Origin of the sequence: Roseateles toxinivorans (assembly GCF_004362525.1) — a bacterium.
Taxonomy (GTDB): Bacteria; Pseudomonadota; Gammaproteobacteria; order Burkholderiales; family Burkholderiaceae_C; genus Paucibacter; species Paucibacter toxinivorans.
The window spans coordinates 452,499-566,814 of record NZ_SNXS01000003.1 but is presented as its reverse complement, the minus strand read 5'-3'; the positions used below and the strand labels follow the sequence as shown (position 1 = coordinate 566,814).

Sequence of the window (114,316 nt, the reverse complement as noted above, 5' to 3'; positions counted from 1 at the left end):
AAATGCGAGACCGTGTGTTCATGGTCCAGCCAGTCGTCCGGCGCCTGCTCGAACTGGCGCGCTTCGGGGCTTTTGCGAGCATCGCTTTCCCGCTGGGCCCGAACGTACAAGGCCGACAGGCTTGCCAGCAGCAACGCCGCGGCCACCAAGGCGATGAAAACACGGGGTTGGGCGCCGGTGCGCTTGAGAAGTTTCTTGAAGGGCGTCATCGGGGGCCTCGGTTCAACCATGGTGGGCAAAGGACAAGTGCAACTGCAGAGCCCGGGCGAAGACAAGCGCAGGGAACGATGACTGGAACAGGATGGCCTAGCCTACGGTCTCGCCGGGCCGGTCAATGCGGGAGGTGACCCGCGATCCCCCGCCAGATCGAGGCTTGCAGCCACGCAGGCAACAGCCGGCCGGCCGTTTGGGGGGCACGCAAAGTGGCAGCGTGCGGCTCTCGGAGGACAGCAAGGCCGATGCACATGGCCACAACGCGCCAGTCGAGATCGGCATCGGCCCGCGTCTGGCCTTGCCAATCGTCCCCAGCAGGGCCGTGCGGGCGACGCCAAATGTGTCGCGCGATGACGGAACGTTTGGCGCGATGCGCTTTGATGCACTGGCACCGGTGCCCGAAGTCCCGAGCGGGTGGGCCCTGGCCGCCGGACTGTCGGGCCTGACGCTGCTGATGCGGCGGCGCAGGCGTGCCGGCCAAGCCTCAAATCGGCCAGGCCCTAGGCCGATTCCGCCAGGCCTTTCAGGATGTCGCCGGTCTCCTTGACCGTCTTCAGCAAGGGCAGCAGGTCCTTGGTCGCGGCGTCGGTCTTCGCCGTCGCAGCCTTGACGTGGGTTGCCATCTTGAGCTGCTCGGAGGAAATCGCCTTGAGGCTGGCTTGCAGGGGCGCCGGGTCGATGATCTGGCTGGCCAGTTGCCGAGAGTCGGTCAGCGTCCTGGCCAGGGAGGCCTCCAGGGTGGCGATGTCCTTGCCCGCGCTGCCCGAAGACGAAGACTTCATCGCGGCCACCTTGCGCCGCATCTCCTGCGCCTCCTGGGTATTGCCGATGATCATCGTCTCCAGCGTGGTGCGGTGCGCATCCACCCGCTCGATCCTTGCCTTCAGTGCCTCCACCGCATCGCCAAAGGCTTCGATGTCGCGGCGCACCTGCTTCTCTGCGTCGGAGTAGAGCTGCAGCGCCTTCTGCGTGCTTTGAAACCTGTCCACCAGGGCCAGGCCCAGCTTGGCCGCGCCAAGGGCAAGCGCCGGAGCGGTGCCGGCCACCGCGATGGCCAACACGCCACCGATGATCTGGAACAGGGGCAATTGCGAGACCTTGCCGACGGCCGCCTTCTTGGCCGCCGCCAGCTCCTTGACGCCCTTGTCGGTGGCCGACTTGACGCAGGCCTCCAGCGCGTCGCTGGCGATCGTCTTGGCCTGGTTCTCGCACCAGCGCTTCCACAGCGTGGCGATCTGGTCGTTCTCGCGTTTCACGAAGGCGATCAGGCTGTCGTAGCCCTTCTGGGTGCGCTCGGCCGCTGGCCTGGCGTTGAAGCTAGCCACCATCTTCTCCAGCGCGGCGCTCTGCTTCTGGATCTCGATGATGAAGTTCTCGGAACGTTTCTCGGACACTGCCAAGGCCTTCTCGAACATCGGCAGCAGCGTCTTCACGGCCTTGGAGTCGGAGGACACGCCCAGCGGGACCACCACGGTGCATTCGGCATCGGAGACGTTCAGATACTTCGAGCCGAGCAGCTTCACCGTGCGCGTGCAGATGAATTCATTCGATCCGACCTTGACAGCAAACATCGGCAGTTCCTCAAGACTCGTCATTGCGCCACCGGGTCAGGCTAGCATGGGCCTTGGCGGGCATCAAGACGCGCTGGGCCGGTTCGTCCTATTGGCTGATGAGCCGGGCCCATGGCGTTTTCGAGATCTTGAGCTCTTGGGGGCAGGATTTGCCTGTTTGGATAAGACAATAGGCGGATGCGGTTCACAAATGCCTCCGAGATGCTTTGGCGAGGTCACGCCCCGTGCCGGCTGGCCACAGCAGCGGAGCCCCGCGCTTGAGCGTGGCCGAACCCGAGATCTCGCCGCAGGCCCTGGCCCAGAGCCGGCGGCCGGGCGCCGAGCGCAAGCGGCCTGCGCTTGCGCTGCTGCTGTCGCTGCTGGTTCACGCACTGCTGCTGAGCCTGACCCTGGGCGGCCAGGGCCTGGGCTTGCCGGGCCTGGCGCTGCCCTGGCAGGAGCGACGGGCCGAGGCGCCCGAGCTGCGCGTGAGGCTTGTTCCGCCGCGGGTCGCAGCGGAGCAGCCGGCACCGCAGGCCCGGGTCGAGCCGACGGTGGCCGACGCGCCAGCGCTGATGGCGCCTACCCCGCCGGTGGCCCCGGTCGCGCCGGCGCCCTCCGCGCTGCCATCCGTGACCTCAACAAGCTCGGCCGCTGCACCCACCACGGCGGCCCCGCCTGTGGCGTCACCACGAGCCGAGGCGCCCGTCGATGCTGCGCCCCCGCCCGCCCCCGAACCAGCGGCAGTGGCCATTGCAGTGACCCGATCCGAAGAAGCCAAATGGGCGGTGCCCGCCGCGCCTGCGGTGCCAACGCCCGCCATCGCCGCGGCGTCGAGCGCATCGACTCCGCAGGCCGACAAGGCCCTGCTCCAGGAGGCCGCCGCACAGGCCGAGCTTGAGCGCGTCAGGCGCGAGGCCCAACGGGAGGCACAGCTGCAGGCCGAGAAGCTGGAGGCTGCGCGGCTGGAGGCCGAACGCCAGGCGTCCATCAGGCAGGAAGCGGCACGGCAGGAAATCGCGCGACAGGAGACGGCACGGCAAGAGGCGGCGCGGAAGGAGGCGGCGCGACAAGAAGCGGCGCGGCAGGACGCCATTCGCAGGGAGGCGGCGAGGGTCGAGGCCGCCAGGCTGGAGGCTGCACAGGCGGTGGAGGCGCGCGAGGCCAGGCTGCGAGCGATCGGGCGACAGCTGGACGAGGAGGCCGCCCGGCGTGATGCGGCCACGGCTGCGGCACGCCAGTCTCCGACGGTGAGCAGCGCGCGCCGGGGCCGGCTGTTCGGGCGCAGCGATGCCAACGCGGAACTCGTCCAGTACGCCGAGACCTGGAGCCGCAAGATCCAGCTGAACATGACCTTCGACATGGTCCGCGAGGCGGCCAGGCAGCCCCACACCGACCCGGTGGTGACGGTGGCCGTGCGCAGTGACGGCTCGGTGGAATCGGTGAGCTTCGTGCGCTCCAGCGGCGTGCCGGCCATCGACGAAGCGATACGGCGCATCGTGCACAGCCAGGCCAACTATCCGCCGTTCCAGCCCGCCCTGGCCCGCGAATACGATGTGGTCGAGATCCGCCGGACCTGGCAATTCGACATGGCGATACGGCTGTACTGACGCCGCACAAGCAGGGCAAACGCCCCTTGGCAAGCGCCAGCTCGGCGCAGACAATGCCAGCCGGCTCGGCGATCGAAACGAGCCGCCCCCACTTCGTCGTCGCCAACCCTCAGCGGATCCCCTGCCATGCCCGACAGCCTGACTCAAGACCAATGGCTCAAGCGCGTGCTCGGCGTGAGCGTGCCACGGGCCACGCCCAGCCCGACGAACAAGCAGGTGCGCTTCGCCACCGTGTCCAAGGACATCCCCCGGCCCTCGGGCGGCGTGCAGATCACGCAGACCCGGCAGCGCTCGGGCGGGCGCATCCAGCCGCCACCGGTGTTGCGGCCTGACGAATTTGACCTCGGCGGCAAGAAGAAGATCGCCGTGTCGCGCAAGCCGGGCGGCGGCACGGTCTACACGGCGCCGCCACCGCCGGTGCACGAGATCACGTTTTCGGGTGGGGGCGCCAAGGGCGCGGCGCTGCCCGGCGCCATCAAGGCGCTGCAGGACAGCGGCGTGCTGCGCGACGCGAAGAAGATCGCCGGGGCCTCGGTAGGGTCGATGACGGCGGCCTTGATCGCTGCGGGCATCACCGCCGAAGAGTTCACTCGGATAGCCAACGACGATTCCACCACCGATGCCATCACCGAGGGCAGCGGCGGCAGCACGCTGGGCCTGCTGGGCGCCGCGCTGAAGAACAAGTTCACCGGGGGCACCTTGAACCCGCTGACCGGCCAGGGCCTGGAGACGGTGGTCGGCAAGGTGCTGGACGACACGCTGCGCAAGCGCATCCACGAATACATGATGCAGTGCGAAAAGACCGGCACCAAACCCGATGACGGTGTGGGCGAGGTGGCCGAGGCGCTGGCAAAACGTGGCCCCACCTTCATGGACTTGCGTAAGCTCGCCAAGGCGATTCCGGCGGTCAAGGAGGTGGTGATCACCGGCACCTACACCACCGAGCTGGGCACCATAGACAAGTCATCGCAGAAGGGCTTCGAGAACCAGAACGAGACCGGCCAGCTCTATGTGTTCGACGCCGACAGCGAGCCCGATCTGGCGGTGGCGGTGGCGGTGCATGCCTCGGCCTCGTTTCCGGCGGCATTCAAGCCGGTGGACATCACGCTGTCCATCGGCCTGAAGGTGCGCTTCATCGACGGCGGGGTGATGAACAACACGCCGACCTCGTCGAGTCTGGGCCGGGAGCGCGAGCTGGACCCGATACCCGAGGGCCGCGGCATGACCTTTGTGTTCGAAGACGAAGGCGGCGCCAGCAAGGACCTGCTGAAGGGCACCGTCGCGCCGACGCAGGGCCTGACGGCACGGCTGCAGGACTGGTTCGTCGGGTCCGAGAACGCTGGCGCCGAGTATGCGAAGAACCGGGTGGTGAGCGACCGGCCGGAAGAGATCGTCGAGGTGCCGCTGACGATAGAGCCCAAGAAGATGAAGTGGTACCAGCGCCAGAAGCTCAAGCCCTGGAAGCGCAAGGTCGACCCCGACGCCGATATGCGCGGCGGCACCCTGAACTTCGGCCTGTCGATGGAAGCCAAGCTCAAGTACCAGGACAAGACCGAGACCGCGACCAACGACCAGATCGAGCGGGCCGGAAAGCCGCGGACGCGCGAGTTCGCCTCCGACGCGCAGATGTTCGTGTCGATCCCGCTGGCCGAGCTGCGGGTGCTGGCCCAGGGCGGGTTTGAGGGCGCGGCGCAGGCGGTGGTGTTCCGCGAGCGGGTGGCCACACTGCTGGCCACGCTGCAACAGGCGGTGAAGACGGAACACGCCAAGAAGGACAGCCAGATTGCCCGCGTGCTGCTAGACCCGGGCGCCGCATTGGCCATTGCCGAGTTCGACACGCTGGCCGGCAAGGATGTGGACTACCAGGGCTATGTGGCCCGCGAGATCAACAAGATCGAGGGCCTGGACAATCTGTTCGCGGCCGCGCGCAAGGGTGGCATGAAGAGCGACGCGCTGGCCGCCACCTATGCCGTGGCCGACGCGGTGAAGGCCCGCAACCAGGCGCAGAACATCCTGAAGGATCTCGTCTATCCGAAGATGAAGCAGGAGCCCGAGGGCGGCGCCGGCATCGAGACCCTGCGCATCGTCGAAGGCCTGTTGCGTGGCGCGCAGGAGATCGATGATGTGAATGGCGCGCTGCAGATCGCCATCGATCACTTTCTCGACAAGCCCGACCGCCGCCTGCCCAAGCGCGGCCACAAGGCATTCGCGCAGCAGCTCCAGCGGCGCTTCATTCGCTGAGCCTACCCAAGGACACACCCATGTTCAAAAGCACCGAGACCCTTTATGCCGATCTGGCCAAGACGCTGGGCGTGGCCGAGCTGCCGGCCGACGCGTCGGGCAGCCTGGAGCTGACGATTGGCGACGACAGCACAGTGATCCTGTTTGCCGAGGACGAGTACTCGCTGATGCTGGTGGCCCCGGTGATGCCGCTGCCGGCCAACCTCGACTACGGCCTGGTGCTGTGGCTGATGCGCCGCAATTTCTACGACAGCCCGCTGGCGCCGTTCCGTGTGTCTTGCGACGCGGCCGGCACCCTCGTGCTGTGGGGGCGCGTGCCTATCGAGGGCATGAGCGGCGCGGCGCTCGGCAGCCTGATCGAGGCGCTGGCTGCGCAGAGCAATCTGGTGCGCGAAGAACTCGGCTTCGGCGGTGACGCCGCGGCCGAGGCCAGCTGAGGGCCGCGCGATGGCTGAAAAACTGACCGATTCCAACTGGACCGCCTTCACCAAGAAGCTCAAGCTCGAGCTGGACGACGGCCCGCTGGTCAAGGCACTGGCCAAGGCGGACAAGACCGACATCGCCAAACCGGAGCCGCGGCTGGACGCGCTCGAAGACCTGGTCGAGCTGATCAAGAAACAGGTCATCGCACTGGCCAAGCGCAAGAAGGAGCTGGGCGACAAGGTCTTCGGCGAGGTCAAGGACAAGCTCTACGCGCTGCTGGAGGTGGCCGAGGAGCAGCTGAAGATCGCCGAGGCCGCGATCAAGGCCGCAGCCGACACCGGTGGCGACGAGGAGGAAGACACCCCCGTCCTGCTGACCAAGAAGATGATTCCGCTGGTGCGCGAGCTGCGCAAGGGCGATGTGACCATGCACGCGCTGATCTGCACGGCGGGCAAGAACACCGCGCTGCTGATCATGCGCCGCCCCATCGCCCCCGCCCGCCGCAAGCTGCTGGCCGAGGCGGTGGATGCCAAGGGCGGGGCCAAGTACATCGCCGCCGAGTGCATGCTGGAAGACAAGGTGCTGACCTTCGTCGTGCAGAGTCAGGCGGCGGGTCTGGCCAAGCGGCTGCGCCAGGCCCTGCTGGACCAGACCGAGCTGCGGCTGAAGGTGAAGGTGCGCGGCGATGATGGCGAGGATGCGGATGGCGAAGAGGAAGGCGCCGATCAGGACGTGCCGGGCGACGAGCCGGACATTCCGCAGGCGCCGCCGCTGCCCTCAGTCGAGGAGCCCGATCACGCGGCAGCGTTCAAGGCCCGCCTCGAGGCCTTGATGCCCAAGCTCAAGTCGGCCCATCCGTCGGCCGAGGCGGCGCGGCTGAAGGTCAGCGAGGCAGGTGCCCTGTCGCGCAAGCGCGAGTGGGACGCCGCCAATCGCCTGCTCGATGAAGCCGAGGACCTGCTGGCCGAGCCAGACTCGTCAGAACCTCCGGCCCCGTCGACCAAGCTCACCATCGCCCCGGCCATCGTCTACACCCAGACGCGCCTGGCCTGGGGCGCCACGCGCAAGAAGATCCAGGGCGAGCTGCAGAAGCTCGAAAAGGCAATCCTGGAGGCCTACAAGGATCACACCGTGCTGCCCGAGGTGGCCAAGGGCGTGCGCAAGCTTGACCAGGTGCTGGAGGTGTTCGACGAGTCGCTGAACGACGCGCTGGACGCCGCGCTGAACAGCGCGGACCCGGCAGCCAAGAAGCGCCATCACGACGAGGCCCGCGACATCATCGCGAAGTACCAGCGCTTTCTGAAAAGCGACGCGATGGTGCAGGAGCTGGACGCCAACCCGTTTGTGCCGATCGCGGTGCAGTCCACGCTGTCCAGCACCCTGGCGGTGTTGGCATCAAAGATAGGCTAGGCGTACTTCAAGTCCGTCGCCTTGCCCCAGAACACCCGATAGGCAAAGATCGTATAGCCGATGATGGCCGGCACGGCGAGGGCGCAGCCGACGGCGATGATCTGCAGCGAGCTGGTGGCGCTGGCCGCCTGCCACAGCGTCATGCGGTCCATCACCACGTAGGGGAAGATGCTGTAGGCCAGGCCCAGGGCGCCGAGCAGGAACACGCACACCAGCAGGGCGAACGGCAGCCAGCACAGCTTGCCCAGGATGCGCGATGAGTTGAGCAGCCCGCGCAGCGCCAGCAGGGCCAGCCCGCTCATCAGCGGAATCGGCAGCAGGGCGATGAACTCGGGCAGGCGGAACCATTTGTCGCGCACCGTGGGGCTGACCCAGGGCGTGGCCAGCGAGATCGCCACCAGGCCCAGACACATCAGCGGCCAGGCGCGCTTGGCCCAGCGCACGGCGTCGCGCTGCAGCTCGTGTTCGCCCTTCATGATCAGCCAGCAGGCACCCATCAGGACATAGGCGGCGGCCAGCGACAGCGCGATGCAGGCGGCGAACAGGGTGTACTGCCAGCCCTCCTGGAAGGCGGTGATGTAGCGCGCCAGCATCCAGCCCTGGGACAGCGCGGCAAGACCTGATCCGGCCGTGAACAGTCGGTTCCACAGCCGCTTGTGCTCGTCGGCCGCCTTGGCGCGGAACTCGAAGGCCACGCCGCGCAGGGTCAGGCCGAGCAGCATGGCGGCCACCGGCAGGTACAGCGCGCCGAGCACGATGCCGTGGGCTTTCGGGAAGGCAATCAGCATGATGCCCACGCCCAGCACCAGCCAGGTCTCGTTGGCATCCCAGAACGGGCCGATCGAGGCAACCATTCGGTCCTTGTGCGCATCATCGGCGCGGGCCATCAGCATGCCCACGCCGAGGTCATAGCCGTCCAGAATCACATAGGCCAGCATGGCCAGGCCCATCAGGGCCATGAAGACCAGCGGCAGCCATTCCTGTGCGTTCATGCTGCGACTCCTTGATCCATCAGACCGGGCACTTGCGGTGCGGGTAGCGGTGACTTTTCGGCCATGCGCTTGACCACCATCACATAGGCGACGATCAGCAGCGCATACATGATCAGGTAGCCGACCAGGGTGGTGGCAATCATCGCGGCCGGCGTCTTGGATGCCACATCGGCGGTGCGCAGCAGGCCGTAGACGATGAAGGGCTGGCGGCCGATCTCGGTCACGTACCAGCCGGCGATCGTGGCCACCCAGCCAGAGAAGGTCATCAGGCTCAGGGCCCACAGCAGCGGCCGGGGCAGGCGTTCGGCGATCCAGCCACAGCGGCGATACAGCCACAGGCCCAGCCAGCTGAAGGCCAGCATTGCCAAGCCCACGCCAACCATGATGCGAAAGCCGAAGAACAGCGGCGCCACCGGCGGATGCGCCCCCTTGAATTCATTGAGGCCGCGGATCTCGCCCTGCGGCTCGTGCGTCAGTATCCAGCTCGCGCCATTGGGCACGCCGATGGCAAAGCGGTTGCTGCGCGAGGCCTCGTCGGGCCAGGCGAACAGCAGCAAGGGCGCGCCCTTCTCGGTCTCCCAGACGCCCTCCATCGCGGCGATCTTGGCCGGCTGGTGCTTCAAGGTGTTCAGGCCGTGCATGTCGCCGACCAGTATCTGCAGCGGTATCAGCACCGCGCCCGCAGTCAGCCCGACGCGCAGCACGCGCGACGTGTAGGCCTGGGCCTTACCCTTCAGCAACTGCCAGGCGCTGACGCCGGCCAGCACGAAGGCCACGGTCAGCCCGGAGGCCAGCAGCACATGGGCCAGCCGGTAGGGGAAGGAGGGGTTGAACACCACGGCCAGCCAGCTGGTGGCATGGAACTCACCATTGATGATCTCGTAGCCGGCCGGCGTCTGCATCCAGGAGTTCAGGCTCAAGATCCAGAAGGCGCTCATCGTTGTACCGAAGGCGACCATGAAGGTGGCCAGCAGGTGCACCCGCTCGCTGACCCGGCCATGGCCGAACAGCATCACGCCCAGGAATGTGGCCTCCAGGAAGAAGGCCGTCAGCACCTCATAGCCCAGCAGCGGCCCAGCGATGTTGCCGACCTTCTCCATATAGCCCGGCCAGTTGGTGCCGAACTGGAAGCTCATCGTGATGCCGCTCACCACGCCCAGGGCGAAGGTCAGGGCGAATACCTTGGTCCAGAAACGGTAGGCCTGCAGCCAGGCGTCCTGATGCGTGCGCAGCCAGCGCCAGCGGAAGAACAGCAGGGCCCAGCCCAGCGCGATGCTGATGGTCGGGAACAGGATATGAAAGCTGATATTGGCGCCGAACTGGGCGCGGGCGAGCAGCAGCGGGTCCAGCATCTCAGTTCTCCAGGGCGCTGAGCGCGACCTTCGACACATGACGAATGAGGCGGCAGAGACGAGGGCGCGCCGGCCGCTGCGGGCTGAAGCATTGTCCGGTCCTGAACGGACCGAACTTCGGCTTCTTTATGCCCGCTGCGACCGGCACACCCTCGTCCCTGCTGCAACGGGTGTGCGCGAGGCCGCAAGACTCGCGCAAGTCTCGGAGTTGGCAGCCAACAGCACATCCGCAGAGGGGGCGGGGGGCCGGCCACGGCGGGCATAAAGAAGCTGGAGGTCGGTCCGAAGGGACCGGCCCAAGCTTCAGCCCGTCGTGGCCGGCCCCCCACCCCCTCTGCCACCCCATGGCAGCGAAACGCAAAGCGCCGCCAACCTCAGGCAAGTCGATCCGCTTCATTTCAGCTCCTCGTGCTCGGGGCCGCCGCCGGCTTGACCGCGCCGGTGAACTCCAGCAGCTTCTGCACCTTGGCGCCCATCTTCATCAGCTGGGCCAGTGTCTTGGCGTCCAGGCGCTGCACATCGTCGAACCAGGTCGTCATCAGCTCGATCAGGTCATGCATGCTCTTCATGCGCTCCTGGGCGAAGCGGTCCTCCTCGGTGCTGGGCTCCTCCAGCAGGGCGTTGCGCAGCATGCTCAAGGTGGGTTCGATCTCGCGGCGGCGGCGCTCCTCGGCCAGCGTGCGGAAGATGTCCCAGGCGTCGGAGGGTGCTTCGAAATACTCGCGCCGGTCGCCGGCAATGTGCCGCAGGCTGACCAGGCGCCAGGCCTGCAGCTCCTTCAACCCCATGCTCAGATTGGAGCGGCTGAACTCCAACGCCTCGGCAATCTCGTCGGCATTCAGCGGCCGCTGCGAGACATAAATCAGCGCATAGATCTGCCCCACCGTGCGGTTGATGCCCCAGCGGCTGCCCATCTCGCCGAAGTGGGCGACGAAACTCCGTACCAGCGGACTCATGCCTTGCATACGCGCTACCTCTTGTCTTTGCATAGGATCAAACTGTTGCGTATTTTCAGTAATTACTGAAACTTCGGTACGTTCGAGAATAAAGACCCAGGGCCGGACTGGGGCATTGCGGTGCCCGGTCCTCGCACACGGTGCGTGCAAAGGCCGCTAGGATGTGCGGCTGCCAACCCCCTTTCGCGCCATGCCGGATCTGCTGTACTTGCCCAAATGCCTGGCCTTCGCTGCCGCTCTGGCGCTCGGTGCCGCCCAGGCCCAGCAGCCGCTCAGCGTGCCCAGCCTGGAGTTGCGCGGCGGCGAGGCCATCCCGCTGCTCGGCCAGTGGTTCGCCGCCGAGGGCGCTGGGCCGAAGCCGGCGATCGTGATGCTGCATGGCTGCGGCGGGCCTTACGAAAACCGAAGCAAGAAGCAGTTGTCGGCCCGCACCAAGGACTATGCCGTGCTGTTCAATGAGGCCGGCTGGCACGCGCTGATGCTGGACTCGCTGACGCCCCGCGGTGAAAAGGAGCTGTGCACGCAAAAGAACGGCACCCGCGCCGTGACCATGCGCAATCGCCGGCTCGACGCGCTGGGCGCCCTGCAATGGCTGGCGCAGCGGCCCGATGTCGATGCCCGGCGTCTGGTGCTGCTGGGTTGGTCCAACGGCGGCAGCACGGTGCTGGCGGCCAGCAATCTGTTGACCGAGGCGGTGCGTTCCGCCCCCGTCCGGCCCAGGGCGCTGGTGGCCTTCTATCCCGGCTGCGAGACCGATCTGAAGCGCGGTTATGCACCGAGCGCGCCGCTGCTGATGCTGGTCGGCGCACTGGACGACTGGACGCCGCCCCAACCCTGCCAGGCCTTGGCCGAGGCCAGCGCCGAGCCGAGGCCGCTGATCGAGGTGATGGCCGGCGCGTACCACGGCTTCGACGGCGAAGCACCGCTGCGCCTGCGCACCGATGTGCCCAACGGCATAAACCCCGGCCAGGGGGTGCACGTGGGTGGCAACCCTCAAGCCCTGCTGCGCTCCCGCGAGCGCTTGATGGCCTTCTTGAACAGTCAGCTGCAGGTCGCGCCATGAGCGCCGCACAGACCCAGATGCACACGCCGCGTCTGATGCTGCGCGCGCCCTCCCCCGCGCTGGCGCCCGCGGTGCTGGACTTCTATCAGTGCAATGCCGCGCACTTCGCGCCCTGGGATCCGCCGCTGCCCGAGGACTTCTACGACGAGGAGGCGATCGCCGCGCGGCTGCAGGCGGGCGCCGAGGCCTTCGAGGCCGGCAGCGCCTACCGCTACTGGATCACGCCGGCCGGCGAACCCGGGCGCATCCTCGGCCAATGCCATGTGTCCCAGGTCTCGCGCCATGCCTTCCAGAGCGCGATGCTGGGCTATGCGCTGGATGAGCGGGCCCAGGGCAAGGGCCTGATGCACGAGGCGCTGGCGGCGCTGGTGGCCGAGATGTTCGGGCCTGCCGTCTGGCTGCACCGGCTTCAAGCCGCCTACCGGCCCGAGAACCGGCGCAGTGGCCGGGTGCTGGAGCGCCTGGGCTTTGCCGTCGAGGGCCTGTCGAAGAACTATTTGTTCATTGATGGCGGCTGGCGTGACCATGTGCTGACGGCCCTGATCAACCCGAACTGGCCGGCCGAGCTTTCGCCGCTGAGGGCCTGAATGCTGAGTACCGCACGCGCGCGCCTGCAGGCGCTCGGTCGCCCTTTCCGCCTGCTGCTGATCAGCGACGTCTTGATGCTGCTGTCACTGATGGTCAGCCATGTGGCCGTTCCCTGGTGGGTGGCCCACGAGGGTGGCGCGCAAGACCTGGCCCTGTATGCCGCCCTGCTGGCCCTGGTCTCCTTCGTCGCCCTGCCCCTGCTGTCGCCACTGGGTGACCGCTATTCCAAGCGCACGTTGATCACCGTCGGCATGGCGGCGATGCTGGTCGAGAGCATCGCACTGGCCGCGCTGGCCCAGGCCGGCATCTACCACGTGGCCCTGATCATCGGCCTGCAGATCATCTCGGTGGTGGCGATGGCGGTGATCATGCCGGCCTCGTTCAGCATCGCCGCCGAGCTGCTGCCACCCGATCAGCTGACCGAGGGCCTGGGTTACCAGAAGAGCGCCCAGGCGATCGGCCGGTTGATCGGCCCGGTGCTGGGCGGCGCGGCGCTGGCCGCGGCCGACACCGCCTTTGCCCTGTGGCTGCTGGTCGCGCTGATGGTGCCGGCCACGGCCCTGGCCTCGCGCATCGAGACGCCGACCAAGCCGGTGCGGCGCCACAGCCGCGCGGCCTGGATGCGCGATCTGCGCGCCGGCCTGGCCGCGAAGTGGCAGATCCCGATGGAACGGGGCTGGAGCTTCGTGTCCTTTCTGGTGATGGTGTTCTTCGTACCCGGCGTAGGCATGCTGGTGCCGCTGAAGGTGCAGTCGCTGGGCCTGTCGGGCGCCTGGCTGGGCGCCTGCGAGGCCGGGCTGTCGGCGGGCATGCTGATCGGCTCGCTGGGCCTGTCGACCCGGATTGCCGACCGAGTGGGCCGCTTCAATGCCAGCTTCGGCTCCATCCTCGGCGAGGGCCTGTGCCTGGCGGTGATGGGCCTGACCCACCAGCCCTGGCTGATGGTGCTGGCCTTCACCGGCTTCGGCCTGTGCATTGCCACCGTCACCATGGTCGGCCATACCCACCGCATGCTGGCCATGCCGCCCGACTTCCGCGCCCGCATGACAGCTGTCAATATGATGGTGATGCAGGTGGCCGGCACCCTGGGGCCGGGTCTTGCCGGCCTGGGCCTGATGCGCTGGCATGTGGACCAGGTCTATCTGTTGTTCGGCATGGGCCTGTTCGTCGTTGGCCTGGGCTATATGCGGGTGCCGGGTTACAAGCAATTTCTGAATCTGCCACACGACCAAGCCCAGGGCCTGTACGGGCGAGAGCATCCGCAGCTGTTCCGCACCTTCCCGGACAGCGTGAACGTGGCGCCGGACAAACAGTCGAACGGCTCCTCAAGGTAAAGCCGCTGGCGGGTCGGCACGGATTTTGGCAAGCTGCCGGGCTTTGTGACTAGACCTTCCCCGCCCTGCCGATGATGAGCCAAGCGTCGATCCGATTTGAAGCCTGCGACCCCCGGGGCGAGGCCGCCATGGGCCTGCTGCATGAGGCGGCGCTGGAGGCGCGCGGGCTCTACCCCGAATTGTTCTCACCCGATGCACCGATGGCCACGAACGCGCCGCTGGGCCCGCGCAGCGTCTATCTGCTGGCCTGGCAGGGTGAGGCCTGCGTGGCCTGCGGTGCCATCCAGCCGCTGGGGGACCCGGCGACCACCACCATCGGCGAGGTGCGGCGCATGTATGTGCTGAAGACGGCGCGCCGTGGCGGTCTGGCCCAGGCCCTGCTGCGGCAGCTGGAGCAGCAGGCGCGCGAGCTGGGCTTTCGCACGCTGAGGCTGGAGACCGGCTACCGCCAGCAGCCGGCCATGGCCCTGTACGAGGCCGCCGGCTACAGCCGCATCGACCCTTTCGGCCCCTATATCGGTGACCCGACCAGCGTCTGCTTCGAGAAGCCGCTGGGCTGACTCACCAGCGGCAGCCCTTGTCCCTGGCGGCATCGCGCACCAGCGGAATCACCGCCAGCAGCCCCTGTTCGCTATAGGCCTTGCGGCAATCGGCCTGGGCCGCCTTCTCTATGCTCTCGCTGAGCTTGGACTTGACGTCGGGCGGGCGCGGCAGCAGCTGCAGCACCCCGCGCGTGCCCTGGCTGGACAGCTCGCCACCGCGCGGCAGCGACAGATTCAGCGCCGGCCGCGGTGCGCTGGCTGGGGTCGAAGGCGCCGTGGCCACATCGCGGCCGATGCGCGCGCCTGCATCAGGTGCACCGACGACGGGGGCTAGCGAGGGGGCGGCCACCGCTGATGGCGGCGCCTGCGTGGCTGTGCCGCGCTCGGGCGCCATGCTGGGCAGGCGCTCCGGCGCCACCGTGCGCACCGGCTCGGCCGACGCAGCCGCCGGGCTTGCAGCCGGGGTCGCTGCCGGGGTCGGAACGGCTTCGGGAGCCGGTCGCGCCGCTTCGACCGGTTGTTCCATCCGCTGCATGGGCTCCAGCGCGGCGGCACTCGGTTCGGGCGTCAGCCGGCTGAGCTGTGGCTGCCGGTCCGGCTCGGCCGTGGCCACGGGCAGCGGCGCCGCTGTCAAGCTTCTCAACACCGGCGCGGGCGCCGGCAACACCAGCGGGGCCAGTGGCTTGACCGGCTCGGCCTCGGCCAGCGATGGTGCCAACGCCGACGACACGGCGCTTGGCTCAGCTGCCGGCCGGGCCGGGCTGGCCTGGCGCTGAACTTCCTGTGTCGGCGCCTGCTTCAAGGTGCGCAGCACCGGGGCCGGTGGTGGCGGCGGCGCCGGTTCCTCGGTCGGCACAGGGGGCGGGATCTCGGTGACGGGCACCTCGGGCGCCGCACTATCGCTCACCTTCGGTTGAACCACGCTCGCCTTCGGTTCGGCAACCTCCCCGATCAGCTTTTCGCCCTGCCGGGCATTCCAGTTACCCTGACGCGCCGCGCCGGGCATGTTGGGCCGCGGCGCCTCGTTCTCCTCGCGCACCACGCCGCCGAAGCGCTGCGTCGCGGCGGCGCCAACCGCGCCGGCATCAACGGTGGGGACGCTGGGCGGCCCGGAGCCCGGCTCGGTGCGGGGCCCGATCAGGCTGACATTCAGCGAACCCCAGACCCCCTCGCCCGGCCGCGCCGTGCCACCCGGCGCACTGCCAAACACCAGCACCAGCAGGATGTGCAACAGCACAGCCAGGGTGACGCACCGGTTCAGCCTGGGGTTGGCCAAGCGGTTCGGCCAAACCAGGCCTACGGGAGCGGGGGCAGAGAGCTGCACGGTTGTCGTTGACACGGAAGTCGGCTGAGACCACCGCAGCAGCGTAGCAGCAGATTCAGGAGATCTTGACCCACCTCAGCTCGAGAATGTCATTGGGCCACTGCACCACGCTGATATTGGAGCGCATCACCCAGTTCAGCGAGCGGCGGTACAACGGAATCACCGGCAGCTCGGCATGGACGATGGCCAGCGCCTCGCCGACCATCTGGCGGCGGCGCGTCAGGTCAGGCTCGATGCGCATGGCGTCGACGACCGCGTCCAGCCTGGCATTGCTGTAGCGCCCGGCATTGAAGGCGCCATTGCTGCCGCCGCCGTCCTTGCTGCGCAACAGCACATTGAAGACATTCCAGGGGTCGCTGCCCGGTGACCAGCCGAACTCGACGAAGTTGCCGGTGGCCTGGGTCAGCTTGGGGAAGAAGGTGGAGCTGGGCGAGGCGACGAAATTGATCTTGATGCCCACCCGCGCCAGCATGCTGGCCACCGACTGACAGACCGCTGCGCGGTAGGTGGCATTGACGCAATCCAGATTGGTGCTGAAACCGTTCGGGTAGCCGGCCTCGGTGAGCAGCGCGCGCGCCGCCGCCGGGTCATAGGGCAGGCGCTTCTCCAGCTCCGGTACATGGCCATCAAGCAGTTTCGAGATGAAGGAGCCGGTGGCCGTGGCCTGACCACGCAGCACCTGCCTGATGATCAGGTCGATGTCGATCGCCTGGTAGACGGCACGGCGCACGCGAATGTCCTTGAAGGGGTTGCGGCCCTTGATGTCGCTGACCTGCAGCTCGTCACGGTGCTGGTCGAAGGCCAGATACTGGGTGCCGATGTCGGTGGTGGTGGCCATCTTCAGCTGCCGGTCCTGCTGCAGCCGCTGCACGTCCTGGAACGGCGGATCGATGACGAAATCGACCTGGCCGGAGTTGAGCGCCGCCAGCCTGGTGGCATCGGATCCGATCACCGTGTAGATGGCTTCATCGACATCGCCGCGCTGCCCCCACCACTGCGGATGGGCCGTCAGCACCAGGCGCACATCGGATTCGTAGCTCTTCAGCTGATAGGGGCCGGTGCCATTGGCATTGCGCACGGCATAGGTTTCCTGCTTGCCGTTGTAGTCCTGCGGACGGGTGACGTTGTGCTTCTCGCACCAAGCCTTGCTCATCATCGCCACCAGCCAGAACTTGTGCGGCAGCATGGCGTCGGGGGCCTCCAGCAGCACATCGATGGTCAGCGCATCGACCTTGCGCGCGCCCTTGATGCCCAGCATCTGCGGCGCACGCTGCGAGTTCGGCGCCAGGGCCCGTTCGATCGAGAACACCGCGTCATCGGCGCTGAAGGACGAGCCGTCGTGGAACTTGACATTGGGCCGCAGCTTGAAGCGCCAGGTCTTGCTGTCCACAGGCGCCCACGACAGGGCCAGCCCAGGCTCCAGCTGGTACTGCTGGTCGCGGCCGACCAGATTCTCATAGACCTGGGTCAGCACCCGTGACTGATAGAGCAGGGCCAGCGCATGGGGGTCCATGCTCTGCGGGTCGAAGCCGCTGGCCAGGCGCAGGGTCTTGGCCTGGCCGGCTCCGGCCAGGCCAAGCGACAGCAAGGCCGCGCCCAGCAGGCGTATGGGCCACGAATGTTTGCGGGTGCCGAACAAGCTCATGCAACAGTCCTCCAAGGCCGGCTGCCATCGCGCAGCCCGACACAGTATCGCCATGCCGGGCCCGCGCCGGCAATCGGGATCATCCGCAGGCCCGCTTGAGGCTACATTCGGGGCCACTCCCCCACTGCGCCCGACACCATGGCCAAGCCGCCCTCCCCCGCCGCCCACCGCGAAGCGAGCCAGCTCGCCGCCCACCAGGCCGAACGCCTGGGCCGCCCGCTGGCCGGCTGGCGACTGCGCCTGTACACCATCATCTTCGAGGCCGACACCCGCGCGGGTCGCAACTTCGATGTGGCCCTGATCGTCCTGGTGCTGCTGAGCATCGCATTGGTGATGCTGGAGAGCGTGGCCGCGGTCAAGGCCCGTTTCGGCCCGGGCCTGGTCTGGGTCGAGTACCTTTTCACCGCCATCTTCACGATCGAGTACCTGCTGCGCCTGGCCTGTGTGCGCAACCCCTGGCGCTATGCGCGCAGCTTTTACGGCGTGGTCGATCTGCTGGCCGTACTGCCCACCTATCTGGCTCTGTTCGCACCCGAGCTCTATGCGCTGGTGGACGTGCGCGTGCTGCGGCTGCTGCGCGTGTTCCGCGTCTTCAAGCTCAGCGCCTATGTGACCGAGATCGGTGTGCTGACCCAGGCGCTGCGCGCCAGCGCGCGCAAGATCCAGGTCTTTCTGTCGGTGGTGCTGATGCTGGTGGTCATCATGGGCACGCTGATGTATGTGATTGAGGGGCCGGGCAATGGCTACACCAGCATACCGACCAGCATCTACTGGGCGATCTCGACCATGACCACGGTGGGTTTCGGCGACATCGCGCCGAAGACCGACCTCGGCCGAGCCATCGCCTCGGTGATGATGCTGCTGGGCTGGGGTGTGCTGGCCGTGCCCACCGGCATCGTCACCGCCGAAATGACGGCGCACCGGCAGGGACGGCCCGCCACCACGCGCAGCTGCCATGAGTGCCTCAGCGAGGGCCACCTGCCCGAGGCCCGCTTCTGCCGCGACTGCGGCGCCAGGCTGCCGCCCTATCAGCGCGACGTCGGAGGCTGAACAGGGACTGTTGTGATCGCGCCGCTGCCCCCCGCGCATGAGGGGGGCTCACTGATCCACGTCAAGATGCGGACGATGCCGCGTTGACCGGCTCAGGGCACAGACTTAGTCTGGAAGCAAAGGGACAGCCTGACGGACACAAACCGCCGGACCGTCCAAGCCGATCCTCAACTCGCGGAGACTCTCCATGATGCGTTCCTCCAGCCTCGCTGTTGCCCTGGCCCTTCTGGCCAGTACCCTGCCTACCGCCCAAGCGGCGACGACCATCGTGCCGCAGAGCGAGTGGGGCGACATGCAGTTCGTCGCCGGCACCAACAACGCGAGCAACGAGTTGATCTATGAGTTCAGCGTCGCTCCCGACCAAGGCTTGACGGTCAGCAGCAGCTTCACCACCTCCAGCTATGCTCCGGGGCCTTACGAGCCGGGCTTTGTGTCGCCGGGCTGGCTCTTTGTGCGCCGTAGCTGCACCGCATGCGGAGCCGAGGGCAATGTGATCTGGGACATGGGCAAGCCCTACACGGCAAATTTCAACAACGCCTACACGATGATCTTGATTGGCGACCTTGGCCGCGGCACCGAGGTGGCCGACTATGTGCCCGGCGCCACCTACCAGACCACCATGACCTGGAACCGGGCGTCCAGCAAGATCGACATCAATGTCAGCGGCCCCGGACTGAACGTGACACGGCAGGTGGACTCGTCCGGCGACACCATCACCGGCCTGGTGTTCCGCGGCCCCAACTACGAGGGCATGGGCGCCTCGTTGTTCGGGAATGTGTCGGTGATCACGCAGGCTGTACCGGAGCCCGAGACCTGGGCCATGCTGTTGGCAGGGCTGGGCCTGCTCGGTGCAGTGGCGAAGCGACGCGAGCAAGCTTCGTCCTTAGGAGCCTAGCCGCAGCGCTCGTTCACCACCGGCGCGCCCTGCCAGGCCGCGCCGGGTTCGCTCAACGTGCAGGCGGCCTGCAACCGGGCCCCGGCGACCTGGGCTGCGGCAAGGTCGGCCGCGTGGACCCTGGCCAGTGGCTCGCCGGCCCGCAGCGTCTCCCCCAGCGCGCGCAGCTCGCTGAGGCCGACGCGTGTGTCGATGGGGTCGTCGGCCCGTCGCCGTCCGCCGCCGAGCTCCAGCACCAACAGACCGATCTCGCGCGTCTGCATCGCGGTCAACCGGCCAGCGCGGGATGCAAGCACTTCCAGGGCTACCGGCGCGGCGGCGAGCCCGCACCGGGGTTGCTCGAGCAGATCGACGGGCCCGCCCAGCGCCGCGACCATGCGGGCAAACCGCTCGGCTGCGGCGCCACTGTCCAGCGCGGCCTGCAGCTTCAGGCGCGCCGCATCGCGCTCACCGGCAAGTCCACCCAGCATGAGCATCTCTGCGCCCAGTGCAAGGGTCAGTTCATGCAGCCGTGGCTCGCGCGCCCGACCCGTGAGATAGTCCAGCGCCTCGATGACCTCCAGGCCATTGCCCACCGTCCGGCCCAGCACCTGGTTCATGTCGCTGATCAGCGCCCGCGTCGGCAGGCCGGCGCCACCGGCCACCTCGACCAGGCTCTGAGCCAGCTCCTGCGCGGCAGGCAAGGTCTCGCAGAAGGCGCCGTTGCCGAACTTCACGTCCATCACCAGGCCCTGCAGACCGGAGGCGAGCTTCTTGGACAGGATGCTGGCGGTGATCAGGGGCAGGCTCTCGATGGTCGATGTCTGGTCCCGGATCGCATAGAGCCGCGAGTCGGCAGGGGCCAGGTCTGCACCGGTTGCCGTCACCGCGCAACCGACCTCGCGCACCACTCGCTCGAAGCGCCCGGTGCCGGGCGCAAGCTCGTAGCCGGGAATGGCCGACAGCTTGTCGCAGGTGCCGCCGGTATGACCCAGGCCACGGCCGGACACCATAGGCACGAAGCCGCCGCAGGCCGCCACCATGGCCGGCAACAGCAGGCTGACCTTGTCGCCGACGCCGCCGGTCGAATGCTTGTCCAGCACCGGGCCCGGCAGATCCGGCCAGGCAATGACACGCCCGGACTGCAACATCGCCGTGGTCAGTGCCACACATTCATCGCGCTGCATGCCGCGCAGGCAGACGGCCATCGCGAAGGCAGCGATCTGCGCCTCGCTCCAGCTGTCGTCACCCAGGCCCCGCACAAAGCATTCGATCTGGGCTGAGCTCAGGCGCCGGCCGTCGCGCTTGAGGCGGATGATCTCCTGGGCCAGCACGTCAGTAGCCGCTGGCCGCGCCCGTTGACGCGCGCCCCGACAACTGCGCCTCGACAGCCGTGAGCAGGCCACTGGCGCCGAAGCGCAGCCGTTGCGGGTTCAGGGCCGAGGTTCCGAGGTGCTGCGCCGCCAGAAGCAGGTAGACCGTCGCATCGGCCACCGTGCGCAAGCCGCCGGAGGCCTTGAAGCCGACCTTGTCGAAACCACCGGCAACGATCTCCGTCAGCATCACGGCGGCCGCCTCCGGCGTGGCCGAGACGCGGGTCTTGCCCGTGCTTGTCTTGACGAAATCGGCACCCGCGGCGAGCGCCAGCCGCGTCGCCTGGGCGATCAAGGCCGGGGTGGCCAGCTCGCCGCTTTCGATGATGACCTTGAGCGTCAGCGGCCGGCTGGCCTGGCGCACGGCGGCCAGGAAGTCAGCGCAGGCCGCCACCTGCCCCTGCTTCAGTGCCCGGTAGGGCAGCACCACATCGACCTCGTCGCCACCCGCTTCGGCAATGGTCCGCACCTCGGCCAGGGCCGGCGGCAGGTCAAGCTCACCGGCGGGAAAGTTGGCGACCGCCGCGACACGGATGCCGGCCGGCAGCAGGCCCCGAGCCCGGCCGACAAAACGCGGCCAGACGCAGACGGCGGCGACCGGGCCGAAGGGGCTCTGCGCGCGTCGGCACAGGGCATCGACGTCAGCATCGGTGTCTCCGTCATTGAGGCTGGTCAGGTCCAGGCATTGCAGGGCCAGGCGGGCGGCCTCGGCTGGGGTCAGGTCTGCAGTCATTCAGGGCACAGGACTGGGCACAAGCGGCAATTGGAAATACCGGGTCCAGGTGTCCAGCGAGGGCCGGGCCACGCCGGCGCCATCGTAGAGACCCAGGTCACGGAAGTATTTGTAGAACTCGACGAAGCGCGGATTCTCGGCCTCCTCGACCAGGCGCTGCCAATGCAGATCGATATCCCGCACTGCATAGTTCACCACGAACTCCACCGGATTGGGCAGCTTGCTCAACTCATAGAACATCAATTCGAGGTGTCTTTGCTGTTTGTCAGCCGAGGCCGCGAAAAGCGTGCCGTCGATCAGATAGGGATCGGCCGGATAGCCGCTCTCGGTGACGGCCAGCGGCATGCTGTCGGGCACGCCGGCCTCGAGCAGAAAGCGGTGCATCGAGGTCAGCGCCGCCGGATTCAGCGTGTAGGCGTTGTACTTGCCGTAGTGCGGGTAGTAGGACAGGCCCACCAGGTCCAGATAGGGCAGCAGGCTTTGCACCCCCTCCTTGAGCCGCTGGCGAATGCCGGGGGCCATCTCGTCGTATTTGTACGGCGAGCCGCCCTCGTCGTAAGGCGGGCCGATCAGATGGCCGAACTCGTCGGTCATGAAGGAGGTGGCCGAGAAGGAGACGAAGAGCTTGGTGTTCTGCGCCGCCGGCAGCTTCTTCAGCTGCTCGAACACAAAGCGGTGCAGCTCCAGATAGCGCTGGAAGGCCTCGGCGCTGGCCACATCGGTGGCGCTGACCTCGATGGCAAAGCACAGATAGTCGGGCTTGAAGTAGTCCAGCGCGCGTATCGCGTACTTCAGGTAGGCCCATTTGACCTCGGTGGCATCAAAGCTGAGCTTGTCGAACGGCGGCGGCGGCAGGCGGCGCTCACCGTCATGCCAGATGCCGTTGGGCACACGCTGGAAGTCGCTGGTGTAGCTGAAGCCCTCGCCATAGCCCCACAGCGGCGCCAGCAGCTCGCGGGGTATGCCCAGCGGGTTGATCGACACCAGCAGCTTCTTGCCAGGCTGCAGCCGCGCCCGGTAGTTGCGCCAGGTGCCCAGCACCGAGCCCGGGTAGGGCGGGTCGTAGGTCTGGAACGGGTCCAGCAGCGCCTCCATCCAGGGCACGCCGCCGTCCATGTGCAGGGCCACCAGATCGCCGTGCCGGGCCAGCTTGTCATCGATATAGCGGGCCACCTCGGCCTGGCCGGCGGCATCGGCAGGCGTGTCGTAAGGCGTGGTCGTGAAGCCCATATGGAATTTGCGGCTGGCCGGCATGGGCAGTGCCCACCAGCCGCGGTCGAAGCTCAGATGGCGCAGCGCGCCATAGCTGGCCCTGACACTACGGTCGGCATTGCGAAAGCCGTAGCTGCGCTGTGCCGGCGACAGACCGGCGTCGGTCGCGTCATCAAGGGCCGACACGGCGACCAGCGGGATCTGGTCCGCATAGGCATCCCAGGTATCGAAGAAGGCTCGCAGGAACTGGCTTTGCAGCACCTCGGAACTGCCCAGCGTCTCGTCCGATGCATAGGCCATGGGCAGCAGGGCCAGCGGCTTGCCGCCGGCCGCGGCGACCAGGTACTCGACCATCATGCGGATGCCGCGCGGATCAAGCACCCCGGCCTCGGCCGGGGCGAAGCGGGCCATCACCCAGTCGCCCTCCTGTTGCAGGGTCTGCATCAGCGAGCGCCCGGGCTCCTGCAGGCTGCCCAGCAGCGAGCCCGACACGCCCAACGCCAGCGACGGCCCCCAGACCGCGCGCGCCTGCGGGCGCAGCTGGCGCAGCAGCTGGACGTAGGCGGCACCAAAGGCCGGCGCACCCTGCCCCGGCAGATAGCGGTCGACCTCGTTGCCCAGGCGCAAGGCCAGCACAGTCTGCGGTCCCAGGGCCGTCTTGATACGGGCCAGCGCCGCCGCGGCGCGGGCCACGGTGGCGGGCGAGCCCAGCGCCGCGACATCGGCCTCGACGGCCGCCTTCAGATCGGCGGGCAGGGTCAGCGCAAGGCCATCGACCAGGTCCAGGCTCAGCACCAGCTTGATGCCGGTGCCGGGCAGGGCCTGGGAGAGCGCGCCCAGCGCCTGCAGCAGCGGCGCGGAGTAGCCGTTGCCGCCTGGCTCCAGCTCGCTCCAGCGCAGCGCGACGAACAGGCTCTGCGCGCCCAGCTCGCGCGCGGCCAGCAGCCGCTCCGGCAGGCCGGCGGCGCTCAGCAGATCGAGCTCCTGGGCGATCAGCCGCGCGCCCTTGGGCCGGGGCAGCGGGAAGACCATGGGGTTGAGGTCGTCCGGGTCGTTGCCCCAGGGCACGAACATGCGGCTGGGCGGCACCTTGCCGTAGAACAGATAGGGCTGATTGGGGTCGCCGTAGGAGTCTTGATCGAGGTCGAGGAAGAACACATTGGTGCCCGGCGGCAGCTGGGCGCGGCAGGCCGCGGCCATCACCAGCAGGACCAGCAACAGCATCAGACGACCAAATTGGCTTGTGCTCTTCATGCTCGGTCCATTCATTCAAGTCAGGCCGCGCGGAAGGCGGCCCAGGTCCGCGCCACGCCATCCTCGAAGCCGCAGCTCGGCGCCCAGCCCAGGCGAGACCTGGCCCGGGCGTTGTCCAGCACATTGACGCTGACGTCGCCGCGCCGGTCGGGCAGTTGCACGCGGTTGAGCTTGCGGCCGCTGACACGCTCCACCGCCTCCAGCACCTGCATCACGCTGCGACCCTCCCCGTAGGAGATGTTCAGCACATCGGGCGCGGCCACGCTGGCGCGCAGCAGGGCGTCCACCACATCGTCGATGAAGATGTAGTCGCGCACCGCCGTGCCCTCGCCGAACACCTTCAGCGGCCGGCCGTCGAGCAGGCAGCCCATCGCCACCGCGATCAGGCCCTGGTTGCCGAACGGGTTCTGCTGCGGGCCATAGGGGTTCGACAGGCGCAGGATGCTGACCTCCAGCGGCGTCGTGCGGCCATAGAAGCTGAGGTAGTTCTCGATGGTCAGCTTGCTCTGGCCATAGGCCGACTTCGGCGCCAGCGGGTGGCTCTCGGGAATCGGCAGCTGCTGCGGTTCGCCGTAGATCGTGCCGCCCGACGAGGCATAGACGATGCGGCAGGCACCGCTCTCACGGGCAATCTCCAGCATGCGTATCGTCGGCAGCAGATTCGACAGCAGGTCGTAGTTGCTGCTTTCGATCACCATATTCGGAAAGGTGGTGGTGATCAGGTGATAGACCGTGTGCACGCCCTTCATCGCCACCCGCAGCACCGTGTCGTCCATGAAGTCGCCGTGTATCAGCTCGATGCGGTCGAGGATGTCGCGCAGGTTGGCGATCGAGCGGCTGGGCCGGGTCAGCACGCGTGGCCGCAGGCCCTGCGCCACCAGCGCGCGCACGATGGACGAGCCTATGAAGCCGGCACCGCCGAGTACCAGCACCGGCTCCTTTATTGCCGCTGACGTCGTCATGGCGATGTCCTGACCTCGACCTTGTCGCGCAGGTCGTAGTTGAAGTAGAAGCCCATGTTCCGGTACAGGGGCACGATCTTGTTGATGTACTCCTCGAAGAACTCGGCCACCTCGGCGATGCGCTTTTGCGGCACGAACACGATGTCATAGGGCCGCAGCAGGATGTCGGCCTGCACCGCCTGCTCCAGATGCCCCTGCATATCGAGCTTGATGAACACCGGCTGGCCGCTGGCCGAGTTGCGCAGCACCACCACATTGCTGCGCTCCGCACCCTTGCGGAAGCCACCGCTCTGCACGATGGCCTGCAAGGCGGTGATCGGCCCGGCATCCAGTGCGTGGGCCGATGGTGCGTTGACTTCGCCGGAGACGAACACCCGGGCCAGCGCGTACTTGCGCAAGATCACCGTGGCCTGCGGTTGGCGCAAGGTCTTGCCGTAGCGCTTGGTCAGCTCATCGGACAGCGCTTGAGTCGACAGGCCACTCACATTCAACTCACCAATCAGCTGCAGCGCAATGCGGCCGTCGGGGCCGACCAGGGCCTGTTCGTTCAGCTCGGGGTTGTAATAGAACTTGATGTCGATCTGGTCGCCGGGCTGCAGCTGGTAGCTGAGGCTGCCACCTTCGATCTTCTTGCCGTCGCTATCCTGGGCCATATAGGTGGCGGCGGGGATGGCGCGCTGGCCCACGTTCTGGGCGGTGGTCACGCAGCCGGCCAGCAGGCTGGCGGCGCTCAGCAGCAAGGCGGCGATGATGCTTGAGGGATGTTGTGTCATGGTTCGTCGGGTTCAGCGCTCCACGCGCAGTGATTGCACCGGTCCGCGCCCGGGCAGACGCACCAGCAGCCGGCCGCTGGCGGCATCATGAAACCAGGCCCCTGCCTCGCCCATGGCGGCTGGGCTGGCGGCATGAGCGAGCAGCGTGCCATCGGCCAGCACCCGGGCCGGGGGCTGCGCTCCCCAAGCCCTCACCTGGAGCCACCAGACGCGGCTCATAGGCGCCAAGGTCCCACCAGCGCGGCTGACATCCAGCTGCGCAAAGCTGCTGCCCTCGGTCCAGCTCAGCAGGCTGTCCAGGTAGGCGCCGCCGCGATAGGCCGTCGTCACCCCATCGTCGTCATGCAGGGTGAAGCTGGCGTCGGCGCCGGGGAAGATGTCCAGCAACAGCATCTCGTCCACCAGTTGATCGGCGAACTGCCGCACCGGCCCCATGGGCACGATGCTGCCGGCCCTCACAAACATCGGCAGCTGATGCAGCGGCGCGGCCACCTGAACCTGTTGACCGCCGCTGTGACGTTGATCGGTGTTGTAGTCGAACCAGGCAACTCCAGCTGGAAGATACAAAGAGCGCGTCGTCGCCGCCTCGGTGAACACCGGCGCCACCAGCAGCGACGGCCCCAGCAGGTACTCGCCGTCCTGTGTGTGCGTGGCCGGGTCGTCGGGGAAATGGAAGAAGGTCGGCGCCAGCACCGGCTGGCTGTCGCGCTCGGCCTGGACGAACAGGCCGTAGAGATAGGGCATCAGCCGGTAGCGCCATTCGATCGTCGCCTTGGCCACCGCCGTGTAGGGCTCGCCATAGCGCCAGGGCTCGCGCAGCGGCGAGGTGTTCGTCGAGTGGTTGCGCAGCAGCGGCGTGGCCACACCGAACTGCAGCCAGCGCAGGAACAACTCGGCATTCGGCGCGCCGAGGAAGCCGCCGACATCGGCGCCAAACAGGTTCTGGCCCGACAGGCCCATAGCCGCGGCGATCTGCACCTGCACGCGCAGCGAGTCGAAGGTCGAGTCGGTGTCGCCGCTCCAGTTGGCGGCGTAGCGCTGCATGCCGGCAAAGCCCGAGCGCGAAACGATGAAGGGCCTCACGCCCGGCTGTGCCTCGGTCAGTGCCTCGTGCAGGGCGGCCACCTCCAGCAGCGCATAGACATTGCGCGTGGCGTACTCCAGCCGCGGTTCACCGTTGAAATCGAAGCGGGCGTAGGGCATCTGGTTCGCGGCCGGCTCGTTCAGGTCCGCCCACAGACCGCTGACGCCGGTGGAAAGGAAGCTCTTCAGCCGGGACTTGAAGTCGGCCCTTGCGGCCGGCTTGGTGAAGTCCACCCAGCTGACCTCGCCCATCCAGATCGGTGTGATCAAGGGCTGGCCGTCGGGACCGGTGGCGAAATAGCCGGCGCTGGCGTAGCTGGACCACAGCGGATCGAACACCGTCAACAGCGGCTCCAGGATGTTGACGCGCTTGAAGCCCATGCCGGCCATCTGCGCGTTGAAGCCCGCCGGGTCGGGGAAGGTGGCCGGATTCCAGCTCATCGTGAACAGCCGGTCGGTGTAGTCCAGGTCAAGGAAGAAGGCGTCGGCCGGGATGCTGCGGGCGCGGAACTCCTGGGCCAGGCCCAGCACCTCGGCGGCACTCGCATAACCGAAATGCGCCTGCAGATAGCCCAGGCTCCAGCGCGGCGGCAGCGGCGTGTTGCCGGTCAGCCGGCCGAAGCCGCGGGCCACCTCGGCCGGGGTCGGCCCCGCGATCAGGTAATAGCTCAGGCTGCCGGCCTGCGAGGCCATGCTCAGCACCTCGGTCCACTGCTGGCCCAGATCGAATTGCGTCGTCGAGGGATTGTCGACGTAGAGGCCGTACGTCTTGCCGTCGCGCTGGCCGTAGAAGAACGGCGTGCTGGAATACAGCGGGTTGCTGAACTCGCTGTAGGCGGCCAGGTCGGTATTGCGCATCAGCATCAGCCGGCCGCGCCTGTCCAGCGGGCCGCCGGCCAGACCCAGGCCGAAGAAGCGTTCGTCCGGCGCGGTGAACTTGGCGCCAATGACCAGGCCGCTGTCGGCGTCCCACAGCATGCCGCCGGGCAGGTCGGCCGACAGCACCGAGCCGTCGTCGCGCATCACCACCACCTGCAGCGGGTTCTTGATGACGATGACGCTCAAGCCCCCTTGACGCAGAAAGACCTTGCTGCCGTCGTCGAAGAAGTCCAGCGGGCCGCCGGCCGGCGTCTGGGCCAGCATGGCACCCGTGCTCAAGGCGCTGACGCCGGGCGGCGTGGCCGCTACATGCACGATGCCGCCGGACAGGAATTCGATGCGCAGGTTGCCGCCCAGGCCGCCCAGCTCCAGGCTGGCGCCGTTGGCCAGCTTTGCTGACTGGGTCACCGGGCCAAGTGCCACCGGCACGGCCCAGACCCTGCCCATGCAGGCCATGCAGAGCAGCAGCAGGAGGCGCGCGAGCTTCATGCCATCACCCCGTCTTCTGCATCATCACGACCAGCCAGGGATTGACCGGCGAGCCGCGCAAAAACCCCATGCCCGGCCGCGACACCAGCCAGAACACAAAGCGCACCGGCAGGCCGAACACCATGCCCTTGACCGAATGCTTGCTGCGGATGAAGCCCCAGTAATTCTCCACCGGCATGGCCTGGGCCGGGCCGCAGCCGGCCTGGGCGAACAGCTGCTCGTAGTCGCCCACCGAGAGCAGGAAGCGGCTGCTCGGCGGGTTGAAGCGGGGCGTGTACTGGCCTGGCTTGCGGCCATGGAAGATATCGAACGGGAACCAGCGGTTCGGGCTGCTGACGATGATGTAGCCGCCGGGCTTGAGCACGCGCACCATTTCGCGCGCCATCGCGCAACGCTGCAGATGCACATCGGGGGCGGTGATGTCGGTGTCGCCGACCACGCCAACGTGCGGGAACACGCAGCCGCAGAAGGCGCAGTCGAAGCTGTTGTCGTCGAAGGGCAGGTGCTTGCCGTTGGCCATCACCAGCCGCTCGGTATGGCGGCGCCGGGGCCAGACATTGCTGCGGTTGCCGCAGTCGATGCCGACGCTGTCGAAGCCGCCATCCCGCAGCAGATCGACATCGACGCCGGTGCCGCATCCCACCGACAGCAGGCGCGGCTCGCGGCCGCCGGCCAGCCCTTTAGGCCAGAGCTTGCGGAACAGCGGCTGCCAGTAGTTGTTGGTGAGGTCGGCGTTGGACTGCTCCTCGTAGCGCAGCAGGGTGTCATCGCTGGGGTCATCGAAGCGTTCGCCCTCGATCAGGTCGGGAAAGCCGTCGGTGAAGGCATAGTCGCTGGCGCAGACGCGGCAGCGATAGCCCTGGGCGCTGGCGCCCAGGGCCCCGTGGCAGCGCGGGCAGACCAGGCCCAGGCCCTTGATCCTTTGCTCCAGCATCGCGGTGTCCAGCATCGTTCAGGCCCTCGGTGCGGTGAAGTAGTTGCCGGCCAGCAGCAGGCCGGCGCGGGTGGCAAGACCCGCCCCCACCAGCCAGCGCAGCGGGTGCAGCCTGGACAGGCCGTAGTGCTCGCAGAAGCAGCGGAAGGCGCCGCGGTGGAAGTTCAGGATGTGCCAGCGCAGCACCGGGTAGGTGCGCTTGCCGCTGCCCTTGCCCTCGTAGTGGACGATCAGCGACTGCGGGTCCAGCAGCACCGCATGGCCGGCAGCATGCATGCGGTCGCAGAACACCGCCTCGTGCCAGTAGTAATAGTCCTCGGCAAAGCCGCCTATGGCCCAGAAGTCGCGCTGGCTGACCAGCATGGCCGCGGCCGACACCCAATCGGCCTCGAAAGGCACGCCCCGCGCCACCTCCTGCTTGCACAGATAGTCCACCACCGGCGAGGCATTGGGCAGCCAGCGGGTCAGCCAGGAGCGCCGCCCGAGGAAGGCGCTCCAGACCGAGGGGAAGCGCCGGCCCGACCATTGATCGGTGCGGTCGAGGTTGAGCAGCCGGCTGCCGACCACGCCGCCGCGCGGCTCGGCGCGCAGGGTGCGCAGGGTGCGGGCGATCGCATCGTCGAGCACGATGGTGTCGTCGTTCAGGAAATACAGATAGTCGCCCCTGGCGATGCGCGAGCCCTGGTTGGCCGCCGGGCAATAGCCGGTGTTGCTGGCGTTGGCGATCAGGCGCACATCTGGGTGCTCGGCCGTGACGCGGGCCACCGAGTCGTCCTTGGAGCCGTTGTCGACGTAGATGATCTCGTAGCTGCAGTCCGGCCACTGCGCGGCCTTCAACGAGACGATGCATTCGACGATGTAGTGGCAGGCATTGAGCCCGACCAGGACCACGGACACATCGACCCGGCCTTCGGCGGCTTGCTGCGTCATTACGCACTCCTTTCGCTGTTGTGGATGGGCTTCTCTTCGAGCAATACGCGGTACAGCGCCCAGCTGATGCCGGCGATCAGCCACCAGCCCTTGAGCGGAAAGTGAAAGACATCGACCTGCAGGCCATAGACCGCGGTGGCCAGCATCGCCACCTGGGCGGCGACAAAGAAGTCGGCATGCAGCAGGCTTGGCGGCCAGCGGCCCGGCACCAGCTGCGCGGCGCGGCGGGCGGCGGCATACATCAGCACGACAAAGCCGAAGAAGACGCCCCAGCCGAGCAGGCCGACCTCCATCGCCGTCATGATGTACTCGTTGTGGACCGTCGTTTCCTCGGGCGCGTCGCCCTTGATGTAGAGCGGGATCACCTGCTGGTTGCCCACGCCGATGCCGGCCAGCCAATGGTCTTGCGCCACCTGCAGGCCGGCGGCCCAGTACTCGAAACGTATGCGCAGCGTGGCCGAGCGCTCCAGGCTGTAGTTGGAGGTGTCGAGCACGCGGTGCCACACCGCCTCGGGCGCCAGCGGCAGCATCGCCGCCACGGCCAGACAGGCCGCCACCACGCCGCCGGCACTGAAGCGATACAGGCCGCGCGCACCGCACAACAAGAGCACGGCCACGGCCAGCAGGATGGCGGCCCGCGTGTTGGTCAGGAACACGTTGTAAAGCGTCACCAGCAGGCCGCCACCGATCAGCACCCGCCAGCGGGCGCCGCGCTGGTGCTTCAGGAAGTACAGGAAGAACGGCAGCGTCAATATCAGGTTCATCGCATAGACGGCCGCATGCGAGGTCGGGCCGGCGGCGCGGGCGGTGCTGTCCAGCGCCTCCCACTCCGAGGTATCCACCATCACAGTCGAGAAGCGGCTGGCCGTCTCGCCCAGATCTGCCTCGGACACCCCTTTGCCGAAGTGCCAGGTGATGATGGTGAACACGCCAACGATCACGGTCGAGGTCAGCCACAGCGCCACCGCCGTCTTGGCCAGGCGCGGTGCCTGGCCGATATTGATGACCAACCAGAAGAACAGCAGATTCCCGAGTATGGCGCCGCAGGCCCGCACCGTGCCCAGCTGGTGGCTGCTGTGGAACACGCCCAGCAGAGCCAGGCAGAAATAGGCGGCATACAGCCAGAAGGCACTGCCGAAGGCTATCGCGCGCCGCCGTATCAGCGCGTGCAGCAGGAAGCTGCCCAGCGCCAAGGTGCCGACGATGCGCATCAGCGAGATCGTGTACATCGCGTCGTCGGCGGTGAGCCGGCCCAGGCGCTCGATCGGGATGATGAAGGCGGTCAGCATGAAGGCCACGGCCGGCCACAGCATCAGCAGCACCCCGGCGCCCAGCACCAGGGGCACGCCCAGCAGCAGCAAGGGCGAGCCGACCGCGCTGCTGCCCAGGGTCAGCGTCGCGCCGCTGAACAGGCTGCCGGCCAGCACGGCCTGCAGGCTGCGCCAGCTGCCGCTGCGATGCGTGGTTTCAGCGGGTGTCATAGAGGTAGATGCCCCCACCCTCGGTGCCGGCATAGAGCAGGCCGGACACAACGCTGTCGAACACCAGCGAGGTGATGTTGCGGTTGTTCAGACCCTCGTTGACGGGGCTCCAGCTCTGCGCCCCGTCGGTGGACCGGAACACGCCCTCGGTCGTGCCGGCATACAACTCGCCCGGCCGCTGCGGATGGGCCGCCAGGCACAGCAGGAAGCTGCTGCCCAGGCCGCTGGCGCCACCGCGCCAATGGGCACCGCCGTCCAGGCTGCGCAGCACGCCCTGACCCCCGGTGGCCAGATAGATCTGGCTGGCGTCGCCGCTGTCGATAGCGATGCCGGTCACCACCTTGGGTATCTCGGCGGCGATCTGCACCGTGCCGAAGTGCGCCCCACCGTCATCACTCCAGGCCAGGCCCGTGCCCAGGGTACCAGCGAGCACGCGCTGCGCGCCGCCACCCAGCACGCGGACCTCGGCCATATTGGCGTCGGAGGCTGCGGCGCTCCAATGTGCGCCGCTGTCGGTGCTGAGGAACAGGCCGGCGCCGGCCACCGCCGCCTGCACCCGGCCCGCGTCCTTCGGGTGAGCCCACAGCGCCGTCACCGTACCGGCCGGCAGGCCCGTGGCGGCCAGGGTCCAGCTGCCCGAGGCGAGCCGGCGATAGACCGTGTTGGCGGCGCTGGCATATAGGGTGCCATCGCCTCCCGCCGCGAGCAGGCTGACACCGCCGCCCGGCAAGCCCTGGCCAGCCGCCGTCCAGTGCAGGCCGCCATCGTCGGAACGATGGACGGTGCCATCGCGCACCGCAGCCCAGACCTGCCAGGGCTGGTCGGGGCTGGCCAGCACCGCGCCGACGATGCCACCCACCAGACCTTGGTTGATCGCCGCCCAGTGGGCGCCCTGGTCCATGCTCAGGAACACCCCGTCGCCATTGGTGGCCGCATAAAGCAGGCCCGAGCGCGGATCGCAGCTGAGGCTCAGCACCTGGGCCGTGCCCAGGCCCGATCCGCCCGCACTCTGCCAGGCGCCCGGATCGCCCAGCGAGCTCCTGTAGACGCCGCTGCGGTTCGGCGCGGCATAGAGGCTGTCATCGGCGCAACGGGTCAGCGCCAGCACATCGGCCGGCGGCAGGCCCTGACCGACCGGCCGCCAGCGGCTGGCGCTGGTGTCGCTGGTCCAGACCTGGCCCCCGAAGCTGCCCAGCACCATGCGCCGCCCATCATCCGGATCGGCGGCGATGGACAGCGCATAGGAAGCCCGCTGGCCCAGCTGCGCCCAGCTGTCACCACCATCATTGCTGACGGCGATGCCGGCCGAGGTGCCGACCAGCACACGATTCGCCGCGGGCGCCAAAACCTTGAAAACATTGCCGTCCGACAGGCCGACGCTGCTCCAGCTGCCAGCAGCGTCGCGGCTGCGGAACACACCGCCGCTGAGCGAGCCGGCGTACAACGTGCTGGCGTCGGCAGGGTCCAGCGCCAGGCTGCGCACGAACAGGCTCATGCCGGTGTTGGCGGCCTGCCAGCTGGCACCCGCGTCGTCCGAGGCCTGCACGCCCAGATACGGTGTGCCCAGCAGCAGGCGGCCACCGGGCAGCTGGGCCAGGGCCAGCGCATTGCCGGCCACCGGCGCGGCCATCGGCGTCCAGCTGGCGCCGCCATTGCCGCTGCGGTACAGACCCTGGCCGTCGAGCAGCGCATAGAAGCTCATGCCGCTGCCGGCCAGGGCGGTGACCGGCGCCGCGGGCAGGCCGGTGCCGGCCGTGGTCCAGTTCGCACCGCCATTGCTGCTCAGATAGACCTTGCCGACGCTGCCGGCAATCAGCCGCGCCGGCTGGGCCGGGTCTATCCACAGGGCGGTGACATAGGGGTTGTCCAGGCCCGTGTTGGCTGGCGCCCATTGCAGGCCGGCCGACTCGCTCTTGCACAGGCCGCCACCGGCAGTCGCCAGATACAGCACCCAGTTGCGCTGCGGATCGGACACCAGATCCACGGCGGCGGCGTCGCAGCCGGTCTTGCTGGGGTACCAGTTGACGCCGTCATCGGACGTGGCGTACAGCCCGCCGCTGGCCGTGATGGCATAGACGCGGCCCCAGGGCGCATGGGCCAGCCGGGTGATGCCCTCGTTGGGCAGGCCGGCGCCCGCAGCCCCAAAACTCTGGCCACCATCGATGCTGCGCAAGACCTGACCCGCGCCGCTGCCGATATAGACGATGGGGCCGCGCACCGGATCGGCGGCGACGCTGAGCACCGTCTGCACCTGGGGCAGGCTGACCGGCAGCCACTGGTTGCCGTTGTCGGAGCTGCGGTACAGGCCCGAGGCGCTGGCCACCAGCTGGGTGGGCGTGCTTTCGATCGTGCGCGAGAAGGCATTGATACGCGTCGGCACGATGCCGTTGCTGGACAGGGTCCAGCTGTCGCCCGCGTCGCTGCTCTTCCACACACCGCTGGTCTCGGCGCCAGCATAGGCGGTGCTGCCTCGCACCTGCAGGTCGAAGACCGCCTCGGTGCGCGCCAGCACCGACTTCCAGGGCTTGCCGCCATCGAGCGCATACAGGCCCAGATCGGTGCCGCCCAGCAAGCGCCAGCCCTGAGGGCCGTTGATCGTGGCCAGCGCACCGACAAAAGCGTTCTGTATGCCCACATCGCCGCGTATCCAGTGGGCACCGAAGTCGGTGGTCATCAGCATGGAGCCATGCTGACGTGCCACATGCAGGATCAGGCCGCGGCTGTCGCTGCCGACCAGGCGGCTGTCACCGGTGGTCCACTGGAACCAGGTCGGCGTGGTGTCCCAGTTGGCCAGTGCATAGACGCCGTAGACGGTGGCCACGAACAGGAAGTTGGGCACGCTGGGATGGGCCAGCACATGGGCCACCGGCAGCTTGGGCAGGTTGAAGCTGAGGTCGGTCCAGCTGCTCGCACCGGCCTTGAGCTGGAACACGCCCCCCTCGGTGGCCGCATAGAGGTTGCCGGCGGCATCGAAGCTCAGGCCGGTGACCGTGCCCAGGTTCAGACCCAGCGGCGCCCAGCTCAAGCCCCCGTCCAGCGAACGATAGACGCCCTGCCCCACCGTGCCCAGATAGACATTGGAAGGCTGGCGCGCATCGAAGGCGATGGCACGGCTGCGCACGCCGGCCAGCGCCGCGATCGGCGCCCATTGCGCACCGCCATCCTGGCTCAGGAACACGCCGGCCTGGGCGGTGGCGGCCAGCACCCGATGCGTCTGCGCCGGATCGACCGCCAGCGCCTGCACATCGAGATCGGTCAGGCCGGCAACGATGCGTGTCCAGTTCTGCCCACTGTCGTCCGAGCGCCAGACGCCATCCTGATAGACGCCCGCATAGACCCGGCCTATGCCCGAGGGGTCGAAGGCCAGCGCGAATACCGAGCGGGCCGAGAACGGCACATTGACGGCCTTCCACGAAAAGCCCCAGTCGATGCTGCGGTACAGGCCGCCGAAATAGGTGCCGGCCAGCACCACCTGCTCGTAGTTGGGCTGGTGGGCAAAGCTCAGCACCGTGCCATAGTCTGGGCCCAGCGGGCGCCAGCTGCGCACCTGGGCCTGCAGCGAGCCAACCAGCAGCAGGCCGGTCAGCAGCAGTGTCAGGCGGCGCAGCCAGGCCTTCATGTCCGCCTCACCTTGGTGCGCAGGCGGCCCAGGAACAGCGCCTTGTCGGCCGCGCCGAGATCCCGCTCATCGCGAATCGTCTGGTTCAGATACTCGAGGAACAGGGCCAGCGCCAGCCCCACCAGCAGGCCCAGCGGCAGGGCCAGGCCGACCATCAGCAGCTTGCGCGGTGACACCGCCTCGATAGGCCGCTCGGCCTGGTTGAGCACGGCGATATTGGACACACGCCGCAGGTCCAGCGCCTCAGACACGCGGGCCTCCTCGCTGCGCTTGGCATAGGTCTGGAAGGTCTGCAGGGCCACCGCGCGATCGCGCTCGATGCGCTCGAGCTCCGACTCGGCACGGTTCAGCGCGCGCAGCCGCGTCTCTATGCCGGCGGCCACCGTGCGGCGCTCGGTCTGCTGCGCCTCGATGGACTGGCGCAGGGTGGCCTCGATCTGGGCCACCTCGCGGTCCACCCGCTGCACCGCCTCGGCATCATCCCTGAAGCGCTGCAGCAGCTCGGTGCGGCGTATGCGCAGCTCGGTGAGCTTGGCGCGCAGCTGCTCGTGGTTGGGTTGCGAGCTGAGGCGTGCCAGCACCGCCGCATCGGTGGCGGGCACCGCGCCCGCGGGCAGGCGCAGCAGCTTCATCTCGCCCTCGTCGCTCTGCGCCTCCTTGCTCAGCAGCTGCAGGCGGCCGAGCAGCAGCGAACGCTCCTCGCCAATGGTCGAAATCTGCTGGCCCTCGCGCAGCTGCAGGCGGCTGGCGTCCAGCAGCCTGAGCTGCTCGCGCAGGGTCTGCAGCTGCTCGTCGAAGAAGCTGCTCATGCCGCGCTCGCGGCGCACCTCGACCCGCTTCTCCAGGTAGAGCTTGACCACCATGTCCACCACCTGCATCGCCAGATCGGCCGAGGGCAGACGGGCGGCGATGGAGATCACGTCGGAGTCCTTCTCGCGCTCGACCCGCAGCGCCTTCTGCACCAGGGTCACCGCCTCCTCGCGCTCGCTCAGCCGCGGGCGCAGGTTCAGCAGGATGCTCAGCTCCTTGAACTGGGCCTTGGTCCAGCGCACCGCGCGCCGCAGCTCGTACTTCACTTTCTGGAACAGGGTCTGCGGCGGTGGCGGCGCCATCTTGAAGGCCGCGGGGCCCAGCGCATCGACGGCGGCCTCCAGCTGCGAGCGCGCACTGAGCATCTGGATCTCGGAGTTGATGTCCTCCTTGCGCACGCCGTTCGAGATCAGCCCGCCCTTCTCCACCGACACCGGCACCTCGACGTTCTCGCGGCCCAGCTTGACCAGCAGCCGGGCGGTGGACTCGTACTCCTCGCTGACGAACTGCATCGCGCCATAGGTCGTCAGCACGGCGCCAAGTGTGGTGGCGACGATCAGCCAGCGGTGATAGTCCAGCGCCCGCACCAGATCGGCCACGAAGGCCGAGCCCAGCTGCATGACTTGATCGACGTCGTGATCGGCGTTGCTCATTGTGTTGCGGCCCCAGCGGGCAGACCTTGTCTCGCCCAGTTCCAGGCGCAGGCCTGCATCAAGCCCAGCTTGAGCAGGCGTGCGCCGCCCGACACCCAGGCGGCACCGACGGCACCGGCTGCGGGTATGGCGAAATAGTAAGCCGCCAGCAGCAGCGGCAGGGTGTAAAGATCGAGCTTGAAGATGAAATCGGGCTTGACGAACATCAGATAGGGGATGGCGACCGGAAACGCGCACATCGCGGCCAGCGAGCCGGCCAGCAGCAGCATCAGCACCTCGGCCGAGCCGGCATAGCCACGGGGCAGCCAAGCGGCGCCGAAGTGCAGGAGCACCGGCACTGCCAGCAGCAGCAGCAGGGCCAGCGCCAGCAGGCCGCCTTGAACACGAGACATCAGCCTGCGCAGGGTGCCGGCATGGCTGGCCGGCGCCACCTTGGGGCTGACGACCACGGCCAGATAGGTACCCAGCAGCTCGGGAATCTGTGCGAACACCTGGGCGGCGGCGAACAGGCCGACCTGCTCCAGGCTGGAGAACTGCGTCAGCAGCAGAAGGTCGGCGCGCGACAGCAGGGCCGAGAAGGCAAAGGTCAGGAACATCCAGCGCACCGCCTGCCCCAGCTCGCGGCCTTCGCGGCGCGGTAGCAGGTCTTGCCTGGGCCAGCGCGGCCGCACCAGCCAAACGGCCCCTAGCAACGCGGTCAAGGTGCACAAGGCGGCCACGGTCATCAGCGCCTGGGCCGATGGCTGGAACCACAGCAGCACCGCGGCGATGCCGCCCACGCGCAGCGCCTGGGCCAGCAACTCCAGCCCGGCATATGCGCCGAAGCGCTGCTGCAGCTGCAGGCTCAGAAAGGCCGAGCGCAGCAGCAGCACGCCGGCCGCCACCGCCAGAGCCAGCATCAGCAGCTGTGGCTCCGGCCGCTTGAACAGCGCTCCGGACAGCTGCTGGGCCAGCAGCAGCGCCACGCTGATCAAGGCCCCGCTGGCGGCCAGCTTGACGGCCACCCCCCAGCGCTCGACGGCCGCGGCCCGTGGCAGATCGCTGAGGCGGTGCACCGAGGCGAGCTTGATCACGCTCATGTCTATGGCAGAGCCCAGCACGCCATCGGCCAGGGCCACCAGGGTCAGACAGATCGCGTAGGCCCCGAAGTCGGCGGGCGCCATATGCGTCAGCAGAATGCTGTTCAGCACCACCGTCAGCACGCCGCCCAGGCCCTTGGGCAGGGCTACACAGGCCGTTTGCTGCAAAGACTTTTTCATGGTGTAAAGGTCTTTGCCACGCATGCCACAGCGGCGTTACAGTGTTCGTCTCTTTGCAGTACAAGGCCCTCGGGCTCCCGCATGCCATGAAGCAATTGCAGCGATTTGCGGTTCTTGCCTGCGCGTTGGTCGCGCTGACGACAGTTCCGGTTGGCGCCCGGCCCCTGTATGGCTTCACGCCCTTTCCCTACGATTCGACCGACGAGGCGGTGACCCGCACGCTGGACATCGTGCGCAACAACGCCAATGTCCACGCTCTGCATCTGGACGACGGCATTCCCTGGGACGAGTTGCTCGACGGCAAACCGAACCCGAAGCGGGTGCAGCGCGAATGGGACGACTGGACCCGCGTCATTCCGACCGGCCGTCCGGTCTATCTGGCGCTGGCGCCGCTGGCCAAGGACCGCAAGAGCCTGGCACCGACCAAGGGCGAGGCCGGCACCAGCAGCGCCCTGCCCTGGAGCCTGAAGCTGGCACGTCTGGACGACGACAAGGTCAAGGCCGCCTATCTCGAATACGCCCGCCGTGCGGTCAAGCAATTCCGACCCAGCTACCTGAACCTGGGCATAGAGGCCGGCGAGCTGGCCGCCCGCGACCCCAAGCGCTGGCCGCAATTCGAGGCCCTGTACCGCCATGTGTCGCAGGCACTGAAGCGCGACAACCCGCGGCTGCAGATCGGTGTCTCGTTTGGCCTGCAGTCGCTGATGAAGCCCGGCGTCGGTGATTTGGCCAAGCCGCTGGTGCAAAGCAGCGACTACCTGGGCCTGAGCTTCTACCCCCATATGTCGCCCTTCGGCGAGAAGTTCGGCGACCCACCGCTCGGTGAGCGCGAGCAGGCCTGGCGCGCGCCGCTGGACTGGGTGCAGCGCTATACCAACAAGCCGATCGCCCTGTGCGAGACCGGCTACTCCAGCATGAATGCCGAGCTGCCCAGCTACAGCCTGAAGATCAAGGGCGACCCGGTGCTGCAGGCCAGCTATGTGCGCGAACTGGCCCAGCTGGCCGAGCGCGACAACTACCTGTTCGTGGTCTGGTTCCTGTCGGTGGACTACGACCTGCTCTACGAGCGCATGAGCGGCACGCCGGACAACGAGGTCAATCTGCTGTGGCGCAATATCGGCCTGTGGAGCGGCGACATCAAGGCCAAGCCCGGCTGGGCCGAATGGCAGAACGCGCTGGCCGGCCGCATCGAACCGCTGGCGGCCAAGACCAGCACGGTCAGCAGCGCCCTGGCGCCGACCGCCATCACGGCCACCGAGGTCGGCTTCAGCTCGGCCAAGCAGCTGTTCCTGACCGGCCCCGGCGGCAAGGCCAGCCTGGAGCCCGACGCCGGCATGCGCTGGACCTTCGACTACAAGGGCACGGAATGGGCCTGGGCCACGCGCGACCTTGGCACGCGGCTGAACACCACCACCAAACGCATGAGCCTGCGCCTGCGCAGCGACCGCCCGGGCCCGCTGTTCGTCCAGGTGGAGCTGGCCGACGGCCAGACCTTCTTCGCCCAGATCGAGCCACGCAGCGCCTGGAGCGACTTCAGTCTGGACCTGAGCCAGCTCAAGGCCGACCCGGCCAAGAAGCGTGATGGCGTACTGATGCCCGAGCGCATCACCAAGCTGCTGATCGCCGATGCCGGCGCGCAAAACAAGGCGCGGGGGCAGCGCAATGTCTGGATTGCGCGCTGGACCTTTGAGTAAACGGGGCTTGCGCATCGCCTAGTCCGTTCAGGCCAGGGCCGCCTGGCGGTAGACGGCCAGGGTTTCCAGCGCCGTCTTGTCCCAGCTGAAGCGCCTGGCATTGCGCAGGCCGCGCTCGCGCAGTTCGGCGTGCAGCGCCTGGTCCTGCCACAACTTCAGCATCGCGGCGGCAATGTCCTCGACACGGTAGGGATCGACCAGCAGCGCGGCGTCGCCCGAGACCTCGGGCAGCGAGGACAGGTTGGAGGTGATCACCGGCGTGCCGCAGGCCATCGCCTCGATCACCGGAATGCCGAAGCCCTCCCACAGCGAGGGAAACAGAAACATCTGCGCCGCGCCGTAGAGCAGCGGCAGATCGGCATCGGGCACATAGCCCATCTCGACCACGTGCTCGCGCAGGCCCAGTTCGTCCAGCGTCTCGTCAATGCCCTGGGTCATCGGCGAGCGGCGCCCGGCCAGCACCAGCTTGACCGGCTCGCGGGCCTCGCGGCGGAACTGATCGAAGGCCTGCAGCAGGCGCACGATGTTCTTGCGCGACTCGATCTTGCCCAGATACAACAGAAAGGGCTCATGCAGGCCGTAGCGCTCGGCCACCAGCCGGCGCGCCAGGGCCGCGTCCTGCGGCTGATACTGCGCCCCCACGCCGTTGTAGACCACATGCATGCGGCTGCGGTCGAGCTTGAAGCGCTCGGCCGTCAGCTCGCGCGTGCACTCGGACACGCAGATCGTTCGCGTCGCCGACCTCAGGCCCTTGATCAGCAGGGCATTCAGGCGCAGCAATATGCCCGGCGCATAGAACTCCGGGTGGTTGAAGGTGCTGAAGCAGTGGTGGGTGAAGACATAGGGCTTGGGCGAATAGGGCGGCGGCGTGAACGGCGCATGCAGCAGGTCGATGCGGTGGCGCAGCAGGGCCAGCGGCAAGGACACGGCCGTGCTGATCAGCCGCAGCTTCGGCGCCAGCACCTGGTGCTGCAGGCGCTCACCCGGCGGCGGCAGCAGCGCCGGTGCGCCGTCGTCCAGGCAGAAGGTGCGGTAGTGGTTGTCCGGGTCCAGCCGCGCCAGGCCCTCGACCAGGCAGCGCTCATAGGTCTCCGGCCCGCCCGCCTGGCGACCGGTCATCACCAGGAACAGGCCGATGTTCAGCATGCCGCCAGCTCCCGGTAGGTGGCCTCGACGCGACGCACGGCGGTCTGCAGCGAATAGTCGTTCTCGATGAAATGCCGGGCCCGTGCGCCATAGTCGCGCGCGCGCTGCGGCTCGTCCATCAGCGCCTGCACGGCCGCGGCAAACTGGGCCTGCTGCAGGCCCGGCACCAGCACGCCGTTGCGGCCATGGTCCAGGATTTCGGGCAGGCCGCCAACCTGCGAGGCGACGATGGGCAGGCCCGCGGCCATGCCCTCGCAGATGGCCAGTGGCACGCCCTCGATATGGGCCGGATGGACCTGGATGTCGGCCAGGGCCAGCAGCTCGGGCAGGTTCACCACAAAGCCCAGCAGGCGCACCCTATGGGCGATGCGCAGCCGCTCGACGGCCTCGCGTATCTCGTCTTCCAGCGGCCCCACGCCGGCCAGCCACAGCCAGGTGTCGGGCCGCTGCTCCAGCAGCAGCGCAAAGCTCTCGAGCAGGAACACATGGGCCTTCTCGGGATAGAAGCGGGCCACATTGATCAGCACCGTGTCCTCGTCGCCCGCCCCCTGGTCGGCCCGCAGCTGGCGGCGGCGCTGCGGCTCGAGCTCCAGGCGATGGGTCTCGAAGCCGCAGATCAGGGTGCTGATGTCCTCGGCCCTGAAGCCGCGCTTGAGCGTCTCGTCCCGGGTGTTCTCGCAGTGCGCGGTGACGCGGTCGAACCAGCGCATCGCCTGCGCGTCTATCCACTGCAGCAGATTGCGCTTCCAGTCGAAGTCGAACCAGACGTAGGCCGTGGTGATGGTCTTGACCGGCGCCATCCGCGCGGCCACCACGGTGACCAGATCGGCATAGCAGTTATGGGCGTGGACGATGTCGACCTGCTTGTCGCGCACCATCTGCGCGAGCAGTCGCGCCGCGCGCCACACCGGCTTGCGCCGGTTCCAGGGGATCTTCCCGACCTTGAAGCCGAGGCGTTCGGCGGCCTCGACAAAGGGCTTCTCGGTCTCGCCCGGATTGGCGAAGCAGACCAGGTGCACCTCGAACTGCGAGCGGTCCAGCGAACGCAGCCAGTTCAGCACGGCGGTCTCGACGCCGCCGTAGGCCATGGTGTGAATCACATGCATGACCCGCAGCTTGCGCGCCACCTCGGGGCCGGCCTTCATGTCCATCAAGCCCTCCTCCGCTCCGCCCGGCCCGCGGCACTGGCCAGCACGATGCCCGACAGGCCCACCTTGAGCCCCTGCAGCAGGCGCTGCAGATCGCGCAGCTCGCTCTTCTGCGAATGGCCGGCCCGCAGCACGGTGACCACGCCGTCGCAGCGGGACGCCACCACGGCCGCCTCCGGATGATGCAGGACCTGGCCCAGATTGACCAGCACATAGCGGTAGCGCTGACGGCAGGCCTGCAGGCGCTCGCCGGCCTCGGGCGACATGCTCAGCGCGACAAAATCGCCCTCGACCTGCCCGGCCGGCATAAGGCTCAGCGCGGCAATTGCCGTGGCCTGCGCGGGGCCGGCCGCCTCGTCCAGGCGGATGCGCTCCATCCAGCCCGGCGCTGCCTCGGTGCCCAGGGCCAGATGCAGGGACGGGTTGCGCAGATTGGCGTCGATCAGCAAGACCTGGCCCTGCTCCATCACCGCCAGCGCCACGGCCAGCTCGACGGCGGCCTGTGCCGCGTCGTCGGCCAGGGTGCCGGTGATGCCGATCACATTGCTGGCCGCCGGGTGCAGCACCTTCAGCCGCGCCGCGAGACGAATGCCATCTTCGGACAGCGGCAGATCACTGCCGCTGACATGGCGCAGCACGGCTGTGATCTGCTCGCGGGTGAGCAGGCCCTTTTCCATCAGCAGCGCACCGATCTGGCCGGCCGAGCCGGCGTTCTGGCGCTGCCGCTCCTGCTCGCTCAAGGCGACGTTGAGGGCGTCGGCGCTGACATAGCCCAGGCGCACGGCCGCATCGCCGAACCGGGGTTTGGTGGGGTGCTCGCTCATCAGGTTTCTCCCAACATTTTTATTCTGCTTCCACCCATCCCTCAGGACTTGCTGCGGTGCAGCTGGATGGGCTCGCCCTCGGGTCGTCGTCGCGGCCTGGCCTTGGAAGGGTGGTAGGCAAAGATGTCGCAGGTATCGCAGACGGTGGGCTTGCGGCCCTGCAGCACCTCGGGCGAGAACAGCGAGCGGGCCGACTGGTACTTCTCGCTGTTCCACAGCCGCGGCAGATCTATGCCTTGCTCGGGATCGAGCTGGCCGAAATCGCGGTTCTTGCGATAGACCACGCAGCAGGGCGAGATGCCGCCGTCCGGGTTGACCACCATCGAGCGGTAGAGGTAGAAGCAGGGCCCCGGCTTGCCGGCCTGGCCGAACTGCTGCTCGGTGCCGTCGCTGTCCTTGCGGCCCTTGACGCTCTCCGGGTACCAGACGTCGGCCACCTCCTGGCGGTTGCGGAACTCGAAGGGCATGCCCACCGGGATGAAGCGGATCAGGTCCACGCCTATCTTCTTGGCCATCGCCTCGGCCTGGGCCACCTCATGCTCGTTGGGCTTCATGACGATGTACTGCCACTCGACCACCGGCGTCTTCTTGCCCCGCGCATTGCGCCGACGTATCAGCTCGGTCATGTTCGCCAGCACGCGGTCAAAGTCGCCGCGAATGCGGTACTTCGAATAGGTCTCGGGCGTGGCGCCGTCCAGCGACACGACCAGATACTCCAGCCCGCTGTCGATCAGCTGGTCGAGGTCATCCGAGGTCGGGATGACCATGTTCGAGCTCAGGTTCGTGCCCACATTGCGCGACTGGGCATAGTCGATCATGCGGAACACGTCCTTGTTGATCAGCGACTCGCCCCAGTTGTGCAGATAGGCCTCGAACAGATAGGGTGCGTGCGGATCGAAGTAGTGTTTGAAGTGCTCGAACGACAGCATCGACTGCTCGCGTCCCAGATCGTTCAGCCCGGTGGGGCACAGCGGGCAGCGCAGATTGCAGAAATTGCAGGGATCGATGATCAGCAGATAGGGGTGGCTGGCCACCTGTATGCGCTTGCGCATGCGCTCGTACTCGACGCGCGCCAGATTGGCCCATTTGCCCGGCGTGCCATGCTGCACCACCGAGCGCAGATGCCTCGCGTTGCGCGTGTATTGCGGAATCTTCTGCAGCAACCGGTCTGCCAGCGACATCGTCATACCTCTTCGGCCTGCCTGGGTGCGACGCGCGCCGCGTTGAGGAACTCCGCCGTGCGCGCGATGCCGTCTTCCAGCGAGGTGCGCGGTGTCCAGCCCAGTGCCTGGGAGATCTCGGCGTTGTCGCACCAGCTGCGGAAGGTCTCGGTGGGCCGCACGCAGGTCGGCCGGCACACCACCCGCTGCTGCCCGCCCATCAGGCCCACGGCCAGCTCGGCCAGCGCCTGCACGGTGATCTCGCGGCCGCCACCGAGCGGCAGCACGCTGCCACTGAGCGACTGGCAGTGCTCGGCGGCCGCGATGAAGGCATCGACCGTGTCATCGATATAGAGCGGGTCACGGGTTTGCGAGCCGCCATCCAGCCCGATCTCGGGCGCACCGGCCGCTATCGCATTGAGCAGGAAGGTGAACAGATTGAAGCCCTGACCGGGGCCATAGACCAGGGTGGGACGCAGACAAACGGCCTGCAGGCCATGCACCCGGCGATAGACATCGACCAGACCCCAGCCCGCGAGCTTGGACACGGCGTAGGTGGACAAGGGCTGCAGCGGCTGCTCGCTGCGATAGGGCACGTCACCATTGCCGTAGACCTTGACCGAATCGCTGTAGACCAGGGACACGGCGGGCAACTCGCGCAGGGCCTCCAGCAGATGGCTGAGCGCCGTCACATTGGTGGCCAGCACGGCCGCGGTCTGCGGCCCGTCCTCGCGTCCATCGGGATGGGCGGCGAGGTGAATGACGATCTGTGGTCGCAGATTGAGCACGGTTTCGCGCGTCTGCTCCGGATCGCGCAGATCGCAGGCCACAAAGCTCTGGGCGTCGCTGAGATGCTGGCGCAGTCGACCCGGGCTGCGCGCCAGGCCGCTGGTCTGCGCGTCCAGCTCATTCAGCCTGTGGACCAGATGGCTGCCGATGAAGCCGCTGGCGCCGGTGACGAGCACGCGCTTGCCGGCCAGGCTGCTGCGATGGTTGAGGGTGGCGCTCATGTCAGAAGGCTCCGTCGTGCATCAACACCTTCTGCAAGGTCTTCACCAGCACCTTCAGGTCGTAGCGAAACGAGTGCTGCCGCACATACTCCAGGTCGTAGGCCACCGTGTCGGTGAACTTCAGCCGCCCCCTGCCAGAGATCTGAGCCGGCCCGGTGACGCCGGGTCGCACGCTGAACTTCATCAGCATCTCGCCGTGGTAGTAGCGCAGCATCTCCGGAATCTCGGGCCGCGGGCCGACCAGGGCCATGTCGCCGGTCAGCACATTCCAGAAATTGGGCAGCTCATCGAGGCTTGACTTGCGCAGCCAGACCCCGCAGCGGGTGACGCGCGGGTCGTTGTCGATCTTGAACTTCAGATCGGCCAGTTCCTCATGGCTGTACTGGTAGGCGTAAAGCTCGGGAAAGCGCTGCCGGGCATCGGCATGCAGGGTACGGAACTTGACGAAGGTGAAGGGCTTGCCGTTCTTGCCCAGCCGTTGCTGGAAGAACAGCACCGGGCCCGGTCCGTCCAGGCGGATGACCAGCGCAATCAGCAGCATCACGGGCGCGGTCAGCACCAGTACGACGGCCGAAAAAGCAATCTCGAACAGGCGGTGAGCCAGGCTCGGATCGGCGCCCGCGAGCACGGGAATTGGCGTGGCTGTGGGCGCGTCTCGGCCCTCGGCACTGTTGGTGTAGGCGGCAGCGTCGGTCACGGTGGTTCCCCTCATGTTTCGTTCCAAAGGTGGTTCGGATACAAGCTGAACGGCCTTCGGCGCGAAAGCTCGCGCCAAGCACGGGCTGGCTAGACTCGCTGGGGGGCGCGAGTCAAGTCATCCAGACGCTGACGCTGCCGGGAACGGCTCTGCGAAGTACAACCCAGCGCTGCCAGACCCAGACCCAGCATCAGCCAGGAGGCCGGCTCGGGCACTGGAGCAAAGGTCAGATTGAACGCGGCCTGATCGGCAGTGAAGGGATTGCCGACCACATAGACGGCGGTCTTCGCATAGTCGGTGGCCGAGGTGCGCAGGAACACGAACAGCGACCCGGAACCGGCTTGCACCGGTGGACCCATGATGAAGTCGATCACACCGGTCGGTGCTGCGGCGGGATTGAACACCAGGGCGGCGTAGGGGAAGGACGACCCGAGGCCGTCGATGCGGAAGTCCGCGTCGGTCAGATGGCTGTAGCCGAAGTCCCGGACCATGAACTCGGGCACCGTGCCCAGGGAATTGGGGTCCACCTCGATGCGCCAGTAGAAGTCCAGCGTGCCGGCCACATCCTCGCGCACCACCCGGCTCTGCACCGTGCCGGACACCGAGCCATAGGAGAAGGACTGGACGTCATCCTCCAGCACCGTGCCGGCCAGCTCGGGTCGCAGCGCCGAGGTCGTGCCGGGCAGCATGGTGACGAGATACGGCTCGGCCACGAAGGTCGTGTTGAGCGGCACCGCCTGGGCCACCCCTGCCAGCACCAGGCTGAAGGCAGCAGCGGCAGCCGTGGAAAGGAGCTTGAGCATCATCAAAAACCTCCGGTGGTGGACAGGACCAACGTTTTGATGATGACCGACAGGCTTGAGGAGCCATACCCCTAGAACTAGGTTGTTTTTGCCATTTCAGGGCCGGCAATACGCCATTTGGCCCCCTGCATTCGGGGGGGCTATGTGCCTCAGCGCACCGACGCGGTCAGGAATAGGCGGTCCAGATCGGCCAGCCACGGCGCCTTCTGCTCGGCGGTGGCAAAGCTCGCCTCCAGGCTGTTGCGCAACAGTTGGTAGGCATGGCGCGCCCCCAGAGCCGGCAGCGCCTCGAAGGTTTCGACCAGGTTCTGGTTCAGATAGCCGCCGAAATAGGCCGGATCGTCGGAGTTGACGGTGGCCTTGAGCCCCAGGTCCAGCAAGGTGGCGAGGTTGTGCCGGGGCAGGCTGTCGAACACGCAGAGCTTGACGTTGGAAAAGGGGCAGACGGTCAGCGGCATCTGCAGCTCGACCAGGCGCTGCACCAGCGCGGGGTCTTCGGTGCAGCGCACGCCATGGTCGATGCGCTCGACCTTGAGCACATCGAGCGCACTCCAGATGTACTCGGGCGGCCCCTCCTCCCCCGCATGGGCGACGAGGTGCAGGCCCTGCTGGGCGGCCTTGGCAAACACCCGGGCGAAATTCTCCGGCGGATGGCCGCGCTCGCTGCTGTCCAGGCCCACGCCGACAAACAGCTCGCGGTAAGGCAGGGCCGCGTCCAGCGTCGCCAGCGCCTCGTCTTCGCTGAGGTGGCGCAGGAAGCACAGGATCAGCACTGCGCGCAGGCCCAGCTCCTTCTCGGCCCGCTTCGCGGCGCTATGCAGGCCGGTGATTACCGTGCCCATGGCGATGCCGCGTGCCGTGTGCGTCTGCGGGTCAAAGAAGATCTCGGCGTTGACGATATGGTCGGCCGCCGCACGCTGCAGATAGGCCCAGGCCATGTCGTGAAAGTCGGCTTCCGTGATCAGCACGCTGGCGCCGGCGTAGTAGATGTCCAGAAAGCTTTGCAGATCGGTGAAGGCATAGGCCGCACGCAGCGCCTCGACATCCGCATAGGGCAGGGCCACGCCATTGCGCCGGGCGAGCTCGAAGATCAGCTCGGGCTCCAGCGAGCCCTCGATATGCATATGCAGCTCGGCTTTGGGCGCGGCACGCAGCAGCGCCGGCAGTTGGGCGCGGTCAATATGGTCGAAATTGATGCTACTCATGGCCATTCTCACTGAAAAACAAAAGGCCGCCCGACCCCGGTCGGGCGGCCCATCTGGCCCGGCTTACTTGCTGCTCGGAACCTTGCCTTCCACGCCCTTGACGTAGAAGCCGATGCCGCTCAAGAACTTGTCGTCGGCGACCTCATCCTTCTTCAACTGTTCCTTGCCGTCGGAGCCGATGATGGGGCCCTTCCAGATCTGGAAGCTGCCGTCTTTAAGGCCGGCCTTGACCTTCTCGACCGATTCCTTGACATCGGCCGGTACGAATTCGGCGACGGAAACGATGTCGATCGCACCTTCCTTGACACCCCACCAGCTGTGCTGGTTGCCGGTCCACTTGCCCTCAAGCGCCTCGCCCACGGCCTTGATGTAGTACGGGCCCCAGTTGATCACCGCCGAGGCCAGATGGGCCTTGGGACCGTAGGCCGTCATGTCGCTGTCCCAGCCGAAGGCGTACTTGCCGTTCTTCTCGGCGGTCTGCAAGACTGCCGAGGAGTCGGTGTTCTGCATCAGCACGTCGGCGCCGCCATTGATCAGGCTTTGCGCGGCCTCGGTTTCCTTGGGCGGGTTGAACCACTCGTTGACCCAGACCACCTTGGTCTTGATCTTGGGGTTGGTGCTTTGCGCACCCAGGGTGAAGGCATTGATGTTGCGGATCACCTCGGGGATGGGGATGGAACCGACCACGCCGAGCACATTGGTCTTGGTCATCTTGCCGGCGATCACGCCGGCCATATAGGCACCCTCGTAGGTGCGCGAGTCATAGGTGCGCAGATTGTCGGCCTGCTTGTAGCCGGTGGCATGCTCGAACTTCACATCCTTGGCATCGGGTGCCGTCTTCAGCATCGGTTCCATATAGCCGAAGGTGGTGCCGAAGATCAGCTTGTTGCCCTGGCCCACCATGTCGCGGAACACGCGCTCGGCATCGGCCGCCTCGGGCACCTTTTCGACGAAGCTGGTCACGACCTTGTCGCCGAATTCTTTCTCGACCGCCTTGCGTGCGTTGTCGTGCGCAAAGGTCCAGCCGCCATCGCCCACCGGGCCCACATAGGCAAAGGCGATCTTCAGCGGCTCGGGCTTGGGCGCGGCGGCCGAGGCCGGTGCGGGGGCTGCCGGTGCGGCCGCCTCTTCTTTCTTGCCGCAGCCGACCAGGGCGGCGGTGACGGCCAGGGTGGACCAGCCGGCGAGCTTCAGCAGATGGCGCTTGGATGGGGATGTCATGGAGGCTCCGAAAGTGGATGGGAGAAAAAAGGATTATGAGCAGGATTCGTGCCGACGCCCTTGATCAGGACCCCGGGAAAAACGGCTTACCCAGCGAGGCCGGCATATTGACGCGGATGAAACCGGCATTGCGCGAGATCAGCACCAGCACGACGATGGTCGAAACGTAGGGCAGCATGCTCAGCAGCTGGCTGGCGACCTCGACGCCCTGGCCCTGCAGATGGAACTGCAGCATCGTCACCCCGCCGAACAGATAGGCGCCCAAGAGCACTCGGGCCGGGCGCCAAGTGGCGAAGGTGGTCAGGGCCAGCGCGATCCAGCCCTTGCCGGCGATCATGCCCTCTACCCACAGCGAGGTGTAGATCACAGACACATAGGCGCCGGCCACGCCGCACAACGCGCCACCGACCATCACCGCGGCAAGCCGGATGCGACGCACCGGATAGCCCAGCGCATGGGCCGATTCGGGCGACTCACCGACCGCCCTCAACACCAGGCCGGCGCGCGAGCGGTAGAGGAACCAGGCCAGGCCGGCGGCCAGCGCAATGGCGAAGTACACCATCGGATGCTGCTTGAACAGGGCCGAACCGAGGAAGGGAATGTCCGACAGGAACGGAATTTCGAAGCGCGCCCGCTCGGTCAACTTCTCCTGCGCATAGCGGATGCCGACAAAGGCAGAGAATCCGGTGCCGAACAGGCTCAGCGCCAGGCCGGCCGCGTACTGGTTGGTGTTGAGCCAGATCACCAGCAGGCCGAAGACCATGGCCATCAGCGCGCCCGCCCCGGCCCCTGCCGCAAAGGCCAGCCAGTCATTGCCGGTGTGCACGGCGGTGGCAAAGCCGGCGATGGCCGCCACCAGCATCAGGCCCTCGGCGCCCAGGTTGACGATGCCGGCGCGCTCGTTGATCAACAGGCCCAGGCCGGCGATCGCCAGCACCGTGCCCGCGTTCAAGGTGGCGGCCAGCAGCAAAGCAATGCCTTCCATCAGGTGGCTCCGGTTGCAGTGACGGCGGCGGGCCTGGTGGCCCAGCGCAGCCGGTAGTGGATCAAGGTGTCGCAGGCAAGCAGGGTGAACAGCAGCAGGCCCTGGAACACCCCGGTCAGCGATTTGGGCAGGCCCAGGCGCGACTGCGCCAGTTCACCACCGATATAGAACATGCTCATCAGAATGGCCGAGAACACGATGCCCACCGGATGCAGCCGCCCGACAAAGGCCACGATGATGGCCGCAAAGCCATAGCCGGCCGGCACATAGGGCGTCAGCTGGCCCAGCGGACCGGCGGCCTCCAGCCCGCCGGCCAGACCCGCCATGCCGCCGGACAGCAACAACGCCGTCCACAGCGCGCGCCGCGACGAGAAGCCGGCATAACGCGCTGCGGCAGGCGCCAGCCCGCCAACCTGCAGCTGAAAGCCCATGTACGTGCGGAACAACAGCACCCAGAACAGCAGCACGGAGGCCAGCGCAATCAGCACACCGATATTGACCCGCCAGCCATCGAACAGGCGCGGGATCTTGGTCACCGCCAGAAAGGTGATGGTCTGCGGGAAGTTGTAACCCTTGGGGTCTTTCCAGGGGCCGTAGACCAGATAGCCCAGCAGCATCTCGGCCACATAGACCAGCATCAGGCTGACCAGTATCTCGTTGGCATTGAAGCGGTCTCGCAGCAGCGCGGTGATGCCTGCCCAGGCCATGCCGCCCAGTGCACCCGCCAGCAGTATCCAGACCACGATCAGCCGGCTCGATTCGGCATCGGCCTGCATCGCCACCCAGCCGGCGCAGCAGGCGCCGACGACGAACTGGCCCTCGGCGCCGATGTTCCAGACATTGGAGCGAAAGCACACCGCCAGCCCCAGCGCGATCAGCACCAGCGGCGTGGCCTTGACGCCAAGCTCCGACCAGGCATAGGCCGACTTGATCGGCTCCCAGAAGAACATCTGCAGGCCGCGCAGCGGGTCCTTGCCCAGCAGCAGGAACAGGCCTATGCCCAGCAGCACGGTCAGGGCCAGCGCCAGCAGCGGCGAGGCCACGGCCATCAACTTCGAGGGCTGCGGCCTGACTTCAAGCTTCAGCATGTTCGCGCTCCCCCGACTGATTCCACAAACCGCTCATCCATTCACCAATCTTCTCTATCGTCGCTTCCGCAATCGGCAGCGATGGCGAGACCCGGCCCTGTGCCATCACCACCAGCCGGTCGCTGAGCTCGAACAGCTCGTCCAGCTCCTCGCTGACGACCAGGATGGCGCAGCCGCCGTCGCGCAGCTTCAGCAGCTCGGCACGTATCTGCGCCGCCGCGCCCACGTCAACGCCCCAGGTCGGCTGCGAAATGATCAACAGTTTCGGGCCTGCCTCGATCTCGCGGCCGACAATGAACTTCTGCAGATTGCCGCCCGACAGGCTCTTGGCCGCCGCGCCAGCACCACCGGCCCGCACCTTGAAGCGGGCGATCAAGTCCTGCGCCAGGCGCTCGACGCGTCCGGTGTCTATCCAGCCCCAGCGGTTGACCGCCTCGGTGCGGGTCAGCAGCGTGTTCTGCGCCAGCGACAGCGTCGGCACCGCGCCGCGGCCCAGCCGCTCCTCGGGCACGAAATGCAGGCCGCGCCTGCGTCGCGAGCGGGGGCTGGCGCGGGCCACGTCCTGACCGAACAGCCGCACGCTGCCCGTCGGTGCGCGAGGGTCTTCGCCGCTGAGCACCGCCATCAACTCCTGCTGGCCATTGCCCGAGACCCCGGCCAGGCCGAGGATCTCGCCAGCCCGCAGTAGCAGCGAGATGCCGCTGAGCGTGGTGCCGAACGGCGACTGCTTGACCAGGCTCAGCGCCTTGACCTCCAGCGCCACGGCACCGGCATGGGCCTGCACATGCTGCAGCTGCGGCGGCTCGGCCCCAATCATCAGCCGAGACAGGCTGGCATTGCTCTCCTGCCGCGGATCGACCTCGCCGGTCACCTGGCCGGCGCGCAGCACCGTGCAGCGCTGGCACAGCGCGCGGATCTCGTCCAGCTTGTGGCTGATGTAGAGGATGGAGCAGCCCTTGTCGGCCAGCACGCGCAAGGTGACGAACAGCTTATCGACCGCCTGCGGGGTCAGGACTGAAGTCGGCTCGTCAAGTATCAGCAGCTGCGGATTCGTCAGCAGCGCGCGCACGATCTCGACGCGCTGGCGCTCACCGACCGACAACGTGTGCACCGGCCGCAGCGGATCAACCTCCAGCCCATACTCGGCCGCCACCTCGATAATGCGCGCCGTGACCTGGGCCAACGTGAACGACTTGTCCAGCCCCAGCCAGACGTTCTGCGCGGCGGTCAAGGTATCGAACAGCGAGAAGTGCTGATAGACCATGCTGATGCCCAGGACCCGTGCCTGTGCCGGGCTGGCCACCTGCACCGGCTCACCGTTCCACAATATGCGTCCGGCATCGGGCTTGACGGCGCCGTAGATGATCTTCATCAGGGTGGACTTGCCGGCGCCGTTCTCGCCCAGCACGGCATGGATCTCGCCGGCACGCACGATCAGGCTGACCTGGTCATTGGCCTTGACCGCCGGGTACTGCTTGCTGATGCCCTGCAGCTCAAGCCGCGGGGCCCCCGGATTGCGCTGCGCTTCATCCGGGCTACAGGAGCCGGGTAGCCCGGATGGAATCCGGGGCCCCGCCAAGCCATCATGATCGCGCATACCGCTGCTCCCCCGCCACATAGGCACTCACCAAGCTCCGCTCATCCGACAAGGTCATCCAGGCAAACACCTTCTCATGCAATTCCCGCGCCACCGACTGCCTTTGCGTGGCCACCGGGCCATGGGCCCAGTCCCAGACGCAGACATCGGCCACAGCGCCCACGCCCAGATGGCCGATCTCGTCGCCCAGCTGCAGCGCCTGAGCAGCGCCGCGGGTCACCGCATGCAGGCCGTCCCAGGCCGTCATCCGGCGCTGGGCCAGAGCCTGCACCTTGTACGCATCGGCCAGGCTGCGCAATTGGCACAAACTCGTGCCGCCGCCCACATCGGTGGCAATCGACACCGGCACGCGGGCCGCCCGCTGCGCCGCCCAGTCAAACAGGCCGCTGCCCAGGAACAGATTGGACGAGGGGCAGAAGGCGATCTGCGCGCCGGCCTCGCGCAGGGCAGCGCGGTCGGCATCGTCCAGCCAGATACCATGGGCCAGCACCGCGCGCGGGTGCAGCAGGCCCTCTCGGGCATAGACATCCAAATAGCTGCGCGCATCGGGAAAGAGCTCCGCCACCCAGGCCACCTCGTCGCGGTTCTCGGCGACATGGGTCTGCATATAGAGGCTCGCATCGGCCCGGCACAGGGCGCCGGCCATGGCCAGCTGCTCCGGCGTGCTGGTCGGCGCAAAGCGCACCGTTACCGCATAAGCCAGTCGGCCGCGGCCATGCCAGCGGGCGATCAAGGCCTTGCAATCGGCCTCGGCCTGCACCACATCGTCGCGCAGGCCGTCGGGGGCGTGGCGATCCATCAGCACCTTGCCGGTGATCAGGCGCATGCCGCGCTGCTCGGCGGCGGCGAACAAGGCCTCGGCCGAGACCTTGTGGACGGTTGCGAACACCATGGCCGAGGTCGTACCGTGGGACAGCAGCGCATCGAGAAACATTGCCGCGCCCTGCTCGGCCACCGCGGGGTCGGCATAGCGGCGCTCGGCCGGGAAGGTGTAGGTATTGAGCCAGTCCAGCAGCTCGGTGCCATAGGAGGCGATCACGTCCAGCTGCGGGCTGTGCACATGGGTGTCGATGAAGCCGGGCAGTATCAGCCGCCCGCGGTGGTCGATGCGGGTCCAGCCCGCGGGCGGGTCTTCGGTCTGGGCGCCGGCGATGCGGCCGTCGGCGTCAATCAGCAGCCATTGGTCGGGACGAAAACGCACCGCCGCGCTGGCGACATCTGCCAAGTCCGGTTGCGCGACGAAATCAAGCAGATCGCCACGAAGGGCGATACCGAGGGAAGCCGTCATTTCAGTTGATCCACCGTGACACACCCACCTTGAAGCGGCAGCGGCGAGGGCGCGCCGGTCGCTGCGGGCTGAAGCATCGTCCGGCCCTGGACGGTCCTGACTTCGGCTTCTCTATGCCCGCTGCGACCGGCACGCCCTCGCCCCTGCTGCGGCCGGTGTGCAGGCTCGGTTCCATTCTTGGTTGGCGGCCACCAGCGCATCCGCAGAGAGGGTGGGGGGCCGGCCATGGCGGGCAAGCTGGAGGTCGGGCCGAAGGGACCGGCCCAAGCTTCAGCCCGCCGTGGCCGGCCCCCCGCCCCCTCTGCCACCCCATGGCAGCGAAGCGCAAAGCACCGTCAGCCTCGGGCAAGTCGATACGTTTCATTCCAGTCATACGAGATTTTGATTCATACGCATCGCGACGTCCCTGACCTGCTCGCGCAGCCAGCGCAGCGGGGCCGAGGCGTGGCTCAGCTCGTGCCACAGCTGGTAGTAGGCCATGGCCGGGAAGGCCACCGGGCAACGCACGATGGTGACGGGCAGATGATCGACATAGCGGGCGCAGAACATGCGGCCGGTGGTCAGCACCAGCAGGCTGCGCGCCACCATCTCGGGCAGCTGGCCGAAGTGGGCGCTGCGCACGGCGATCTCGCGGCTCAGGCCCTGGCTGGCCAGATGCTGGTCAATCACCCCGGGCAGGCCCATGCCCAGCGGCGTCGGCGCCACATGCTGGCAGGCCAGGTATTGCTCGACGGTCCAGTGCTTGTCGGACTGCCTGGCCTTGCCTCGTGCCACCGGATGCTCCTTCGATACCAGGCAGACCACCTCGTCGCTGAGCAGGCGGCCCAGATGCAGCTCGGCCGGCGGCTCCAGCCAGTTGCCTATGACCAGATCGACCTCGCCGCGAGCCAGGCCGGAGCGGTAATCAAAGTCGCTGGACAGCGGCTGCAGGTCGATGCGTACCTGGGGCGCCAATCGCAGCACATGGGCGACCAGCTCGGGCAGGAACAGCGGGTCCAGATAGTCGCTGACGGCGATGCGGAATTGCAGCTGGGCCGTGGCCGGTTCGAAGCCTTTGCTGCGGGCCCGCGGGTTGAACAGGCGCTCGGCATCCTGCAGCAGGCGACCGGCGGGCTCCAGCAACTCCAGCGCACCGGCCGTGGGCATCATGCCGGTGCCGGTGCGCACCAGCAGCGGATCGCCAGTTAGCGCACGCAAGCGTTTCAGCTGGGCGCTGACCGCCGGCTGGCTGGTGTGCAGACGCAGGGCCGCCTTGGAAACGCTGCGTTCGCTGATCAGCATATGCAATACCCGGACGAGTTGGAGCTCGATCTTGTCGAAGGGGTTGCGCGGCGTCATACAGTGGCAAGCATGAGGATTATGGGAGACATCGTATAACGTCAGCGACGCGACGCAGTACCTTCCACGTTTATCCCTATGCCGACGCCCGCCATGACCTCACGCGCCATCCGCTTCTTCCATCAGGGCCAGATCGCCGAGGTGCAGGGCCTTGCCAGCACGACGACCGCCCTGCAATGGTTGCGCGAACATGCCCGCTGCTCGGGCACCAAGGAAGGCTGCGCCGAGGGTGATTGCGGCGCCTGCACGGTGCTGGTGGCCGAGCTGGCCACGCCGGACTCGCCGCCGGACACGGTGGTTGGCGGCCTGAGCCTGCGGCCGGTCAACAGCTGCATACAGTTCCTGCCCACGCTGGACGGCAAGGCCCTGCTGACGGTGGATGACCTGAAGCAACGCGACGGCACGCTGCACCCGGCCCAGCAGGCGATGGTCGACTGCCACGGCTCGCAGTGCGGTTTCTGTACCCCGGGCTTCGTGATCAGCCTGGCCTCGACTTATGAGCGCCACTGCGAGGACGGCACCCTGCCGACGCGCCAGCAGTTGGCCGATGACCTGGCCGGCAATCTGTGCCGCTGTACCGGCTACCGGCCGATACTCGACGCCGGCCAGCAGATGTTCGACCTGCCCGCCCAGCGGCTGGACACCGCCCCCCTCATCGCGGCGTTGACGACTCTCGCCCAGGACCCGCCGCTGCACTACCAGGCCGCCCATCCGGCCTTCCCCGGCCGCCGCGACAGCTTCCATGCCCCGCGCACCGTCGCAGAGCTGGCCGCGCTGCGCGAAGCCCATCCGGAAGCCCGGCTGCTGGCCGGCGCTACCGACATAGGCCTCTGGGTCAACAAGCAGTTCCGCGATCTGGGCGATGTGATCTATCTCGGCGCCGTGGCCGAGCTGAAGCGCATCCACCCGCGCGCCTTCGACGGCCGGTCGGGCCTGTGGATAGGCGCCGGTGCGACGCTGGAAGACGCCTGGAGCCGCCTGGCCGATCACATCCCTGCCCTGCGCGAGCTGTGGCTGCGCTTTGCCTCGCCGCCGGTGCGCCATGCCGGCACCCTGGGCGGCAATATCGCCAACGGCTCGCCGATCGGCGACGGCGCACCGGCTTTGATCGCGCTGGGCGCCGACATCATTCTGCGCAGGGGCGGCACGCAGCGCCGCTTGCCTCTAGAGGACTTCTACGTCGACTATATGAAGAACCAGCTGCAGCCCGGCGAGTGGGTCGAGGCGCTGCACCTGCCCTTGCCAGATGCCCACACACGGCTGCGCGGCTACAAGATCTCCAAGCGCTATGACAGCGATATTTCGGCCGTCTGTGCGGTGCTGGCGGTGACGCTGGATCACGGCAAGGTCAGCGCCGTGCGCTTCGCCTTTGGGGGCATGGCCGCCATCGTCAAGCGCGCTGCCCTGGCCGAGGCCGCTGTGTTGAACCAGCCCTGGACCGAAGCGACGGCGGAGGCCGCCGCCGCCGCGCTAGCCCGGGACTTCACACCGATGAGCGATCTGCGCGCCAGCGCCAACTATCGGTTGCGCGTGGCGCAGAATCTGCTGCGGCGCTTCTGGCTCGAAACGCGTGAAGACCAACCGCTGGCCAGCGAGGAGGTCAGCGTCTGGGCCACTCAAGTGGGAGTGCAAGCATGAACAAGATGCTGGACCCATCCCAGCTGGCGGCAAGCACCCGGCCCCAGGTCGGCATCAACCGCCCGCATGAATCGGCGCATCTGCATGTCAGCGGCGAGGCCACCTACACCGATGACATTGCCGAGCTGCAGGGCACGCTGCATGCCGCCCTTGGCCTGTCCCCCATCGCCCATGGCCGGCTGCTGAGCATCGACATCGAAGGCCTGCACGCTCTGCCCGGCGTCATCGCCGTGCTGACCGCGGCCGACATCCCCGGCTCCAACCATTGCGGCCCGCTGATCGCCGATGAAACGATACTGGCCGAGGGCGAGGTCCACTATCTGGGCCAGCCGGTCTTTGCCGTGATCTCGCAAGACCGGGAGCTGGCCCGCAGAGCTGCCGCCCGCGCCAAGGATTTCCTCAAGCTGGAGCCGCTGCCGGCCCTGCTGACCGCCGCCGAGGCCCATGCAGCAAAAAGCTATGTCGTGCCGCCCATGCACCTGCAGCGCGGCGATGCGCAGGCGGCCCTCGCCACAGCGCCCCACCGACTGCAGGGCAGCTTCAACGTTGGTGGCCAGGAGCAGTTCTATCTGGAAGGCCAGATCTCCTACGCGCTGCCGCTGGAGGATGCCGGCATCAAGGTCTTCTGCTCGACCCAGCACCCCAGCGAGATGCAGCATCTGGTGGCGCACGCGCTGAACCTGCACAGCAACCAGGTGCAGGTCGAATGCCGGCGCATGGGCGGCGGATTTGGTGGCAAGGAGTCTCAGTCAGCCGTGTTCGCCTGCGTGGCGGCCGTGGCCGCGCGCCAGCTGAAGCGCCCGGTCAAGCTGCGACTGGACCGTGATGACGACTTCCTGATCACCGGCCGGCGGCATGGCTTCGACTATGCCTACGAGGTCGGCTTCGACAACGAAGGCCGGCTGCTGGCGGCCGAGGTCGAGATGGTCTCCAACGCCGGCTGGTCGGCCGATCTGTCGGCGCCGGTGATGACACGGGCGCTGTGCCATTTCGACAATGCCTACTGGCTGCCCGATGTCTCGGTGCGGGGCTTCTGCGCCCGCACGAACACGCAGAGCAATACCGCCTTCCGCGGCTTCGGCGGGCCGCAGGGCGCGCTGGCGGTGGAGATGATTCTCGACAGCGTTGCGCGAAAGCTGGGCCTGGACCCGCTGGCCGTGCGTCGCGCCAATTTCTACGCACCCGATGCCGGCCGCAACACCACGCCCTATGGCCAGGTGGTGCAGGACAATATCCTGCAGCCGCTGGTCGATCAGCTGGTGGCCAGCAGCGAGTACAGCGCCAGGCGCGAGGCCATCGCCGCCTTCAACACCAGCAGCGCTGTGCTGAAGAAGGGCCTCGCGCTGACGCCCCTGAAGTTCGGCATCTCGTTCAATGTCGTGCACCTCAACCAGGCCGGTGCGCTGGTGCACGTCTATACCGATGGCTCGGTACTGGTCAACCACGGCGGCACCGAGATGGGCCAGGGCCTGAACACCAAGGTCGCCCAGGTCGTGGCCCATGAGCTGGGCGTCGATCTGGCCCGCGTGCGCTGCACCGCCACCGACACGCACAAGGTCGCCAACACCTCGGCCACCGCCGCCTCCACCGGCAGCGACCTCAATGGCAAGGCCGCCCAGGACGCCGCCCGCAAGATCCGCCAGCGGCTGGACGCCTTTGCCGCCACGCTGCCTGATGGTGCGGTGCTGAGCTTCGACGAGCTGGTGGCCAAGGCCTATCTGGCCCGCGTCCAACTGTGGAGCGACGGCTTCTATGCCACGCCCGGCCTCAGCTGGGACCGGGCCAGGCTGCAGGGCAATCCGTTCTACTACTTCGCCTATGGCGCCGCCGTCAGCGAAGTCGTGGTGGACACCCTCACCGGCGAATGGAAGCCGCTGCGCGTCGATGTGCTGCACGACGCCGGCCGCTCCTTGAATCCGGCCATCGACATCGGCCAGGTCGAAGGCGGCTTCATCCAGGGCATGGGCTGGCTGACGATGGAAGAGCTCGTGTGGCATCCGAAGACGGGCCTCTTGCTGACCCACGCGCCCAGCACCTACAAGATCCCGACCGCCAACGACTGCCCGCCCATCTTCAATGTGGCGCTGTTCGACGCACCGAATGTGCAGGACAGCATCCACCGCTCCAAGGCCGTCGGCGAGCCGCCGCTGCTGCTGCCCTTCTCGGTGCTGCTGGCGATACGCGATGCAGTCTCGGCCGTGGGCGGGCACCGGGCCGACCCGCCGCTGCGCGCCCCGGCCACCAGCGAGGCCATCCTCGACGCCATAGACGCGGTGCGGGCGAACGCCAAATAAGACCGCAAATCCGGGTTTGTTCGCGCCATACTGGACACTCTGGCATCGTAGCCTGACGGGTACAACTCTCTAGGAGTGTCTGATGCAAGCACAGACCGGATCTTCCCCAGCGGCCGACGACATCGCGAAGGCCGAAGACGCGATCCCCACGCGCATGCACGCGCTGCTGGAGCGCGCGCCGATGTCCATCGCCTTCACCCGCGACCAGCATTTCCAGGTCGTCAGCGAGCATCTGAACCATTTGTTCGGCCATGGCGACCACACCGATCTCAGCGGCCAGCCGACCCGCGTCGTCCATGTCTCCGATGGCGCTCACAGCGCGCTGATGGAACGGCTGCAGGCCTCGTTCGCGGCCGGCCGTCCGGTGGACGAGGAAATCGAGTATGTGCGCGCCGATGGCGGCCGCTTCTGGGGCCGCTTGCAGGCCACACCGGTGCGCTGGGACGCCCCCGCCGGCGAGGCGATGTGGATCATCGAGGACGTCACCGCCGCCCGCCAGCTGCGCATGCAGCCCACCTGGATAGGCAAGCACGACCCGCTGACCGAGTTGGCCAACCGGGCCGAGTTCGAGCGCCGCCTGGCCGAGCATGTGGGCAGCCGCCGCCACGAGCCGGTGTCGGTGCTGTGGCTGGATGTCGACAAATTCCGCGAGGTCGTCAACGCCACCGGGGCCGAGGTGGCCGAGCATTTCCTGTACCACCTCAGCCAGATGCTGATCACCAAGGTGCGCGCCTCCGACATCGTCGCCCGCCTGGAGGACGACCGCTTCGCCATCCTCCTGCCCGACTGCGACCAGCACTACGCACAGATCATCGCCGAGAAGATGCGCGCCTCGGTGGCCGGTTTCCGGCTGCGCTGGGGTCTGCATCGCACCCGCGTCAAGGCCTGCCTGGGCGTGGTGCAGCTGCACCCCTCGCTGGAGAATGTGGATGCCGTGATGGGCGCTGCGGCCCAGGCCTGCGCCGAGGCCAAGGCGGCCGGCGGCGACACCGTGCGGGTGTTCGTCTCTACGGCAGTGATGGAAGTTTAGTTCCTTGCGTGCCGGACCTTGATGTACTCATCAAGCTCGGGCACCAACTGACTAAGCAAGAGGCAGCGGCTCGCTGACCACCGCCGCCTCGTGCATCGGCGCGACGCGCGGCAGCACGATCTCGAAACGGGCGCCACCCTCCGGGGTGCTGCTGACCTCGATCTGGCCGCCCAGCACGCGGGTCACGATGTTGTGCACGATGTTCATGCCCAGGCCCGACCCCCCCTGTCCCAGCTTGGTGGTGAAGAAGGGGTCGAAGATGCGGCGGCGCACCGCGTCTTCCATGCCCACGCCATCATCCTGCACGGTCAACAGCACCCGGTCGCCGTCCAGCGCATGGGACTTGATCCATACGTGGCCCTCGCTACGGCCCTCGAAGGCATGGACCAGTGAGTTCATCAGCAGATTGGTCAAGACCTGACCCAGGGAGCCGGGGTAGCTGTCCATCGACAGGCCGTCCTCCAGCTGGGTCTCGATCTTGAACGGGGTGTGGCGATAGCGCGGCTGCGTCATCAGCAGCACCTCGTCGATGACCTCGGCCAGGTCGAACTCGCGGCGACGGTCGCTGGTCTGGTCGGTGGCTACCTGCTTGAAGTTAAGGACCAGATCGGCCGCCTTACGCAGATTGCGCAGCAGGATGTCGTGGCCCTGTTGGGTATCCTGCACCAGGGCCATCAGCAGGCTCTTGCGCAGTGCCGTGCCGCCGGTCAGCATCTCCTGCAGCTGGTCGTAGCGGTATTCCAGGGTCGATGCCACCGTCATCGCATTGCCCAGCGGCGTGTTCAGTTCATGGGCCACGCCGGCCACCATACGCCCCAGCGAGGCCAGCTTCTGCGACTCGACCAGGCCCTCCTGCGCCGTCTTCAGGTGTGCCAGCGTCTGCATCAGTTCGGCATTCGCCGAGGTCAGCTCGGCGGTGCGCTGGCCGACCTGGTCCTCCAGTGTCTGCGCATGGTTGCGCAGCGTCTCGAAGGCCGATAGCAACGCTTTGCGCATGCGCTCCATCGCCGCGCCGACCCGGCCCACCTCATCGGGGCCGCGGATCTCCAGCGGGCGGTCGAACCGGCCGGCGGCCAGTTCCTCAGCCGCCACGGTCAGATGGCCCATAGGCTGCAGCACGCGGCGCTGCATCACCCACAGAATCAGTGCCAGCGACAGGCTCAGCGTCAGCGCGCTGCGCCACAGCGCGCGCACCAGATCGTCCTGCAGGCGCTGGGCATAGGGGGCGGCGGTCATGACCACGGTCAGGCTGGCGATGGCCTTGCCATCGCGCTGGATCGGGCGCTGCTCGGTCAAGGTCAGGTCTTCAGCCCCGGCCTCGCGCTGGAACTCCAGGAAGGGCCGCTGCGCGCCGACCTCGCGCACCACCACCGAGACGAAGCGCGGGTCGTTGACATGGGCCTTGATCATCGGCTCGGCCAGATCGGGCGAGACCTGCCAGACCGGCTCGGCCAGCGACAGCGCCAGCACATCGGCGGTGCGCGACAGGTCGCGCTGCAGATCGGCCTTGGCCGTTTTTTGCGCCAGGTCGGTTTCGTACAGAAGGGCCAGGCCCGAGGGAAGCAGCAGGCCCAACAGCAGGGCACCCACCACGGCATAGCGCAGCGAGCTGCGACTGAACAGGGCGCGCAGATCCATGCTCAAGTCCTGTCGAAGGCGTTGATACGCCCATCTGAGATTGCCCGCACTGCTGCTGATTTCATCGCCACCCGGTCAGTTGCTGGGCGGATTATCTACCGTATTGGGGCCGCGGCGACCCTCCTATCGACGGTATCGGCCTCGCGGTATCAGATGCGGATCAGGGCTGCGCGCGCAGGGTCTGGTGGCCGGCGGCGGCCTTGTAGCGCTGCACGAAGGCGGCCACCTCGGCCGGGTCTATCACGTCCTCCAGCCGCTCGAAACCGTCCGGTGCGCGCTCCTCGACCATGTCCAGTATCGCGTCCAGCCCCTCCTGGCGATTCATCTCGACGATCCTGGCCGTCATGGGCCTGCGCTGCGCCTCGTAGGCAGCCAGCGCAGCCTCGACCGGATCGACTTGCAGGCAGTCGGCGATGCACTTCGCATCGATGATGGCCTGAGTGGCGCCGTTCGAGCCTATCGGGTACATCGGGTGCGCCGCGTCGCCCAGCAGGGTGATGCGGCCAAAGCTCCAGCGCGGCAGCGGGTCGCGGTCCACCATGGGCCATTCCAGCAGCTGGGTGGCACCGGCAATCAGGCCAGGCACATCGAGCCAGTCGAAGTGCCAGCTACCAAAGGTGGGCAGCAGATCGTCCAGCGAGCCGGACTTGCTCCAGTCCTCGCGGCTGGGTGCCTGCAGGCCGCCGCCGATGCCATCCTCGCGCAGGCGCCGGTCACAGATCCAATTGATCAGCTGCAGGCCGTCGGCCCGCGGCGGCGCGATCGGATAGACAACGAACTTGGCGCGTCTATGACCCGCCTGCACCATCGTGCGGCCATCCAGAAACGGCTTAGCCCAGCTGGTGCCACGCCACATCATCATGCCGTTCCAGCGCGGCGGACCTTCGTCAGGATAGAACTGGCGGCGTAGCGCCGAGTGGATGCCGTCGGCGGCGATCAGCAGATCGCACTCGCGCCGCAAGACCTGGCCCCGCGGTGCATCGGCCGGCTGGATCTGCACAGCGACCCGCTCGCCTGTCTGTGTCGCGCCGACCACGCGCTGGCCGCTTAGCAGCTGCGCCGCGCCGAGGCGCTGCTGTGCCGTGGTCCACAAGAGCTGCTGCAGCTCGCCGCGGTGGATGCTGTACTGCGGGTGGCTGTAGCCGCCGACCAGACCCCGCGCATCGCTGTAGATGCTCTGGCCATGGCGGTTGGCAAAGACCAGGGCGGCGGTGGGTACGGCGATGCGCGCCAGATCGTCCCCCAGGCCCAGCTCTGTCAGCACGGCCACCGCATGGGGCAGCAGATTGATGCCCACACCCAGGGGCTTGAGATCGGCCGCGGCTTCCAGCACCGTGACGCGGTGGCCGGCGCGGGCCAGGGTCAGCGCCGTGGTCAGGCCGCCTATGCCGCCGCCGGCGATCAGGATGTCCAGTGTCTCGTTCATGGTTCGCGTCACTTGTTTGATCCAGATTAAGGGTAAGCGAGATAGTTGCGCTATGCAACAGTATTTATGCTGCACCCATGAACCGATCCGCGACCCACAGCCCCGCCCCCGATGCGCCCGATGCCCCGCTGCTGCCGGTGGCCGGCCTGGCCTATGGTGTGCTGGACGATTTGCTGGGCTATGCGCTGCGCCGGGCGCAGAACGCGCTGTATCTGGACTTCTTCCGCGCCACCGAGGCCTTCGACGTCAGCCCGCAGCGCTTTGCCGCCCTGGTGCTGGTGGCCGAGAACCCCGGCCTGCGCCAGGGCCTGCTGGCCCAGGCCATGGGCCTGCACCGCAGCGGCGCACTGCGCCTGACCAACTGGCTGGCCCAGCGCGGCTGGGTCGAGCGACGCGATGATCCGGTCGATGCGCGCAGCTGGGGCCTGCACCTCACCGCCAGCGGCCTGGCCCAGGTCAAGGCGCTGACCGCCGTCGTGCGTGCCCATGACGCCGCGCTGAGCCAGGCCCTGGGCAAGCAGGCCACCGGCCTGAAGCAGACGCTGGAGCACTTGGCCCTGCTGGCCAATGCCTCGGCCGTGATCACCCGACCCGCATAGCCCCCTACAACAAGCCCCCCCCCAGGAGACACACCATGAGCCTGCATCGCCGTCATTTCAACCAAGCCCTTGCCGCCCTGTTGGGCAGCGCCGCTGGCCTGGCCCGTGCGCAAGGTGGCAATCTGCCGCGCATCCTTGTCGGCTTTCCGGCCGGCGGCTCGATAGATACCACAGCGCGGCGCCTGGCCGAGGCCTGGCGCGGGCGCATGGCCGAGTCGGTGCTGGTGGAGCAGAAGGTCGGCGCCGGCGGCCGCCTGGCGGTGGCCGCGCTGAAGGACAGCGCCCCCGACGGGCTGACGATGCTCCTGAGCCCCTCGTCGATGTTCACCATCTATCCCCATGTGTTCCGCAAGCTGCAGTACAACGCCGCCACCGATGCGATTCCGGTCACCGCGGTGGCCCTGTCCACCTGCGGCTTCGGCGTCGGCCCCAAGGTGCCGGACAGCGTCAAGAACCTGCAGCAGTTCGCCGCCTGGGCCAAGGCCAATGTGAAAGACAGCGCCTATGCCTCGCCGGCTGCCGGCGCGATGCCCCACTTCCTGGGCAACCAGTTCGAGCGCGCGGCAGGCATCAGCATGACCCACGTGCCCTACCGCGGCGCCGCGCCCGGCATGCAGGACCTGATGGGCGGCCAGATCGCCGCCGGCTGCTTCTCGCTGAGCGACTTCGTGCCGCATCTGGCCTCGGGCCGTGTACGCCTCCTGGGCGTGACCGACACCAAGCGCTCGCGCTTCGCGCCCGACACGCCGACCTTCGAGGAGCAGGGCTTCAAGGGCATCGTCGGTGTCGAGAGCTACGGCCTCTACCTGCCCGCGCGGACCAGTGCTGCCCTGGTCGATCGGCTCTACGACCTGGCCCGCGTGGCCCTGCGCGAGAAGGCCGTCACCGAGGGACTGGCCAAGCTGGGCTTCGAGGCGGTGGGCAATTCGCCTGCCGTGTTTTCACGCGAGCTGCAGTTGGAGCGCGAGGGCTGGGTGCCCGTCGTCAAGGCTTCCGGCTTTTCCTCAGACGACTAAAGATCAATCAATGAAGCAGGCTGTCCATGCCCGCCACCGGGTCACCGGCGGCGGCCAGCTTGGCCTCCAGCCAGTCCAGATCGAGATGCAGGTGCTGCAGCAGATCAGGCACCGCCTGCTGCAGCGCCTTGCGTGGTGACTGGCCGGCATCAAGCGCATCGGCCAGTATCTCGGCCATGCGCAGCACACCGGCCAGCAGCGAGAACGGACGCACGTCCATGGGCTCGCTGGCATCCTTGAAGGCCTCGATCAGGCCGGCGGGGAAATGCCACAGCGCCGCCAGCTCGGCGGTCACGTCGGCATGGGTGCAGCCAAAGCGATGCATCTCCAGCGAGGACCGGCTGCCGGGCTCCTGGGCATGGGCCTCGACATCGGCCACCTGGTCCGGATCATCCCGGGCCATCAGCAACTGGCCAGTGCGCAGCATCAGGCCGGCCAGGTAGGCCGACTCGCCATCGAGCTGCAGCCAGCGCGCCAGCATGTGCGCGTAGCCGGCGGTGGCCAGACTGTGGTGCCAGAAGCGCTTGCGGTCGAGGCCCGGCACCTGAGGGAAGGCATCCGACATACAGGCCGCCATCGAGATATTGCGCAGCGTCTGCAGGCCCAGGGCCGCCGCGGCGTCGCTGAGCTTGTCTACCTGGTGCGAGGGGCTGTAGTGAGTGGAGTTGGCCAGCCGCAGCACCTTGGCCGAGAGGCTGGGGTCCTGGGCAATCAGCCGGGACAGATAGTCCAGGCTGAGCCGCTCGTCGTCAAGGCTACCCAGCAGCGCGCTGGCCACCTCGGGCATGGTCGGCAAGGCGTTCTGGTCGTGGATGAAACGCGTGGCTGCAGACATATCGAGCCCCTTTCCACTCGGCGCCCCGGAACCGGCACGCCCGTGCCGTCTACCTTAGCAAAAGCTGGCGTGTCATGCAGCAGATTTACAAGCGCTACAAGACCAGCAAAGCCCGGAAGTCGTTGACGTTGGTGAAGCTGGGCCCGGTGATCAGCAGATCGTCCAACGGTTTGAAGAAGTTGTAGGCATTGTTGGCATCGAGAAAGTCCTGCGCCTTCATGCCCAGCGCCGCAGCCCGGGCCAGGGTGTCGGGGGCCATCTGGGCGCCGGCGTTGTCTTCGATGCCGTCAATGCCATCGGTGTCGGCGGCCAGGCCCCAGATGCCGGCCTGGCCCTGCAGCGCGATCGCGCAGCCGAGCAGGAACTCGCTGGCCCGCCCGCCCCGCCCACCCGAGCTCTTCACGGTCACCGTGGTCTCGCCGCCGGACAGGATCACGCAGGGCCGCGCGAACGGCTGGCCATGGCGGGCCACCGCCCGGGCCAGCGCCGCATGGACCTTGCCGACCTCGCGCGACTCGCCCTCGATCTCGTCGCTGAGGATGTGGGCCTCCAGGCCGGACGCACGGGCCAGCGCCGCGGCGGCCTCCAGCGCCTGCTGCGGCGTGGCCAGCATCTGCACCTGCTGGCCGGTGAACGCAGGGTCGCCGGGCTTGATCGACTCGAAGGCGCCGCTCTCCAGGCCCGCGCGGGCGGCCTCGGGCACGGCAATGTCATAGCGCTTCAGGATGGCCAGCGCATCGGCGCAGCTGGTCGAATCGGGCACGGTGGGGCCGCTGGCGATGACCTCGGGCGCGTCACCGGGCACATCGCTGATCAACAGGGTCAGCACCCGGGCCGGCGCGCACATCGCGGCCAGCCGCCCGCCCTTGATGGCCGACAGGTGCTTGCGCACGCAGTTCATCTCGTCGATGCTGGCGCCGCTCTTCAGCAGCGCCCGGTTCACCGCCTGCTTGTCGGCCAGGCTCAGGCCTTCAGCAGGCAGGGCCAGCAGCGCAGAGCCGCCGCCGGAGATCAGGCAGATCACCAGATCGTCGGCGGTCAGGCCCTCGGTCAGCGCGACGATGCGCTGCGCGGCCAGCTCGCCCGCGCGGTCGGGCACCGGATGGGAGGCCTCGACGACCTCGATGCGACCTGGCCGCGCCAGATAGTCCGGCGGCACATGGCCATAGCGGGTGATGACCAGGCCTGAAAGCGGCGCTGTCGCGGGCCACAGCGCGTCCAGCGCCTGTGCCATCGCGCCACCGGCCTTGCCCGCGCCCAGCACCAGCGTGCGGCCCTTGGGTGGCGGCGGCAGGCAGGAGGCCATGTTCAGCGCCGGCAGCGCACGCTGCACGGCAGCCTGGTAGAGCGCCTGCAAAAACTGCCGGGGCTCGCGACGGGGATCGGGCGTGGGGGTCGTCATGACCCCATTATCGACAGTCCGCCCCGGTGGGTCGATTCAGTGCAGCGGCGCGCCGGCATCCACCCAGCGCCCCAGCAACGCCCGCTCGGCCTCGGTGATCTGGGTGGCGTTGTTCTGCGGCATCAGCCTCAGTAGCACCGCCTGCTGCTTGATCTGCAAGGCATGCCGGGCGATCAGCTCGGGGCTGTGCAGCTGCACGTTCTTGCTCGCCAGCTGGGCGTTGTGGCACATCACGCAGCGCTCGTTGACGATGGCCTGCACCTGGGCATAGGCCGGCACAGGCGCAGAGGCCGGCGCTGCCACGGGAGCCGGCGCCAGCCAGACCATCAGTCCGGCCAGCAGGGCGACGGCGGCAACAATCAGACCCCAGGCATTGACGCCCTTGTGGCGCTTGACGAACCAGGTGCGCACCAGCACGCCCACCGCCATCAAGAGCAGCAGCACGGCCCAGTTGTGTGCGTGGCCGTAAAGCATGCCGTAGTGGTTGCTGAGCATGGCAATCAGCACCGGCAGCGTGAAATAGGTGTTGTGCACGCTGCGCTGCTTGCCGCGCTGGCCGAACACAGGATTCACGGGCCGGCCGGCGCGCATATCGGCAATCACCTGCTTCTGGCCCGGGATGATCCAGACCAGCACATTGGCGCTCATCATGGTGGCAATCATCGCGCCGATGATCAGAAAGGCGGCCCGGCCGGCGAACAGCTGGGTCGCGGCCCAGCAGGCCAAGGCGATGAAGACGGCGATCAGGCCCAGCACGCGGCCGTCGTTGCCTATGCTGCCGTCTTTGGTGTGGCCGAAGCGGCGGCAGATCTGGTCATAGACCAGCCAGCCGGCGGCCAGAAAGCCCAGGGCCGCGGCGATGGCCGCCGGCGCGCCCCAGTCATGCACCCGCTTGTCGATCAAGAAGGTGCTGGCATTGAACAGATAGAGGGTGACGAACAGGGCGAAGCCGCTCATCCAGGTCCAGTAGCTCTCCCAGTAGAACCAGTGCAGGTGCTGGGGCAGCGAGGGTGGCGCCACCATGTACTTTTGCGGGTTGTAGAAGCCACCGCCATGGACGGCCCACAGCTCACCATCGACCCCTTTGGCCTTGAGTTCGGGCGACTCGGGTTTGACGAGGTGGTTGTCCAGCCAGACGAAGTAGAACGAGGCGCCGATCCAGGCAATGCCCACGATCAGATGCAGCCAGCGCAGCAGCAGATTGGCCCAGTCGAGCAGGTAAGCGTCCATGGGTCACGGATCCAGACGGGTGGCGGCTCACCACTGCGGGCGCTGTGAACCGGCCGAGCGTCGCGCTGAAGGCGCGCCCACCTCGACCGAAGCCTGCGCACCGGCGCCGCGGCGACGTGTAGACGCAAGTGTATACACTTTTCCGCGGCAATCAGCCCAGCGCTTGGCTGGACCTGCCTCGCTCAGAGGATGTAGTTGCTGCCGTCTGCGGGCTGGTCGCGGCTGCGATCGCCGGCGGGCAGATTGCCGACCCAGCCGCAAGGGATGGCTGGGCAGCGAAAGCGCCGCACCGGGCTGAAGAGACTGCGCAGGCGGTCGATCAGGCGGCGCGGTATGCGTTGCACCTGGCCCTTGCAGCGGGGGCAGCACAACAGCGGCCTACGGGGCTCGATACCCTGAGTGCCGGGAGATACATAGGGCTTGTACATGGACCGCAGTCTGCACGCGTCGAGCGCCCCAATCCGTGCGCTATCGCACAGACCCGGTATTTGTTGCACGCATCCCCCCCGGGTCGCGGGGGGATCGCGCGCAGGCAAAACAAGCAGATTTGCAGTTACTGCGATATCTGCATCAGCGCGACTGACGGCGACGCAGCAGGCCGAGCACGCCCAGGCCGGCCAAAAGCATCGCATAGCTCTCGGGCTCGGGCACCGGGGTCAGCGCGGCAACGGCGGCCACGCCGGTGTCGGGAAAGTCGGTGAAGATACCGTCCACGCCCAGCTTCAGATAGGCCTCGATCTCCTTTTGCGGATCGGCATAGCCCAGCAACGAGGCGTCGTTACGGAAGGTCCAGGTGTGGATGAACAGGCCGTTGGCATGGGCCGATTCGATCACGCCGGTGCTGCCATCGACGCGGCGGTCCTTGCCGGTGATCACGCCGTCGCCGTCACGGTCCACGCCATCGGCCACCGTCTTCAGCAGATAGGGCTTCCAGGGACCGATGCCGTCGGCATAGGTGGCGACGAAGGACATGCCCACATCGCTGACCATGTCGGCAAATGTCAGCTTGCCGTTCTTCACCGCCACGTCATAGGGCCGGTCATAGGGCGCCACCAGGGACATCGAACCGTCGGCATTGACATCGTCGGCATCGACCAACTGCACCAGCTTGATGTCGGTGTGCTGGTTCAGATACTGCAGATTCGAGATCTCGAAGCTCTGGATGAAGACCGGCGCATTGCCGGTATTGCCGTAGGCCGCGTGCAGCGTGGAGACCAGCTTGTCCTCGAAATAGGTCTTGGAGAAGCCCAGGCTTTGCGACACGCCCTGCATATAGGTCGAGTGCTTGAGCTCGGGATAGATGCCGATCTGGCGGCCGGTGGCAATGCTCTGGGCCTTGGCCAGGGCGATCACCTCGTCCAGCGTGGGCACCTGGAACTGGCCGTCATAGGTGGTCGGGCGGCCGGCTCGGGTCTGCTTGGCGCCCAGCGTCTTCAGCTCGGCCAGCGTGAAGTCTTCGACGAAGTACTGGTTGGCATAGGTCACGCCGTCGATGGTCTTGGTGGTCTTGCGGCCGGCAAACTGGGCCAGGCTGGCGACATTCGTCGAGTCGCCGATGATGGGCTCGTGGCGAGCCACCAGCACGCCATCCCGGGTCATCACCAGGTCGGGCTCGATGTAGTTGGCGCCCATCTGGATGGCCAGCTTGTAACCCTCCAGTGTGTGCTCCGGCAGATAGCCGGAGGCGCCGCGGTGGGCGATCACCAGCGGCGCATTGCCGTCCAGGGTGTTCCAGGCCAGCGCGGAGCTGACGGGGGCGGCGGCCAGCAGCAGGGCGGCGGCCAAGCTGGACAGTGCAGAAGTCGATTTCATGTGTATGTCTCCCATTGGGTGCTTGGATCATCGAGTGCTTCGATGAAATGCGTCCGCGCGGCCCTGGGGCTTGCCATAGTCCGAACGGACTATTCATCAAAGCACGTGGCAGCCGTCAGGCATCAGCGCGTTGATGCCGATTGACTTGGTGCAGGGTTCAGCGCTGCAGGAGCTGGGCGACCACCGCCACGGCAATCACCTCGGGCTGCTTGCCGGCTATGCCCGGCACACCGATCGGGCAGGTCACCCCGGCCAACTCGGCCGCCGTGAAGCCGCGCGCGTCCAGCCGCTGGCGAAAGCTCGCCCACTTGCTCCTGCTGCCGATCAGGCCGATGAAGGGCAGATCGCCCCGCTCGCGCCGACGATGCAGGCAGGCGGCGACGATGTCCAGGTCTTCGGCATGGCTGAAGCTCATGATCAGCACCTTGGCGCCCGGGGCCAGGTCTTGCACGGCGGCCTGCACCGGGTCGGAATGCTCGGCGACGACGTTGTCGGGCAGCCCGGGCGGAAAGATCTCGTCGCGGCTGTCCACCCACTGCACCCGAGCGGGCAAGCGGCCGAGCAGTTCGACGATGGCCCGGCCGACATGGCCGCCGCCGAACAAGGCCACCGACAGCTGCCCCTGCTCATTGGTCAGGCGCTCGCGCAGGCCGGCGATATGCTCCGCACCCAGCCACTCGTAGCGCAAATGGACAACGCCTCCGCAGCACTGGCCCAGGCTGGGGCCTAAAGCGTAGCGGCGCAGCGGCTCGGTGACCGAGCCGGCCGCCAGACAGGCACGGGCCTGGGCAATGGCCTCGAACTCCAGCTGGCCCCCGCCCAACGTGTCAAAGACGCGCGCGGGTGTCACCGCCATCCAGGCCCCCTCCTCGCGCGGCCCGCTGCCCTCGACCCTGGCGACGCTGACGAGCACAGCCGGTCCCTGTGCCAGCGCCTGCTCCAGCGCCCGCCAAGACCTCATTCAGCTGCCCCGGTAGGTGGAGTAGCTCCAGGGACTGGCCAGCAGCGGCACGTGGTAGTGCGAATCGGCGTCGGCAATGCCGAAGTCCAGCGGCACCTCGTCCAGAAAGGCCGGCTCGGGCAGTTCGACGCCACGGGCCCTGAAGTAGTCGGCCACGCCGAACACCAGGCGGTAGCGGCCGGCCTCCAGCGCCTCGCCCTCCAGCAACGGGCCATCGGCCCGGCCATCGGCGTTCAGCAGCAGCGATTTCAGCGGCTGCACCGCCGGCCCGTCCAGGCGATACAGGCGCACGGCCATGCCGGCGGCGGGGCTGCCGTGCATGGTGTCCAGCACATGGGTGGTGAGCTTGCCCATCGCATTCATCCTGTGTTTCTGTCGAGAAGGCAAAGTGTATACACTTCGGAACACAATGCCCGCCAAAACACCGCCATCGGCCACGCAACGCATCGCCGAGTCCATCACCCAGGCCATCGTCGAGCGGCGGCTGATGCCCGGCACCAAGCTGGCCGAGCAGCAGATCGCCGACATCTTCAAGGTCTCCCGCACCCTGGTGCGCCAGGCGCTGAACCAGCTCAGCCGCGACCGCCTGGTGACACTGGAGCCGGCCCGCGGCGCCTTCGTCGCCCAGCCCAGCGTCGATGAGGCGCGCCAGGTGTTCGAGGTGCGCAAGATGTTGGAGGCGGCGATGATCACCCAGTTGGCCCAGACCATCAGCAAGCCGCAGATTGCTCAGCTGCGCACCCATCTGGCGGCCGAGCGAGAGGCCGTGGGCCGCACCGATGTGCCTGGGCGCACAAGGCTGCTGGCCGACTTCCATGTGATCCTGGCCCGGCTGCAGGGCAACGAGGTGCTGGCGCAGATCCTCACCGACCTGCTGTCGCGCAGCTCGCTGATCGCGCTGATGTACCAGAGCGCCCATTCGGCCGCCGAGTCGCAGGCCGAGCATGAATCAATAGTCGACGCGCTGGAGCGCCGAGACGCCAGCGCCGCCCTGAAGCTGCTGGACGCCCACCTCGGCAACGTCGAGGCCAATCTGAGACTGAACCCGCGCGTGCAAGACCTTGCCAGCGCGTTGCAAGCATGAGCCAACTACAAAACGCCCGCTATCCCCGCGACCTGATCGGCTACGGTGAGAAGCCGCCCCATGCGCAATGGCCCGGCCAGGCCCGCATCGCCGTGCAGTTCGTCCTGAACTACGAGGAAGGCGGCGAGAACTCGGTGCTGCATGGCGACGCTGGCTCCGAGCAGTTCCTGTCCGAGATGTTCAACCCGCCGGCCTTTGCCGCGCGGCATCTGAGCATGGAGGGCATCTACGAATACGGCTCCCGCGTCGGCGTCTGGCGCCTGCTGCGCGAGTTCGAAAGCCGCGCGCTGCCGCTGACCGTGTTCGGCGTGGCTATGGCGCTGGAACGCCACCCGGAGCTGACGCAAGCCTTTGTCGAGTTGAACCACGAGATCGCCTGCCACGGCTGGCGCTGGATCCACTACCAGAACATGCCGCCGGCCGAGGAGCGCCAGCACATGGACACCGGCATGGACATCATCCAGCGCCTCACCGGCGAGCGCCCCTCCGGTTGGTACACCGGCCGCGACAGCCCCAACACCCGGCGTCTGGTCGCCGACTACGGCGGTTTCGAATACGACAGCGACTACTACGGCGACGACCTGCCGTGCTGGCTGAATGTGCGCAAGAGCGATGGCGATCTGGCCCCGCACCTGGTCGTGCCCTACACGCTGGACTGCAACGATATGCGCTTCGCCCTGCCCCAGGGTTTCAGCCATGGCGACGAGTTCTTCGAGTACCTGCGCGACAGCTTCGACGTGCTCTATGCCGAAGGCGCCGAAGCGCCGAAGATGATGAGCATAGGCATGCACTGCCGGCTGCTGGGCAGGCCCGGCCGCATGCGCGCGTTGCAGCGCTTTCTGGACCATGTCGAGAAGCATGACCGCGTCTGGGTCTGCCGCCGCGTGGACATCGCCCGCCACTGGCGCGCCACCCAACCGTTCGACGCCAACACCGCTTTTATCTGGGAGTCATGATTGATGTTGACGCTGGAACACCTGAATGCCGCCAGCGCGGCGGACTTCGTCGCCCTGCTGGACGGCACCTACGAACACTCGCCCTGGATCGCCGAACGCGCCGCCGCTGCGCGCCCGTTCCAGAGCCTGGCGCATCTGAAACATCAGCTTGCCCGTGTGGTGCGCGAGGCCGCACCCGACGAACAGCTGGGCCTGATACGCGCCCACCCGGAGCTGGCCGGCAAGGCCATGGTCAGCAAGAGCCTGACCGCCGAATCGACGAACGAGCAGAGCAAGGCCGGCCTGACCGATTGCACACACGAGGAGTTCGCGCGCATCCAGCAGCTCAACGCCGACTACAACGCCAAGTTCGGCTGGCCCTTCATCCTCGCCGTGCGCGGGCCGCGGGGCCAGGGCTTGCCCAGGGCCGAGATCATCGCCACCTTTGCGCGGCGGTTGGCCGGCCACCCGGACTTTGAGCGCGCCGAGTGCCTGCGCAATATCCACCGCATCGCCGAAGTTCGTTTGAATGACAAGTTCGGCGTGGTGCCGGCCCTGGGCGATCAGGTCTGGGACTGGGCCGAGGCGCTGGCCGTGCACAGCGACCCGGGCTTCAAGGAGCAGGGGCAGCTGACCGTCACCTACCTGACCGAGGCACACCGCGCCTGCGCCGCGCAGCTGCGGCAGTGGATGCTGGAGTGCGGTTTCGACGAGGTCAGGATCGATGCGTTGAGCAATGTCGTCGGCATCTATCACGGCACCGGCGACAAGCGCCTCTTGACCGGCTCGCATTTTGATACCGTGCGCAACGGCGGCAAGTACGATGGGCGCCTGGGCATCCTGGTGCCCATGGCCTGCGTGCGCGAGTTGCACCGTCAGCAGCGCCGCCTGCCCTTCGGCCTCGAGGTCGTCGGCTTTGCCGAGGAGGAAGGCCAGCGCTTCAAGGCCGCCTTTCTCGGCTCAGGCGCGCTGATCGGCCGCTTCAAGCCCGCCTGGCTGGACGAGCGCGATGCCGAGGGCATCAGCATGCGCGAGGCGATGCTGGCGGCCGGCCTGCCGGCAACACTTGAGGCGATCAACGCACTGCAGCGCGATCCGGCGCAGTACCTGGGCTTCGTCGAGGTCCATATCGAGCAGGGGCCGGTGCTCAACGAGATGGATCTGCCGCTGGGCGTCGTCACCTCGATCAATGGCAATGTGCGCTATCTGTGCGAAGTCACCGGTATGGCCTCGCATGCGGGCACCACGCCGATGGACCGGCGCCGTGACGCAGCTGCCGCGGTCGCCGAGCTGATTCTTTATGTCGAGCAGCGTGCCGCTTCGGTACCCAACGTCGTCGGCACGGTGGGCATGCTGCAGGTGCCGGCCGGTTCGATCAATGTGATCCCCGGCCGCTGCCTGTTCAGCCTCGACCTGCGCGCCACCACCAATGCAGCGCGCGACGCACTGGATGCCGATGTGCAGGCCGAGCTGCGGCGGATCTGCGAACGCCGCGGCCTGCACTGGACCTTGACGCAGACCGAGAGCGCCTCGGCCGCACCCAGCGATCCGGCCTGGCAGCAGCGCTGGGAGGCCGTCGTCGCCGGCCTGGGCCTGCCGGTCCATCGCATGCCCTCGGGGGCCGGCCACGACGCGATGAAGCTGCACGAGGCGATGCCGCAGGCCATGCTGTTCCTGCGCGGCGCCAATTCGGGCATCAGCCACAACCCGCTGGAGTCGATCACCAACGACGACGCCCAGCTCTGCGTGCGGGCCTTTCAGGGCCTGCTGGAATCGCTATGAGCACACCGCACGAACAACTCGACGCCTGGATAGACGCCCACTTCGACGAGGAGGTGCGCTATCTGCAGGCCCTGGTCCAGGTGCCCACCGACACCCCGCCCGGCAACAACGCGCCCCACGCCGAGCGCACGGCCGAGTTACTGGCTGCCATGGGCCTGGCGGCTGAAAAGCATGCCGTGCCCGCGGCCGAGGTCCAGGCCTACGGCCTGCAAAGCATCACCAACCTGATCGTGCGCCGCCGCTATGCCGAGGGCGGCCCGGTGATCGCGCTGAACGCGCATGGCGATGTCGTGCCTCCCGGTGAGGGCTGGAGCCACGGCCCCTACAGCGGCGAGGTGGTCGATGGCAAGCTCTACGGCCGCGCCTCGGCCGTCAGCAAGAGCGATTTCGCCAGCTACACCTTTGCGCTGCGCGCGCTGGAGTCGCTGGGCCTGCCGCTGAAGGGTGGCGTCGAGCTGCACTTCACCTACGACGAGGAATTTGGCGGCGAGCTGGGCCCCGGCCGGCTGCTGGCTGCAAAGTTGACCAAGCCCGATCTGCTGCTGGCCGCCGGCTTCAGCTACCAGGTGGTGACCGCCCACAACGGCTGCCTGCAGATGGAGGTCACGGTGCACGGCAAGATGGCCCACGCCGCGATCCCGCATACCGGCGTCGATGCGTTGCAGGCGGCGGTGGCCATCCTGAACGCGCTGTACGCGCAGAACCAGCTCTACAAACAGGTCACCTCAGCCGTTGAAGGCATCACCCACCCCTACCTGAACGTCGGCCGCATCGAGGGCGGCACCAACACCAATGTCGTGCCCGGCAAGGTGGTGTTCAAGCTCGATAGGCGGATGATTCCCGAGGAGGATCCGGTGGCCGTCGAGGCCAGCATCCGCCAGGTGATAGCCGATGCGGTAGCCGCCTGCCCCGGCGTCACCGTGGACATCAAGCGCCTGCTGCTGGCCCGCGCGCTCAAGCCGCTGGCCGGCAACAAGGCCCTGGTGCAAGCGCTGCAAAAGCACGGCGAGGCGGTGTTCGGCGAGCCCATCCCGACCTCGGGCACGCCGCTGTACACCGATGTGCGGCTGTACGGCGAGCAGGGCATTCCGGCCGCGATCTACGGCGCCGGGCCGCGCACGGTGCTGGAGAGCAATGCCAAGCGCGCCGACGAGCATGTCGTGCTGAGCGACCTCCGCGGCGCCACCAAGGTGGTGGCGCGCACGCTGTTCGATCTGCTCAGCGCTGCAGCCTGAAGGTGCCGACCACGCCGCTGAGCGCCTGGGCCTGAGCCTTCAGCGACTCGGCTGCGGCGGCCGATTCCTCGACCAGGGCGGCGTTCTGCTGCGTCGCATGATCGAGCTGGTTGACCGCCGTGTTGACGGTGCCGATGCCGCTGCGTTGCTCGCTGGCGGCGGCGCTGATCTCGCCGATGATGTCGGTCACGCGCTGCACCGAGGCCACGATCTCGCTCATCGTCGCGCCCGCGTCCTGCACCAGGCGTGCACCTGACTCGACCCGGTCCACCGAGGCGCTGATCAGGGTCTTGATCTCGCGCGCGGCCTGTGCCGAACGCTGGGCCAGGCTGCGCACCTCGGAGGCCACAACGGCAAAACCGCGGCCCTGCTCGCCGGCACGCGCCGCCTCGACGGCCGCGTTCAGGGCCAGGATATTGGTCTGGAAGGCGATGCCGTCGATGGTGCCGATGATGTCGGCAATGCGCTTGGAGCTGGTGTTGATCTCGTCCATCGTGGTCACCACCTCGGCCACCACCGCGCCGCCGCGGCGGGCCACCTCGGCGGCCGAACCGGCCAGCTGATTGGCCTGGGCCGCCGAGTCCGCCGACTGCGCCACCGTGCCGGTCAGCTGGGCCATGCTGGAGGCGGTCTGCTGCAGGCTGCTGGCGGTCTGCTCGGTGCGCTGGCTCAAGTCCTGGTTGCCGGAGGCAATCTCGCCCGAAGCGACCTGAATGCTGGAGGCCGTGGACTGCACCTGCTGCAGCGCATTGTTGATACGCATCAGCGCCGCCTTCAGGGCCGCCGCGCCGGGCGTGTCGGCCTCCAAGCGGCCCACATCGAGCGCGATCTGGTCGCGGGCATTGATGTGGTCCACCAGCCGGCTGAGCTCGTCGCCCTGCTGCGCGGCCTCGCGCAGGCGCAGGGCCATATAGATTTCGAAGCCGGTCTGCACCACCACATAGCCGGCATGGATCATGACGCGGCCGAAGTCGGGCTCGGTCAGGCAGTAAATGCCGGCGCCTCCGGCCTGCAGCCGGTCAAAGCCCAGGTGGTGGACCGCAATCACCCCCGCCGCCACGACGATGGGCCGCCAGTCACGGTAGATCAGCAACAGGGCCAGGGTGACGAAGACGCCGAAGTGAAACTCGAGCATGCCCCGCGCCAGCTGGATCTGCAGCGCCACCATCATCATCGCCGCCGCCGCCAGCACCAGACGCGACGCCGTTGTACCCCTGGCCATGAAGAAGACGGCAGCCGCGATGCCCAGCAGCAGCAGCGAGCCGGTAAAGGCCAGGCCCAGCTGATCGAACTGCTGGCCAATGGCCAGCGCCAGCAAGGCGCCCACCATCAAGGCCAGCATCAGGACAAGGTCTGCGGTGCGCGACAGGGAAATGGTGGTGCCGGCCGAGGTATCGGGTTGCATATGTCTCTTGCTCTATTTGATGTGAAGCCGGGATGGGCCTGGTTGCCGAAACATCATGACGCCGGCCCGACCGGTCACTGCGATGAAATACGGGCAAATCCAGCCCCAGACAAATGACGGGGGCTTGTGGGGGCTCTTCGGCCCTTCAAGCCGCAACTGAAGCGGCAAGATGCAGGGCATGAACCGAGCTCGGTAGTTCGCCGGTTCGTCCACCACATCGCCGGGGCCGCGTGCTGCTGACAGCTCGCCGGGGCCCGCGTTGTCCGCGCCAGAGAAGGCTCCACGCCACGGCCCCACGTTTGGCTCAGATCGAGCCGCAATGTCTCGGGTGGCGTCCGCCAGCGCGTTCGGCAGGTCCTGCTCCCGCAGGACCTGCCCTTTTTCCTGTTGAACTCAGGCAGTGACGGCGTGGATATTGATCACGCGGCCGGCACCGTGGCCGGTGGAGCAGGCCTGACCCGACAGGGCCTCATCGAAGACCTCGCGGGCGCAGTCATGGCAGGCCCCGCAGGCGCTGGCCACATGGCAGTCGTCCTGCATCTGCTCGAAGCAGTGCACGCCATTGGCGACCGCGCGCTTGATGTCGCGGTCGGAAACTCGGTGGCAAAGGCAGACGATCATGGTGTGAGGCAACACGTTCAGCGGATGCCAGCACTCTAATCGAAATGCGAACGCTTCTCAATTGTTTACAGAGAACAACCCCAGGGTTCAGGGGTTTTGCCTCTGTCCGAGCGCTTATGAAGCCTCGTGCACCTGGCTCTGCATCCAGTTCTGCTCGCCCAGCTTGGCCACCAGCTCGATCTCGGTTTCCAGGTGGTCGGCGTGTTCCTCGGTGTCGTCCAGGATCTCGACGAACAGGTCACGTGACACATAGTCGCGCACGCTTTCGCAGTGAGCGATGGCGTCCCGCAGCAGCGGCTGCGTGCCCAACTCCAGCTTCAGATCGCAGTGCAGCACCTCGACGGCGCTCTCGCCAATCATCAGCTTGCCCAGGTCTTGCAGGTTCGGCAGGCCGTCCAGCATCAGGATGCGTGTCATCAGCTTGTCGGCATGCTTCATTTCCTCGATCGACTCCTGGTACTCATGCTTGGCCAGGCGCTTGAAGCCCCAGTTGTCCAGCATGCGGTAGTGCAGAAAGTACTGGTTGATCGCGGTCAGCTCGTTCTTCAGCTGGAGATTCAAGTACTCCAAGACCTTGGCATCGCCCTTCATTGCTTGCTCCTGAGAAAATCAATTCGACGATTCTGAACGCCTGGGCGCGCGCTGTCAGCGATGAGTGAGAAGCACTAGCAGAGCGCCCCAAAAAAAACAAGATTGCAAATGCGACTAATTCGCATTTATTATGCGGGCATGGACACCTCTTCTCATTGCCCAGATGCCGCAACGGGCCAGCCCCAGGCGCCCCGTCACGTCGAGACTAACCCGCCGCCTGCCCGCTGGACCAGCGAAATCCTGCTCGGCGGCGCCCGTGAGGCGCAGATCGACCACCAGGGCTGCACCTACCGCCTGAGGCTCACCCAGCTGGGCAAGCTGATACTGACCAAATAGCCCGCACGCGGTGGTCACCGGGGTTGATGTCGCCGACACCGTCGCTGGTCGTGGCCAGCGTCGAAGCAGGCCCGGCTAACGCGGCACTGCTGATCAGTCGACTGAGGGAGGCTGCGGCCAAAGGCGCGCGCCGGAAGCGCCCCCCTTCGCATAGCCGACCGCCTTGACCTGTCGCTTGCCCTGCATGCCCGGGGCTTCGCCGAGGTACTGGAGCACCGCTGGTCACCGTCCAACGTCGTGCCCGAGCACACCACTACCCCCCTGCCCCCTTAGCCAACCTCGCCACCAGCTTCAGCAGCGTCGGCACACGTTTCCTGCCATGCATGGTGCGCAGCCGGGCCTTGGCCGCGCCGAGGTCGATGCCGGCGCAGGTCACGATCAGCGGGCGGGTTTCTTCTTCCCTGACCACCTCGAACTGCGCTGGAGTCTCGGCCATCGCCGTCTTGGAGATGCCGATGATGGCAACGCGGCCGCCAAGGGCATGGAACAGGTGCTGGCCCAGGCCCGGGGTCTCCTGCGCGTCGAGGTGGACGAAGCCGTCGATGACGATGACCTCGGGGTCCAGCGCATGTTCGCGCAGCAGTTGCAGCAGGCATGGCAGCTCGCGCAGATCCAGCTCGCCGCGCGGCGCCTTCTCGACATGGCTGATGCGGGAGGTGTAGGCGCGGAGGGCTTCCGCGGCGCCCCAGTCCTCGAAGGCCACGGCGGCGGCATGGGCGCCTTCGGCGTCGTAGTGAACGTCAACTGCCAGTTTCATCGAGTTGCCTGCGGGATCAGCCTGTGGTCCGGGCATTGTCGCCGTCACCACCGCCACCGGGCCACTTGCCGTACAGTCCTGCCCCACACCCCACTTCATGCCGGTCTCACCCATGCTGATCATCCAAAAACTCCTGCCCCAGGGCGAAGGCCTGGCCCCGGTGCTGCTCAAGCGCGCCGGCGTGCTGGCCCTGCCCTTTGCCCACCGTCAGCACCATGAGGCCAATCTGAGCAACGGCGAGGGCCTGGAGCTGGGCCTGCGCCTGCCCAAGGGCAGCACGCTGCGCGGCGGCGATGTGCTGGTGGCCGAGGACGGCTCGCTGCTGCGCGTCGAGGCCGCCCCCGAGCACCTGCTGCTGGTGCGTGCCAATGCCGAGCACGGCAAGCCGGGCGACCTGCTGCGCCTGGCCCATCAGCTGGGCGAGATGCATGTGCATATGGAAGCCCATGACGACCATCTGCGCCTGCCCGGCGACCCACAGCTGGCCCAGTGGCTGGAACGCCAGCACTTCGTGCTGGCCCCCGAGGTCGCGCCCTTCGATCCGCCGGCGCTGCTGAGCCAGCTGCCCGAGGTCATGGAACACAACCACGATCATGATCATCACGACCATGACCATGGACACGCGGGTCATGTGCACGGCCCGGGGTGTAATCACTAAAGGTCGTCTCCTTGGCCCCCAAACCCCGCCGTGAGGGCAAGGTTTGCGGGCTTGATCTGCTGAAAACGCGATCACTGAACAAAACCACTGAGATACCAATTCTCAGCACGTGAAGAAACGCACATCGCCCCAGGTGATCCCCCTTAGCCAGGGGGATCACAGCGCGACCCGCCTCCCTAGAATCCGCTCCGGTTGCAAACCAATTGCAAACCACCTGGCCGGCTCAACACGGCCAACCACTGAAAGCCACTAGGGAGATTCACCATGAATATCAAGAAGAGTCTGAATCGTTTCGCCGCCTTGAGCCTGCTGGCCGCCGCTTGCGGCGCCGCCCAGGCCCTGCCCCTGATCGACCTCGGCCCGGCCGCCGGTTACAGCGGCTTTTTCTTCGGCAATGTGAACGCCGCCTCCGACGTCGAAGGCCGCCTGGCCGTCGGTGGCAACCTGACCTCCGGCTTCGATGTCGGCTACCGCAATGCCTTCGGCTCGACGGCTCCGTCGCTGGTTGTGGGCGGCAGCGTCTCGCTGACCGGTCAATGGGGCGTTGCCGGCTCGATCTACAACGGCCCGACCTACAACACCAACACCAATGCCTCGATCGGCCCGAGCACCGCTCCCTGGGTGCCCAGCCAGCTGAAGGCCGGTGACATCGTCTACGGCACCAGCCTGACCGCGGTCAGCTGGCAGTACGGCACGGCCACGCAGAACGCCAGCTACCTGGACTTCGCTGGCGCTAAGACGCAACTCAGCGGCCTGTCCAGCACGCTGGCGGGCCAGGCACAGATCGGCAGCTGGTCCGCCAGCGCCGGCGGCGTGACCTTGACCGGTGACGGCAGCTCCGACGTGCAGATCTTCAATCTGGGCAACACCGCGCTGAGCAATATCACCTTGAACAACGTCAAGGCCGGCGCCCATGTGGTGATCAACAGCTCGCTGACCAACGTCGTGTTCTCCGGCAATCTGGGTGGCGACCAGGCCAATTCCAGCGACGGTCTGGCCTCGCACCGCGACCGCGTGATCTACAACCTGAGCAATGCCACCAGCGTCAATGTCAGCACCTTCCTCAACGGCAGCGTGCTGGCGGTGAACGCCAATGTCATCGGCAGCGGCCACCTGGAAGGCACCCTGATCGCCAACTCGCTGAGCGCAGGGCCGAACGGCAAGCTGGAGCTGGGCTACGAGCCCTTCGTGCCGACCACGCCCGTGCCGGAGCCCGAAACCTATGCGCTGATGATGGCCGGTCTGCTGACCGTGGCCCTGGTCTCGCGCCGCCGCAAGGCCCAGTAAAACAAGAAGACGTCGCTCGGGGATGGGGTGGTACAAGCCCCACAACGCAAAGAGCCGGAACCCGCAAGGGCTCCGGCTCTATTTTCATTGCCGCGGGGTCATCAGCGCAGATTGATCACGCCCCGCATGGCCCGCACCGAGCCCTCGCCGATGGCGGCGCCAAAGCGCTTGGCCAGGCGCTCGGCGACATTGTCCTTGGGCGTGTAGTCGATCACGTCCTCGGCCTTGACGACCTCGCGGGCGACGAAGTCCAGGCTGCCGATCTTGTCGGCCAGGCCCAGCTTGATCGACTCCTCGCCGTTCCAGAACAGGCCGGAGAAGGTCTCCGGCGTTTCCTTCAGGCGCTTGCCGCGGCCGTCTTTCACGGCCTTGATGAACTGGCGGTGGATCTGGTCCAGCATCGCCTGGGCAAAGCCGCGCTGCTTCTCGCTGACCGGCGAGAACGGATCCAGCATGCCCTTGTTCTCACCGGCGGTGAGCAGGCGGCGCTCGACGCCATACTTCTCCATCACGCCGGTGAAGCCGAAGCCATCCATCAGCACGCCGATGGAGCCGACCACCGAGGCCTTGTCCACATAGATCTCGTCGGCCGCGGCGGCCATGTAATAGCAGCCCGAGGCGCACATTTCCTCGACCACGGCATAGACCGGCTTCTTGTACAGGGCCTTGAGCCGGCGGATCTCGTCATAGACGATGCCCGACTGCACCGGGCTGCCGCCGGGCGAGTTCATGCGCAGCACCACGGCCTGGGCGCCATGGTCCTCGAAGGCCGGCCGCAAGGCTGCCAGCAGGTTCTCGGCGCTGGCCTCGGTGTCCACGGCGATCTCACCGCGCACCTCGACCAGGGCCGTGTGCGGACCGCTGGGCGATGGCGTGTGATGGCGCTGCAGGAACAGGAACCAGGCGAACAAGGCAATGATGCCCAGCCAGATCAGCCGGAAGAAGCTGCGCCAGCGGCGGTCGCTGCGGCGGTCACGCAGGTACTCGCGCGCAAACTGCTCCAGCACCGGCTCCAGGCCGACCACCGAGTGGGTGGCCGAGGCGGCGGCGCTGGGCGCGGGGGCAGCCGCGGCCACCGGAGGCGTGCCGGGCGGCGCGGGGGTGTTGTCCACATTCAGTGTGGCCGGGCCCGGATCGGGCACCGCGCCGGGCAGATCGTCATTCGGAGTCATGCTTTGCCTTCAATATCGGAGGGTAGGGCCTGAACGGGCTTGGTGTCCCGGTTCGGGAACCAGTAGACCTGGCCCTCGCGCTCCTGCACCTGGATGCGCGTCAGCCTGCCGCGTGAGCAGGGGCCGGACACGATCTGCCCGGTGCGCGGCTCATAGGCCGCGCCGTGGATGGAACACATGATGTATTCCTTGGAGCTGTCTAGAAATTCGCCGGGCTGCCAGTCCATCTCGGTGGGCACATGGACGCAGCGATTCAGGTAGGCGAACACTTCGCCATCGAAGCGCAGCACGAATGCGCGCACCGCCTCACCCCATTGCAACACATCGAAGACGACGGCCGTGCCCCGCTCGGCCAACTCGTCGGAGCGGCACAACAGCAGCGGCTCGCCTGTGGGTGCTTCATGCATAGGAGTCCAGCCATTGATGCAGCTCGGCCACGCTATGCGCCACGTGGACCGGCGCAAAGGTATGGAAGCTGTCGTGCTCGTGCGCGCCGTAGCTGACACCCAGGCAGGCCGTGCCGGCGTTGACGGCCAGCTGCAGATCGTGCGTGGTGTCGCCAATCATCAACGTGCGCTCGGGCTCCGTGCCCAGCTCGCGCATCAGCTCCAGCAGCATCTGCGGATTCGGCTTGGAGGCGGTCTCGTCGGCGGTGCGGCTGCTGTCGAACATGCCCTTGAGCTGGGCGCTGTCCAGCGCCTCGTCCAGGCCCCTGCGGTTCTTGCCGGTGGCCACGGCCAGCCAGTGGTGGCGGGCCTTCAGGCTGTCCAGCATCGCCAACACTCCCTCGAACAGCACCAGCTCGTGCTTGCTCTCGAAGTAGTGATGGCGAAAGCGCAGGCCCAGCTCGGGGTATTTGTCGGCCGGCAGATCGGGCGCGGCATGGCGCAGCGCGTCCTGCAGGCCCAGGCCTATCACATAGCTGGCCGCCTGGTCGCTGGGCACGGTGGTGCCGACGTCGGCGCAGGCAGACTGGATGGCACGGGTGATCAGCGCCGTCGAGTCATACAGAGTGCCATCCCAGTCGAAGACGATCAGATCAAATTGGCGGGGTCGGTTCACGCAGTTACTTTCAACACAGCGAGCAAGGCTTCGCATTCGGGAGGCAATGGTGCGACGAGTTCAATCTCCTCGCCCGTGGCGGGGTGGTTGAACTTCAGCCGCCGGGCATGCAGGAACATGCGCTCGAATTTGTGACCACCGAGGCGCTCGCCCCGGGCCAAGGCATGGTTGAGCTCGAAGATGCCGTACTTGGTGTCACCAACAATCGGGTGGCCGGCATGTTGCAAATGCACGCGGATCTGGTGCGTGCGGCCGGTCTTGATCGTCACGTCCAGCAAGCTGAAGCCGTCGAAGGCCCTGGCCAGCCGGACCAGCGAGATCGAACGGCGGGCGTCCTCGGCATTGACATCATGGGATGAGGTCACCGCGCGCACCCGGCGCTCGCCATCGGCGTCGAGAAACTTGTGCAGCGGCACGTCGATGACCTTGTTCGACGCGTCCCAGGCACCGACCACCAGGGCGGCATAGGTCTTGCCGGTCTCGCGCTCGCGGAACTGGGTCTGCAGGCCGGTCAGCGCACTGCGCTTCTTGGCGATCAACAGCAGGCCCGAGGTTTCGCGGTCCAGCCGATGCACCAATTCCAGGAATTTGGCCGTCGGCCGGGCTTGGCGCAGCTGCTCGATCACGCCGAAGCTGACGCCGCTGCCGCCGTGCACGGCCACACCGGCCGGTTTGTTGATGGCGATCAAATGCTCGTCTTCGAACACGATGGGAAACTCGCGCGGTGGCGCTGCGGGTGCGCCGTTCTCCACCCGCTCGGGCAGGCGCACCGGCGGAATGCGCACCTCGTCGCCCAGTTCCAGCCGCGTGTCGGCATGGGCCCGGCCCTTGTTGACACGCACCTCGCCGGCACGGATCAGCCGGTAGACGTGCGTCTTGGGCACGCCCTTGAGTTCGCGCAAGAGGAAGTTGTCCAGGCGCTGGCCGGCCGAGCCATCGTCGATGGTGACGCGCTTCACCGCCGGCACAGCACTCGCTTTTGCCGGTTCAGCTGGCCGCTGCGCTATCGTTTTTGCCACTGTGTGCTTGGGCGGGCTCACCGGCACACGAATGCCTAAGGCCACCTTTTTGCCGGTTCGGCGCGGGCTTGCGCCGCGTGGCTTCGCCGCCTTGGCCGAACCCGCTGCTTTCCGCCCTATAATGCTTTGCACCACGTTTGCGCCGTAAGTATTTGATTTGCCTGAGTTTAACTGGGCAAGAGCGGTGCAAGTGGCGGCCCGTAGGGTTTGAACAAGACAAGACGGGTCAAAAATCGGTGATGCAACGCGCCCTGCCGTGGGCGGGCGCTGTCCCCAAGTGACAGCGCGGCCAGCGGCAGCACGTGGCAGAGCAAACGTAGAACGAGCCAACCCGCCGTCCTATCAGGACAGGGAAAGACAAAGGTTTATATAGGCATGAGGCGCGCAATTACAGTTTGCAGATCTCATGCCCGCGTTCAGTGATCAGCGGATGTTCCCCTTCAATCCCTCCCCCATGCCCTCCAAGTGTTTGCTGCCCCGGCTAAATGCCGGCGCCGGCCGCGCCATGGATCAGGCCTGGGCCGCGTGGCGCCCGTCGCTCGCACCAAGGGATGGGGCCACAAGCGCTGATGTTTCACTGCCACGCATGCGCCAACGCTGCTCCTCTTGATCGGCTAAACGATCAACCGCGCAGTCCAGGGCGATTCCTTACTCGGTTCCTCCACGTTTCTCGTGCATCGGTGAGTCGCCCACGGTTCTCGGACCGCAGGCGGCGGTGATGTATGCGCGACCCAGGTCCTGTCGAACAGGCCGGGCGCGCACAGAGGAGAGTGAACATGAAACGCATGCTGATCAATGCGACGCAGGCTGAAGAGCGTCGCCTGGCCATCGTCGATGGCCAGAAACTGGTGGACTTCGAGACCGAGATCGAGGGCCGCGAACAGCGCAAGGGCAATATCTACAAGGCCGTCGTGACCCGCGTCGAGCCCTCGCTCGAAGCCTGTTTCGTCGACTACGGCGAAGACCGCCACGGTTTCCTGCCCTTCAAGGAAATCTCGCGCCAGTTCTTCCGCGAAGGCACGGATGTGCGCACCGCCCGCATCCAGGACGCGATCAAGGAAGGCCAGGAGTTGCTGGTCCAGGTCGAAAAAGAAGAGCGCGGCAACAAGGGCGCGGCGCTGACCACCTTTGTTTCGCTGGCCGGCCGCTATCTGGTCTTGATGCCCAACAACCCCCGCGGCGGTGGCGTTTCGCGCCGCATCGAGGGCGAAGACCGTGAAGAGCTGAAAGAGAACCTCGACCAGCTCGAATATCCCAAGGGCATGAGCCTGATCGCCCGCACCGCCGGCATCGGCCGCTCGGCTCCCGAACTGCAGTGGGACCTGAACTACATGCTGAAGCTGTGGACCGCCATCGACGGCGCGTCCAAGGGCAGCAAGGGCGCCTTCCTGATCTATCAGGAATCGTCGCTGGTGATTCGCGCCATTCGCGACTACTTCACCGCCGACATCGGCGAAATCCTGATCGATACGGACGATATCTTCGAGCAGGCCCAGCAGTTCATGAACCACGTGATGCCCGAAACGGCCAATCGCGTGAAGCGCTACCGTGACGATGCGCCGCTGTTCAGCCGCTTCCAGATCGAGCACCAGATCGAGACCGCGTTCTCGCGCACGGTGAACCTGCCGTCGGGCGGCGCCATCGTCATCGACCACACCGAGGCCCTGGTCTCGGTCGACGTCAACTCGGCCCGCGCCACGCGCGGCGGTGACATCGAGGAAACCGCCACCCGCACCAACCTGGAAGCCGCCGACGAAATCGCGCGCCAGATGCGCTTGCGCGACCTGGGTGGCCTGATCGTCGTCGACTTCATCGACATGGAAGAGAGCAAGAACCGCCGCGAGGTCGAACAGCGCCTGCGCGACGCGCTGCGCTCCGACCGTGCCCGCGTGCAGTTCAGCTCGATCAGCAAGTTCGGCCTGCTCGAACTGAGCCGCCAGCGCCTGCGCCCGGCGCTGTCTGAGGGCAGCCACATCACCTGCCCGCGCTGCAACGGCACCGGCCATATCCGCGACACCGAGTCCAGCGCGCTGCAGATCCTGCGCATGGTCCAGGAAGAGTCGATGAAGGACAACACCGCCGCCGTGCATGTGCAGGTGCCGGTGGAAGTGACCTCGTTCCTGCTGAACGAGAAGCGCACCGAAATCACCAAGATCGAGTTGAAGCAGCGCATCACCGTGCTGCTGGTGCCCAACAAGCACCTCGACACCCCGAACTACAAGCTGGAACGCCTGCGCCACGATGACCCGCGTCTGGAGAATCTGCAGGCCAGCTACACGATGATCGAAGAGCCGGAAGACGAGGTGGGCATCACCCGCCGCGAAAAGGCAAAGGCCAAGCAGGAGCCGGTCATCAAGGGCATCCTGCCCGAGACGCCCGCACCTGTTGCCGTGCCCAAGCCCGCTCCCGCGCCCGCCCCGGTCGCAGCACCGGTGGCTGCTCCCGCACCGGTGGCCGCACCCGCTGCCGCGGGCGGTGGTTTCTTCGGCTGGATCAAGAGCCTGTTCGGCGGTGGCGAGACTGCCGCTCCGGCACCGGCCCCCGTCAAGCCCGTTGTGGCCAACCCCGAAGCCAAGCCGGCCCGCGAAGGCCGTGACGGCCAGCGCGGCCGTGGTGACCGCAACGATCGTGGCGGCCGAGGCGGCCGTGGTGGTCGCGACGGCGGACGCGATGGTGGCCGTGACGGCAACCGCGAAGCCAAGCCGGAAGGCACACGTGCCGAGTCCGCAGGCCGTGACGGTCAGCGCGATGGTCAACGTGAAGGCGGCCGTGGTGGCCGTGGCGAGCGTGATGCCCGTCCTGAGAACCGCGAAGGCGGTGGCCGTCCGCGTCGCGAACGTGGTGAGCGGACCGAGCGCACCGAAGGCCTGGATGTCGCGGCAGGCGCTGCCGTGGCTGCCGGTGTGGCAGTTGCCGGCGCTGAAGAGGCACGAGCACCGCGCGCCGAACGTGGTGAGCGCGGTGGCCGTGGCCGTGGTGACCGTGCCGAGCGCGGCCCGCGCAATGAAGAACGCAGTGCCGAGGCCGTGGCCGAATTGAGCGCCGACGCCGGTGCACAACCCGCCTTTGCCGACACCGCCCCGGCCGCCGAAGGCGCCGAAGCAGGTGAAGACCAAGGCGAACGCCAAGGCGGCCGCCGCCGCCGCCGCCGTGGTGGCCGCGACCGTGACGATACCCGCACCGAAGGCACCGGCACCGATGCCGACGGCGCGCTGCTGGGTGATGGCGCAGTTGCCGCCGAACCGGCCAACGCCGAAGCGCAGGATGCCGTCGCCGCCGAAGGCAGCGAAGGCGCCGCAGAAGGTGAAGGCCAGGCCCGCGAAGGCCGTCGCAATCGTGGCCGTGGTCGTGATCGTGGCCCCCGTCGCGAACGCGGCGAAGGCGAAGAGAACGTCGCCGGCGAAGCCGTTGCGGAAGGTGTTGCCGAGGCGCCGGCCGAAGCCATCGCTCCCGCTGTTGACGAACCTGCCGCAATCGAAGTGATGGTTGCCCGCCCGATCGAGGCTTCGGCCTTTGTGGCACCAGTGGCTGCCGCGCCTGAAGCTGCTCCCGTGGAAGCGGTGGCCGAGCCGGTGGCAGCACCGGCCCCGGCTCCGGTAGCGGCTCCCGCCCCTGCTACTGTCGCCGCACCGGTCGCCGCACCGGTCGTGGTCGAAGCCTTCGCCCTGCCGATCGAGGATCTGAACGCGGTGGCGGCCAATGCCGGCCTGCAGTGGGTCAACTCCGACGCCGACAAGATCCGCGCCGTGCAGGAGGCGATGGCCGCCGAGCCCAAGCCCGTGCATGTGCCCCGCGAACCCAAGCCGGTCGAGCAGATCGACCAGGGCCCGCTGGTGCTGGTCGAGACGCGCAAGGATCTGGCGCAGATCACCTTGCCGTTCGAGCAACGCTGATGGCGTGACGGGCACTGAGCCCGTTGACCCACAAAAAAGCCGCCTGCATGCAGGCGGCTTTTTTTCGTCGCGCCGTCAGCGCGGCTCAGGGAAGGCGCTCCAGCGCGTGCTGATACACCGGCTGATGCATCAGTTCGTCCCAGGTCAGCGGCGCGGTCTGCGGCAGCAGGTCCAGGCGGCGGGCCTCGCTGTCGGGCTCGGCCTGCCAGCGGCCGGCTTTCAGTGCCTTGGCCAGGCCGTCCAGCAAGGCATCGACCGGCTTGCCACCATCGATCTTCGACTGATTGCACAGCAGCACCAGATCGCAGCCGGCATTCAGCGCGGTGATGGCGCCCTCGGTCGGGCTGCCCGCAAGGCGTGCGCCCTCCATGCTCAGGTCGTCGCAGCAGATGGCGCCGTTGAAGCCCAGCTGGCCACGCAGGATGTCCTTCAGCCAGCGGGCCGAGAAGCCGGCCGGCAAGGCATCGACCTTGGGATAGGTCACGTGGGCCGGCATCACGCAGGTCAGCGACGTGGACAGCCAGTCGTAGGGCTTGGCGTCTTCGGCCAGGATGGCTTTCAGCGAGCGCTTGTCCACGGCCGCAGCCACATGCGAGTCCGCCTGGGCATAGCCGTGCGCCGGGAAGTGCTTCCCGCAATTGGCCATGCCCGACTGCAGCAGGCCATGCATCAGGCTCTTGGCCAGCATCGAGACGACGCGCGGGTCGCGGTGGAAGGCCCGATTGCCGACGACCTCGCTGCGGCCATGATCAAGATCGACCACCGGCGTGAAGCTCAGATCGACGCCACAGGCACGCAGCTCGGCACCCAGCACATAACCGGCGGCCGTGGCGGCGTTGGTGGCACGCATCGCGTCCTGCATCCAGAGGTCGCCGAGATCACGCATCGCGGGCAGGTGGGTGAAGCCATCGCTGCGGAAGCGCTGCACGCGGCCACCCTCGTGGTCGACGGTGATCAGCAGATCGGGCCTCAGGGCCTTGATCTCGGCGGTCAACTCGGTCAGCTGGGCCCGGCTCTGCCAGTTGCGGCCGAACAGAATCATGCCGCCGGTCAGCGGATGCTGGAGACGACGGCGGTCGTCATCGGTCAAGGCCAGGCCGGCGATGTCCAGGATCACGGGGGCGTGTTGCAGCTCGGTCATGGGTTCGTCTCTTCTCAAATGGTTTCCACCACCACGAAGGCGGCGGCATATTCGGTTTCGTCGGTGACGGTGACATGGGCACGCAGGCCCTTGGCGGCGAACCATTCGGCCAGCTCGCCATGCAGGAGTATCTCGGGCTTGCCGCTGGCGGCGTTGACGATCTCGCAAGCCCGCCAGGTCATGGGCATGCGCATGCCCAGGCCTATGGCCTTCGAAAAGGCCTCCTTGGCCGCGAAGCGGGTACCCAGAAAGCTCAGGCCCCGCGCCTCGACGCGGGCGCGGCGGACGCGGAACACGGCCAGCTCATGCGGGCCTAGCACCTTCTCGGCGAAGCGCTCGCCACGGCGATCCAAGGTTGCGCGCAGGCGGCGAAGATCGCAGATGTCGGTGCCTATTCCGTAAATCATTGCGCTGAAAAGGCCCGCTGGATGCAGCGCTGGTAGTCACGCACCGTTTCGGCATAACCCAGCTCCAGCGCGTCAGCTATCAGCGCATGGCCGATCGAGACCTCCAGCACGCCCGGTACCTCGCGCAGAAAGCGCGTCAGGTTGTCGCGGTTCAGGTCGTGGCCGGCGTTGATGCCCAGACCCAAGGCCAGCGCCGCGCGCGCGGTGGCCGTGAAGCCGGCCAGCACAACGTCTTCACGCTCTGTGCCGAAGGCGCTGGCATAGGTCTCGGTGTACAGCTCGATGCGGTCGGCGCCCAGCTCGGCGACCAGGGGCATGGCCGCCGGCAGCGGATCCATGAAAAGGCTGACGCGCACACCAAGCGACTTGCACTCCGCGATCAGCGGCTTCAGCCTCGCCATGTCGGCGGGAAGGTTCCAGCCGTGGTCGGAGGTGAACTGGTCCTCGGCATCGGGCACGAAGGTCACCTGGTGCGGGCGGATCTCGCGCACGAAGTCCATCAGGTTCTGCGTTGGATTGCCCTCGATGTTGTATTCGGCCTGGGGCCAGGCCTTGAGCAGGTCGGCCAGCTCGCGCACATCATGGGCGCGGATGTGGCGCTCGTCGGGCCGCGGATGCACGGTGATGCCCTGCGCGCCGGCCTCCAGGCACAGCTGGGCAGCCTTGGCGACGCTGGGGATGCCGAGGTGCCGGGTGTTGCGCAGCAGAGCGACCTTGTTGACGTTGACCGACAGCGCGGTGCGCTGGCCGTGCGGGCCGGCTTCGGGGGCGACAAGTGGATTCATGGCGTTTTGGTATCCAGAAGTTTTTGTAGGTCCAGCATCACCTGCCGGGTGCGCAAAGGCGCATGGCCCAGATGATAGTGAAGCAGGCCGCGCAATGCCGCACGCAGTGCCGGCAAGGCCGTGCCGCAGGCCTGCAGCAGCGCGGCATGGCTGCCATGCTCCAGCGCCGCCTGCAGATGGATCAGCGTGGCGCCGCTGAGCCGGGCCTCATCACCGGCAGGCGCGATCACGCCGGACTGCGGCGACAGCGCGTAGTCACGCTCCGGACGCAGCGCCTGCTGGGTGGTTGTGGCCAGGCTCAGGTCGGGCAGCAGGCCGATCTCGCGCAGCAGCATCAACTCGAAGGCACGCAGGCCGGCCTGGCTGCTGGCGTCGTCTTCGGCATGCAGCTGCGGCAGGGCCTGGGCATAGGCGTCGAACAGCAGCGGGTGCGGGTCTTGCCGGGCCAGCAGCTTGAGCAGCAATTCGTTCAGGTAGTAGCCGGAGAAGATGGCCGCGCCACCTGGCAGGGTGGCCCCACCGCCCCATTCGGCGCTGCGCAGGGTCAAGATCTCGGCCGCGCCCTCCTCCGTCTTGCTGCCCTTGGACAGGCTGACATTGATGCGCTGAAAGGGCAGCAACACAGCGCGCAGCTGCGAGTAAGGACGCTTGGCGCCCTTGGCGACCACGGCCACGCGACCGAGTTCGCGGGTGAACAGGTCGAGTATCAGACTGGTCTCGCTCCAGTCGTAGTGGTGCAGCACGAACGCGGGCTGCGTGGCATGGGCCCGCGGTGCTCTGACGGAAACGCGGGACGCGTTCACTCGTAACCGTAGGACCGCAGATGTTCCTCGCTGTCAGCCCAGCCGGAACGGACCTTGACCCACAGCTCCAGATAGACCTTGGAGTCCATCAGCGTTTCCAGTTCCTGGCGCGCCTCGGAGCCGATGCGCTTCAGGCGCTCGCCACCGCCGCCGATGATCATGCCCTTGTGGGCATCGCGTTCGACGACGATGGAGGCGGCGATGCGCTTCAGATGGCCCTCCTCCTCGAACTTGTCTATCACCACGGTGCAGTTGTAGGGCAGCTCGTCGCCGGTCAGGCGGAACAGCTTCTCGCGGATGATTTCGCTGGCCAGGAAACGGTCGCTGCGATCGGTCAGCGCGTCTTCCTCGTAGAACCAGTCCTGCTCGGGCAGATAGGGCTTGAGGATGGCGAACAGGCGCTCGACATCGCTGGGCTTCTGCGCCGACAGCGGCACGAATTCGCTGAAATTGCGGCGCTCCTGCATCGCCTTCAGCCAGGGCACCATGTCGGCGCGGCGGTTCACCGCGTCGAGCTTGTTGGCGATCAGGATGACCGGCTTGTGCTCGGGCAGCAGGCTCAACACCTTCGCATCGTCGGTGTTGAAGCGGCAGGCCTCGACCATGAACAGCACCACGTCCACATCGGACAGCGAGGACAGCACGGTGCGGTTCAGATTGCGGTTCAGCGCCGTGCCATGCTTGGTCTGGAAGCCGGGCGTGTCGACGAACACGAACTGCGAGTCCTCGACGGTGCGCACGCCGGTGATGCGGTGGCGCGTGGTCTGCGCCTTGCGCGAGGTGATGCTGACCTTCTGGCCGACCAGCGCGTTCAGCAAGGTGGACTTGCCGACATTGGGCCGGCCGACAATGGCCAGCAGGCCGCAGCGGCGGCCCTTGCTGTCGTACTCGGGGGGCTCGCCGGCACCGCCCTGCACCTCGGCGGCCTCGTCATCGGGGGCTTCGGAGGGCAATTCGGGCGGAGATTCGGGGGTGTTATTCATAGGGTGCGGCTTGTGACCGGTTCTTTCAGTCGCGCAGGCCGCTGCCAGGCCGGTCACGGGATTTCAGTTCGTCCAGCACACGCTTGGCAGCGTCTTGCTCGGCAGCACGGCGCGAACGGCCTTCGCCGCTTTGGGTGACGGCCAGGGCCGGCACCACGCATTCGACCGCGAAGGTCTGGGCATGGGCCTGGCCACGGGTCTCGATGATGCGGTAGTCGGGCACGGGCAGGCGGCGCGCTTGCAGCCATTCCTGCAACTCCGTCTTCGGATCCTTGGCCCAGTTATCCATGCCGGTGTTGGCAATGACATCGGCAAACAGACGCTGGACCACGCCCTGGGCCGCCTCATAGCCGCCCTCGACAAAGGCGGCACCGATCAGCGCCTCCAAGGCATCGGCCAGTATGGAGGGGCGCTGGGCGCCGCCGCCACGGGCCTCGCCTTCGCTGAGCTTGAGCACCTGCGGCAGGCCCAGTCCCAAGGCCAGGCGGTGCAGACTGTCCTCGCGCACCAGGTGGGCGCGCACGCGGGTCAGATCACCCTCGTCGGAGCCCTGGAAGCGTTCGTACAGCAGACTGGACACGGCCAGACTCAGCACCGTGTCACCGAGGAATTCAAGCCGCTCGTTGTGATCCGCGCCAAAGCTGCGGTGCGTCAGCGCGCGTTTCAGAAGAGCCGGCTCCTTGAAGCGATAGCCCAGCCGGTCTTGCAGAGTTTCAAGCATCTGACTCATGCAATATCTGTTGGTACGCAACAGTGTTCAAGCAGGCAAGGCGCTGCTGCGCCCACCCACACCGGCACTATTCGGACCGCCCTTCGTACTTGATCAAGAGAAAAACCGGGCCCATCAGGGCAATTTCTTTATCGTAGGCAAAGCTGATCACGACCTTGTCACCCTCCTTGGTGACGTCTAGATCTTTAGCGCTGATGCTGCTGATCGAATATTCGATCTCCTGCTGGCGCTCGAACTCGCCGCGCACCGCCGCCACCGTCGGCGGATTGGACTTGGCAATCTTGTTGATCGCGCTGCGTATCGTGTAGTACTCGTTCAAGGTAGGCAGGACCTTGATCGTGATCAGACCCGCAAAGCCGATCAGGATGGCCCAGAAGACCAGGCCCAGCATCGTCACGCCACGTTGTTGTTGCCGCATCAAGATCTGCACCTTTGAGGATTGCCCACCGCCGGACGCGCTCAATGGAACGCGCCGATACGCTTGAGATTACCGAAATTCATCCACACAAAGAAGGCCCGGCCGACGATATTCTCGTCCGGCACAAAGCCCCAGTAGCGGGAATCGCGCGAATCGTCACGGTTGTCGCCAAGCATGAAGTAGTGGCCGGCCGGCACCTTGCAGGTCACACCCTCGGCGGTGTACTGACATTGGTCCTGGAACGGGAACGGCCCGTCCTTGCGGTCAGGGTGATACATCGACTGACGCTTCGGGTCCACCAGGATCTCGTGCTCGACCTTGCCCAGCTTCTCGCTGAACCAGGGCTTGTAGCGCATGCCGCTTTCGTCATAGAAGTCGCCCTTGGGTTGGACTTCGGTCGCCACGCCATTGATGTAGAGGCGCTGATTGGTGTAGCGGATCTCGTCACCAGGGATGGCGGCCACGCGCTTGATGAAGTCGATGCTGGGGTCCTCCGGGTAGCGGAACACCATCACGTCGCCACGCTGCACGTCGTTGTTGGCGATGATCTTCTTGTTGATCACCGGCAGACGCACGCCGTAGTGGAATTTGTTCACGAGGATCAGGTCGCCGACCAGCAAGGTGGGCACCATCGAGCCGGACGGAATCTTGAAGGGCTCGAACAGGAAGGAACGGAGCAGGAACACGGCCAGGATCACCGGGAACAGGCCGGCCGTCCAGTCCAGCCACCAGGGTTGACGCAGGATCTCGTCGCGCGCACCGGCCACATCGCCATCGACGCGGACGATGCCCTGGCGCTTGAGCTCTTCACGGCGCGCAGCGTCCTGGGCCTCGAGCCTGGCCGCACCAGCCACTCGAGCCGGCAGGAAGTAGAAGCGCTCGGCCAGCCAGTAACCCAGCGTGACCACCGTCATCACAAACAGCAGCAGCGAGAAATTGCCGCTCCAGGATCCCATATACCAGCCGCCCAGATAGGCGATCAGCCCCGCGTAAAAAATTCCGGTGATTGCACTCATCAATCTTCCACTTGAAGAATGGCCAGGAAGGCCTCTTGCGGCACCTCGACGGAGCCGATCTGTTTCATGCGCTTCTTGCCGGCTTTTTGTTTTTCGAGCAGCTTGCGCTTGCGCGAGATGTCGCCGCCATAGCATTTTGCCAGCACGTTCTTGCGCAGCGCCTTGATGTCTTCGCGCGAGATGATGGTGGCACCGATGGCGGCCTGGATGGCCACGTCATACATCTGGCGCGGGATGATCTCGCGCATCTTGGCGGCCACCTGGCGGCCACGATACTGGGCCTGCGAGCGGTGCACGATCAGCGACAGCGCATCGATGCGGTCGCCGTTGATCAGCATGTCCACCTTCACCACATCGGCCGCGCGGTACTCCTTGAACTCGTAGTCCATCGAGGCATAGCCGCGCGACACGCTCTTGAGCTTGTCGAAGAAGTCCAGCACGATCTCGGCCAGCGGCATCTCGTAGGTCAGCTTGACCTGGCGGCCGTGGTAGGCCATGTTCAGCTGCACGCCGCGCTTCTGATTGGCCAGGGTCATGATCGGGCCGACATAGTCCTGCGGCATGAACAGGTGCACGGTGACGATGGGCTCGCGGATCTCGACGATCTTGCCCTGCTCAGGCACCTTGGACGGGTTGTCCACCTCCATGATCGTGCCGTCGCCAATCTGCACCTGATAGACCACGCTGGGCGCGGTGGTGATCAGGTCCTGGTCGAATTCTCGCTCCAGCCGCTCCTGCACGATCTCCATGTGCAACAAGCCCAGGAAGCCGCAGCGGAAGCCGAAGCCCAGCGCCTGAGACACCTCGGGCTCGTAGTGCAGCGACGAGTCATTGAGCTTGAGCTTTTCCAGTGCGTCGCGCAGCGAGTCGTACTCGCTGGACTCGGTCGGGTACAGACCGGCGAACACCTGAGGCTGGATTTCCTTGAAGCCGGGCAGCGCCTCGGTGGCCGGGCCCAGGTTGTTCGGCAGCTTCTTGTCCAGCGTGATCGTGTCGCCGACCTTGGCCGCCTGCAACTCCTTGATGCCGGCAATGATGAAACCCACCTCACCGGCGCTGAGCTGCTCGCGCGGCGTCGAGTGCGGCGTGAACACACCCATCTGCTCGATCGGATAGACGGCGTTGGTGGCCATCATGCGGATGCGCTCGCTCTTCTTGAGCACCCCATCGACCACGCGCACCAGCATCACCACGCCGACATAGTTGTCGAACCAGCTGTCGATGATCATCGCGCGCGGCGGCGCCTCGAGCACGCCACGGGGCGGCGGCATGCGGGTGATCACCGCCTCCAGGATCTCATCTATGCCCTCGCCGGTCTTGGCGCTGCAGGGAATCGCATTGGTCGCGTCGATGCCGATCACGTCCTCGATCTCGGCCCTGGCGTTGTCCGGATCGGCGTTGGGCAGATCCATCTTGTTCAGCACCGGCACGACCTCGACGTGCAGCTCCAGTGCGGTGTAGCAATTGGCCACCGTCTGCGCTTCCACGCCCTGGCTGGCATCGACCACCAGCAGCGCCCCCTCGCAGGCCGACAGCGAGCGGCTCACTTCATAAGAGAAGTCCACATGCCCAGGCGTGTCGATCAGGTTCAGGTTGTAGGTCTTGCCGTCGCGGGCCTTGTACTGCAGCGCGGCAGTCTGTGCCTTGATGGTGATGCCGCGCTCTTTCTCGATGTCCATCGAGTCCAGCACCTGCGCCTCCATCTCCCGATCGGACAGCCCCCCACAGCGTTGAATGATGCGATCCGCCAGCGTGCTCTTGCCGTGGTCAATGTGGGCGATGATGGAGAAATTGCGGATGTGGTTCATGCTGATCTTTTTTGCGCCGAGTCGGGAGACACAACGGCGTAGCCGTTGCAGCGCAAGCTCTCAATCGCTGAGCGATGTGATGACCCGAAGGGTCATGCTGAGGGTAAAAAAAAGGCACGTCGAATCGGTGACGCGCCTTCCAACAAAACTTTTGGCAACTGCTTGTTGGGCCTTCATTGTAGCCAAAACCGCCAGTCTGAAAACCGTGGCGAGGCCGGAAAACCCGACGTTGCAGCCCACCAACACCAAAGTTATTCACAAGTTATCAACATGTCGTTGTGGATGACTTGGGGATAGCCTGGGGCGCCAGGGGCATCCGACCGTGCAGGCGTCAAAAGTCGGGCTTGGCGGCCCGCATTCTATCCGAGAAGCAGTTCAATCCCGCCGCTGGCCCTCCCTATGTGAGTGATCACCGACCACTTCCGTGCTCAAGTTGTCAACATGGCCAGCGTCACGCGGTCGTAAATATACTAGCGAGAATTCGCATCGTGAAAAGACCCGGCGGCGCAGTAGGTTGAGCTTCAACCCGACCGGCGCCGCCGGAGCCGCCTATTTGGCCGGCTTCACCAGCACAAAGCTGACCGCGTTCTCGCGCCGCACCTGCATCGTCACGACCTTGGCCTTTTCGAGCTTGGTGACCACGGCGCCGAACTGCTTGGCATTGGCAATCTCGGTGTTGTCCACGGCCAGGATGATGTCGCCCTCGCGCAGGCCGGCACGCGCGGCAGCGCCTTCAACGCTCTCGACGCGCACACCGATCTTGAGCTTCAGGTCCTTGCGTTGGGCATCCGTCAGGTCAGCCACGGTCAAGCCCAGTACGCTGGGCTGGGCAGGCGTCGCCTTGTTGTCGCCTTCGGCCTGGCGGCGCGGGCGCTGCTCGGCCTCCATCTCGGCCACGGTGACGCTCAGCTCCTTGTAGGCGCCACGGCGGAACACCTGCAGGGTGGTTTTCGTGCCGGGCTTGATGCCGCTGATCAGGCGGCGCAGATCGCCCGACTTCTCAATCGTCTTGCCATCCACCTTGGTGATGATGTCGCCGCCCTCGACGCCGCCCTTGTCGGCCGGGCTGCCGGCCTCGACGGTGCTGACCGCTGCACCGGTGGGCTTGCCCAGACCTATGGCCTCGGCCACTTCCTTGCTGACGTCACCGATGCCCACGCCGATGCGGCCGCGCACGACGCGGCCATTGCTGCGCAGCGAATCGGCCACGCGCATCGCCTCGTCGATAGGGATCGCGAACGAGATGCCCATATAGCCACCCGACTGGCTGTAGATCTGCGAGTTGATGCCCACCACCTCGCCACGCATATTGATCAGCGGACCGCCCGAGTTACCGGGGTTGATGGCCACGTCGGTCTGAATGAAGGGCAGCAGCTCGCCGGTGTCGCGCGCCTTGGCGCTGACGATGCCGGCGGTCACTGTGTTGTCGAGGTTGAAGGGCGAGCCTATGGCGATCACCCATTCGCCGACCTTGAGCCGGTTGGCGTCGCCTATCTTCACCAGCGGCAGGCCGGCGCCCTCGATCTTGACCACCGCCACATCGGTGCGCGCATCGGCGCCGATCAGCTTGGCCTTGAACTCGCGCTTGTCGGTCATCGTGACGATGACTTCGTCGGCGCCGTCCACCACATGGGCATTGGTCATCACAAAGCCGTCGGCGCTGATGATGAAGCCCGAGCCAACGCCGCGGCGCTGCGGCAGGTCTTCGTCATTGCGCGGCTGGCCGCGGCGCTGATTCGGCACCGGAATGCCGAAGCGGCGGAAGAACTCCTGCATCTGCTCATCCATCTCGGGCAGGCCGCGCGCATTGGCGCGCACGCGTTCCACGGTGCGGATGTTGACCACCGCCGGGCCGGAGCGCTCCACCAGCTCGGTGAAGTCGGGCAGCTCCTTGCCCTGGGCGTGGCCGGTGCCAGGTGTCAACACCAGGGCGGTGCCCAGCAGCAGGCCGGTGGACAGGGTCAGCACCCAGCGGCGCAGATCCGTTGCGGGTATAGCGTTCATCGTCAACCTCGAAGAGTTCATTCGCTTGAAGAAAAGACAGAGGGTGGGAAATCGGGGCTAGCGCTTGCGCTCCAATGCCGAGTAGAAGCTTTGCAGCGTCGGCATGGGCACGTCGCCCATGACGGTGATCCACCAGTCGCCCTGACGGCGCATCAGCGTCTGAGTCGCGCCCATGGCCGTCTGCAGCGCTTTCTGGTGCTTGGCGGCGACGAAAGGCTCAATGAACAGCGACACATAGGTCATGCCGTCGGAGAACACCAGCTGCAGTGCATCAGCGCCAGCCTCTTCGCCGGGCATGGGTCGCTTGACGCAGCTGACCTGCTGAAAGCCTGGTACCAACTCGCGCAGGGTCCAGCCTTCAGACTCCAGCTTGACGGGCGTGCTGACCTTGCGGATCACGCGCAACCCGTCCAGCTTGGGCATGCCTTGCATCAGGCTCTCGGCGCTGAGCTTGCTGCCCATCACCAGCTCGGAGAAGGCCGAGGACTCCAGCACCTCCCCGCGTTCGCCCAGCACCTCGGCGCGCAGCAAGAGGCCGGTCTTGCGCTCGGCCCACAGTCGATGGGCAAAACGGGCCCCATCGCGCGGCAGCAGCAGCAGCACATCGGCCTCATGGCCGGCAACGCGATCGACGCCCAGCTTGCGCAGCTCGTAGAACTCGGCAATGCGGTCGACGCCTCCGTGCAGCAGGGCCGGGAAGTCGGACAGCGCGCCGCGCTGCTCGATCAGCACGGTACGGCTGTCGGGCCAGAAGGTGTGGACGACGCGGCTCTGGCGGTAGATCTGGCGCGGCTGGCCATCGAGCGCGTCGATACGCTCATAGCGTTCCGCACCGTTGCAGACATGAACGATGCGGGCGCTGTGCACGCCGCCCCCGGCGCTGACCACCAGGGTGCCGGAGAAGTCGCGCCGGCCGGCCGCCTCATGGATGCGCGACAGCCAGGCCCGCACCGAGCCGGCATCGAGTTCAGCTCCGGCGGCAGGCTTGGTCGGCGGTGCAGCCGTCTGAGCCTGCGAACTGCAAGCCCCAAGAGCCAGGCACAGCGCAACAGAGGCGATCGCGGAAAAGCGCATGTAGAGGTTCAGGCTTGGGCTCAGGGTTGCGGCGTATCGTAGCTGGCGTTGCGCAGGTAGCCGGTAGACACGCCCAGCGCCGTGCCTGCACCGATTTCCTTGTGCGCCTGGAGATAGCGGTCCAGCCGTGCATCGCGCACCAATTGCTGGTTGGCCGGATAGCTCTGCACCAAGGCGTTGACCGGCCCGCCCACGGCGACGAAGCCCACATCCGGCTGCGGCGTGGCGGCCAGCGAGGAGGCGGCAATGGCCCTGCCCCCGGGGTTGCCAGCCTGCGCCAGCGTCGCTTCGGCGCCATGCTCCCACATGCCCTTGCCCTGCAGCACCACGAGGGCGCCGGCTACAACCATGAAGCCGGCGGCCACGGTCATCGGCGCAGCCCAGCGGGCGCGTTTGCGGACCTGGACGGCGGCCGCCGGCGCCGCCGCGGCCTGCGGCGCCAGCACCACCGGCTCCAGCGCCAGTTGGGCGCTGAGACGGCTCAGGAAGCGGGCATCGTGCCCCGGCTGCTGAGCCAGCTCATCGGAGCGCAGGGTGTCGCCGATCAGGTGGTAGAGCTGCCAGTCCTGCTGCAGCCCCTCGTCCTGTCCCCAGGCCTCGCACAAGGCCTTGACCTCGGCCGCGCTGGCCTGCCCATCCATCAAGGCCGACAGACCCTGCGCCTTCGGGGAGGGAGATTCTTGGGGTGACATGCTTGACTCCAGACTATTCATGGCAGGGCCTCACCAGCGTGCGCCGTCTCGCGTGTCGAGCAAGGGCCGCAGCCGTGCAGCAATCGCTTCACGCGCGCGGAAAATACGCGACCGGACGGTCCCTATCGGGCAATTCATCGCTTCGGCAATCTCTTCGTAACTCAGACCTTCGATCTCGCGCAGCACGATGGCCTGCCTCAAATCCTCGGACAAAGCCTCCACCGCCGCGTTCACTGCTGTAGCAATTTCCTTGCTGGCCAGCTCGGCTTCCGGCGTGGAGGCATCGCTTAGTTCATTCTCGGTGCGGGAAGTTTCGTCGTCGTCATCCTTTGACCTAAGGGAAGACTCGGAGACGGTGGGGTCGCGCTTGAGCTCGAGCAGGAACTTCTTGGCCGTGTTCACCGCAATGCGGTACAGCCAGGTGTAGAAGGCACTGTCGCCGCGGAACTTGGGCATCGCGCGGTAGGCGCGCAGAAAGGTTTCCTGGGCGATGTCCTGCACCAGGTCGACATCGCGCACCATGCGGCCGATCAGCCTCTCGACGCGGCGCTGGTACTTGACGACCAGCATCTCGAATGCCTTGACGTCGCCGCGCTGCACGCGCTCGACCAGCAGGGCATCGGAATCTTCGGTGCTCATCGGATGGGGGGAGACTCTGGGTGACGGGCCGGCTCGGAAGGACCTGCCGCCGAATATAGCGTGAGGCGCAACAGCGGCCATTGCTGGGGCATATCGGCGCGAGACAAGGCCAGGTAGCTGCGGCCTTGACCGAAGCGGCGCTCGGGGCGATCGGCAAAGCGCAGCAGCAACCAGCCACCCAGATCGAGCATCGGTCGCAAGCTGCCCTGGCGGGTTTCGCCGCCACGGCTGGCGGCCTGCCCCAGCAGCCAGGTCTGACCGTCCCAGCGCAGGCTTTGCAAAGGCTGGCGCTGCAAGCGCCATCCGGCCAGAAGGCCCGGCAGGAAGGCGAGCAGCAAGATCACGAGCGGCAGGTTCATCCATTGCTGCAGCCAGGCCAGCACACTGGCCGAGGCGAGCATCACCAGCAGCGCCCAGGCCAGGCACCAGGCCCGGCCTGAGGCCACTTCAACTTGAAACGCCGGCGGGTGGCGCATGGCCTGCCCAGGGTGAGGAGGAAGGCTTCAGACGCGCTTGAACAGCAGCGTGCCGTTGGTGCCGCCGAAACCGAAGTTGTTCTTTGCGGCGATCTCGATCTTCATCTCCCGCGCCGTATTGGCGCAGTAGTCCAGGTCGCATTCGGGGTCCTGGTTGAAGATATTGATCGTGGGCGGCGCGATCTGGTCGCGCACGGCCAGCACGGTGAACACCGATTCGATGCCTCCCGCGCCACCGAGCAGGTGCCCGGTCATCGACTTGGTCGAGCTGACCACCAGGCTCTTGGCATGGTCGCCAAAAGCCAGCTTGATCGCATTGCTCTCGTTCACATCACCCAGCGGCGTCGAGGTGCCGTGGGCGTTCATGTATTGCACCTGGTCGGCGTTGATGCCGGCATTGCGCAGGGCAGCCTTCATCGAACGCTTGGGACCGTCCACATTGGGGGCGGTCATGTGATACGCATCGGCGCCCATGCCGAAGCCGATCAGCTCGGCATAGATCTTGGCGCCGCGCTTCTTGGCGTGTTCGTACTCTTCGAGCACCAGCACGCCGGAACCCTCGCCGAGCACAAAGCCGTCGCGGTCCTTGTCCCAGGGGCGCGAAGCCGTCTTGGGATCGTCGTTGCGCGTTGACAGGGCGCGAGCCGAGGCAAAACCACCCAGGCCCAGCGGCGACACGGTCGCCTCGGAGCCACCGGCCACCATCACGTCGACATCGCCGTACTCGATCAGACGAGCGGCTTCACCGATGCAGTGCAGGCCCGTGGTGCAGGCAGTGACGATGGCCAGATTCGGGCCCTGGAATCCATACTTGATGGACACATGGCCGGAAATCATATTGATGATGGAGGCCGGCACGAAGAACGGCGACACGCGGCGTGGGCCGCGGGCAACCAGTTCACCATGGGTCTCCTCGATCAGTGGCAAGCCACCGATGCCCGAACCGATCATGCAACCGATGCGCTCAGCCTGTTCTTCGCTGAGCTGGTCGCCAGTCGGCAGTCCAGCGTCCTGGACGGCCTGCATGGACGCCGCCAATCCGTAATGGATGAAGGTGTCCATGTGGCGGGCTTCCTTGGCGGGGATGTAATCCTCGATCTTGAAGCCCTTGACCTCGCCCGCGAAGTGACAGGAGAAGGCCGATGCATCGAACTTGGTGATGCGATCGATGCCGGACTGGCCGGCAAGGATGTTGGCCCAGCCCTCGGCCACCGTGTTACCCACGGGGCTGATGAGACCAAGTCCTGTAACGACAACGCGACGACGGGTCATGCGGTAAGGGGATCAGTAGATTGACACGGGCGCTGAAAAATCAGCGCTCAGCTTTTCTGGCTCTTGACTGCGTAGTCAATGGCCAGTTGCACGGTGGTGATCTTCTCGGCTTCTTCATCGGGGATTTCGATGCCGAACTCGTCTTCGAGTGCCATCACCAGTTCCACCGTGTCCAGAGAGTCGGCGCCCAGATCGGCCACGAAGGCTTTTTCATTGGTCACATCGGACTCAGGCACGCCGAGTTGCTCGGCAATGATTTTCTTGACACGTGTTTCGATATCGCTCATGACTCCTCCGGGAGGGATTTAGCTAGGTACAGCCCAGGATTCTAAGGCCTGTAGAGTGACACCCCTAGGACACCCGCAGCGCAGGGGTCCGGGTCAGGGGTACCGCCCCTCAGGCCTACCGGTTGGGCGGGACCGGCGGGCGAAGGCGAAATGCCCTCTCCTCAATTCATGAACATGCCTCCATTGACATGCAATTCGGTGCCGGTAATGTAGGCGGCCTGGGGCGATGCCAGAAACACCACGGCATCGGCGATTTCTCGTGGCTGGCCCAGGCGGCCGACCGGAATCTGTGCGAGCAGCGCCGCTTTCTGCGCCTCGGGCAGGACGTCGGTCATGTCGGTGGCGATGAAGCCCGGGGCCACGCAATTGACGGTGATGCCGCGGCTGCCCAGCTCGCGGGCCAGCGAGCGCGTCATGCCCGCCACACCGGCCTTGGCCGCAGCGTAATTGGCCTGACCGGCATTGCCAGAGGCACCCACCACCGAGGTGATGCTGATGATGCGGCCGTAGCGCTGCTTCATCATCGGGCGTATCACGGCGCGGCTCATGCGGAACACGGCCTTCAGATTGGTGTCGAGCACGGCGTCCCAGTCATCGTCCTTCATGCGCATCGACAGGGTGTCGCGCGTGATGCCGGCATTGTTGACCAGCACATGCAGGCCGCCATGGGTCTTGGTGATGTCGTCCAGCACGGCGTCGATGGCCGCCACGTCATTGACGTTCAGCACCACGCCGCGGCCGCCCAGCGGTGACAGCGCCTCGGTGATGCCGGCAGCGCCCGCTTCCGAGGTGGCCGTGCCGATGACGGTCAGGCCGGCCTGGGCCAGGCCCAGCGCGATCGCGCGGCCGATGCCGCGGCTCGCGCCGGTGACCAGGGCCACCTGGCCCTTGAATTGTGATTCGCTCATAGTCTTCGTGTTCAGGCCAGCAGGGTCTTCACTTCGGCCAGCGAGGCCGGATCCAGCAGGGTGGCGCTTTGCAGCTCGCTATCTATGCGCTTGACCATGCCGGCCAGCACCTTGCCAGGGCCGCATTCAATCACATGTGTGAGGCCACGGGCTTTCAGCGCCTGCACCACCTCGACCCAGCGCACCGGACCGAAGGCCTGGCGGTACAGCGCATCGCGCAGGCCATCGGCATCGGCAGCCACGGCCACGTCGATGTTGTTGACGACGGGGAACTGCATAGCGGCAAAGTTCGTCGTCAGCAGCTTGTCCTTCAGCGCCTCGGCCGCCGGGCGCATCAGGCTGGAGTGGAAAGGCGCCGACACCGGCAGCGGCAGGGTGCGCTTGGCACCGGCCGCCTTCAGCAGCTCGCAGGCCTTCTCGACGCCAGCCTTGGTGCCGGCGATGACGGTCTGCTTCGGATCATTGAAGTTGACCGCCTCGACCGCTTCACCGCTAGCAGCGGCAGCCTGCAAGCAGACTTCGCGCACGGCCTGCGCCTCCAGGCCCAGGATGGCGGCCATCGCGCCCACGCCGACGGGCACCGCCTCCTGCATCGCCCGGGCGCGGAAGCGCACCAGCGGCAGCGCATCGGCCAGGCTCAGCGCACCGGCGGCCACCAGGGCCGTGTACTCGCCCAGCGAGTGGCCGGCGGCTGCAGCGGGCGCCAGGCCCGTTTCCTGGATCCAGGCGCGGTAGCAGGCGATGCCGGCGGTCAACATCACCGGCTGGGTGTTGGTGGTCAGGTCCAGCTGGTCCTTGGGACCTTCGTGGATCAGGCGGGTCATGTCCTCGCCCAGTGCGGTCGAGGCTTCATCCAGGGTGCTGCGCACGGCCGGATGGTCGCCCCAGGCGTCCAGCATGCCAACGGCTTGCGAACCCTGGCCGGGGAATACGAATGCAAACGAACTCATATCAAATTTCTCAGTAGTCGACCAAAACAGCGCCCCAGGTGAAACCACCACCGACGCCCTCCAGCATCAAGGTGTCGCCCTTCTTGATCTGGCCGGTCTTGACCGCGTGGTCCAGCGCCAGCGGGATCGAGGCGGCCGAGGTGTTGCCATGCTCGGCCACGGTGACAACGACCTTGTCCATAGACAGCTTCAGCTTGCGGGCCGTGCTCTGCATGATGCGGATATTGGCCTGGTGCGGGATCAGCCAGTCGATATCGGCGTCGGTCTTGCCGGCCTTCGCCAGCACCGAGCGGGCCACGCTTTCGAGCACGCCGACGGCCAGCTTGAACACCGCTTGGCCGTCCATCTTCAGCAGCGGATCGCCGAGGATCTGGCCGCCCGACACATTGCCCGGCACGCACAGGATGTCGGCATGGCGGCCATCGGCATGCAGCTCGCAGGCCAGGATGCCCGGCGTGTCGCTGGCTTCCAGCACCACGGCGCCGGCACCATCGCCAAACAGCACGCAGGTGGTGCGGTCCTTGAAATCGAGAATACGCGAGAAGGTCTCGGCGCCTATCACCAGGGCCTTGCTGGCGGCGCCGGTGCGTATCATCGAATCGGCAATCGTCAGCGCATAGACGAAGCCCGAGCAGACGGCCTGCACGTCGAAGGCCGCACCGCCCGGCGCGCCGAGCTTGTGCTGCAACAGGCAGGCGGTCGATGGGAACACCATGTCGGGTGTCGAGGTGGCGACGATGATCAGATCGATCTGCGTGGCATCGATGCCGGCGGCCTCAAGTGCGGCGCGCGAGGCATGCAGGGCCAGATCGCTGGAGGCGACATCGCTATCGGCGAAATGCCGGGCACGGATGCCGGTGCGCTCGACGATCCATTCATCGGAAGTCTCCACCCCGCTCTTGGCCAGTTCCTCGGCCAGCTGGGCGTTGCTGAGGCGCTTGGGCGGGAGGTAGCTGCCGGTGCCGGTGATGCGAGCGTAGCGGGGGGATGAGGTAGTCATGCGGCGGTGGCGACCTTGACGGTCTGTGGCGTCTCGTCGGCCGCGCTGGCGGGCATTGATGAGAGCGTGGAAAGAATGCGGTCGTGTACCCGCTCCAGCAGATGGTTGCGGGCGGCATCATAAGCGCGGTTCAGGGCCTGCTCGAAGGCGAAGGCGTCCGACGAGCCATGGGCCTTGAACACCAGCCCGCGCAGACCCAAGAGCGCGCCGCCGCTGTAGCGACGGTGGTCCACCCGGGCCTTGAAGCGCTTGAGCATCGGCATCGCCGCCACTGCCGCCAGGCGGGTGAAGGCATTGCGGGTGAACTCTTCCTTGATGATGTTGTAGACCATCGCGGCCACCCCCTCGGCCGTCTTCAGCGCGACATTGCCGACAAAGCCATCGCAGACGACCAGATCGGTCGTTCCCTTGAAGATGTCATTGCCTTCGACATTGCCGTAGAAGTTCATGTGGCCGGCGGCGTCCGCTGCGCGCAGCAACTCGCCGGCGCGCTTGATCGTCTCGCTGCCCTTGATCGCCTCCTCGCCGATGTTCAGGAGGCCCACGCTGGGGTTCTCCTTGCCATCGACGGCGGCAACCAGGGCGCTGCCCATGACCGCGAACTGCAGCAGGTGTTCGGCCGTGCAATCGACATTGGCGCCCAGGTCGAGCACCGTGGTGAAGCCATTCAGCTGATTCGGCAGCACCGCGGCAATCGCCGGGCGGTCGATGCCCTCCAGCGTCTTCAGCACATAGCGGGCCACGGCCATCAGCGCACCGGTGTTGCCAGCCGACACGCAGGCATGGGCCTGAACCACGACATCGGCGCCCTGCTTGACCTGCGCGATCGCCACGCGCATCGACGAATCCTTCTTGCGGCGCAGCGCCACCTCGACCGAATCGTCCATGCTGACGACCTCGGACGCGGCCAGCAGATGGCAGCGCGGCCACTGGGCCGCGGCTTGCAGCGCTTCGGGCAGACCGACCAGCACCACCTCGGCTTCGGGGTGTGCGGCCAGAAAGGCCTGCGTGGCAGGCAGGGTCACCGACGGGCCGTGGTCGCCGCCCATGCAGTCAATGGCCAGACGGATCACAGCGGGGGACGTAGAAGAGGAGATAGGCATCCGCGGGGAAAAATGAAACTCGGCAAGGCGCTGCGTGGGACGCAGAAGGTACGCGAGCGCCGAGCATAGAGCAAGCGGGGCGACCCTGCGCCACCTCAAACCCGGCGCGCCAACGCAAAAACCCGGCGCTGCGGGGATTGCAGGCCGGGTGATCTTAAGCGGTCAACGAGGACATGTCCGACGAGTGATGAGTGCCTGGCACCCACCGCCCGTGCTGAGTTTCAACTCAGGCGTCGGCCTTGGTCTTCAGGACCTTGCGCCCACGGTAGAAACCGTTGGGGCTGATGTGGTGACGCAGATGCTGCTCGCCGGTGGTCGGCTCGATCGCGGTGCCCGGGGTGACCAGGGCATTGTGCGAACGGTGCATACCACGCTTGGAAGGCGACTTCTTGTTTTGCTGAACGGCCATGGGGATTCTCCTAACAATGCGGCGGGGGTGGCTCTGGAAACAGACCGGCTTGGTCTGTTCGGCCCACAAGCCGCCTGCCTTCCGACTCCCGGGCCCGCTCGCGGCAACATGCCTGCGAGTTCTTCGCACCGGGGAAAGCCAAAGATTCTAGCACGATACGGCCAACATGGCCAGATGGCCGTGCCGGACCTCAATCATTGGGCTCCGTCTTCTTCAGCGCCGCCAGCGCCGCGAAGGGATTTTTGCGCTCCTTCTCGCCGTCCTGCTCGCCCTCAAGAGCCGGCATATCCAGGTCGTCGATCGGCATAGGCAGGGGCTTGGGGCAGGTCTGGTGGCGCGGCACGATGGGCAGGGCCAGCAGCAGTTCGTCTTCCACCAGCTCGAGCAGGCTCATATGGCGTTGCAGAGTCAGCACATCCTCTTCGGCATCGGCATCGAGCTGGATGGCAAGCTGCTCGTCGCGCACGAAACGGAAATCGCGCTGCAGCTTCAGCGCCGCGCGCACCGGCTGCAGGCAGCGCTGGCAGGTCAGGGCCACGGTGGCGCCGGCCTGCAGATGCAGCCAGGTCTGCGCCTCGCCGCCTCGGGGCTGTCGCTCCTCGCCGCGCGCCGACCAGGTCACCTCGGGCCAGCCGCTGGCGGGCGCTTCGGGCGCGGCATCTTCGGCCAGACGCTCCAGGGAGGCAGCGGGCCAGGTGCCAGACAGCTCGGCGCCATCGCGGGCGAACAGCTCCATGTCCAGCTTCAGGGGATCAAATACACGAACTCTCATGGGTCGAGTGTAAAGGCTGGCCCACGGGCGGTGCCGCGCCCGGATGGGACAATGCCAGCATGCAAAACCGCCCCGCCCTCATTCTGGGCTCCACCTCGCGCTACCGGCGCGAACTGCTGGAGCGCCTGCGCCTGCCCTTCACCGTGGCCGCACCCGATGTCGATGAAACCCCTCTGCCCGGTGAAGCGCCTGTCGTGCTGGCCCGCCGCCTCGCACTGGCCAAGGCGCGCGCCGTGGCGGCCCTGCATCCGCAGGCCATCGTCATCGGTTCCGACCAGGTCGCCGACCTGAATGGCCAGAGCCTGGGCAAGCCCGGCACCCATGAGCGCGCGGTCGAGCAGCTGCGCGCGATGCGCGGCCAGGCGGTGGTGTTCCAGACTGCCGTGGCCGTGGTCTGCCAGGCGACGGGATTCGAGGCGCAAGACCTGGCCCCGGTGACGGTGCGCTTTCGTGACCTGAGCGATGCCGAGATCGAGGCCTATCTGCGCGCCGAGGAGCCGTACGACTGCGCCGGCAGCGCCAAGTCCGAGGCGCTGGGCATTGCCCTGGTCAGCGCAATGGAGTCGGACGACCCGACGGCCCTGGTGGGCCTGCCGCTGATACGCGTCTGCAGCATGCTGCGAGCCGCCGGCCTGGATCCCTTGTCATGAGCGGCAAACTGATACTGATCCCCAACACGCTGGACTTTGGCGTGGACGGCGCTGCGGTGGACCTGCAGGAGGTGCTGCCGCTGGAGGTGATACGCACCGCCGCCAGGCTGACTTACTGGGTGGCCGAGAACGCCAAGACCACGCGGGCCTTCCTGAAGCGGATCGATGCCATACAGCCGCTGGTCCAGCCGCTGCAAAGCCTGAATATCGTCGAGATGCCTCGCCCGCCCAAGGGCCGGGCTCAGCCGGACACGGCAACCAGCCCCTGGCCGGCCCTGCTGGCGCCGGCACGTGCCGGGCATGACATCGGCCTGATATCGGAGGCCGGCCTGCCCGCGATCGCCGATCCGGGTGCCTTGCTGGTGGCCGCCGCCCATGCGGAGGGCATCGAAGTCGCGCCGCTGAGCGGGCCCAGCTCCCTGCTGCTGGCGTTGGGCGCCAGCGGCCTGAACGGCCAGAGCTTTGCCTTTGTCGGCTACCTGCCGGTCGATGCGGCCGCACGCACGGCCAAGCTGCGCGAGCTGGAGGGTCTGTCGCGGCGGCTGGGCCAGACCCAGCTGATGATTGAAACGCCCTACCGCAACCAGGCCCTGCTCGATGGTCTGCTGGCCGGCTTGCAGCCGCAGACGCAGTTGTCGGTCAGCTGCGGGCTGACCCTGCCCGGCGGCTGGACACGCACAAGCACGGTGGCACAGTGGAAGGCCAAGCCCAAGGCGATGCCGGACAAGGTGCCGGCGGTGTTTGCGCTGCTGGCCGGCTAGGCCAGCACGATTCAGGACAAATCAGGACAAATCAGAACAAATCAGAACAAATCAGGATGAGGCCGCGGTCTCAGCGACCTTGGCGCCGAACAGGGCGGCGACCTTCTTCTTCGGCTTGATATTGGCCGAAATGGCCTTGCCCGCAGACGGCGCATTGGCGGCCGACTCCCAGGCCGGTGCATCGCTGGAGGCGCTGCTGGGCTCGTAGGGCTTGTCGAAGAAGGGGTCGCTACTGCGCGGCGCCGCGCGCGGTGCGCTGTAGCTGGAGCGTGCCGGCGCACTGCGTTCGCGCACTTCACGGGGCTCGCTGCGCGGGGCATCGGACGATTCTTCGTGGCTGCGACGCGGCGGACGTGCCGGGCGCTGATCGTCCAGCTCGATCGCCTCGAGTTCGATCTTCTTCTTGATCAGCTTCTCGATATCGGCCACCAGGCGCTGGTCGTCACGGGTCACCAGGGTCACGGCCAGGCCGGAGGCGCCGGCACGGCCGGTGCGGCCGATGCGGTGCACATAGTCTTCGGCATTGAAGGGCACGTCGAAGTTGAACACGGCCGGCAGATCGGCAATGTCCAGGCCGCGGGCGGCCACGTCGGTGCAGACCAGCACGTCCACCTCGCCGCGCTTGAAGGCTTCCAGCGCCTTCAGGCGTTCGTCCTGCGACTTGTCGCCATGCAGCGCATTGGTGCGCAGGCCGTCGCGCTCGAACGAGCGGGCCAGGCGGGCGCAACCGAGCTTGGAGTTGACGAACACGATGGCCTGGGTCAGCGCACGGTCCTTGATCAGCTTCAGCACGGCGCCGCGCTTGTCGTCGGTCGCCACGCTGTAGAAACGCTGCTCGACATTGGTCGCCGTGGCGTTCGGGCGTGCCACCTCGACCAGAATGGGGTTTTGCAGATAGCTCTCGGCCAGACGCTTGATCTCGGGCGAGAAGGTGGCCGAGAACAGCAGCGTCTGGCGGGCCTTGGGCAGATAGCTGAGGATGCGCTGCAGGTCCGGCAGGAAGCCGATGTCGAGCATCCGGTCAGCCTCGTCCAGCACCACGTATTCCACCTGACCCAGCGAACAGTTCTTCGCTTCGATATGGTCCAGCAGGCGGCCTGGCGTGGCGATCAAGACCTCGACGCCGGCCTTCAGCTGCGCCGTCTGCGGCTTCATGTCGATGCCGCCAAACACCACGGTGGCGCGCAACTGCGTGTGTTTGGAATAGGCCTTGACGTTGTTGGCCACCTGATCGGCGAGTTCACGCGTCGGCGCCAGTACCAGCGCACGCACCGGATGCCGTGCCGGCGAGGTGCTGGCGTTCTCATGCTTGAGCATGCGCTGCAGCAGCGGCAACGAGAAGGCGGCGGTCTTGCCGGTGCCTGTCTGGGCGGCGCCCATCACGTCACGGCCGTCCAGAACAAGGGGGATCGCCTTGGCCTGGATGGGGGTCATCTCCGTGTAGCCGGAGTCGATCACAGCCCGCAAAAGCTTCGCGTCCAGCGCGAGCGAGTCAAAACGTGTGGCGAAAACTTCAGGGACTGTTTGTTCGGTCATAGTCCTCGATTATCCGCTATTTGCCCAAGCACCTAGGATTTGTCGGTGCGCACCAGGTCACTGTCACCCACAGGCGCAGCGCTTGAGCTGCCGCGAAACACCAACCACTTCGGCGTTCTGAATCTGACAATACGCCAGTAGATTGCCACATAGGAAACACCAAACAGCACAATACAGGCGGCAAGCATCGGGGTCGAATCCCAGAACAGCAGAGCAGGCACGAGCGACGTGGTGCAGAGCATCCACAAGTACGGAGCCGTCATCGAATTCCTGCGGGTGATCATCCGCACATCGGAAACCCCGACGGCCCACCGCATGACGCGACGGTAGACCAGTGAATGCAGATGAATACCATCCGGGAGTCCGGGTGGTGAAGCGCGGAGGAAACGTCGTCGGTAGATCGAGAAGACGGTCTCGAACACGGGATAGATGCAGACCATGAGAGCAAACAGTGGCGAGACCTCGCTATGCCGGGCCACAAGCAGGATCGACAACTCCGCCACATAAAAGCCTAGAAAGTAGGCCCCACCGTCGCCAAGGAATATCAGGCCCGCCGGGAAGTTCCAGACGAAGAACCCCAGAACGGCGCCCACCCCGGCCAGGGCCCACAGCGCCAAGGTGCTGTCGCCCACCTGATTGGCCACATAGGCGATGACGAGCAGCATCAGCACAACGCACATCGACGACAGCCCATTGAACCCGTCAATGATGTTGACCGCGTTGGCGACCCCGGCCACGACAAAAACCGTGACCACCAATGCGCCGGCCGTTGTGCCCACCAACCAGTCCAGCCCGGGGATATCGGTCCGGACTATTTGACCGCCCAGCAAGACGGCCGCCAGGGCCGCCGACACACCGGTGGCGAAGAGGCGTTTGAGCGGCGAAACCCGCTTGGTCAAATCCTCGGCAAGCCCCGCTGCGAACGCTGGCACGCCGCAGGCCAGCAGCAAGAATCCCAGCTGAGCATCCCCCCTGCCCTGGAACCAAACAAAGGCTGCACCGGCCAGCAGCCCGAGGAACAGGCCGACCCCGCCAATGCGCGGCACGGGTCGGGCATGAAATTTCTGCGGTCCCGACAGATCGATATCCCCGGTGAGCTGCCCATGCGAGCGAGCCGAACGAATGACGAACAGGGTAACCAAGACGGCGACAAAGAACGGGACGAGCAAGTGAGGCATGCCCGGTAGTGTAGCCGCCGAGCCGTTGACGACTTACCGAGCGAGACGGCGGGCGGCCGCTAGAATGCGGTCGGTTTGAAAGCTCGCCGCTGGCGGGCTCACATAGATATTCATAGCGAGAATCCATGAGGCTCTGCGAGTTTTGGCGTTTTTTGAGGCTTGGCACAGGCGCTGAGTCGGCGGCCCCTGCAGCCACACCAAGTCCCGCAACGGACCCCTGGAAAGCGCGACCAGTTCTTGCTGCAGCGCTCATTGCCGGGCAAATTCTGGCGCCATCATGGTCATTGGCACAGAACAGCCAGAGTGATGGCTTGGGGCCGGTGCGCCTCGGCACCAGCAACACGGAAACCCGCGGCAACGAAGACAACACCGAACGCCCGACAACGCAGCGTCCGGCTCGCCGGAACGTTACCGAGGACAACCAGCGTGACGAGCGGCGCAGGTCGGAGACCGAGCGCGAAACCGTTCTCCCGCGTGATCGCTCACCCGTCGGCTCATACCTGTCCAGCGAGTTCGAGCGCTACGCCCAACGCGCAGCCGGTGAGCCGGAAACCGGAGCGCCCATCATCCGTCGCTTCGGCGCCGAGTTGCTCCAGGCCGCCACCCCCATGCTGACCCAGGAAAGCGGCAACCAGATTCCACAAGACTATGTCATCGGTATCGGCGACGAAGTCCTGGTGACCCTATGGGGATCGGTGGAAGCCGATCTGAAGCTGACAGTGGATCGCAGCGGCCGGATAAGCCTGCCGCGCATCGGCCCGGTGATGGTGGCAGGACTGCGCTATGGCGAACTTGGTTCGGCCATCGATCAGCGGGTCTCCCATGTTTTCAAGAACTACAAGCTGAGCGCTTCACTCGGTCGCCTGCGCAGCATCCGCGTCTATGTGACGGGGGCCACCAAGCGTCCGGGGGCGTACACCGTCAGCAGCCTCTCAACGCTGGTCAATGCCTTGATGCAGGCAGGAGGCCCATCGGTGGCGGGCAGCTTCCGCAATATCGAGCTGCGCCGGTCAGGAAAGCTGGTCTCGAATTTTGACTTCTATGCGCTCTTGCTCAAGGGCGACAAGACGGCAGACAAGTCCTTGCAGAGCGAGGATGTAATACACATCGGATCGGTCGGTCCGCAGGTGGCCCTGATCGGCAGCGTCAACACGCCGGCCATCTTTGAGCTGCGCCCCAACGAGACTGTTGACGATTTGCTGGCCATGGCCGGCGGCTTCACCGCCGTGGCAGATCGATCGCGTGTCACGGTCGAACGATTGGATGCCCGCAACGATCTGCGCATCAGCGACCTCAACCTGCCGGCAAGCGGCACACTGCAGCCCCGCAGCGGCGATCTGTATCGCGCCTACAGCGCCGTCGAAATGACGCTGCCCCAGCACAAGCAGAACAAGCGCGTCAGAGTAGAGGGGGAGGTGCTGCGGCCCGGGGAATTCATCATGCCGGCCAACAGCACGCTGGCCGATGCCATCCGAGCCGCAGGCGGGCTGACACCGGGCGCCTACATCTTCGGCACCGAGTTCAATCGCGAGAGCGTCCGGCTGAGCCAGCAGGACAATTACGAGCGCGCGCTCCGAGATCTCGAAACCGAGTTCACCCGCAGCACAACCACACAGCGAGCATTGAGCGCTGATGAGGCCACGGCCCAGGCAACGCGGTCCCAAGGGTCCACAAAGCTGATCGAGCGCCTGCGGGCGGTCCGACCGACCGGGCGCATCGTGCTGCAGCTGACCCCCAACGCATCGACCCTGCCGGAGCTTGCGCTGGAGGACGGGGATCGCCTGCTCATTCCTCCGCGTCCTACCACGGTGGGCGTATTCGGCAGCGTGTTCAACGGAGGCAGCTACCTGTTCGCCACGGGCGGCTCGGTCAACGAGTTTCTCAGGTTGGCCGGCGGCCCCACCCGAGGCGCAGACACCAACAGCATCTTCGTGTTGCGCGCCAACGGCAGCGTCGTGAGTGCCCGACAGCGGTCGAGCGG

General features: G+C 66.7%; 101 protein-coding genes (2 of these 101 only partly in view). 27 read left to right on the top strand and 74 right to left on the bottom strand.

The window, feature by feature from the left end; translation table 11 throughout:
- Both DES47_RS13930 and DES47_RS13925 read right to left on the bottom strand, forming a co-directional pair.
- On the bottom strand, positions 1-209 hold the 5' end (the start) of the coding sequence (locus DES47_RS13930) for an AAA family ATPase (protein ID WP_166651994.1). 1,708 nt of this gene lie to the left of the window's left edge; the window shows 209 of its 1,917 coding nt (coding positions 1-209); the start codon lies at positions 207-209; the stop codon falls past the left edge of the window.
- 504 nt (positions 210-713) lie between these two features.
- Positions 714-1,784 carry a hypothetical protein gene (locus tag DES47_RS13925; protein ID WP_133701310.1) on the bottom strand — a complete coding sequence of 357 codons (1,071 nt, stop codon included), beginning with the start codon at positions 1,782-1,784 and terminating at the stop codon, positions 714-716.
- Positions 1,785-2,047: 263 nt separating this feature from the next.
- On the opposite strand from DES47_RS13925, the gene DES47_RS13920 reads away from it, so the two are divergent.
- The 4 genes from DES47_RS13920 (at position 2,048) to DES47_RS13905 (ending at position 7,447) form a co-directional block, all read left to right on the top strand.
- Positions 2,048-3,373: a TonB C-terminal domain-containing protein gene (locus DES47_RS13920; RefSeq protein ID WP_243748319.1), complete on the top strand. Its 1,326-nt coding sequence runs from the start codon at positions 2,048-2,050 to the stop codon at positions 3,371-3,373.
- A gap of 126 nt (positions 3,374-3,499) precedes the next feature.
- A complete protein-coding gene (locus DES47_RS13915) occupies positions 3,500-5,614 on the top strand; it encodes a patatin-like phospholipase family protein (protein WP_133701308.1) in 2,115 nt (704 codons plus the stop codon).
- A 20-nt stretch (positions 5,615-5,634) separates the two neighbouring features.
- Positions 5,635-6,051, top strand: a complete 417-nt coding sequence (locus DES47_RS13910; RefSeq protein ID WP_133701307.1) for a type III secretion system chaperone — start codon at positions 5,635-5,637, stop codon at positions 6,049-6,051.
- A 10-nt stretch (positions 6,052-6,061) separates the two neighbouring features.
- Complete coding sequence (locus DES47_RS13905) at positions 6,062-7,447, top strand: hypothetical protein (protein WP_133701306.1); 1,386 nt, start codon at positions 6,062-6,064, stop codon at positions 7,445-7,447.
- Here the strand turns inward: DES47_RS13905 and DES47_RS13900 are convergent.
- From DES47_RS13900 to DES47_RS13890, 3 genes are all read right to left on the bottom strand, one after another.
- Positions 7,444-8,439, bottom strand: a complete 996-nt coding sequence (locus DES47_RS13900) for a cytochrome d ubiquinol oxidase subunit II (RefSeq protein WP_133701305.1) — start codon at positions 8,437-8,439, stop codon at positions 7,444-7,446. The genes DES47_RS13905 and DES47_RS13900 overlap by 4 nt on opposite strands.
- Positions 8,436-9,788, bottom strand: a complete 1,353-nt coding sequence (locus DES47_RS13895) for a cytochrome ubiquinol oxidase subunit I (protein WP_208115020.1) — start codon at positions 9,786-9,788, stop codon at positions 8,436-8,438. The genes DES47_RS13900 and DES47_RS13895 overlap by 4 nt, the downstream gene beginning before the upstream one ends.
- A 401-nt stretch (positions 9,789-10,189) precedes the next feature.
- Complete coding sequence (locus DES47_RS13890; RefSeq protein WP_208114996.1) at positions 10,190-10,756, bottom strand: GbsR/MarR family transcriptional regulator; 567 nt, start codon at positions 10,754-10,756, stop codon at positions 10,190-10,192.
- 154 nt (positions 10,757-10,910) lie between these two features.
- Here DES47_RS13890 and DES47_RS13885 point away from each other — a divergent pair, with 154 nt between their 5' ends.
- The 4 genes from DES47_RS13885 (at position 10,911) to DES47_RS13870 (ending at position 14,292) form a co-directional block, all read left to right on the top strand.
- Positions 10,911-11,810 carry a dienelactone hydrolase family protein gene (locus tag DES47_RS13885; protein ID WP_133701302.1) on the top strand — a complete coding sequence of 300 codons (900 nt, stop codon included), beginning with the start codon at positions 10,911-10,913 and terminating at the stop codon, positions 11,808-11,810.
- Positions 11,807-12,397: a GNAT family N-acetyltransferase gene (locus tag DES47_RS13880; RefSeq protein WP_133701301.1), complete on the top strand. Its 591-nt coding sequence runs from the start codon at positions 11,807-11,809 to the stop codon at positions 12,395-12,397. Before DES47_RS13885 ends, DES47_RS13880 begins: the two co-directional genes overlap by 4 nt.
- Positions 12,398-13,732 (top strand): MFS transporter, encoded by a 1,335-nt coding sequence (locus tag DES47_RS13875; protein WP_133701300.1) that lies wholly within the window; start codon positions 12,398-12,400, stop codon positions 13,730-13,732. It begins immediately after the preceding gene.
- A 128-nt stretch (positions 13,733-13,860) separates the two neighbouring features.
- Positions 13,861-14,292 carry a GNAT family N-acetyltransferase gene (locus DES47_RS13870; RefSeq protein ID WP_208114995.1) on the top strand — a complete coding sequence of 144 codons (432 nt, stop codon included), beginning with the start codon at positions 13,861-13,863 and terminating at the stop codon, positions 14,290-14,292.
- 1 nt (position 14,293) lies between these two features.
- Here DES47_RS13870 and DES47_RS13865 read toward each other — a convergent pair whose 3' ends face one another.
- The gene (locus DES47_RS13865) at positions 14,294-15,613 is read right to left on the bottom strand and encodes a hypothetical protein (protein WP_133701298.1); all 1,320 of its coding nucleotides are present in this window, start codon (positions 15,611-15,613) and stop codon (positions 14,294-14,296) included.
- A 40-nt stretch (positions 15,614-15,653) separates the two neighbouring features.
- On the bottom strand, positions 15,654-17,243 hold the full coding sequence (locus tag DES47_RS13860; protein WP_166651990.1) for an ABC transporter substrate-binding protein: 1,590 nt from the start codon (positions 17,241-17,243) through the stop codon (positions 15,654-15,656).
- Positions 17,244-17,381: 138 nt separating this feature from the next.
- Between DES47_RS13860 and DES47_RS13855 the strand changes: the two genes are divergently transcribed.
- Together DES47_RS13855 and DES47_RS29320 are read left to right on the top strand one after the other, a co-directional pair.
- On the top strand, positions 17,382-18,293 hold the full coding sequence (locus DES47_RS13855) for an ion transporter (protein WP_133701296.1): 912 nt from the start codon (positions 17,382-17,384) through the stop codon (positions 18,291-18,293).
- A gap of 187 nt (positions 18,294-18,480) precedes the next feature.
- Positions 18,481-19,188, top strand: a complete 708-nt coding sequence (locus tag DES47_RS29320) for a PEPxxWA-CTERM sorting domain-containing protein (protein WP_243748296.1) — start codon at positions 18,481-18,483, stop codon at positions 19,186-19,188.
- On the opposite strand, the gene deoA is transcribed toward DES47_RS29320, so the two are convergent.
- From deoA to DES47_RS13790, 12 genes are read right to left on the bottom strand one after another with little or no spacing between them, the layout of a single operon-like run.
- Positions 19,185-20,501 (bottom strand): thymidine phosphorylase, encoded by a 1,317-nt coding sequence (gene deoA, locus DES47_RS13845; protein WP_133701295.1) that lies wholly within the window; start codon positions 20,499-20,501, stop codon positions 19,185-19,187. The genes DES47_RS29320 and deoA overlap by 4 nt on opposite strands.
- 1 nt (position 20,502) lies before the next feature.
- Entirely contained in the window at positions 20,503-21,273 is a 771-nt protein-coding gene (deoC, locus tag DES47_RS13840) for a deoxyribose-phosphate aldolase (protein ID WP_133701294.1), read from the bottom strand.
- On the bottom strand, positions 21,274-23,739 hold the full coding sequence (locus DES47_RS13835) for a hypothetical protein (RefSeq protein WP_133701293.1): 2,466 nt from the start codon (positions 23,737-23,739) through the stop codon (positions 21,274-21,276).
- 20 nt (positions 23,740-23,759) lie between these two features.
- Positions 23,760-24,701, bottom strand: coding sequence for an NAD-dependent epimerase/dehydratase family protein (locus DES47_RS13830; protein WP_133701292.1), 942 nt, complete (start codon positions 24,699-24,701; stop codon positions 23,760-23,762).
- Positions 24,698-25,474 carry a polysaccharide biosynthesis/export family protein gene (locus DES47_RS13825; RefSeq protein WP_133701291.1) on the bottom strand — a complete coding sequence of 259 codons (777 nt, stop codon included), beginning with the start codon at positions 25,472-25,474 and terminating at the stop codon, positions 24,698-24,700. The genes DES47_RS13830 and DES47_RS13825 overlap by 4 nt, the downstream gene beginning before the upstream one ends.
- A 12-nt stretch (positions 25,475-25,486) precedes the next feature.
- Positions 25,487-27,925, bottom strand: coding sequence for a glycoside hydrolase family 31 protein (locus tag DES47_RS13820; RefSeq protein ID WP_133701290.1), 2,439 nt, complete (start codon positions 27,923-27,925; stop codon positions 25,487-25,489).
- A gap of 4 nt (positions 27,926-27,929) precedes the next feature.
- The gene (locus DES47_RS13815; RefSeq protein ID WP_133701289.1) at positions 27,930-28,874 is read right to left on the bottom strand and encodes a class I SAM-dependent methyltransferase; all 945 of its coding nucleotides are present in this window, start codon (positions 28,872-28,874) and stop codon (positions 27,930-27,932) included.
- 3 nt (positions 28,875-28,877) lie between these two features.
- Positions 28,878-29,789 carry a glycosyltransferase family 2 protein gene (locus tag DES47_RS13810; RefSeq protein ID WP_133701288.1) on the bottom strand — a complete coding sequence of 304 codons (912 nt, stop codon included), beginning with the start codon at positions 29,787-29,789 and terminating at the stop codon, positions 28,878-28,880.
- Entirely contained in the window at positions 29,789-31,270 is a 1,482-nt protein-coding gene (locus DES47_RS13805) for an O-antigen ligase family protein (protein ID WP_166651989.1), read from the bottom strand. Before DES47_RS13805 ends, DES47_RS13810 begins: the two co-directional genes overlap by 1 nt.
- A complete protein-coding gene (locus DES47_RS13800; protein ID WP_133701286.1) occupies positions 31,257-34,889 on the bottom strand; it encodes a VPS10 domain-containing protein in 3,633 nt (1,210 codons plus the stop codon). The genes DES47_RS13805 and DES47_RS13800 overlap by 14 nt, the downstream gene beginning before the upstream one ends.
- Positions 34,886-36,352 (bottom strand): GumC family protein, encoded by a 1,467-nt coding sequence (locus DES47_RS13795; RefSeq protein WP_133701285.1) that lies wholly within the window; start codon positions 36,350-36,352, stop codon positions 34,886-34,888. Before DES47_RS13795 ends, DES47_RS13800 begins: the two co-directional genes overlap by 4 nt.
- Complete coding sequence (locus DES47_RS13790; RefSeq protein ID WP_166651988.1) at positions 36,349-37,611, bottom strand: lipopolysaccharide biosynthesis protein; 1,263 nt, start codon at positions 37,609-37,611, stop codon at positions 36,349-36,351. Before DES47_RS13790 ends, DES47_RS13795 begins: the two co-directional genes overlap by 4 nt.
- 86 nt (positions 37,612-37,697) lie before the next feature.
- Here DES47_RS13790 and DES47_RS13785 point away from each other — a divergent pair, with 86 nt between their 5' ends.
- Complete coding sequence (locus DES47_RS13785; RefSeq protein ID WP_133701283.1) at positions 37,698-39,305, top strand: hypothetical protein; 1,608 nt, start codon at positions 37,698-37,700, stop codon at positions 39,303-39,305.
- 27 nt (positions 39,306-39,332) lie between these two features.
- On the opposite strand, the gene DES47_RS13780 is transcribed toward DES47_RS13785, so the two are convergent.
- From DES47_RS13780 to DES47_RS13715, 14 genes are all read right to left on the bottom strand, one after another.
- A complete protein-coding gene (locus tag DES47_RS13780) occupies positions 39,333-40,451 on the bottom strand; it encodes a glycosyltransferase family 4 protein (protein WP_133701282.1) in 1,119 nt (372 codons plus the stop codon).
- Positions 40,445-41,602, bottom strand: coding sequence for a glycosyltransferase (locus DES47_RS13775; RefSeq protein WP_133701281.1), 1,158 nt, complete (start codon positions 41,600-41,602; stop codon positions 40,445-40,447). Before DES47_RS13775 ends, DES47_RS13780 begins: the two co-directional genes overlap by 7 nt.
- The gene (locus DES47_RS13770) at positions 41,602-42,423 is read right to left on the bottom strand and encodes a P-loop NTPase family protein (protein ID WP_133701280.1); all 822 of its coding nucleotides are present in this window, start codon (positions 42,421-42,423) and stop codon (positions 41,602-41,604) included. Before DES47_RS13770 ends, DES47_RS13775 begins: the two co-directional genes overlap by 1 nt.
- A 41-nt stretch (positions 42,424-42,464) precedes the next feature.
- Positions 42,465-43,604: a radical SAM protein gene (locus tag DES47_RS13765; RefSeq protein WP_166651987.1), complete on the bottom strand. Its 1,140-nt coding sequence runs from the start codon at positions 43,602-43,604 to the stop codon at positions 42,465-42,467.
- A 2-nt stretch (positions 43,605-43,606) separates the two neighbouring features.
- Complete coding sequence (locus DES47_RS13760; protein WP_133701278.1) at positions 43,607-44,593, bottom strand: NAD-dependent epimerase/dehydratase family protein; 987 nt, start codon at positions 44,591-44,593, stop codon at positions 43,607-43,609.
- Between the two features lies 1 nt (position 44,594).
- Positions 44,595-45,305 carry a sugar transferase gene (locus tag DES47_RS13755; protein ID WP_133701277.1) on the bottom strand — a complete coding sequence of 237 codons (711 nt, stop codon included), beginning with the start codon at positions 45,303-45,305 and terminating at the stop codon, positions 44,595-44,597.
- A gap of 74 nt (positions 45,306-45,379) precedes the next feature.
- Entirely contained in the window at positions 45,380-46,096 is a 717-nt protein-coding gene (locus DES47_RS13750; protein ID WP_133701276.1) for a PEP-CTERM sorting domain-containing protein, read from the bottom strand.
- A 146-nt stretch (positions 46,097-46,242) separates the two neighbouring features.
- Positions 46,243-47,298 carry an adenosine deaminase gene (locus DES47_RS13745; RefSeq protein ID WP_208114994.1) on the bottom strand — a complete coding sequence of 352 codons (1,056 nt, stop codon included), beginning with the start codon at positions 47,296-47,298 and terminating at the stop codon, positions 46,243-46,245.
- Between the two features lie 63 nt (positions 47,299-47,361).
- Entirely contained in the window at positions 47,362-48,519 is a 1,158-nt protein-coding gene (locus tag DES47_RS13740) for a BMP family ABC transporter substrate-binding protein (protein WP_133701274.1), read from the bottom strand.
- Between the two features lie 64 nt (positions 48,520-48,583).
- A complete protein-coding gene (locus DES47_RS13735; RefSeq protein ID WP_133701273.1) occupies positions 48,584-49,504 on the bottom strand; it encodes an ABC transporter permease in 921 nt (306 codons plus the stop codon).
- Entirely contained in the window at positions 49,504-50,592 is a 1,089-nt protein-coding gene (locus DES47_RS13730) for an ABC transporter permease (protein ID WP_133701272.1), read from the bottom strand. The genes DES47_RS13735 and DES47_RS13730 overlap by 1 nt, the downstream gene beginning before the upstream one ends.
- The gene (locus DES47_RS13725; protein WP_133701271.1) at positions 50,579-52,189 is read right to left on the bottom strand and encodes an ABC transporter ATP-binding protein; all 1,611 of its coding nucleotides are present in this window, start codon (positions 52,187-52,189) and stop codon (positions 50,579-50,581) included. The genes DES47_RS13730 and DES47_RS13725 overlap by 14 nt, the downstream gene beginning before the upstream one ends.
- Positions 52,176-53,477: a guanine deaminase gene (gene guaD, locus DES47_RS13720; protein WP_133701270.1), complete on the bottom strand. Its 1,302-nt coding sequence runs from the start codon at positions 53,475-53,477 to the stop codon at positions 52,176-52,178. The genes DES47_RS13725 and guaD overlap by 14 nt, the downstream gene beginning before the upstream one ends.
- A 369-nt stretch (positions 53,478-53,846) precedes the next feature.
- Positions 53,847-54,815 (bottom strand): LysR family transcriptional regulator, encoded by a 969-nt coding sequence (locus DES47_RS13715; protein WP_133701269.1) that lies wholly within the window; start codon positions 54,813-54,815, stop codon positions 53,847-53,849.
- Between the two features lie 93 nt (positions 54,816-54,908).
- Here DES47_RS13715 and xdhA point away from each other — a divergent pair, with 93 nt between their 5' ends.
- The 3 genes from xdhA to DES47_RS13700 all read left to right on the top strand — a co-directional run bounded on the left by xdhA (position 54,909) and on the right by DES47_RS13700 (position 59,777).
- Positions 54,909-56,453, top strand: coding sequence for a xanthine dehydrogenase small subunit (xdhA, locus tag DES47_RS13710; RefSeq protein WP_133701268.1), 1,545 nt, complete (start codon positions 54,909-54,911; stop codon positions 56,451-56,453).
- Positions 56,450-58,747 (top strand): xanthine dehydrogenase molybdopterin binding subunit, encoded by a 2,298-nt coding sequence (gene xdhB, locus DES47_RS13705; RefSeq protein ID WP_133701267.1) that lies wholly within the window; start codon positions 56,450-56,452, stop codon positions 58,745-58,747. Before xdhA ends, xdhB begins: the two co-directional genes overlap by 4 nt.
- Positions 58,748-58,829: 82 nt before the next feature.
- Positions 58,830-59,777, top strand: coding sequence for a GGDEF domain-containing protein (locus DES47_RS13700; RefSeq protein ID WP_133701266.1), 948 nt, complete (start codon positions 58,830-58,832; stop codon positions 59,775-59,777).
- A 51-nt stretch (positions 59,778-59,828) separates the two neighbouring features.
- Here the strand turns inward: DES47_RS13700 and DES47_RS13695 are convergent, their stop codons facing one another.
- Together DES47_RS13695 and DES47_RS13690 are read right to left on the bottom strand one after the other, a co-directional pair.
- Positions 59,829-61,415, bottom strand: coding sequence for a sensor histidine kinase (locus DES47_RS13695; protein ID WP_133701265.1), 1,587 nt, complete (start codon positions 61,413-61,415; stop codon positions 59,829-59,831).
- Between the two features lie 160 nt (positions 61,416-61,575).
- Entirely contained in the window at positions 61,576-62,841 is a 1,266-nt protein-coding gene (locus tag DES47_RS13690; protein ID WP_133701264.1) for a flavin-dependent oxidoreductase, read from the bottom strand.
- A 77-nt stretch (positions 62,842-62,918) separates the two neighbouring features.
- On the opposite strand from DES47_RS13690, the gene DES47_RS13685 reads away from it, so the two are divergent.
- Together DES47_RS13685 and DES47_RS13680 are read left to right on the top strand one after the other, a co-directional pair.
- On the top strand, positions 62,919-63,440 hold the full coding sequence (locus DES47_RS13685) for a MarR family winged helix-turn-helix transcriptional regulator (RefSeq protein WP_133701263.1): 522 nt from the start codon (positions 62,919-62,921) through the stop codon (positions 63,438-63,440).
- A 35-nt stretch (positions 63,441-63,475) separates the two neighbouring features.
- Complete coding sequence (locus tag DES47_RS13680; protein WP_133701262.1) at positions 63,476-64,456, top strand: Bug family tripartite tricarboxylate transporter substrate binding protein; 981 nt, start codon at positions 63,476-63,478, stop codon at positions 64,454-64,456.
- A gap of 7 nt (positions 64,457-64,463) precedes the next feature.
- On the opposite strand, the gene DES47_RS13675 is transcribed toward DES47_RS13680, so the two are convergent.
- The 7 genes from DES47_RS13675 to uraH form a co-directional block, all read right to left on the bottom strand.
- The gene (locus tag DES47_RS13675) at positions 64,464-65,291 is read right to left on the bottom strand and encodes an HDOD domain-containing protein (RefSeq protein WP_133701261.1); all 828 of its coding nucleotides are present in this window, start codon (positions 65,289-65,291) and stop codon (positions 64,464-64,466) included.
- A 94-nt stretch (positions 65,292-65,385) separates the two neighbouring features.
- On the bottom strand, positions 65,386-66,693 hold the full coding sequence (locus DES47_RS13670; RefSeq protein WP_133701260.1) for a glycerate kinase type-2 family protein: 1,308 nt from the start codon (positions 66,691-66,693) through the stop codon (positions 65,386-65,388).
- Between the two features lie 36 nt (positions 66,694-66,729).
- Complete coding sequence (locus DES47_RS13665) at positions 66,730-67,923, bottom strand: urate hydroxylase PuuD (protein WP_133701259.1); 1,194 nt, start codon at positions 67,921-67,923, stop codon at positions 66,730-66,732.
- A 182-nt stretch (positions 67,924-68,105) separates the two neighbouring features.
- Positions 68,106-68,267, bottom strand: a complete 162-nt coding sequence (locus DES47_RS28725; protein WP_208114993.1) for a hypothetical protein — start codon at positions 68,265-68,267, stop codon at positions 68,106-68,108.
- A 226-nt stretch (positions 68,268-68,493) separates the two neighbouring features.
- Positions 68,494-69,735 (bottom strand): glycerophosphodiester phosphodiesterase, encoded by a 1,242-nt coding sequence (locus DES47_RS13660; RefSeq protein WP_133701258.1) that lies wholly within the window; start codon positions 69,733-69,735, stop codon positions 68,494-68,496.
- Between the two features lie 157 nt (positions 69,736-69,892).
- Complete coding sequence (xdhC, locus tag DES47_RS13655) at positions 69,893-70,696, bottom strand: xanthine dehydrogenase accessory protein XdhC (RefSeq protein WP_133701257.1); 804 nt, start codon at positions 70,694-70,696, stop codon at positions 69,893-69,895.
- A complete protein-coding gene (gene uraH, locus DES47_RS13650; RefSeq protein WP_133701256.1) occupies positions 70,697-71,050 on the bottom strand; it encodes a hydroxyisourate hydrolase in 354 nt (117 codons plus the stop codon).
- A gap of 55 nt (positions 71,051-71,105) precedes the next feature.
- Between uraH and DES47_RS13645 the strand changes: the two genes are divergently transcribed.
- The 4 genes from DES47_RS13645 to DES47_RS13630 are packed head-to-tail and all read left to right on the top strand — an operon-like array spanning position 71,106 to position 75,732.
- Complete coding sequence (locus DES47_RS13645) at positions 71,106-71,780, top strand: GntR family transcriptional regulator (protein WP_133701255.1); 675 nt, start codon at positions 71,106-71,108, stop codon at positions 71,778-71,780.
- Entirely contained in the window at positions 71,777-72,736 is a 960-nt protein-coding gene (puuE, locus tag DES47_RS13640; RefSeq protein WP_133701254.1) for an allantoinase PuuE, read from the top strand. The genes DES47_RS13645 and puuE overlap by 4 nt, the downstream gene beginning before the upstream one ends.
- A complete protein-coding gene (gene uraD / locus DES47_RS13635) occupies positions 72,737-74,497 on the top strand; it encodes a 2-oxo-4-hydroxy-4-carboxy-5-ureidoimidazoline decarboxylase (RefSeq protein ID WP_133701253.1) in 1,761 nt (586 codons plus the stop codon).
- Positions 74,494-75,732, top strand: a complete 1,239-nt coding sequence (locus DES47_RS13630) for a M20 family metallopeptidase (protein ID WP_133701252.1) — start codon at positions 74,494-74,496, stop codon at positions 75,730-75,732. The genes uraD and DES47_RS13630 overlap by 4 nt, the downstream gene beginning before the upstream one ends.
- Here DES47_RS13630 and DES47_RS13625 read toward each other — a convergent pair.
- The 3 genes from DES47_RS13625 to bfr form a co-directional block, all read right to left on the bottom strand.
- Entirely contained in the window at positions 75,716-77,137 is a 1,422-nt protein-coding gene (locus DES47_RS13625) for a methyl-accepting chemotaxis protein (protein WP_133701251.1), read from the bottom strand. The two genes, DES47_RS13630 and DES47_RS13625, sit on opposite strands and share 17 nt — an antisense overlap.
- A 393-nt stretch (positions 77,138-77,530) precedes the next feature.
- Positions 77,531-77,758: a (2Fe-2S)-binding protein gene (locus tag DES47_RS13620; protein WP_133701250.1), complete on the bottom strand. Its 228-nt coding sequence runs from the start codon at positions 77,756-77,758 to the stop codon at positions 77,531-77,533.
- A gap of 114 nt (positions 77,759-77,872) precedes the next feature.
- Positions 77,873-78,349 carry a bacterioferritin gene (gene bfr, locus DES47_RS13615; RefSeq protein WP_133701249.1) on the bottom strand — a complete coding sequence of 159 codons (477 nt, stop codon included), beginning with the start codon at positions 78,347-78,349 and terminating at the stop codon, positions 77,873-77,875.
- A 138-nt stretch (positions 78,350-78,487) separates the two neighbouring features.
- Between bfr and hemP the strand changes: the two genes are divergently transcribed.
- Positions 78,488-78,685 (top strand): hemin uptake protein HemP, encoded by a 198-nt coding sequence (gene hemP, locus DES47_RS13610; RefSeq protein ID WP_133701248.1) that lies wholly within the window; start codon positions 78,488-78,490, stop codon positions 78,683-78,685.
- A gap of 253 nt (positions 78,686-78,938) precedes the next feature.
- Here hemP and DES47_RS13605 read toward each other — a convergent pair whose 3' ends face one another.
- Positions 78,939-79,442, bottom strand: a complete 504-nt coding sequence (locus DES47_RS13605; protein WP_166651985.1) for an endonuclease V — start codon at positions 79,440-79,442, stop codon at positions 78,939-78,941.
- A gap of 112 nt (positions 79,443-79,554) precedes the next feature.
- Between DES47_RS13605 and DES47_RS13600 the strand changes: the two genes are divergently transcribed.
- Both DES47_RS13600 and DES47_RS13595 read left to right on the top strand, forming a co-directional pair.
- On the top strand, positions 79,555-80,100 hold the full coding sequence (locus DES47_RS13600) for an urease accessory protein UreE (RefSeq protein ID WP_166651984.1): 546 nt from the start codon (positions 79,555-79,557) through the stop codon (positions 80,098-80,100).
- A gap of 264 nt (positions 80,101-80,364) precedes the next feature.
- The gene (locus DES47_RS13595) at positions 80,365-81,387 is read left to right on the top strand and encodes a choice-of-anchor A family protein (RefSeq protein ID WP_133701245.1); all 1,023 of its coding nucleotides are present in this window, start codon (positions 80,365-80,367) and stop codon (positions 81,385-81,387) included.
- 101 nt (positions 81,388-81,488) lie between these two features.
- Here the strand turns inward: DES47_RS13595 and DES47_RS13590 are convergent, their stop codons facing one another.
- The 4 genes from DES47_RS13590 to DES47_RS13575 are packed head-to-tail and all read right to left on the bottom strand — an operon-like array spanning position 81,489 to position 84,580.
- Positions 81,489-82,559 carry a S49 family peptidase gene (locus DES47_RS13590; RefSeq protein ID WP_133701244.1) on the bottom strand — a complete coding sequence of 357 codons (1,071 nt, stop codon included), beginning with the start codon at positions 82,557-82,559 and terminating at the stop codon, positions 81,489-81,491.
- A complete protein-coding gene (locus DES47_RS13585; RefSeq protein WP_133701243.1) occupies positions 82,556-82,966 on the bottom strand; it encodes a Rieske (2Fe-2S) protein in 411 nt (136 codons plus the stop codon). The genes DES47_RS13590 and DES47_RS13585 overlap by 4 nt, the downstream gene beginning before the upstream one ends.
- Positions 82,959-83,621, bottom strand: coding sequence for an HAD family hydrolase (locus DES47_RS13580; RefSeq protein ID WP_425057441.1), 663 nt, complete (start codon positions 83,619-83,621; stop codon positions 82,959-82,961). Before DES47_RS13580 ends, DES47_RS13585 begins: the two co-directional genes overlap by 8 nt.
- Positions 83,618-84,580 carry an RluA family pseudouridine synthase gene (locus DES47_RS13575; protein WP_133701241.1) on the bottom strand — a complete coding sequence of 321 codons (963 nt, stop codon included), beginning with the start codon at positions 84,578-84,580 and terminating at the stop codon, positions 83,618-83,620. Before DES47_RS13575 ends, DES47_RS13580 begins: the two co-directional genes overlap by 4 nt.
- An 836-nt stretch (positions 84,581-85,416) precedes the next feature.
- On the opposite strand from DES47_RS13575, the gene DES47_RS13570 reads away from it, so the two are divergent.
- On the top strand, positions 85,417-88,533 hold the full coding sequence (locus tag DES47_RS13570; protein ID WP_133701240.1) for an Rne/Rng family ribonuclease: 3,117 nt from the start codon (positions 85,417-85,419) through the stop codon (positions 88,531-88,533).
- A gap of 85 nt (positions 88,534-88,618) precedes the next feature.
- On the opposite strand, the gene nagZ is transcribed toward DES47_RS13570, so the two are convergent.
- The 22 genes from nagZ to DES47_RS13460 all read right to left on the bottom strand — a co-directional run bounded on the left by nagZ (position 88,619) and on the right by DES47_RS13460 (position 108,210).
- Positions 88,619-89,674: a beta-N-acetylhexosaminidase gene (nagZ, locus tag DES47_RS13565; RefSeq protein WP_133701239.1), complete on the bottom strand. Its 1,056-nt coding sequence runs from the start codon at positions 89,672-89,674 to the stop codon at positions 88,619-88,621.
- A gap of 14 nt (positions 89,675-89,688) precedes the next feature.
- Entirely contained in the window at positions 89,689-90,081 is a 393-nt protein-coding gene (acpS, locus tag DES47_RS13560) for a holo-ACP synthase (RefSeq protein WP_133701238.1), read from the bottom strand.
- Entirely contained in the window at positions 90,078-90,866 is a 789-nt protein-coding gene (locus DES47_RS13555) for a pyridoxine 5'-phosphate synthase (RefSeq protein WP_133701237.1), read from the bottom strand. Before DES47_RS13555 ends, acpS begins: the two co-directional genes overlap by 4 nt.
- Entirely contained in the window at positions 90,863-91,669 is an 807-nt protein-coding gene (gene recO / locus DES47_RS13550; protein ID WP_133701236.1) for a DNA repair protein RecO, read from the bottom strand. The genes DES47_RS13555 and recO overlap by 4 nt, the downstream gene beginning before the upstream one ends.
- A complete protein-coding gene (era, locus tag DES47_RS13545) occupies positions 91,666-92,652 on the bottom strand; it encodes a GTPase Era (RefSeq protein WP_133701235.1) in 987 nt (328 codons plus the stop codon). Before era ends, recO begins: the two co-directional genes overlap by 4 nt.
- 25 nt (positions 92,653-92,677) lie before the next feature.
- Complete coding sequence (rnc, locus tag DES47_RS13540) at positions 92,678-93,382, bottom strand: ribonuclease III (protein ID WP_133701234.1); 705 nt, start codon at positions 93,380-93,382, stop codon at positions 92,678-92,680.
- 67 nt (positions 93,383-93,449) lie between these two features.
- Positions 93,450-93,800, bottom strand: a complete 351-nt coding sequence (locus tag DES47_RS13535; RefSeq protein ID WP_133701233.1) for a DUF4845 domain-containing protein — start codon at positions 93,798-93,800, stop codon at positions 93,450-93,452.
- 41 nt (positions 93,801-93,841) lie between these two features.
- Positions 93,842-94,816, bottom strand: coding sequence for a signal peptidase I (gene lepB, locus DES47_RS13530; RefSeq protein ID WP_133701232.1), 975 nt, complete (start codon positions 94,814-94,816; stop codon positions 93,842-93,844).
- Positions 94,816-96,624 carry a translation elongation factor 4 gene (gene lepA / locus DES47_RS13525; RefSeq protein WP_133701231.1) on the bottom strand — a complete coding sequence of 603 codons (1,809 nt, stop codon included), beginning with the start codon at positions 96,622-96,624 and terminating at the stop codon, positions 94,816-94,818. Before lepA ends, lepB begins: the two co-directional genes overlap by 1 nt.
- A 549-nt stretch (positions 96,625-97,173) precedes the next feature.
- Entirely contained in the window at positions 97,174-98,628 is a 1,455-nt protein-coding gene (locus DES47_RS13520) for a DegQ family serine endoprotease (protein ID WP_133701230.1), read from the bottom strand.
- A gap of 57 nt (positions 98,629-98,685) precedes the next feature.
- The gene (locus tag DES47_RS13515; protein WP_133701229.1) at positions 98,686-99,702 is read right to left on the bottom strand and encodes a MucB/RseB C-terminal domain-containing protein; all 1,017 of its coding nucleotides are present in this window, start codon (positions 99,700-99,702) and stop codon (positions 98,686-98,688) included.
- A gap of 20 nt (positions 99,703-99,722) precedes the next feature.
- Positions 99,723-100,394 carry a sigma-E factor negative regulatory protein gene (locus tag DES47_RS13510; protein WP_166651983.1) on the bottom strand — a complete coding sequence of 224 codons (672 nt, stop codon included), beginning with the start codon at positions 100,392-100,394 and terminating at the stop codon, positions 99,723-99,725.
- Positions 100,395-100,424: 30 nt separating this feature from the next.
- Entirely contained in the window at positions 100,425-101,033 is a 609-nt protein-coding gene (gene rpoE, locus DES47_RS13505) for an RNA polymerase sigma factor RpoE (protein ID WP_133701227.1), read from the bottom strand.
- Positions 101,030-101,509 carry a hypothetical protein gene (locus tag DES47_RS13500; RefSeq protein ID WP_133701226.1) on the bottom strand — a complete coding sequence of 160 codons (480 nt, stop codon included), beginning with the start codon at positions 101,507-101,509 and terminating at the stop codon, positions 101,030-101,032. The genes rpoE and DES47_RS13500 overlap by 4 nt, the downstream gene beginning before the upstream one ends.
- 27 nt (positions 101,510-101,536) lie before the next feature.
- Entirely contained in the window at positions 101,537-102,781 is a 1,245-nt protein-coding gene (fabF, locus tag DES47_RS13495) for a beta-ketoacyl-ACP synthase II (RefSeq protein ID WP_133701225.1), read from the bottom strand.
- Positions 102,782-102,828: 47 nt separating this feature from the next.
- Positions 102,829-103,068, bottom strand: coding sequence for an acyl carrier protein (acpP, locus tag DES47_RS13490; RefSeq protein ID WP_133701224.1), 240 nt, complete (start codon positions 103,066-103,068; stop codon positions 102,829-102,831).
- A gap of 161 nt (positions 103,069-103,229) precedes the next feature.
- Complete coding sequence (gene fabG / locus DES47_RS13485) at positions 103,230-103,976, bottom strand: 3-oxoacyl-ACP reductase FabG (protein WP_133701223.1); 747 nt, start codon at positions 103,974-103,976, stop codon at positions 103,230-103,232.
- Positions 103,977-103,987: 11 nt separating this feature from the next.
- Positions 103,988-104,926, bottom strand: coding sequence for an ACP S-malonyltransferase (gene fabD, locus DES47_RS13480; RefSeq protein ID WP_133701222.1), 939 nt, complete (start codon positions 104,924-104,926; stop codon positions 103,988-103,990).
- Between the two features lie 10 nt (positions 104,927-104,936).
- Positions 104,937-105,926 (bottom strand): beta-ketoacyl-ACP synthase III, encoded by a 990-nt coding sequence (locus tag DES47_RS13475; RefSeq protein ID WP_133701221.1) that lies wholly within the window; start codon positions 105,924-105,926, stop codon positions 104,937-104,939.
- A complete protein-coding gene (gene plsX, locus DES47_RS13470; protein WP_425057440.1) occupies positions 105,923-107,029 on the bottom strand; it encodes a phosphate acyltransferase PlsX in 1,107 nt (368 codons plus the stop codon). The genes DES47_RS13475 and plsX overlap by 4 nt, the downstream gene beginning before the upstream one ends.
- 226 nt (positions 107,030-107,255) lie before the next feature.
- Positions 107,256-107,438, bottom strand: coding sequence for a 50S ribosomal protein L32 (rpmF, locus tag DES47_RS13465; protein ID WP_133701219.1), 183 nt, complete (start codon positions 107,436-107,438; stop codon positions 107,256-107,258).
- Positions 107,439-107,628: 190 nt separating this feature from the next.
- Positions 107,629-108,210, bottom strand: a complete 582-nt coding sequence (locus DES47_RS13460) for a YceD family protein (RefSeq protein ID WP_133701218.1) — start codon at positions 108,208-108,210, stop codon at positions 107,629-107,631.
- 59 nt (positions 108,211-108,269) lie between these two features.
- Between DES47_RS13460 and DES47_RS13455 the strand changes: the two genes are divergently transcribed.
- Entirely contained in the window at positions 108,270-108,860 is a 591-nt protein-coding gene (locus DES47_RS13455) for a Maf family nucleotide pyrophosphatase (protein WP_133701217.1), read from the top strand.
- Positions 108,857-109,621, top strand: coding sequence for an SAM-dependent methyltransferase (locus DES47_RS13450; RefSeq protein WP_133701216.1), 765 nt, complete (start codon positions 108,857-108,859; stop codon positions 109,619-109,621). The genes DES47_RS13455 and DES47_RS13450 overlap by 4 nt, the downstream gene beginning before the upstream one ends.
- Positions 109,622-109,672: 51 nt before the next feature.
- On the opposite strand, the gene DES47_RS13445 is transcribed toward DES47_RS13450, so the two are convergent.
- Positions 109,673-111,157 (bottom strand): DEAD/DEAH box helicase, encoded by a 1,485-nt coding sequence (locus DES47_RS13445; protein WP_133701215.1) that lies wholly within the window; start codon positions 111,155-111,157, stop codon positions 109,673-109,675.
- 32 nt (positions 111,158-111,189) lie between these two features.
- On the bottom strand, positions 111,190-112,335 hold the full coding sequence (locus DES47_RS13440) for an MraY family glycosyltransferase (RefSeq protein WP_133701214.1): 1,146 nt from the start codon (positions 112,333-112,335) through the stop codon (positions 111,190-111,192).
- A gap of 284 nt (positions 112,336-112,619) precedes the next feature.
- On the opposite strand from DES47_RS13440, the gene DES47_RS13435 reads away from it, so the two are divergent.
- Positions 112,620-114,316, top strand: the 5' portion of a protein-coding gene (locus DES47_RS13435; RefSeq protein WP_166651982.1) for an SLBB domain-containing protein. The gene runs 175 nt beyond the window's last position; the window shows 1,697 of its 1,872 coding nt (coding positions 1-1,697); the start codon lies at positions 112,620-112,622; its stop codon lies off the right edge, out of view.

Excerpts from the sequence above, each read along its gene's own strand:
- DES47_RS13925 (WP_133701310.1), bottom strand. The coding sequence starts at position 1,784 with ATGTTTGCTGTCAAGGTCGGATCGAATGAATTCATCTGCACGCGCACG.
- DES47_RS13915 (WP_133701308.1), top strand. The coding sequence starts at position 3,500 with ATGCCCGACAGCCTGACTCAAGACCAATGGCTCAAGCGCGTGCTCGGC.
- DES47_RS13910 (WP_133701307.1), top strand. The coding sequence starts at position 5,635 with ATGTTCAAAAGCACCGAGACCCTTTATGCCGATCTGGCCAAGACGCTG.
- DES47_RS13905 (WP_133701306.1), top strand. The coding sequence starts at position 6,062 with ATGGCTGAAAAACTGACCGATTCCAACTGGACCGCCTTCACCAAGAAG.
- DES47_RS13900 (WP_133701305.1), bottom strand. The coding sequence starts at position 8,439 with ATGAACGCACAGGAATGGCTGCCGCTGGTCTTCATGGCCCTGATGGGC.
- DES47_RS13890 (WP_208114996.1), bottom strand. The coding sequence starts at position 10,756 with ATGCAAGGCATGAGTCCGCTGGTACGGAGTTTCGTCGCCCACTTCGGC.
- DES47_RS13880 (WP_133701301.1), top strand. The coding sequence starts at position 11,807 with ATGAGCGCCGCACAGACCCAGATGCACACGCCGCGTCTGATGCTGCGC.
- DES47_RS13875 (WP_133701300.1), top strand. The coding sequence starts at position 12,398 with ATGCTGAGTACCGCACGCGCGCGCCTGCAGGCGCTCGGTCGCCCTTTC.
- DES47_RS13870 (WP_208114995.1), top strand. The coding sequence starts at position 13,861 with ATGGGCCTGCTGCATGAGGCGGCGCTGGAGGCGCGCGGGCTCTACCCC.
- DES47_RS13860 (WP_166651990.1), bottom strand. The coding sequence starts at position 17,243 with ATGAGCTTGTTCGGCACCCGCAAACATTCGTGGCCCATACGCCTGCTG.
- DES47_RS13855 (WP_133701296.1), top strand. The coding sequence starts at position 17,382 with ATGGCCAAGCCGCCCTCCCCCGCCGCCCACCGCGAAGCGAGCCAGCTC.
- DES47_RS29320 (WP_243748296.1), top strand. The coding sequence starts at position 18,481 with ATGATGCGTTCCTCCAGCCTCGCTGTTGCCCTGGCCCTTCTGGCCAGT.
- deoC (WP_133701294.1), bottom strand. The coding sequence starts at position 21,273 with ATGACTGCAGACCTGACCCCAGCCGAGGCCGCCCGCCTGGCCCTGCAA.
- DES47_RS13835 (WP_133701293.1), bottom strand. The coding sequence starts at position 23,739 with ATGAAGAGCACAAGCCAATTTGGTCGTCTGATGCTGTTGCTGGTCCTG.
- DES47_RS13830 (WP_133701292.1), bottom strand. The coding sequence starts at position 24,701 with ATGACGACGTCAGCGGCAATAAAGGAGCCGGTGCTGGTACTCGGCGGT.
- DES47_RS13825 (WP_133701291.1), bottom strand. The coding sequence starts at position 25,474 with ATGACACAACATCCCTCAAGCATCATCGCCGCCTTGCTGCTGAGCGCC.
- DES47_RS13820 (WP_133701290.1), bottom strand. The coding sequence starts at position 27,925 with ATGAAGCTCGCGCGCCTCCTGCTGCTGCTCTGCATGGCCTGCATGGGC.
- DES47_RS13815 (WP_133701289.1), bottom strand. The coding sequence starts at position 28,874 with ATGCTGGACACCGCGATGCTGGAGCAAAGGATCAAGGGCCTGGGCCTG.
- DES47_RS13810 (WP_133701288.1), bottom strand. The coding sequence starts at position 29,789 with ATGACGCAGCAAGCCGCCGAAGGCCGGGTCGATGTGTCCGTGGTCCTG.
- DES47_RS13805 (WP_166651989.1), bottom strand. The coding sequence starts at position 31,270 with ATGACACCCGCTGAAACCACGCATCGCAGCGGCAGCTGGCGCAGCCTG.
- DES47_RS13800 (WP_133701286.1), bottom strand. The coding sequence starts at position 34,889 with ATGAAGGCCTGGCTGCGCCGCCTGACACTGCTGCTGACCGGCCTGCTG.
- DES47_RS13795 (WP_133701285.1), bottom strand. The coding sequence starts at position 36,352 with ATGAGCAACGCCGATCACGACGTCGATCAAGTCATGCAGCTGGGCTCG.
- DES47_RS13790 (WP_166651988.1), bottom strand. The coding sequence starts at position 37,611 with ATGAAAAAGTCTTTGCAGCAAACGGCCTGTGTAGCCCTGCCCAAGGGC.
- DES47_RS13785 (WP_133701283.1), top strand. The coding sequence starts at position 37,698 with ATGAAGCAATTGCAGCGATTTGCGGTTCTTGCCTGCGCGTTGGTCGCG.
- DES47_RS13780 (WP_133701282.1), bottom strand. The coding sequence starts at position 40,451 with ATGCTGAACATCGGCCTGTTCCTGGTGATGACCGGTCGCCAGGCGGGC.
- DES47_RS13775 (WP_133701281.1), bottom strand. The coding sequence starts at position 41,602 with ATGGACATGAAGGCCGGCCCCGAGGTGGCGCGCAAGCTGCGGGTCATG.
- DES47_RS13770 (WP_133701280.1), bottom strand. The coding sequence starts at position 42,423 with ATGAGCGAGCACCCCACCAAACCCCGGTTCGGCGATGCGGCCGTGCGC.
- DES47_RS13765 (WP_166651987.1), bottom strand. The coding sequence starts at position 43,604 with ATGTCGCTGGCAGACCGGTTGCTGCAGAAGATTCCGCAATACACGCGC.
- DES47_RS13760 (WP_133701278.1), bottom strand. The coding sequence starts at position 44,593 with ATGAGCGCCACCCTCAACCATCGCAGCAGCCTGGCCGGCAAGCGCGTG.
- DES47_RS13755 (WP_133701277.1), bottom strand. The coding sequence starts at position 45,305 with ATGAGGGGAACCACCGTGACCGACGCTGCCGCCTACACCAACAGTGCC.
- DES47_RS13750 (WP_133701276.1), bottom strand. The coding sequence starts at position 46,096 with ATGATGCTCAAGCTCCTTTCCACGGCTGCCGCTGCTGCCTTCAGCCTG.
- DES47_RS13745 (WP_208114994.1), bottom strand. The coding sequence starts at position 47,298 with ATGAGTAGCATCAATTTCGACCATATTGACCGCGCCCAACTGCCGGCG.
- DES47_RS13740 (WP_133701274.1), bottom strand. The coding sequence starts at position 48,519 with ATGACATCCCCATCCAAGCGCCATCTGCTGAAGCTCGCCGGCTGGTCC.
- DES47_RS13735 (WP_133701273.1), bottom strand. The coding sequence starts at position 49,504 with ATGGAAGGCATTGCTTTGCTGCTGGCCGCCACCTTGAACGCGGGCACG.
- DES47_RS13730 (WP_133701272.1), bottom strand. The coding sequence starts at position 50,592 with ATGCTGAAGCTTGAAGTCAGGCCGCAGCCCTCGAAGTTGATGGCCGTG.
- DES47_RS13725 (WP_133701271.1), bottom strand. The coding sequence starts at position 52,189 with ATGCGCGATCATGATGGCTTGGCGGGGCCCCGGATTCCATCCGGGCTA.
- guaD (WP_133701270.1), bottom strand. The coding sequence starts at position 53,477 with ATGACGGCTTCCCTCGGTATCGCCCTTCGTGGCGATCTGCTTGATTTC.
- DES47_RS13715 (WP_133701269.1), bottom strand. The coding sequence starts at position 54,815 with ATGACGCCGCGCAACCCCTTCGACAAGATCGAGCTCCAACTCGTCCGG.
- xdhA (WP_133701268.1), top strand. The coding sequence starts at position 54,909 with ATGACCTCACGCGCCATCCGCTTCTTCCATCAGGGCCAGATCGCCGAG.
- xdhB (WP_133701267.1), top strand. The coding sequence starts at position 56,450 with ATGAACAAGATGCTGGACCCATCCCAGCTGGCGGCAAGCACCCGGCCC.
- DES47_RS13700 (WP_133701266.1), top strand. The coding sequence starts at position 58,830 with ATGCAAGCACAGACCGGATCTTCCCCAGCGGCCGACGACATCGCGAAG.
- DES47_RS13695 (WP_133701265.1), bottom strand. The coding sequence starts at position 61,415 with ATGGATCTGCGCGCCCTGTTCAGTCGCAGCTCGCTGCGCTATGCCGTG.
- DES47_RS13690 (WP_133701264.1), bottom strand. The coding sequence starts at position 62,841 with ATGAACGAGACACTGGACATCCTGATCGCCGGCGGCGGCATAGGCGGC.
- DES47_RS13685 (WP_133701263.1), top strand. The coding sequence starts at position 62,919 with ATGAACCGATCCGCGACCCACAGCCCCGCCCCCGATGCGCCCGATGCC.
- DES47_RS13680 (WP_133701262.1), top strand. The coding sequence starts at position 63,476 with ATGAGCCTGCATCGCCGTCATTTCAACCAAGCCCTTGCCGCCCTGTTG.
- DES47_RS13675 (WP_133701261.1), bottom strand. The coding sequence starts at position 65,291 with ATGTCTGCAGCCACGCGTTTCATCCACGACCAGAACGCCTTGCCGACC.
- DES47_RS13670 (WP_133701260.1), bottom strand. The coding sequence starts at position 66,693 with ATGACGACCCCCACGCCCGATCCCCGTCGCGAGCCCCGGCAGTTTTTG.
- DES47_RS13665 (WP_133701259.1), bottom strand. The coding sequence starts at position 67,923 with ATGGACGCTTACCTGCTCGACTGGGCCAATCTGCTGCTGCGCTGGCTG.
- DES47_RS13660 (WP_133701258.1), bottom strand. The coding sequence starts at position 69,735 with ATGAAATCGACTTCTGCACTGTCCAGCTTGGCCGCCGCCCTGCTGCTG.
- xdhC (WP_133701257.1), bottom strand. The coding sequence starts at position 70,696 with ATGAGGTCTTGGCGGGCGCTGGAGCAGGCGCTGGCACAGGGACCGGCT.
- uraH (WP_133701256.1), bottom strand. The coding sequence starts at position 71,050 with ATGGGCAAGCTCACCACCCATGTGCTGGACACCATGCACGGCAGCCCC.
- DES47_RS13645 (WP_133701255.1), top strand. The coding sequence starts at position 71,106 with ATGCCCGCCAAAACACCGCCATCGGCCACGCAACGCATCGCCGAGTCC.
- puuE (WP_133701254.1), top strand. The coding sequence starts at position 71,777 with ATGAGCCAACTACAAAACGCCCGCTATCCCCGCGACCTGATCGGCTAC.
- DES47_RS13630 (WP_133701252.1), top strand. The coding sequence starts at position 74,494 with ATGAGCACACCGCACGAACAACTCGACGCCTGGATAGACGCCCACTTC.
- DES47_RS13625 (WP_133701251.1), bottom strand. The coding sequence starts at position 77,137 with ATGCAACCCGATACCTCGGCCGGCACCACCATTTCCCTGTCGCGCACC.
- DES47_RS13620 (WP_133701250.1), bottom strand. The coding sequence starts at position 77,758 with ATGATCGTCTGCCTTTGCCACCGAGTTTCCGACCGCGACATCAAGCGC.
- bfr (WP_133701249.1), bottom strand. The coding sequence starts at position 78,349 with ATGAAGGGCGATGCCAAGGTCTTGGAGTACTTGAATCTCCAGCTGAAG.
- hemP (WP_133701248.1), top strand. The coding sequence starts at position 78,488 with ATGGACACCTCTTCTCATTGCCCAGATGCCGCAACGGGCCAGCCCCAG.
- DES47_RS13605 (WP_166651985.1), bottom strand. The coding sequence starts at position 79,442 with ATGAAACTGGCAGTTGACGTTCACTACGACGCCGAAGGCGCCCATGCC.
- DES47_RS13600 (WP_166651984.1), top strand. The coding sequence starts at position 79,555 with ATGCTGATCATCCAAAAACTCCTGCCCCAGGGCGAAGGCCTGGCCCCG.
- DES47_RS13595 (WP_133701245.1), top strand. The coding sequence starts at position 80,365 with ATGAATATCAAGAAGAGTCTGAATCGTTTCGCCGCCTTGAGCCTGCTG.
- DES47_RS13590 (WP_133701244.1), bottom strand. The coding sequence starts at position 82,559 with ATGACTCCGAATGACGATCTGCCCGGCGCGGTGCCCGATCCGGGCCCG.
- DES47_RS13585 (WP_133701243.1), bottom strand. The coding sequence starts at position 82,966 with ATGCATGAAGCACCCACAGGCGAGCCGCTGCTGTTGTGCCGCTCCGAC.
- DES47_RS13570 (WP_133701240.1), top strand. The coding sequence starts at position 85,417 with ATGAAACGCATGCTGATCAATGCGACGCAGGCTGAAGAGCGTCGCCTG.
- nagZ (WP_133701239.1), bottom strand. The coding sequence starts at position 89,674 with ATGACCGAGCTGCAACACGCCCCCGTGATCCTGGACATCGCCGGCCTG.
- acpS (WP_133701238.1), bottom strand. The coding sequence starts at position 90,081 with ATGATTTACGGAATAGGCACCGACATCTGCGATCTTCGCCGCCTGCGC.
- DES47_RS13555 (WP_133701237.1), bottom strand. The coding sequence starts at position 90,866 with ATGAATCCACTTGTCGCCCCCGAAGCCGGCCCGCACGGCCAGCGCACC.
- era (WP_133701235.1), bottom strand. The coding sequence starts at position 92,652 with ATGAATAACACCCCCGAATCTCCGCCCGAATTGCCCTCCGAAGCCCCC.
- rnc (WP_133701234.1), bottom strand. The coding sequence starts at position 93,382 with ATGAGTCAGATGCTTGAAACTCTGCAAGACCGGCTGGGCTATCGCTTC.
- DES47_RS13535 (WP_133701233.1), bottom strand. The coding sequence starts at position 93,800 with ATGCGGCAACAACAACGTGGCGTGACGATGCTGGGCCTGGTCTTCTGG.
- lepB (WP_133701232.1), bottom strand. The coding sequence starts at position 94,816 with ATGAGTGCAATCACCGGAATTTTTTACGCGGGGCTGATCGCCTATCTG.
- lepA (WP_133701231.1), bottom strand. The coding sequence starts at position 96,624 with ATGAACCACATCCGCAATTTCTCCATCATCGCCCACATTGACCACGGC.
- DES47_RS13520 (WP_133701230.1), bottom strand. The coding sequence starts at position 98,628 with ATGAACGCTATACCCGCAACGGATCTGCGCCGCTGGGTGCTGACCCTG.
- DES47_RS13515 (WP_133701229.1), bottom strand. The coding sequence starts at position 99,702 with ATGCGCTTTTCCGCGATCGCCTCTGTTGCGCTGTGCCTGGCTCTTGGG.
- DES47_RS13510 (WP_166651983.1), bottom strand. The coding sequence starts at position 100,394 with ATGTCACCCCAAGAATCTCCCTCCCCGAAGGCGCAGGGTCTGTCGGCC.
- rpoE (WP_133701227.1), bottom strand. The coding sequence starts at position 101,033 with ATGAGCACCGAAGATTCCGATGCCCTGCTGGTCGAGCGCGTGCAGCGC.
- DES47_RS13500 (WP_133701226.1), bottom strand. The coding sequence starts at position 101,509 with ATGCGCCACCCGCCGGCGTTTCAAGTTGAAGTGGCCTCAGGCCGGGCC.
- fabF (WP_133701225.1), bottom strand. The coding sequence starts at position 102,781 with ATGACCCGTCGTCGCGTTGTCGTTACAGGACTTGGTCTCATCAGCCCC.
- acpP (WP_133701224.1), bottom strand. The coding sequence starts at position 103,068 with ATGAGCGATATCGAAACACGTGTCAAGAAAATCATTGCCGAGCAACTC.
- fabG (WP_133701223.1), bottom strand. The coding sequence starts at position 103,976 with ATGAGCGAATCACAATTCAAGGGCCAGGTGGCCCTGGTCACCGGCGCG.
- fabD (WP_133701222.1), bottom strand. The coding sequence starts at position 104,926 with ATGAGTTCGTTTGCATTCGTATTCCCCGGCCAGGGTTCGCAAGCCGTT.
- DES47_RS13475 (WP_133701221.1), bottom strand. The coding sequence starts at position 105,926 with ATGACTACCTCATCCCCCCGCTACGCTCGCATCACCGGCACCGGCAGC.
- plsX (WP_425057440.1), bottom strand. The coding sequence starts at position 107,029 with ATGCCTATCTCCTCTTCTACGTCCCCCGCTGTGATCCGTCTGGCCATT.
- rpmF (WP_133701219.1), bottom strand. The coding sequence starts at position 107,438 with ATGGCCGTTCAGCAAAACAAGAAGTCGCCTTCCAAGCGTGGTATGCAC.
- DES47_RS13460 (WP_133701218.1), bottom strand. The coding sequence starts at position 108,210 with ATGAGAGTTCGTGTATTTGATCCCCTGAAGCTGGACATGGAGCTGTTC.
- DES47_RS13455 (WP_133701217.1), top strand. The coding sequence starts at position 108,270 with ATGCAAAACCGCCCCGCCCTCATTCTGGGCTCCACCTCGCGCTACCGG.
- DES47_RS13450 (WP_133701216.1), top strand. The coding sequence starts at position 108,857 with ATGAGCGGCAAACTGATACTGATCCCCAACACGCTGGACTTTGGCGTG.
- DES47_RS13445 (WP_133701215.1), bottom strand. The coding sequence starts at position 111,157 with ATGACCGAACAAACAGTCCCTGAAGTTTTCGCCACACGTTTTGACTCG.
- DES47_RS13440 (WP_133701214.1), bottom strand. The coding sequence starts at position 112,335 with ATGCCTCACTTGCTCGTCCCGTTCTTTGTCGCCGTCTTGGTTACCCTG.